Source organism: Xylophilus ampelinus, assembly GCF_003217575.1.
GTDB classification, from domain to species: domain Bacteria; phylum Pseudomonadota; class Gammaproteobacteria; order Burkholderiales; family Burkholderiaceae_C; genus Xylophilus; species Xylophilus ampelinus.
In genome coordinates this window covers 1-115,343 of sequence record NZ_QJTC01000008.1, presented here as the reverse complement: position 1 = coordinate 115,343, position 115,343 = coordinate 1, and the positions used below count along the sequence as shown (strand labels likewise).

The 115,343-nt window shown below is 66.4% G+C and carries 89 protein-coding genes and 4 pseudogenes; 33 read left to right on the top strand and 60 right to left on the bottom strand.

Annotated elements, in window-relative coordinates; genetic code table 11:
• Window positions 1-107: 107 nt before the first annotated feature.
• The 7 genes from tatC to hisI all read right to left on the bottom strand — a co-directional run bounded on the left by tatC (window position 108) and on the right by hisI (window position 3,485).
• Entirely contained in the window at window positions 108-899 is a 792-nt protein-coding gene (tatC, locus tag DFQ15_RS07355; RefSeq protein ID WP_110465356.1) for a twin-arginine translocase subunit TatC, read from the bottom strand.
• 53 nt (window positions 900-952) lie between these two features.
• Window positions 953-1,432, bottom strand: coding sequence for a Sec-independent protein translocase protein TatB (tatB, locus tag DFQ15_RS07350; protein ID WP_110465355.1), 480 nt, complete (start codon window positions 1,430-1,432; stop codon window positions 953-955).
• Window positions 1,433-1,456: 24 nt separating this feature from the next.
• On the bottom strand, window positions 1,457-1,714 hold the full coding sequence (tatA, locus tag DFQ15_RS07345) for a Sec-independent protein translocase subunit TatA (protein ID WP_110465354.1): 258 nt from the start codon (window positions 1,712-1,714) through the stop codon (window positions 1,457-1,459).
• Between the two features lie 180 nt (window positions 1,715-1,894).
• Window positions 1,895-2,254, bottom strand: a complete 360-nt coding sequence (locus DFQ15_RS07335) for a histidine triad nucleotide-binding protein (RefSeq protein ID WP_110465353.1) — start codon at window positions 2,252-2,254, stop codon at window positions 1,895-1,897.
• Window positions 2,244-2,657, bottom strand: a complete 414-nt coding sequence (locus DFQ15_RS07330) for a DUF4870 family protein (protein WP_110465352.1) — start codon at window positions 2,655-2,657, stop codon at window positions 2,244-2,246. The genes DFQ15_RS07335 and DFQ15_RS07330 overlap by 11 nt, the downstream gene beginning before the upstream one ends.
• Before the next feature lie 34 nt (window positions 2,658-2,691).
• On the bottom strand, window positions 2,692-3,090 hold the full coding sequence (locus DFQ15_RS07325) for a phosphoribosyl-ATP diphosphatase (protein ID WP_110465351.1): 399 nt from the start codon (window positions 3,088-3,090) through the stop codon (window positions 2,692-2,694).
• Between the two features lie 5 nt (window positions 3,091-3,095).
• On the bottom strand, window positions 3,096-3,485 hold the full coding sequence (gene hisI, locus DFQ15_RS07320) for a phosphoribosyl-AMP cyclohydrolase (RefSeq protein WP_110465386.1): 390 nt from the start codon (window positions 3,483-3,485) through the stop codon (window positions 3,096-3,098).
• 144 nt (window positions 3,486-3,629) lie between these two features.
• Here hisI and DFQ15_RS07315 point away from each other — a divergent pair, with 144 nt between their 5' ends.
• The 8 genes from DFQ15_RS07315 to DFQ15_RS07280 all read left to right on the top strand — a co-directional run bounded on the left by DFQ15_RS07315 (window position 3,630) and on the right by DFQ15_RS07280 (window position 13,061).
• On the top strand, window positions 3,630-4,589 hold the full coding sequence (locus DFQ15_RS07315) for a MurR/RpiR family transcriptional regulator (RefSeq protein WP_110465350.1): 960 nt from the start codon (window positions 3,630-3,632) through the stop codon (window positions 4,587-4,589).
• On the top strand, window positions 4,586-5,581 hold the full coding sequence (locus DFQ15_RS07310; protein WP_110465349.1) for an isoaspartyl peptidase/L-asparaginase family protein: 996 nt from the start codon (window positions 4,586-4,588) through the stop codon (window positions 5,579-5,581). Before DFQ15_RS07315 ends, DFQ15_RS07310 begins: the two co-directional genes overlap by 4 nt.
• 38 nt (window positions 5,582-5,619) lie before the next feature.
• Window positions 5,620-7,515 (top strand): dipeptide ABC transporter ATP-binding protein, encoded by a 1,896-nt coding sequence (locus DFQ15_RS07305; RefSeq protein WP_110465348.1) that lies wholly within the window; start codon window positions 5,620-5,622, stop codon window positions 7,513-7,515.
• 88 nt (window positions 7,516-7,603) lie between these two features.
• Window positions 7,604-9,163, top strand: a complete 1,560-nt coding sequence (gene gsiB, locus DFQ15_RS07300) for a glutathione ABC transporter substrate-binding protein GsiB (protein WP_110465347.1) — start codon at window positions 7,604-7,606, stop codon at window positions 9,161-9,163.
• 20 nt (window positions 9,164-9,183) lie between these two features.
• Entirely contained in the window at window positions 9,184-10,104 is a 921-nt protein-coding gene (gene gsiC, locus DFQ15_RS07295; protein ID WP_110465346.1) for a glutathione ABC transporter permease GsiC, read from the top strand.
• A gap of 25 nt (window positions 10,105-10,129) precedes the next feature.
• On the top strand, window positions 10,130-11,071 hold the full coding sequence (gsiD, locus tag DFQ15_RS07290; protein WP_110465345.1) for a glutathione ABC transporter permease GsiD: 942 nt from the start codon (window positions 10,130-10,132) through the stop codon (window positions 11,069-11,071).
• On the top strand, window positions 11,068-12,246 hold the full coding sequence (locus DFQ15_RS07285) for a DmpA family aminopeptidase (protein WP_110465344.1): 1,179 nt from the start codon (window positions 11,068-11,070) through the stop codon (window positions 12,244-12,246). The genes gsiD and DFQ15_RS07285 overlap by 4 nt, the downstream gene beginning before the upstream one ends.
• Window positions 12,243-13,061, top strand: a complete 819-nt coding sequence (locus DFQ15_RS07280) for a M55 family metallopeptidase (RefSeq protein WP_110465343.1) — start codon at window positions 12,243-12,245, stop codon at window positions 13,059-13,061. Before DFQ15_RS07285 ends, DFQ15_RS07280 begins: the two co-directional genes overlap by 4 nt.
• Before the next feature lie 99 nt (window positions 13,062-13,160).
• Here DFQ15_RS07280 and hisF read toward each other — a convergent pair whose 3' ends face one another.
• The 3 genes from hisF to galE form a co-directional block, all read right to left on the bottom strand.
• Window positions 13,161-13,961 carry an imidazole glycerol phosphate synthase subunit HisF gene (hisF, locus tag DFQ15_RS07275; protein ID WP_110465342.1) on the bottom strand — a complete coding sequence of 267 codons (801 nt, stop codon included), beginning with the start codon at window positions 13,959-13,961 and terminating at the stop codon, window positions 13,161-13,163.
• A gap of 54 nt (window positions 13,962-14,015) precedes the next feature.
• Window positions 14,016-14,879 carry a D-hexose-6-phosphate mutarotase gene (locus DFQ15_RS07270; protein WP_110465341.1) on the bottom strand — a complete coding sequence of 288 codons (864 nt, stop codon included), beginning with the start codon at window positions 14,877-14,879 and terminating at the stop codon, window positions 14,016-14,018.
• Window positions 14,880-14,960: 81 nt separating this feature from the next.
• Entirely contained in the window at window positions 14,961-15,968 is a 1,008-nt protein-coding gene (gene galE, locus DFQ15_RS07265) for a UDP-glucose 4-epimerase GalE (RefSeq protein ID WP_110465385.1), read from the bottom strand.
• A 372-nt stretch (window positions 15,969-16,340) separates the two neighbouring features.
• Here galE and DFQ15_RS07260 point away from each other — a divergent pair, with 372 nt between their 5' ends.
• From DFQ15_RS07260 to DFQ15_RS07220, 9 genes are all read left to right on the top strand, one after another.
• Window positions 16,341-19,085 (top strand): bifunctional glycoside hydrolase 114/ polysaccharide deacetylase family protein, encoded by a 2,745-nt coding sequence (locus DFQ15_RS07260; RefSeq protein ID WP_233504331.1) that lies wholly within the window; start codon window positions 16,341-16,343, stop codon window positions 19,083-19,085.
• Window positions 19,045-23,034 (top strand): tetratricopeptide repeat protein, encoded by a 3,990-nt coding sequence (locus DFQ15_RS07255; RefSeq protein WP_199399828.1) that lies wholly within the window; start codon window positions 19,045-19,047, stop codon window positions 23,032-23,034. Before DFQ15_RS07260 ends, DFQ15_RS07255 begins: the two co-directional genes overlap by 41 nt.
• A gap of 23 nt (window positions 23,035-23,057) precedes the next feature.
• The gene (locus tag DFQ15_RS07250) at window positions 23,058-23,609 is read left to right on the top strand and encodes a penicillin-binding protein activator LpoB (RefSeq protein ID WP_110465383.1); all 552 of its coding nucleotides are present in this window, start codon (window positions 23,058-23,060) and stop codon (window positions 23,607-23,609) included.
• Between the two features lie 7 nt (window positions 23,610-23,616).
• Window positions 23,617-25,011, top strand: a complete 1,395-nt coding sequence (locus DFQ15_RS07245; RefSeq protein WP_110465339.1) for a PelD GGDEF domain-containing protein — start codon at window positions 23,617-23,619, stop codon at window positions 25,009-25,011.
• Window positions 25,004-26,017, top strand: a complete 1,014-nt coding sequence (locus DFQ15_RS07240) for a hypothetical protein (RefSeq protein WP_110465338.1) — start codon at window positions 25,004-25,006, stop codon at window positions 26,015-26,017. The genes DFQ15_RS07245 and DFQ15_RS07240 overlap by 8 nt, the downstream gene beginning before the upstream one ends.
• Entirely contained in the window at window positions 26,014-27,546 is a 1,533-nt protein-coding gene (gene pelF / locus DFQ15_RS07235; RefSeq protein WP_110465337.1) for a GT4 family glycosyltransferase PelF, read from the top strand. The genes DFQ15_RS07240 and pelF overlap by 4 nt, the downstream gene beginning before the upstream one ends.
• A complete protein-coding gene (pelG, locus tag DFQ15_RS07230; RefSeq protein ID WP_110465336.1) occupies window positions 27,546-28,919 on the top strand; it encodes an exopolysaccharide Pel transporter PelG in 1,374 nt (457 codons plus the stop codon). Before pelF ends, pelG begins: the two co-directional genes overlap by 1 nt.
• A 57-nt stretch (window positions 28,920-28,976) precedes the next feature.
• Window positions 28,977-30,161: a spherulation-specific family 4 protein gene (locus DFQ15_RS07225; RefSeq protein WP_110465335.1), complete on the top strand. Its 1,185-nt coding sequence runs from the start codon at window positions 28,977-28,979 to the stop codon at window positions 30,159-30,161.
• A 216-nt stretch (window positions 30,162-30,377) separates the two neighbouring features.
• The gene (locus DFQ15_RS07220; protein WP_233504330.1) at window positions 30,378-31,589 is read left to right on the top strand and encodes a spherulation-specific family 4 protein; all 1,212 of its coding nucleotides are present in this window, start codon (window positions 30,378-30,380) and stop codon (window positions 31,587-31,589) included.
• Between the two features lie 58 nt (window positions 31,590-31,647).
• On the opposite strand, the gene hisA is transcribed toward DFQ15_RS07220, so the two are convergent.
• From hisA to DFQ15_RS07075, 30 genes and pseudogenes are all read right to left on the bottom strand, one after another.
• Window positions 31,648-32,385 (bottom strand): 1-(5-phosphoribosyl)-5-[(5-phosphoribosylamino)methylideneamino]imidazole-4-carboxamide isomerase, encoded by a 738-nt coding sequence (gene hisA / locus DFQ15_RS07215; protein ID WP_110465333.1) that lies wholly within the window; start codon window positions 32,383-32,385, stop codon window positions 31,648-31,650.
• 122 nt (window positions 32,386-32,507) lie between these two features.
• Window positions 32,508-33,176 (bottom strand): imidazole glycerol phosphate synthase subunit HisH, encoded by a 669-nt coding sequence (hisH, locus tag DFQ15_RS07210; RefSeq protein WP_110465332.1) that lies wholly within the window; start codon window positions 33,174-33,176, stop codon window positions 32,508-32,510.
• Between the two features lie 54 nt (window positions 33,177-33,230).
• Window positions 33,231-33,863: an imidazoleglycerol-phosphate dehydratase HisB gene (hisB, locus tag DFQ15_RS07205; protein ID WP_110465331.1), complete on the bottom strand. Its 633-nt coding sequence runs from the start codon at window positions 33,861-33,863 to the stop codon at window positions 33,231-33,233.
• The gene (gene hisC, locus DFQ15_RS07200) at window positions 33,860-35,047 is read right to left on the bottom strand and encodes a histidinol-phosphate transaminase (protein WP_110465330.1); all 1,188 of its coding nucleotides are present in this window, start codon (window positions 35,045-35,047) and stop codon (window positions 33,860-33,862) included. Before hisC ends, hisB begins: the two co-directional genes overlap by 4 nt.
• Window positions 35,044-36,438, bottom strand: coding sequence for a histidinol dehydrogenase (gene hisD, locus DFQ15_RS07195; RefSeq protein ID WP_110465329.1), 1,395 nt, complete (start codon window positions 36,436-36,438; stop codon window positions 35,044-35,046). Before hisD ends, hisC begins: the two co-directional genes overlap by 4 nt.
• 16 nt (window positions 36,439-36,454) lie before the next feature.
• Entirely contained in the window at window positions 36,455-37,111 is a 657-nt protein-coding gene (hisG, locus tag DFQ15_RS07190) for an ATP phosphoribosyltransferase (RefSeq protein ID WP_110465328.1), read from the bottom strand.
• Window positions 37,108-38,382 carry a UDP-N-acetylglucosamine 1-carboxyvinyltransferase gene (murA, locus tag DFQ15_RS07185; RefSeq protein ID WP_110465327.1) on the bottom strand — a complete coding sequence of 425 codons (1,275 nt, stop codon included), beginning with the start codon at window positions 38,380-38,382 and terminating at the stop codon, window positions 37,108-37,110. Before murA ends, hisG begins: the two co-directional genes overlap by 4 nt.
• A 3-nt stretch (window positions 38,383-38,385) precedes the next feature.
• Entirely contained in the window at window positions 38,386-38,631 is a 246-nt protein-coding gene (locus DFQ15_RS07180; RefSeq protein ID WP_055840254.1) for a BolA family protein, read from the bottom strand.
• A gap of 80 nt (window positions 38,632-38,711) precedes the next feature.
• Window positions 38,712-39,467 (bottom strand): annotated as a pseudogene (locus DFQ15_RS07175) (ABC transporter permease); the annotation flags it as partial.
• A gap of 10 nt (window positions 39,468-39,477) precedes the next feature.
• Window positions 39,478-40,416, bottom strand: a complete 939-nt coding sequence (locus tag DFQ15_RS07170; RefSeq protein ID WP_110465325.1) for an ABC transporter ATP-binding protein — start codon at window positions 40,414-40,416, stop codon at window positions 39,478-39,480.
• Window positions 40,417-40,511: 95 nt separating this feature from the next.
• Window positions 40,512-40,790 carry an STAS domain-containing protein gene (locus DFQ15_RS07165; protein ID WP_110465382.1) on the bottom strand — a complete coding sequence of 93 codons (279 nt, stop codon included), beginning with the start codon at window positions 40,788-40,790 and terminating at the stop codon, window positions 40,512-40,514.
• A 112-nt stretch (window positions 40,791-40,902) separates the two neighbouring features.
• Window positions 40,903-41,553, bottom strand: a complete 651-nt coding sequence (locus DFQ15_RS07160) for an MlaC/ttg2D family ABC transporter substrate-binding protein (protein WP_110465324.1) — start codon at window positions 41,551-41,553, stop codon at window positions 40,903-40,905.
• A gap of 169 nt (window positions 41,554-41,722) precedes the next feature.
• Window positions 41,723-42,538, bottom strand: coding sequence for an MlaA family lipoprotein (locus DFQ15_RS07155; RefSeq protein WP_374941010.1), 816 nt, complete (start codon window positions 42,536-42,538; stop codon window positions 41,723-41,725).
• The gene (mlaD, locus tag DFQ15_RS07150) at window positions 42,535-43,035 is read right to left on the bottom strand and encodes an outer membrane lipid asymmetry maintenance protein MlaD (RefSeq protein WP_110465322.1); all 501 of its coding nucleotides are present in this window, start codon (window positions 43,033-43,035) and stop codon (window positions 42,535-42,537) included. Before mlaD ends, DFQ15_RS07155 begins: the two co-directional genes overlap by 4 nt.
• A 16-nt stretch (window positions 43,036-43,051) precedes the next feature.
• A complete protein-coding gene (gene mlaE / locus DFQ15_RS07145; protein WP_110465321.1) occupies window positions 43,052-43,834 on the bottom strand; it encodes a lipid asymmetry maintenance ABC transporter permease subunit MlaE in 783 nt (260 codons plus the stop codon).
• The gene (locus tag DFQ15_RS07140; RefSeq protein WP_233504329.1) at window positions 43,831-44,655 is read right to left on the bottom strand and encodes an ABC transporter ATP-binding protein; all 825 of its coding nucleotides are present in this window, start codon (window positions 44,653-44,655) and stop codon (window positions 43,831-43,833) included. Before DFQ15_RS07140 ends, mlaE begins: the two co-directional genes overlap by 4 nt.
• 332 nt (window positions 44,656-44,987) lie before the next feature.
• Entirely contained in the window at window positions 44,988-46,466 is a 1,479-nt protein-coding gene (locus DFQ15_RS07135; RefSeq protein WP_110465319.1) for a glutamate synthase subunit beta, read from the bottom strand.
• Between the two features lie 15 nt (window positions 46,467-46,481).
• On the bottom strand, window positions 46,482-51,251 hold the full coding sequence (locus DFQ15_RS07130; protein WP_110465318.1) for a glutamate synthase-related protein: 4,770 nt from the start codon (window positions 51,249-51,251) through the stop codon (window positions 46,482-46,484).
• A 189-nt stretch (window positions 51,252-51,440) separates the two neighbouring features.
• Entirely contained in the window at window positions 51,441-52,148 is a 708-nt protein-coding gene (locus tag DFQ15_RS07125) for a transposase (protein ID WP_110465317.1), read from the bottom strand.
• A gap of 55 nt (window positions 52,149-52,203) precedes the next feature.
• Window positions 52,204-53,100 (bottom strand): class I SAM-dependent methyltransferase, encoded by an 897-nt coding sequence (locus DFQ15_RS07120; RefSeq protein WP_110465316.1) that lies wholly within the window; start codon window positions 53,098-53,100, stop codon window positions 52,204-52,206.
• A complete protein-coding gene (locus tag DFQ15_RS07115) occupies window positions 53,097-53,744 on the bottom strand; it encodes a DUF1415 domain-containing protein (RefSeq protein ID WP_110465315.1) in 648 nt (215 codons plus the stop codon). Before DFQ15_RS07115 ends, DFQ15_RS07120 begins: the two co-directional genes overlap by 4 nt.
• 72 nt (window positions 53,745-53,816) lie before the next feature.
• The gene (locus tag DFQ15_RS07110) at window positions 53,817-54,986 is read right to left on the bottom strand and encodes a deoxyguanosinetriphosphate triphosphohydrolase (protein ID WP_110465381.1); all 1,170 of its coding nucleotides are present in this window, start codon (window positions 54,984-54,986) and stop codon (window positions 53,817-53,819) included.
• Entirely contained in the window at window positions 54,983-56,146 is a 1,164-nt protein-coding gene (gene aroB, locus DFQ15_RS07105) for a 3-dehydroquinate synthase (RefSeq protein WP_110465314.1), read from the bottom strand. Before aroB ends, DFQ15_RS07110 begins: the two co-directional genes overlap by 4 nt.
• A gap of 219 nt (window positions 56,147-56,365) precedes the next feature.
• On the bottom strand, window positions 56,366-56,860 hold the full coding sequence (locus tag DFQ15_RS07100) for a shikimate kinase (RefSeq protein WP_110465313.1): 495 nt from the start codon (window positions 56,858-56,860) through the stop codon (window positions 56,366-56,368).
• Window positions 56,861-56,868: 8 nt separating this feature from the next.
• Entirely contained in the window at window positions 56,869-58,806 is a 1,938-nt protein-coding gene (locus tag DFQ15_RS17025) for a hypothetical protein (protein WP_146228672.1), read from the bottom strand.
• A 30-nt stretch (window positions 58,807-58,836) separates the two neighbouring features.
• Window positions 58,837-60,993: a type IV pilus secretin family protein gene (pilQ, locus tag DFQ15_RS07095; protein WP_110465312.1), complete on the bottom strand. Its 2,157-nt coding sequence runs from the start codon at window positions 60,991-60,993 to the stop codon at window positions 58,837-58,839.
• Window positions 60,990-61,529 carry a pilus assembly protein PilP gene (locus tag DFQ15_RS07090; protein ID WP_110465311.1) on the bottom strand — a complete coding sequence of 180 codons (540 nt, stop codon included), beginning with the start codon at window positions 61,527-61,529 and terminating at the stop codon, window positions 60,990-60,992. Before DFQ15_RS07090 ends, pilQ begins: the two co-directional genes overlap by 4 nt.
• Window positions 61,526-62,206: a type IV pilus inner membrane component PilO gene (locus DFQ15_RS07085; protein WP_110465310.1), complete on the bottom strand. Its 681-nt coding sequence runs from the start codon at window positions 62,204-62,206 to the stop codon at window positions 61,526-61,528. Before DFQ15_RS07085 ends, DFQ15_RS07090 begins: the two co-directional genes overlap by 4 nt.
• 8 nt (window positions 62,207-62,214) lie before the next feature.
• Window positions 62,215-62,859, bottom strand: coding sequence for a PilN domain-containing protein (locus DFQ15_RS07080; protein WP_110465309.1), 645 nt, complete (start codon window positions 62,857-62,859; stop codon window positions 62,215-62,217).
• Window positions 62,856-63,935 carry a pilus assembly protein PilM gene (locus DFQ15_RS07075; protein WP_110465308.1) on the bottom strand — a complete coding sequence of 360 codons (1,080 nt, stop codon included), beginning with the start codon at window positions 63,933-63,935 and terminating at the stop codon, window positions 62,856-62,858. The genes DFQ15_RS07080 and DFQ15_RS07075 overlap by 4 nt, the downstream gene beginning before the upstream one ends.
• A gap of 245 nt (window positions 63,936-64,180) precedes the next feature.
• On the opposite strand from DFQ15_RS07075, the gene DFQ15_RS07070 reads away from it, so the two are divergent.
• A complete protein-coding gene (locus DFQ15_RS07070; protein WP_110465307.1) occupies window positions 64,181-66,601 on the top strand; it encodes a penicillin-binding protein 1A in 2,421 nt (806 codons plus the stop codon).
• A 107-nt stretch (window positions 66,602-66,708) separates the two neighbouring features.
• Here the strand turns inward: DFQ15_RS07070 and cyaY are convergent, their stop codons facing one another.
• Window positions 66,709-67,050: an iron donor protein CyaY gene (gene cyaY / locus DFQ15_RS07065; RefSeq protein WP_110465306.1), complete on the bottom strand. Its 342-nt coding sequence runs from the start codon at window positions 67,048-67,050 to the stop codon at window positions 66,709-66,711.
• A 35-nt stretch (window positions 67,051-67,085) separates the two neighbouring features.
• Between cyaY and lptM the strand changes: the two genes are divergently transcribed.
• Window positions 67,086-67,379 (top strand): LPS translocon maturation chaperone LptM, encoded by a 294-nt coding sequence (gene lptM, locus DFQ15_RS07060; protein WP_233504327.1) that lies wholly within the window; start codon window positions 67,086-67,088, stop codon window positions 67,377-67,379.
• On the top strand, window positions 67,376-68,665 hold the full coding sequence (lysA, locus tag DFQ15_RS07055) for a diaminopimelate decarboxylase (protein ID WP_110465304.1): 1,290 nt from the start codon (window positions 67,376-67,378) through the stop codon (window positions 68,663-68,665). Before lptM ends, lysA begins: the two co-directional genes overlap by 4 nt.
• Window positions 68,666-68,792: 127 nt before the next feature.
• Here the strand turns inward: lysA and DFQ15_RS07050 are convergent, their stop codons facing one another.
• The 5 genes from DFQ15_RS07050 to DFQ15_RS07030 form a co-directional block, all read right to left on the bottom strand.
• Window positions 68,793-69,443 (bottom strand): protein-methionine-sulfoxide reductase heme-binding subunit MsrQ, encoded by a 651-nt coding sequence (locus DFQ15_RS07050; RefSeq protein ID WP_110465303.1) that lies wholly within the window; start codon window positions 69,441-69,443, stop codon window positions 68,793-68,795.
• A 151-nt stretch (window positions 69,444-69,594) separates the two neighbouring features.
• On the bottom strand, window positions 69,595-70,599 hold the full coding sequence (msrP, locus tag DFQ15_RS07045) for a protein-methionine-sulfoxide reductase catalytic subunit MsrP (RefSeq protein ID WP_110465302.1): 1,005 nt from the start codon (window positions 70,597-70,599) through the stop codon (window positions 69,595-69,597).
• Between the two features lie 113 nt (window positions 70,600-70,712).
• Window positions 70,713-72,095, bottom strand: a complete 1,383-nt coding sequence (gene ccsB / locus DFQ15_RS07040; RefSeq protein WP_110465301.1) for a c-type cytochrome biogenesis protein CcsB — start codon at window positions 72,093-72,095, stop codon at window positions 70,713-70,715.
• Window positions 72,096-72,126: 31 nt separating this feature from the next.
• A complete protein-coding gene (locus tag DFQ15_RS07035; RefSeq protein ID WP_110465300.1) occupies window positions 72,127-74,304 on the bottom strand; it encodes a cytochrome c biogenesis protein ResB in 2,178 nt (725 codons plus the stop codon).
• 262 nt (window positions 74,305-74,566) lie between these two features.
• Complete coding sequence (locus DFQ15_RS07030; protein ID WP_110465299.1) at window positions 74,567-75,310, bottom strand: c-type cytochrome; 744 nt, start codon at window positions 75,308-75,310, stop codon at window positions 74,567-74,569.
• A gap of 84 nt (window positions 75,311-75,394) precedes the next feature.
• On the opposite strand from DFQ15_RS07030, the gene yihA reads away from it, so the two are divergent.
• The 3 genes from yihA to DFQ15_RS07015 all read left to right on the top strand — a co-directional run bounded on the left by yihA (window position 75,395) and on the right by DFQ15_RS07015 (window position 77,817).
• The gene (gene yihA, locus DFQ15_RS07025; protein ID WP_110465298.1) at window positions 75,395-76,159 is read left to right on the top strand and encodes a ribosome biogenesis GTP-binding protein YihA/YsxC; all 765 of its coding nucleotides are present in this window, start codon (window positions 75,395-75,397) and stop codon (window positions 76,157-76,159) included.
• A 276-nt stretch (window positions 76,160-76,435) separates the two neighbouring features.
• Window positions 76,436-77,110, top strand: coding sequence for an SGNH/GDSL hydrolase family protein (locus tag DFQ15_RS07020; protein WP_110465297.1), 675 nt, complete (start codon window positions 76,436-76,438; stop codon window positions 77,108-77,110).
• Window positions 77,107-77,817, top strand: coding sequence for a cell division protein FtsQ (locus tag DFQ15_RS07015; protein WP_146228671.1), 711 nt, complete (start codon window positions 77,107-77,109; stop codon window positions 77,815-77,817). Before DFQ15_RS07020 ends, DFQ15_RS07015 begins: the two co-directional genes overlap by 4 nt.
• Before the next feature lie 193 nt (window positions 77,818-78,010).
• Here DFQ15_RS07015 and DFQ15_RS07005 read toward each other — a convergent pair.
• From DFQ15_RS07005 to bcsQ, 5 genes and pseudogenes are all read right to left on the bottom strand, one after another.
• Window positions 78,011-82,050: pseudogene (locus DFQ15_RS07005) on the bottom strand (cellulose synthase subunit BcsC-related outer membrane protein).
• The gene (gene bcsZ / locus DFQ15_RS07000) at window positions 82,047-83,189 is read right to left on the bottom strand and encodes a cellulose synthase complex periplasmic endoglucanase BcsZ (protein ID WP_233504326.1); all 1,143 of its coding nucleotides are present in this window, start codon (window positions 83,187-83,189) and stop codon (window positions 82,047-82,049) included. Before bcsZ ends, DFQ15_RS07005 begins: the two are co-directional and overlap by 4 nt.
• 22 nt (window positions 83,190-83,211) lie before the next feature.
• Window positions 83,212-85,482, bottom strand: coding sequence for a cellulose biosynthesis cyclic di-GMP-binding regulatory protein BcsB (bcsB, locus tag DFQ15_RS06995; protein WP_110465292.1), 2,271 nt, complete (start codon window positions 85,480-85,482; stop codon window positions 83,212-83,214).
• Window positions 85,479-87,617 carry a UDP-forming cellulose synthase catalytic subunit gene (gene bcsA / locus DFQ15_RS06990; protein WP_233504325.1) on the bottom strand — a complete coding sequence of 713 codons (2,139 nt, stop codon included), beginning with the start codon at window positions 87,615-87,617 and terminating at the stop codon, window positions 85,479-85,481. Before bcsA ends, bcsB begins: the two co-directional genes overlap by 4 nt.
• Before the next feature lie 11 nt (window positions 87,618-87,628).
• The gene (gene bcsQ / locus DFQ15_RS06985) at window positions 87,629-88,711 is read right to left on the bottom strand and encodes a cellulose biosynthesis protein BcsQ (RefSeq protein ID WP_110465290.1); all 1,083 of its coding nucleotides are present in this window, start codon (window positions 88,709-88,711) and stop codon (window positions 87,629-87,631) included.
• Between the two features lie 689 nt (window positions 88,712-89,400).
• On the opposite strand from bcsQ, the gene DFQ15_RS06980 reads away from it, so the two are divergent.
• From DFQ15_RS06980 to DFQ15_RS06955, 6 genes and pseudogenes are all read left to right on the top strand, one after another.
• Window positions 89,401-90,084, top strand: a complete 684-nt coding sequence (locus DFQ15_RS06980) for a Crp/Fnr family transcriptional regulator (RefSeq protein WP_233504334.1) — start codon at window positions 89,401-89,403, stop codon at window positions 90,082-90,084.
• A gap of 35 nt (window positions 90,085-90,119) precedes the next feature.
• Window positions 90,120-91,688: an MBOAT family O-acyltransferase gene (locus DFQ15_RS06975; RefSeq protein ID WP_233504324.1), complete on the top strand. Its 1,569-nt coding sequence runs from the start codon at window positions 90,120-90,122 to the stop codon at window positions 91,686-91,688.
• Window positions 91,588-92,646, top strand: a complete 1,059-nt coding sequence (locus DFQ15_RS06970; RefSeq protein WP_158529022.1) for an alginate O-acetyltransferase AlgX-related protein — start codon at window positions 91,588-91,590, stop codon at window positions 92,644-92,646. Before DFQ15_RS06975 ends, DFQ15_RS06970 begins: the two co-directional genes overlap by 101 nt.
• Window positions 92,647-92,683: 37 nt before the next feature.
• A complete protein-coding gene (gene galU, locus DFQ15_RS06965) occupies window positions 92,684-93,565 on the top strand; it encodes a UTP--glucose-1-phosphate uridylyltransferase GalU (protein ID WP_110465287.1) in 882 nt (293 codons plus the stop codon).
• Between the two features lie 172 nt (window positions 93,566-93,737).
• A pseudogene (locus DFQ15_RS06960) lies at window positions 93,738-94,456 on the top strand (Crp/Fnr family transcriptional regulator).
• 167 nt (window positions 94,457-94,623) lie between these two features.
• Window positions 94,624-95,316, top strand: coding sequence for a Crp/Fnr family transcriptional regulator (locus tag DFQ15_RS06955; protein WP_110465286.1), 693 nt, complete (start codon window positions 94,624-94,626; stop codon window positions 95,314-95,316).
• 478 nt (window positions 95,317-95,794) lie between these two features.
• Here DFQ15_RS06955 and DFQ15_RS06950 read toward each other — a convergent pair whose 3' ends face one another.
• Together DFQ15_RS06950 and DFQ15_RS06945 are read right to left on the bottom strand one after the other, a co-directional pair.
• The gene (locus DFQ15_RS06950; protein ID WP_110465285.1) at window positions 95,795-96,676 is read right to left on the bottom strand and encodes a lysophospholipid acyltransferase family protein; all 882 of its coding nucleotides are present in this window, start codon (window positions 96,674-96,676) and stop codon (window positions 95,795-95,797) included.
• On the bottom strand, window positions 96,673-97,545 hold the full coding sequence (locus tag DFQ15_RS06945) for a lysophospholipid acyltransferase family protein (protein WP_110465284.1): 873 nt from the start codon (window positions 97,543-97,545) through the stop codon (window positions 96,673-96,675). The genes DFQ15_RS06950 and DFQ15_RS06945 overlap by 4 nt, the downstream gene beginning before the upstream one ends.
• Window positions 97,546-97,708: 163 nt before the next feature.
• Between DFQ15_RS06945 and metK the strand changes: the two genes are divergently transcribed.
• Complete coding sequence (gene metK / locus DFQ15_RS06940; RefSeq protein WP_110465283.1) at window positions 97,709-98,890, top strand: methionine adenosyltransferase; 1,182 nt, start codon at window positions 97,709-97,711, stop codon at window positions 98,888-98,890.
• 384 nt (window positions 98,891-99,274) lie between these two features.
• Here the strand turns inward: metK and ligD are convergent, their stop codons facing one another.
• The 5 genes from ligD to DFQ15_RS06915 form a co-directional block, all read right to left on the bottom strand.
• Entirely contained in the window at window positions 99,275-101,863 is a 2,589-nt protein-coding gene (gene ligD / locus DFQ15_RS06935; RefSeq protein WP_110465282.1) for a DNA ligase D, read from the bottom strand.
• A 133-nt stretch (window positions 101,864-101,996) separates the two neighbouring features.
• Window positions 101,997-104,183, bottom strand: a complete 2,187-nt coding sequence (locus DFQ15_RS06930; RefSeq protein ID WP_110465281.1) for a TonB-dependent receptor — start codon at window positions 104,181-104,183, stop codon at window positions 101,997-101,999.
• 15 nt (window positions 104,184-104,198) lie between these two features.
• The gene (locus DFQ15_RS06925) at window positions 104,199-105,731 is read right to left on the bottom strand and encodes an ABC transporter permease subunit (RefSeq protein WP_324998171.1); all 1,533 of its coding nucleotides are present in this window, start codon (window positions 105,729-105,731) and stop codon (window positions 104,199-104,201) included.
• Window positions 105,732-105,757: 26 nt separating this feature from the next.
• Window positions 105,758-107,188: an ABC transporter permease subunit gene (locus DFQ15_RS06920; RefSeq protein WP_110465280.1), complete on the bottom strand. Its 1,431-nt coding sequence runs from the start codon at window positions 107,186-107,188 to the stop codon at window positions 105,758-105,760.
• Window positions 107,189-107,191: 3 nt separating this feature from the next.
• A complete protein-coding gene (locus DFQ15_RS06915) occupies window positions 107,192-107,899 on the bottom strand; it encodes an ABC transporter ATP-binding protein (RefSeq protein WP_110465279.1) in 708 nt (235 codons plus the stop codon).
• 507 nt (window positions 107,900-108,406) lie between these two features.
• Here DFQ15_RS06915 and DFQ15_RS06910 point away from each other — a divergent pair.
• Complete coding sequence (locus DFQ15_RS06910) at window positions 108,407-108,697, top strand: co-chaperone GroES (protein WP_055840307.1); 291 nt, start codon at window positions 108,407-108,409, stop codon at window positions 108,695-108,697.
• A gap of 81 nt (window positions 108,698-108,778) precedes the next feature.
• Window positions 108,779-110,431 (top strand): chaperonin GroEL, encoded by a 1,653-nt coding sequence (gene groL, locus DFQ15_RS06905; protein WP_110465278.1) that lies wholly within the window; start codon window positions 108,779-108,781, stop codon window positions 110,429-110,431.
• 240 nt (window positions 110,432-110,671) lie between these two features.
• On the opposite strand, the pseudogene DFQ15_RS06900 reads toward groL, so the two are convergent.
• A pseudogene (locus DFQ15_RS06900) lies at window positions 110,672-110,988 on the bottom strand (transposase); the annotation flags it as partial.
• A gap of 296 nt (window positions 110,989-111,284) precedes the next feature.
• Between DFQ15_RS06900 and DFQ15_RS06895 the strand changes: the two are divergent.
• A complete protein-coding gene (locus DFQ15_RS06895; RefSeq protein WP_110465277.1) occupies window positions 111,285-112,547 on the top strand; it encodes an alpha/beta hydrolase family protein in 1,263 nt (420 codons plus the stop codon).
• Window positions 112,548-112,661: 114 nt separating this feature from the next.
• On the opposite strand, the gene DFQ15_RS06890 is transcribed toward DFQ15_RS06895, so the two are convergent.
• Window positions 112,662-114,926, bottom strand: a complete 2,265-nt coding sequence (locus DFQ15_RS06890) for a WD40/YVTN/BNR-like repeat-containing protein (protein ID WP_146228670.1) — start codon at window positions 114,924-114,926, stop codon at window positions 112,662-112,664.
• Between the last annotated feature and the right edge of the window lie 417 nt (window positions 114,927-115,343).

The window sequence follows — 115,343 nt, the reverse complement described above, 5'->3', positions numbered from 1 at the left end:
GCCCTGTGCAGGTTTGCTATATTTTCTATAGCTAGAAGTCGGCGTCCCGCGCCGGCTCCAGGCCTGTTCGATGCCCAAAATGCACCGAAGCATCCGACAGCCGCCGCTCAGGAACTGGCGGTCGTCTCGGCCTCGTCTTCCGGCGCCTTGGTGTGCTTGATGAAGAAGTGCGCGGCCCAGAGCCCGGCCTCGTACAGGACGCACATCGGGATCGCCAGCGACAGCTGCGACACCACGTCGGGCGGCGTCACCACGGCGGCCACGATGAACGCACCCACCACGAAGTAGCCGCGGAAGGACTTCAGCTTCTCGACGCTGACGATGCCGAGCCGCGCCAGCACCACCACCACGATCGGCACCTCGAACGCGATGCCGAAGGCCAGGAACATGGTCAGCACGAAACTGAGGTATTCCTCGATGTCGGGCGCCGGCGTGATGCTCTTGGGCGCGAAGCTCTGGATGAAGGCGAACACCTGGCCGAAGACGAAGAAGTAGCAGAACGCCACGCCCACGAAGAACAGGAAGGTCGACGACATCACCAGCGGCAGCACCAGCTTCTTCTCGTGCGAATACAGGCCCGGCGCCACGAAGGCCCATACCTGGTAGAGCACCACCGGCAGCGCCGCCAGGAACGCCGCCATGAACAGGATCTTGATCGGCACCATGAACGGCGAGATCACCGAGGTGGCGATCAGCGTCGCGCCCTTGGGCAGGTGCTGCACCAGCGGCGCGGCCAGCAGGTCGTAGAGCGGGCCGGGGCCGGGATAGAAAAACAGCACCGCCGCCGCGATGCCGACCGCGATCAGCGCCTTGACCAGCCGGTCGCGCAACTCCATGAGATGCGCCACGAAGGGCTGCTCGGTGCCGGCGAGTTCGTCGTCGCGTGAGGAATCGGACATGGGGCGGTCGTGCGGCGACGGGCACCGGGCCCGCGCCACGAGGAAAGAAAAGGTCAGTGAACTTTGGGCCGGTAGCGCGCCACCCGGGCGGCTCCCGACAAGGCTTTGCTGCGGACGCCGTTGCGGGCCTTGTACCACTGCGGGGTGGCGCCCTGCTTCAGGCGCCAGTTCTTCTTCGGATGCCGGTACTGCGGATAGGCCGGCGCCACGTCGGACTGGGCGATGCTGTTGCCGCTGCCGTAGTCGTCGGTGGCCGCCGGCGCGTCAGACCAGCTCTTCTCGAAGTCGCTGGCGTGGGTGCGGGCCGAGTCGTGCACCTCGCGTGCGGCGCTATCGACCGTGTCCTTCATCTTGCGAAGCTCGTCGAGTTCCATCGACCGGTTGACCTCGGCCTTGACGTCGGAGACGTAGCGCTGCGCCTTGCCGAGCAGCGTGCCCACGGTGCGTGCCACGCGGGGCAGCTTCTCGGGGCCGATCACGATCAGCGCGACGGCGCCGATCAGCGCCATCTTGGAAAGACCGATGTCGATCACGGGATCAGGGCGCCGTCGGGGCGATCAAGACCGGGTCTTCGACTCTACGTCGATCGGCGCCTTGTCGGGTGCGGCGCTGTGCGCGACATGCGACGAAGCCGGTGGCACCGCCGTGCCGGGTGCCGGGGCGTCGGCCGACGCGGTGCCGTCCTTCATGCCGTCCTTGAAGCCCTTCACGGCGCCGCCCAGATCGGAGCCCATGTTCTTGAGCTTCTTGGTACCGAACACCATGACGACGATGAGCAGCACGATCAACCAGTGCCAGATGGAAAACGAACCCATGGATGACTCCTAACGTAGGGACGCTGATTCTAGGCGGGCGCCGAAGGCCCCACGGACGGAACAGGCGACGACACGACCGGAAACACTGCGGGACCGGCTTCGCCGGACCGCTGGTGTCGCCCCCTCGAAGGGGGTTGGCGCAGCGACACGCAGTGCGCGAAGCCTGGGGGTGGGCCCATGCTACCCCCTGGCCCAGGGGCGCGGGCCGCCCAGGACATGCACGTGCAGGTGGTGCACCTCCTGCCCGCCCTCGTCGCCGGTATTGATCACCACCCTGAAGCCGCCCTCGGGATACGGCTTGCAACCCTGCTCCAGCGCCAGCTTCGGCGCCAGCAGCAGGATCTTGCCGAGCAGCGCCTGGTCGTCAGGCTGCGCCTGGGCCAGCGACGGGATGTGCTTGCGCGGCACGATCATGAAGTGCACCGGCGCATGCGGATGGATGTCGTGGAAGGCGTAGACGTCCTCGTCCTCGTAGACCTTGCGCGACGGAATCTGGCCGGCGATGAGCCTGCAGAAGATGCAATCGGGATCAGACGACACTCGAAGTCTCCATCGCTTGGCGGCGGTTCATCCGCACCATGCCCAGCACGATGCGGTAGAGGAACCAGATCGAGATGACGATCCAGGCGATCCAGCCGGGGATCAGGAAGAACAGCCAGAGGGGCGAGGTCACCAGGTACAGTACCGCCGCCCAGATGACCGAGCGGATGCGCCAGCGGAAATGCGAGGCCTGCCAGGTGCCTTCGGCATCGCCGCGCTTCACCAGGTCGATCAGCAGCGCCACGATCAGGATCGCGATCGACACCTGCGCGCCGGGCAATACGGCGGCCACCGCCACCACCAGGTGCAGCAGGTAGCTGATCCAGCCGACGGTGACGAGCGAGCCGTCGGCGGCGGCCTGGCGGGCCGGCAGGGATTCGGCGGAGTAGCGGTCGGGTTCCATGGGTGCGCTCCTGTGTTTTTTGCGGTGGTCCGGATCAGCGGGGCGCCGACTCCGAAGCGTCGCGGTCCTGCGCCTTGCGCAGGGCTTTTTCTTCGATGCCGCTGGTGCCCTCGCGGCGCTCCAGCTCGGCGATCACCTGGGCCGGCGTCAGGCCGTAGTGCGACAGCGCGATCATCGAGTGGAACCACAGGTCGGCCACCTCGTAGACGATCTTGCCGGCATCGCCGCCGTGGTCCGCGTCCTTGGCGGCCATGACCACCTCGGTGGCTTCCTCGCCGATCTTCTTCAGGAAGGCGTCGGGGCCCTTGTGCAGCAGACGGGCGACGTAGCTCTTGTCGGGGTCGCCGCCGTGGGCCGTCTTGCGGCTTTCGATCACGGCGGCCAGGCGCGCCAGCGCGTCCTGGGAAACGGCGGAAGGGGTGGGTGCGGCCATGGCGCTCACTTGTAGATGGATTCGGGGTCTTTCAAGACCGGATCGACCGGCGTCCACGCACCATCCTTGAGCACGCTGAAGAAGCAGCTATGGCGGCCGGTGTGGCAGGCGATGCCGGGCGCATGGCCTTCCTGGGTGATTTTCAGCAGCACCACGTCGTTGTCGCAGTCGATCCGGATCTCGTGGACCGTCTGCACGTGGCCCGATTCCTCGCCCTTGAACCAGAGGCGGTGGCGCGACCGGCTCCAGTAGACGCCGCGGCCCAGCTCGGCCGTTTTCCGCAGCGCCTCGCGGTTCATCCAGGCGAACATCAGGACATCGTTGCTGCCCTGTTCCTGCGCGATCACGGGCACGAGTCCCTGCGCGTCCCATTTCACTTCGTCGAGCCAGTTCATCGGACGATTGTCGGCGATTTGCATGCGCACCCTTTCGGTGCCCCGTGCACCGAATGATATAAAAATATCTATTTTCCAAAAGCCGTGAGAGAATTTTCTCAGTCCGCTTTTTCACGACATCGTCATCTTTCTTTCCCCCGCACCGTGCAACCGCCCACTCCATCGGACCGTCCGCCCACCATCGCCCAGCGCATCGCCCGCGCCCGGCCAGCCCTGACCCGCTCCCACCAGAAGATCGCCGACCATGTGCTGGCGCATCCGCTGCAGGTCGCGACCGTGCCGGTGGAGGCGCTGGCGGCCCAGGTCGACGTGTCGGTCGCCACCGCCAACCGCTTCGCCCGCGCGATCGGGCTGGAGGGCTATGCGCAGCTGCGGGCCGAGCTGGTCCGCAGCTTCGAGGCCACGCTGGCGCCGGTGGAGAAGCTGCGCACCCGGCTGGCCCAGCCTTCCACGGTGGCCGAGGTGTTCGCCGCCGCGCTCGACGAATCGCACCGCAACATCGAGAAGACCCGCGACGCGCTCGACGCCGTCGCCTGCGAGCGCGCCGTGCAGGCCCTGCTGGGCGCGCGCCGCATCTACATCGCCGGCTACGGCGCCAGCGGCTGGCTGGGCGGGCTGCTGCAACGCGGCATCGACCCGTATTGCGACAACGTGCAGCTGCTGGCCGGCGTGGGCGGCGCCTCCTACGGCGGCCGACTGCTGCCGCGCATGGGGGCCGACGACCTGCTCGTGGCGATCGCCTATCCGCGCTACAGCACGGACACGGTGCTGCTGGCCCGCGAGGCCCGCCGCCGCGGCGTGCCGGTACTGGCGCTGACCGACGATGCCCGCTCGCCGCTCGCGCCGCTGGCGCAGGTCTGCCTGTTCGCCTGCACCGAAAACCAGTACGCGGCCAATTCGGACTCGAGCGTGCTGGCGCTGATCGAAGCGTTGTCGAGTGCCGTGGCGCACAGCGCACCGCATCCGCTGCAATCCGCCGCCGAGATGACCGAGGCGGTGCTGCCCTGGCTTCACGAGGCCGGCACCGACGCCATGCGCGGCACAGCACCCGACCGCTCCGGCCCCGGTGCCGCGGCGCCCCCGACTTCCCGCAAGACCCGATGACCGCCGCTCCCCCTTTCCGCGCCGTGATCGCGATCCACGGCGGCGCCGGCACCCTCACCCGCGCCGCGATGGACGACACGCAGCAGGCCGCCTACCACGCCGCCCTGCGCCGCATCCTCGTCTCCGCCCAAGCGCTGCTGGCCGGCGGCGCAAGCGCGCTCGATGCGGTGACGCATGCGGTCGAACTTCTGGAGGACTGCCCCTACTTCAACGCCGGACGCGGTGCCGTGTTCACCCGCGCCGAGACGCACGAGCTCGATGCCGCGGTGATGGACGGCGCTACGCTCGCCGCCGGTGCCGTCGCCGGCGTGGCCCGGGTGCGCCGGCCGGTACGCGCCGCCCGCGCGGTGCTGCAGCACGGCGAGCATGTGCTGCTGGCCGGTGCGGGCGCCGAGGCCTTCGCGGCCGATGCCGGACTGGAGATGGTCGACCCTGCCTATTTCTCTACCGACGCGCGCCGTGCCCAGCTGCACCGTGCCATCGCCTCCGACACAGGCGCGGTGCTCGACCACGACGGCGCCGCCGCGTCGGCGCCAGCGTCGCCAGAAGCGGCCGTCGCACCGCTCGACGAAGACCGCAAGTTCGGCACCGTCGGCGCGGTGGCGCTCGACCTGCACGGCCACCTGGCCGCCGCCACCTCCACCGGCGGCATGACCGCCAAGCGCGTCGGCCGCATCGGCGATTCGCCGCTGATCGGCGCCGGCACCTATGCCGACGACCGCACCGCAGCCGTCTCCTGCACCGGCAGCGGCGAGATGTTCATCCGCGTGGTCGCCGCCCACGACGTCTGCGCCCGCATGGCCTACGGCGGCGCATCGCTGGCCGACGCGGCCGACGCGGTGGTGCACCGCTCCCTGCCGCCCCTCGGCGGCCGGGGCGGCCTGATCGCGGTGGACCGCCACGGCAACGTCGCCCTGCCCTTCAACACCGAAGGCATGTACCGCGGCCATGCCGCCGTCGGCGACGAGCCGCGGACCGCCATCTTCGGCTGAGCCTTTTCCGCCCGCCTTCCGCTTCCTGACGCACCGCCATGCCCGCATCCCCCTCTTCTCCTTCGCCCGCCCTGCAGGACGGCCGCGCCCTGGCCGTGGATGGCCTGACGGTGCGCTTCTCCACCTCCGAGCACACGGTGGACGCGGTGCGCAACCTGTCCTTCCACGTAGACCGTGGCGAGACGCTGGCGGTGGTGGGCGAATCGGGCTCGGGCAAGTCGGTGACCTCGCTGGCGCTGATGCGGCTGGTCGAGCACGGCGGCGGCCGCATCGTGGGCGGCCGGATGGACTTCCGCCGCCGCAACGGCGAGGTGCTCGACCTGGCGCAGGCCGGCGGCAGGACGATGCGCGGCATCCGCGGTGCCGACATCGCGATGATCTTCCAGGAGCCGATGACCTCGCTCAACCCGGTCTTCACCGCCGGCGACCAGATCGCCGAGGCGATCCGGGCGCACCAGGGCAAGTCGCACGGCGCGGCCCGGGCCGAGGCGCTGCGCATGCTGGAGCTGGTGCGCATCCCCGAGGCGCGCAACGTGCTGGGTCGCTATCCGCACCAGCTATCGGGCGGCATGCGTCAGCGGGTGATGATCGCGATGGCGCTCTCCTGCAAGCCGCAGCTGCTGATCGCCGACGAGCCCACCACCGCGCTCGACGTGACGATCCAGGCGCAGATCCTGCAGCTGGTCCGCGAGCTGCAGACCGAGATGCACATGGGCGTGCTGTTCATCACCCACGACATGGGCGTGGTGGCCGAGGTGGCCGACCGGGTGCTGGTGATGCACCGCGGCGACCAGGTCGAGCAGGGCCCGTCGGTGCAGATCTTCGGCGCGCCGCGGCATCCGTACACCCAGGCACTGCTCTCGGCCTTGCCCAAGCTGGGCGCGATGCGGGGCACCGACCTGCCGCGCCCGTTCGCGCTGCTGCAGGGTGGCGGGGTCGCGGTGGACGGTGCCGCGGGCACGGCCTCCGACGCGCCGGTGGACACCCGCACCGCGGGCCGGCCGCCGATCCTGCGGGTGAAGAATCTGGTCACCCGCTTCGACCTGCGCGCGGGGCTGTTCAACCGCATCACCCGCCGGGTGCATGCGGTGGAGAAGGTGAGCTTCGACCTCCACCCCGGCGAGACGCTGGGCCTGGTCGGCGAATCGGGCTGCGGCAAGTCCACCACCGGCCGCTCGCTGCTGCGGCTGGTCGACAGCCAGGGCGGCGCCATCGAATTCGGCGGCCGCAACATCCTGGACCTGCCGACCTCGCAAGTGCAGGCGTTGCGCCGCGACATCCAGTTCATCTTCCAGGACCCGTTCGCCTCGCTCGATCCGCGGCTGACGGTGGGCTTCTCGATCATGGAGCGGCTTCTGGTGCACAAGGTCGCCGGCGGCACGGCGGCGCAGGCGCGGGTCGACTGGCTGCTGGAGAAGGTCGGCCTGCCGCGGGAATACGCGCAGCGCTATCCGCACGAGTTCTCCGGCGGACAGCGCCAGCGCATCGCCATCGCGCGCGCGCTGGCGCTCAAACCGAAGGTGGTGGTGGCCGACGAGTCGGTGTCGGCGCTCGACGTGTCGATCCAGGCGCAGATCGTCAACCTGATGATCGACCTGCAGCGCGAGCTGGGCGTGGCCTTTCTCTTCATCTCGCACGACATGGCGGTGGTGGAGCGCATCAGCCACCGGGTGGCGGTGATGTTCCTCGGCCAGATCGTCGAGATCGGCCCGCGCCGCGCCATCTTCGAGAACCCGCAGCATCCGTACACCCGCAAGCTGATGGACGCGGTGCCGATCGCCGACCCGGCGCGCCGCCACCTGACGCGCTCGCTGCTCGAAGGCGACATCCCCAGCCCGATCCGCGCGCTCGGCGACGAGCCCGAGGTGCATCCACTGGTGCAGGTGTCGCCGGGCCACTTCGTGGCGCGCCACGCCATCGCCAACCTCTACTGAGCGACCCGCGTCCGCGTTCGCAGGCCCCTACTAGCCGCTTCCCCCCTCGCGACTTCCGCCTTCGTTTTCTGTCCCATCGGAGTTACACATGCAAAAGACCCTCTCCTCCCGCCGCATCGCCCAGGGCCTGATGGCCCTGGCGGCCCTGGCGGCCCTGGCCGCGTCCGGCTCCGTGCTGGCGGCCGGCAACGCGGTGCTGGCCATCTACCAACAGCCCGAGACGCTCGACCCCTACAACACCAACACGACCATCACAACGGCCGTCACCAAGAGCTTCTACGAAGGTCTGTTCCAGTTCGACAAGGACCTGAAGATCAAGAACGTGCTGGCCGAGAGCTACGAGATGTCGAAGGACGGCCTGGTCTACACCTTCAAGCTGCGCCAGGGCGTGAAGTTCCACGACGGCACCGACTTCAACGCCGCCGCCGCCAAGGCCACCCTCGACCGGGTGATGGACCCCGCCAACCGGCTGCTGCGCGCCAACCAGTTCAACCGGGTGGCCAAGGTCGAGGCGGTCGCTCCGCAGACCCTGCGCATCACGCTCAAAGAGCCCTTCGGCCCGTTCATCAACACGCTGGCGCACGCCTCGGCCGCGATGATCTCGCCCGCCGCGCTGGCCAAGTGGGGCAGCAAGGACATCGCGTTCCATCCGGTCGGCACCGGCCCGTTCGAGTTCGTCGAATGGAAGCAGACGGAGGCCATCGTGGGCAAGAAGTACGCCGGCTACTGGAAGCAGGGCTATCCCAAGGTCGACCAGATCACCTGGAAGCCGGTGATCGAGAACAACACCCGTGCCGCCATGCTGCAGACCGGCGAGGCCGACTTCGCCTTCACCCTGCCCTACGAGCAGATCGCCACGCTCAAGAAGAGCGACAAGGTGGAGGTCGTTTCCTCGCCGTCCATCATCCAGCGCTTCCTCACCTTCAATCTGCTGCAGAAGCCGTTCGACAACCCGAAGGTGCGTGAAGCCATCGGCTATGCTATCAACAAGGACGCGCTGGCCAAGGTCGCCTTCAACGGCTATGCGTTCCCGGCCCAGGGCTTCGTGCCGCAGGGCGTGGAATACGCGGTGAAGATGCGGCCGATTCCCTACGACGTGCAGAAGGCCAAGGACCTGCTGAAAGAGGCCGGCTTCCCGAACGGCTTCGAATCGGTGCTGTGGAGCCACTACACCAACACCACCAGCCAGAAGGTGATCCAGTTCCTGCAGCAACAATTGCAGCAGGTGGGCATCAAGGTGACGGTGGAAGCGTTGGAGCCCGGCAAGCGGGTGGAACTGGTCGACTCCTGGCCCGACCCGAAGACGTCCAAGCTGCGCATGCACTACGTCGGCTGGTCCTCGTCCACCGGCGAGGCCGACTGGGCGCTGCGCCCGCTGTTCTCGACCGAATCCTGGGCACCGAAGCTGGCGAACTACGCCTTCTACAGCAACCCGGTGTTCGACGAATCCGTCGCCAAGGCGCTCATCACCAATGACGGCGCGGAACGTGCCGCGCTCTACAAGACCGCGCAGGAACAACTCGCCAAGGATCTGCCGCGCATTCCGCTGGTGACCGAGGAAGTGCTCTATGCCCATGCCAAGCGCCTCTCGGGTGTCTACGTCATGCCCGACGGCAACATCAACAGCGACGAGATCGCGCTGAAGTAAGCGCCGCGGCGCCGCATCCCATGCTGAACTACTCCCTCAAACGATTGCTGGGGCTGCTGCCCACCTTGCTGATCGTGGCGGTCCTGGTGTTCCTGTTCGTCCACATGCTGCCGGGCGACCCCGCGCGCCTGGCGGCGGGCGCGGACGCCGACGAAGCCGCGGTGCAGCTCGTGCGCCAGGAGCTGGGCCTCGACCGGCCGCTGCCCGAGCAGTTCGTGCATTTCTTCTCGCGCATGGTGCAGGGGGACTTCGGCACCTCGATCCGGACCCGCCGGCCGGTGGCCGCCGAGATCGGCGAGCGCTTCATGCCCACGCTGCTGCTGACCATCACCAGCATGGCGTGGTCGGTGGTTTTCGGCATGGGCATCGGCATCGTCTCGGCGGTCTACCGCAACCAGTGGCCCGACCGGCTCGGCATGACGCTGGCGGTCTCGGGCATCTCGTTCCCGGCCTTCGCGCTGGGCATGACGCTGATGCAGCTGTTCTCGGTGCGGCTCGGCTGGCTGCCCACCGTGGGCGCCGCGACCTGGCAGCACTACATCCTGCCCTCGCTCACCCTGGGCGCGGCGGTGGCGGCGGTGATGGCGCGCTTCACCCGCGCCTCCTTCGTCGAGGTGGTGCAGGAAGATTTCGTGCGCACCGCGCGCGCCAAGGGCCTGAACGAGCGGGTGTTCGTCCTCAAGCACTGCCTGCGCAACGCGCTGATCCCGGTGGTCACCATGATGGGCCTGCAGTTCGGCTTCCTGCTGGGCGGCTCGATCGTGGTCGAGATGGTCTTCAACTGGCCCGGCCTCGGCCGCCTGCTGGTCGATGCGGTGACCATGCGCGACTACCCGGTGATCCAGACGCTGGTGCTGCTGTTCTCGCTGGAATTCATCCTCATCAACCTGGTGGTGGACGTGCTCTACGGCTTCATCAACCCCACGATTCGCTACAAGTGAACGCACCTGCCCCGAGGTACCCGGCATGACCACGCCCTCCATCCCCACCCCGCCCGACGCGGCGCAGACCGCGGCGGCCTCCGTCGCCGCCACCGCGCAATCGGCCTCGGCCGGCGCGGTCCGCACGCCCTGGCGCGAGTTCTGGCGCAAGTTCAGGAAGCAGCACGTGGCCGTCGCCGCGCTGGCCTTCGTGCTGCTGCTGGTGGCCGTCGCGGTGCTGGCGCCCTGGCTGGTGCCCTTCGACGCCGAGAACTACTTCGACTACGACCGCCTCAACGACGGCCCGTCGGCGATGCACTGGTTCGGCGTCGATCCGCTCGGCCGCGACATCTTCAGCCGCATCCTGATGGGCGCGCGCATCTCGCTGGCCGCGGGCTTCCTGTCGGTGGCGGCGGGCGGCGCGATCGGCACCGTGCTCGGCCTGCTGGCCGGCTACTACGAAGGCTGGTGGGACCGGATCGTGATGCGCATCTCGGACGTGCTGTTCGCCTTTCCCGGCATCCTGCTGGCGCTCGGCGTGGTGGCGATCCTGGGCAGCAGCATGACCAACGTGGTCGTCGCGGTGGCGGTGTTCAGCGTGCCGGCGTTCGCACGGCTGGTGCGCGGCAACACGCTGGTGTTGAAGCAGATGACCTACATCGAGTCGGCGCGCAGCATCGGCGCATCCGACTGGACCATCGTCGCCCGCCACATCCTGCCGGGCACCATCTCGTCGATCGTGGTGTATTTCACGATGCGCGTCGGCACCTCGATCATCACCGCGGCCAGCCTGTCCTTCCTGGGCATGGGCGCCCAGCCGCCGACGCCCGAGTGGGGCGCGATGCTCAACGAGGCGCGGGCCGACATGGTCAACGCGCCGCACGTGGCGCTGTTCCCGAGCCTGGCGATCTTCTTCACCGTGCTCGCCTTCAACCTGCTGGGCGACGGCCTGCGCGACGCGCTCGACCCCAAGATCGACCGCACATGATCCTGGCAACGCCGCGGCCCCGGCCGCCTGTCGTCGGCACGCTGCCCGCCGGTTCGCGCGACGCGATCACCGACGTGGCGGGTGTCACCGTCGGCCACTGCACGCTGGCCGAAGGCGAGGTGCAGACCGGGGTGACCGTGGTGCGACCGCACGGCGGCGACCCTTTCCGCGACAAGGTGCCGGCCGCGGCCGTCGTGCTCAACGGCTTCGGCAAGAGCGTGGGCCTGGTGCAGGTGGAGGAAATCGGCACGCTGGAGACGCCGATCGCGCTGACCAACACCTTCGCCGTCGGCAGCGTGGCGACGGCTCAGGTGCGCGCCTGCATCGCGCACAACCCCGCCACCGGCCGCGCGCTGCCGACGGTGAACCCGCTGGTTTTCGAATGCAACGACGGTTACCTGAACGACATCCAGCGGATGGCGGTGACCGAGGTGCACTACCGGCAGGCACTGGACGCCTGCAGCACACAGGTCGGACAGGGCGCGGTGGGTGCGGGCCGGGGCATGTCGAGCTTCCAGATGAAGGGCGGCATCGGCACCGCGTCCCGCATCGCATCGGTCGGCGACGGGAGCCCCCGCACGGTGGGCGCGCTGGTGCTGGCGAACTACGGTCGGTTGCCGCAACTGGTGCTGGCGGGCCACGCGGTCGGCGCCACACTGGCCGCACGGATCGCAGACGGTCCGCAGCCCGGCCCTGGCAATGCCGACCTCCGCGACGCACCCGGCGCCTTGCGCACCAGACTTAACGCCGACGACACCGATGCACCCGAACGCGGCTCGATCATCCTGCTGGTCGCCACCGACGCGCCGCTCGACGCCCGGCAGCTGCGGCGGCTGGCCCTGCGCGCCGGTGCCGGCCTGGCGCGCACCGGCTCGGTCTTCGGCCACGGCAGCGGCGACATCGCGCTGGCCTTTTCCACCGCCTACACCGTGCCCGCCGATCCCGCGCGGCCGATGCCCGCCGTCGCGATGCTGCACGACGCGCTGCTCGACCCGCTCTTCCAGGCGGTGGCGGACAGCACCGAGCAGGCGATCGTGCACGCCCTCTGGCACGCCCGCGCCCTGACCGGCCGCGACGGCCACCACCGCCCCGCGCTGGCCGAGCTGCTGGCGCGGGGCGCGCCGCTTCTTCCCCTGTCACCGAACCCGCCGCCCGGCGGCCCGCACGCCCCATGAAAGTCCTGATCTCCACCGACATCGAAGGCGTGGCCGGCGTCTACCACCCCGAGCAGGTGCGCCCCGGCAACCCGGAGTACGAACGCGCCCGCCGGCTGATGACCGACGAGGCCAACGCGGCCATCGCGGGTGCGTTCGACGCGGGCGCGGCCGAGGTGTGGGTCAACGATTCGCACGGCGGCTTCCGCAACCTGCTGCCCGACCTGCTGGACCCGCGCGCGATGGCGGTGCAGGGCAAGCCGCGCTATCTGAGCATGGTGTCGGGCGTGGAGCACGGCATGGACGCGGTCTGCATGGTCGGCTACCACGCAAAGGCCCAAGCGCCCGGCATCCTGGCGCACACGATCAACAGCTTCGCCTTCGCCGGCATCTGGCTCGACGGGCAGGAAGTGGGCGAGGCGGGCCTCTACGGCGCGCTGGCCGCCCACTACGGCGTGCCGGTGGCCATGGCCAGCGGCGACGATGCCTTCGTCGCAGAGACGCGGCCGCGGTTCCCGCGGGCGTACTTCGTGCAGACCAAGCGCGCGACCGGGCAGAACAGCGGCATCTCGCTGTCGCCCACCGCCGCCCGCGCGGCGATCCGCGCCGGCGTGGCCACCGGCCTGGCGCAGCGGATGGCGTTGGAGCTTCCCACCGCCGGTAAGCCGGTCGCGGTGCGGCTGCACACCCAGACGCCGGCGCTGGCCGACCTTTTCTGCCAATGGCCGACGCTCCAGCGCACCGGCGGCGTGGCGCTGGCGTTCGACGCGCCGACCATCGAGGCCGCGGTGCGGATGCTCAACTGCCTGTCGGCGATGTCGAGCATGCTGCACTAGCGGCGCCGCAGGCAGTCCGAACGTCTTTTTTTAAGCGATTCGTAGCCGCGGCCGGCGATTTTCGCCGACCTCTAGCTATATTTTTTATAGCAACGGCATTCAGATCCGCACGGGAATGCCACGCTCCGCCATCCGCGCCTTGGCCTCTCGTACGGTGTGCGCGCCGTAGTGGAAGATGCTGGCGGCCAGCACCGCGTCGGCGCCGCCCTGCTGAACGCCGTCGGCCAGGTGGTCGAGGTTGCCGACCCCGCCCGAGGCGATCACCGGCACCGAGACGGCGTCGCTCACCGCGCGGGTCAGCGCCAGGTCGAAGCCGCTCTTGGTGCCGTCGCGGTCCATGCTGGTCAGCAGGATCTCGCCGGCGCCCGTGCGGGCCATCTTCGTGGCCCAGGCGACGGCGTCCAGGCCGGTGTTCTTGCGGCCGCCGTGGCTGTAGACGTCCCAGCCCGGGCCGGCCGCGCGGCCGTCGCCGTCCAGGCGCCGCTCGTCCTCGGCATTGCGGCGCTTGGCGTCGATCGCCACCACGATGCACTGAGCGCCGTAGCGGGCCGACGCGTCGGCGATCACCCGCGGGTTGGCGATGGCGGCGGAGTTGAAGCTGGTCTTGTCGGCCCCGGCGTTGAGCAGCCGACGCACGTCCTCGACCGTACGCACGCCGCCGCCGACGGTCAGCGGGATGAAGACCTGCGACGCGACGGCTTCGACGATCGGCAGGATCAGGTCGCGGTCATCGCTGGTGGCGGTGATGTCGAGGAAGGTGAGTTCGTCGGCGCCCTGCAGGTTGTAGCGGGCCGCGATCTCCACCGGGTCGCCGGCGTCGCGCAGTTCGAGGAAATTGACGCCCTTGACGACACGGCCGCCGGTCACGTCGAGGCAGGGAATGATGCGTTTGGCGAGCATGGAAAATCCGCGGAAAAGGAAGAAGGTGTGTGCGGCGCGCAGGGCGCCCGCGGGCTACAGCAGTTGCAGCCGTTGCGATCCCGACCAATACGCGCCGGGCGGCATCGGCACCGGCGTGTCGACGCAGGCGGCCTCGACGCAGAGCATCCGGCGCCAGCCGTCGGCCGGCATGTCGGCCAGCGTGGCGCAGAGCGCTTCGCCGGGGTTCCAGACCACGGTGTTGGTCCAAGACGGGCTGTGCACGATGCCCACGGCGGCACTGCCGGCCTGCAGCCGCAGCGGGCCGGACGGCGCAGAGAACACGCAGTCGTATTCGCCGCCGAAGCCGACCGGGCCACGCTGCACCGCATGCACGTCGACCACCGAATCCCTGCGGGCGCAGCCGTCCAGGCCGTCGAGCCGAACCTGCGCCACGTCGTCCACCCGCAGGTAGGTGTGCAGGGCGGCGGTGAAGTCCCAGGCGGTGTCGCCGGTGTTGTGAGCCGTCAGTTCGACCTGCAGGTGCGCGTCGGTCAGTTCCACCGCCAGGCGGGCGGCGAAGGCGTGCGGCCACCAGGCGCGGGTCTGCGGCGTGTCGTCGAGGGCCAGGACGGCGCGCACGCCGTGGTCGTCGGCAGCACCGTGCTCTACACGCCAGGGCAGGTTGCGGGCGAAGCCGTGCTTGGCGAGCGGGCCGCGCTGGTTGAACTGCGGAAAGCAGACCGGTACGCCGCCACGGATCGCGCTGTGGGCATCGAGCCGGGCGCGGGGGCTGAGATAGAGGCGCTCTTGGCAACCGGCCGGCATCCAGGAAAGTACCTGCGCACCCTGCAGTGCGACGACGGCCGATGCGCCGCCGGGCAGCGCCAGGTGCAGTGCGGGAATTCCATGGAAAGGTGCGGGCCGCACGGCCTGGAATGCGGGGGAGATGACAGGCATACGGCGATTGTAGGAGCCGCACTTCGCGCCGCCGGCGGCCGTCGTCCGACCGCGGCTCCCCCGCGCCGCGACCGCAGAAAGCTACAGCGACCGGCCGACGCCGTCCTGCCAGCGCCAGGCATCGGCGCACATCCGCTCCAGGCCGTGCCGTGCCTTCCAGCCCAGCAACTGCTCGGCCAGCGCGGGATCGGCCCAGCAGGCGGCGACGTCGCCAGGCCGGCGGGCGACGATGCGACAGGGCACCGGCCGGCCACTCGCCTGCTCGAAGCCACGCACCATCTCCAGCACCGACACCGCGCGGCCGGTGCCCAGGTTCACCGTCAGCAGGCCGGGGTGCTCGCGCAGGTAGCGCAGCGCGGCCACGTGGCCGTCGGCCAGGTCGCAGACATGGAGGTAGTCGCGCACGCCGGTGCCGTCGGGCGTCGGGTAGTCGTCGCCGTAGACGCTCAAGCTCTCCCGCATGCCGACGGCGACCTGCGCCACGTAGGGCATCAGGTTGTTGGGAATGTCCTGCGGGTCCTCGCCGATCAGGCCGCTCTCGTGGGCGCCGACCGGGTTGAAGTAGCGCAGCCGCGCGATGCGCCACTGCCCGGGCTCGGCCGCGTCGACGTCGGCCAGCACCTGCTCCATCATCAGCTTGCTCCAGCCGTAGGGGTTGGTGGCCGAGAGCGGGAAGTCTTCGCGGATAGGCAGCGAGGCCGGATCGCCGTACACCGTGGCCGACGACGAGAACACCAGAGTGCGCACGCCCGCCTTCTGCATCGCGCGCAGCAGCGTCACCGTGCCGGCCACGTTGTTGTCGTAATAGCGCAACGGCTCGCGCACCGATTCGCCGACCGATTTGAGCGCGGCGAAATGCACCACCGCCTCGACCGGATACTCGGCGAACAGGCGGGCCAGCAGGGCTTCGTCGCGCACGTCGCCCTCGACATGCAGCGGCACCGTGCCGGCGATCTTCGCCACCCGCTCGAGCACCGACGCGCGGCTGTTGCAGAAGTTGTCGAGGATGAGGAAGGGGATGTTCGCGGCCGCCAAAGCGACGCAGGTGTGCGAGCCGATGAAGCCGGCGCCGCCGGTGACGAGAATCATGTTTTTTCCTTCGGAAATGAAGCCGGGCGGCAGCGCCGGGTGTGCTGCCAGCGGTACCCGGCAGCCAGGCTTGCACATTCTCCAGTCAGCTCTATAGTGGCCGACATATTCAAATGGGTGAAATTAAAGCAGGAGAACCGCCGGCGGAGGGCCTTTCGAATTGGCTTATGGTTTTTGGTAACAAAAAGGTAAACTGAGCATCCGTATGCATCGCTTGGGATGGTGGTGTAGGTGTGCACAAGCGACGTAGCGTATCGAAGTCTGCCGCCTTATTTCATCCGCTCATTTCCTTTCGTCGTGTTGTACAAACTCCGCTCTCTGTTTGTTGCCTTTTTCTACGCCCTGCCGCTGTGGGCGACCGCGGCTCCGGCCGTGGCCCTGCACTACGGGCCGACAGCGGCCCTGCCGGAACTGAAGCTCTTCGACATCGTGGTGGTCGAACCCGACCACGGCCAGGACCCGGTCGCCTACCGCAAAACCGGCAGCGAACTCTATGCCTACGTGTCGGTGGCCGAGGTGCAGGCCACCCGGCCCTACTACCCCGAGATTCCCGCGGCCTGGAAGATGGCGCGCAACGGCGACTGGAACTCCGACGTGGTCGACCAGACGCCGGCCGAATGGCCCGAGTTCTTCGCCACCAAGGTGGTGGGCCCGCTCTGGCAGAAGGGGTATCGCGGCTTCTTCCTCGACACACTCGACTCCTACCGGCTGGCCACGCAGTTCGACGAGGCTGCGCAGCAAGCCGGCGTCGTCCGGGTGATCGAGCTGTTGAACCGGCGCTATCCTGGCATCCAGCTGATCCTCAACCGCGGCTTCGAGATCGTGCCGCGGGTCAAGGACAAGGTGAAGATGGTGGCGGTTGAATCGCTCTTCCGAGGCTGGAATGCCGGCACCCAGCGCTACGAGCCGGTGAAGCCCGAGGACCGCGAATGGCTGCTGGGCCAGCTCCGCACGATCCGCGAGCGCGACGGCCTGCCGATCCTGGCGATCGACTACGTCGCGCCGCAGGACCGTGCGCTGACCCGCTCGACCGCCGAGCAGATCAAGGCGCTGGGATTCATCCCCTGGGTGACCGACGGCCATGTGAAGACGGTCGGCATCGGCACCGTCGAGCCGGTGCCGCGGCGGGTGCTTGTGCTCTACAACGGCGGCGAAACGCCCGCACTCAACTACACGCCGGCCCACCGCTTTTTGCAGATGCCGTTGAACCATCTGGGCTATGTGGTCGACTACGTGGACGTGCGCGAGGCGTTGCCCGCCGAGGTGTACCAGGACCGCTACGCCGGCGTCGTGACCTGGTTCTCGGGCTTCCTGCCCGAGAACCGCGTCAAGCCGGTGCAGCAGTGGCTGCAGGCGCGCCTGGCCGAGCAGATGCCGGTGGCGGTGCTGAGCAACTTCGGCTCGGCGCTCGACCGGTCCCTGGTCGAGGCGCTGGGCATCCAGGCCAACAACGCGGCGCCCCGCGGCATCCAGCAGCCGGTAGCACGCGACCCGATGATGGGCTTCGAGACTGCGCTGGAGCCCGCCCTCCGTGCGCAGTTCGAGCTGGTGTTGCGCGATGGCGCGCCCGTGCAGGCGGCGCGCCCGCTGGTCGAATTCAAGGACCAGCGCAACCAGTCGGTCCTGGGTGGCGCGCTGATGCCCTGGGGCGGCTTCCTGATAGACCCCTTCGTGGTGGTCGAGGTGCCGGGCACCGGCTACGCCCGCTGGGTGGTCGACCCGTTCGCCTTCCTGGCGCAGGCGTTGCGCCTGCCGCCGATGCCGGTGCCCGACGTCACCACCGAGAACGGCCGCCGGCTGCTGTTCTCGCATGTCGACGGCGACGGCTTCCCGTCGCGCGCCGAGCTGCCCGGCAGCCCCGACGCCGGGCAGGTGCTGCTGAAGGAAATCTTCGAGAAGTACCGCACCGTGCCGCAGACCATGTCGGTGATCGAGGCCGAGATCGCGCCGCACGGCCTGCACCCCGAGACGAGCAGGGAGCTGGAAGACGTGGCGCGCCGCATGTTCGCGCTGCCGCACGTCGAGATCGCCAGCCACACTTATTCGCATCCGTTCCTCTGGGACCGCAGCGTGCGCCACGGCACCTTCAGCGACAACGCCGAGGCGGCGATGAGCCTGGAGGTGCCGGGCTACACGATGGACCTCCGTCGCGAGATCGTGGGCTCGACCGACTACATCAACAGCCGGCTCGCGCCGCCCGGCAAGAAAGTCAAGATCCTGCTGTGGTCGGGCGACACCGCGCCCAACGCCGAGGCGCTGGAGATCACCGCCAAGGCCGGCTTGCTCAACATGAACGGCGGCGACACATTGATCACCCGCACCAACCCGTCGCTCACCGCGATCGGGCCGCACGGCATCCAGAAAGGCGGACTGCTGCAGGTGTACGCGCCGATCACCAACGAGAACATCTACACCAACCTGTGGAAGGGCCCGTACTACGGCTACGAGCAGGTGCTGCAGAGCTTCGAGATGACCGGCACGCCCCGCCGCATCAAGCCGGTGGACATCTACTACCACGTGTACTCCGCCAGCAAACGCGCCGGCCTGAACGCGCTGCGCAAGGTGTACGACTGGGCCCTGGCACAGCCGCTGCACCCGGTCTACGCATCGGAATTCATCCGCAAGGTGCAGGACTTCCACACCTACGCCGTGGCCCGCGACGGCGACGGCTGGCGGGTGCGCGGAAACGGCGATCTGCGCACCCTGCGCATGCCGGCCGCGCTCGGCACGCCGCAGCCGCAGGCCAGCCAGGGCGTGGCCGGCTACACCGCCGCGGCCGAGGGCGGCAGCTACGTGCACCTGACCGGCGCCGCCGCCTGGCTGCAGATGCGCGCCGGCGACGCCGCAGCGCCCGCCGTGCCGCGGGGCCCGTATCTGTCGGACGCCAACGCCCGCCTGGCCGAATGGTCGGTGCGCGACCAGGGCCGCACCGATTTCGCCCTGAGGGGCTACGCACCGCTGGCCTTCAGCCTGGCCAATGCCGGGAACTGCCAGGTGCGCGCCAACCAGCGTTTGCTGACCCCGATCCGCGCAGCTTCCCCGGCCGACCCGGCTGTCCAACAATTCCGCCTCTCCGATGCTGCAGCACAAATCCAGCTCCAGTGCCCAGCCCGTTGAGCGGCCGGTACTGGCACCCCCCTGGCTCATCGCCCTGCTGGCCAGCATGGTGGGGGGAGGCCTGTGGCTGCTCTATCCGAAGCAGGCGCTGGAGCTGCGGCTCTCCGACACGGCCGACGTAGCCCTGTCCGTGGCCTACCTGAACAACCTTCTGCACAGCGACCCGGACAACCCGCGCCTGCGGCTGCTGCTGGCCCAGCGCCAGATCGCGATGGGCGAAATGGCCGACGCGCGCGCGACGCTGCAGCCGGCACTCGACTCGTCCGATCCGGCTTTGCACCGCGATGCGCTCTGGAGCCTCTGGGACCTGACATATGCCGACTACCAGCGCACCCCCGAGAAAGACGCCGAGCGCCGCAAGGACCTGCGCGACGATCTGAAGCTCCAGCTGAAAACGCTGGCACGGGAGCGCTGGCCGATCGAGCGCCAGATACTGCTGGCGCGCCGCACGGCCGACTTCCAAGACCGCGTGGTCGGCGTGGTGCTGACCCGCCAACTGGCTGCGGAAGCGACCGATCCGCGCGAAGCCGCGCAACTCTACGAACAGGCCGCAAAGGAGGCGCTGGGCACCTCCGACTACGCCGCATGCGCCGAGCTCTACCTGCTGGCGCGCCAGGCGACGCCCGATCCGCAGCAGGCCAAGGCCTACTACATGGCCGCGGTGAAGTCTCTGCAGTCGGGCAACCAGCCGGTGGCGGCCCTGGCGTTGGCCGAGCGCGAACTGGGTCCGCTCTCGGACGATGCGCAGACCCTGCTGATGATCACCAACCTGGCGCGCGCTGCGGGTAAACCGGCGGTGGCCGACCGCTACGTGCGCCGCCTGCTGCGCATCTCGCTGATGCGGCAGATGCCCGACACCACGGCGATCGTGATCGGCAGCATGGCGCCCGTCGGCGCATTGCTGCGCCCGCTGCACGGCGCAGCGGGCGACGCGTCGCCCGCGCAGTACGGCTATGACGACGGCGCCCACCTGATGCTGCCGCCCGCGATGGCGGTGGCCGACGCCGGCACCTGGCAGCAGCGCCGCATGGCGCAGGAGGTGCCCCGCCCCGCGGCATCCGCCGTGCCCGCGGCGGATGCGCCGCCCCCTGCCCCGCGGCCGGGCGCGGTGCCCGGCCTGCCCTTCGACGACAAGCTCTACACCCTGGGCTACGAGGTCTTCGTCGAGAACCGCAAGCTCGACGACGCCTGGTCGCTGGCGAACGTCGCGGTGCAGAACCTTCCGCAGGACCTGGCGTGGCGCGAGCGCCTGGCCCGCGTGTCCGACTGGACCCTGCGGTCCGCGTCGGCGCTGGAAAGCTGGCTCTACATCGCCCGCAAGACCGACCGCGACGAGGCTTGGCAGTCGGTGCTGCGGCTGGCGCCCGGCCAGTTCGACGACCGCGCACTGGTCGAAGGTCTGCGCCACCAGTTGCGCGACCGCCCCGAAGACCTCGCGCTGATACGCGCCCTGGTCGAGGCCTACGAGCGCATCGGCGAGCCGCAGCCCGCGCTCGACTACCTGAAGCTCCATGCCAAGGCGCCGTCGGCGGTGGAGCTGCTCGCCAACTTGGCCGAACGCGCCGGACAGCCGACCCTGGCGCTCGACAGCTGGCGCCGCCTGCTGTCCGACAAGAGCCAGGTGACCCAGGCCAGGGCGATGCGCGCCGCCGTGCTGGCCCTGACCCACGGTCGGCCCGACGAGGGCTTGCGCTGGCTGGAAGCCGCCCAGCAGCAGCCGAGCGTGGGCGCGGACCAGAACGACTACTGGCGCCTGACCGCCCAGCTGGCCGAAAGCCGCCAGCGCAACGATTTGGCCGTGCAGGCCTACCGCCGGCTGGTAGAAGGCAAGGACACCGACAGCTCGGACTACGACGCGCTGGTGCGCCTCCTGGAAAACGACCAGCCGCTCGAAGCAGCGCGGGTGTCGGTGCTGGCCTGGGAACGGCTCGAAGAGCCGCGCCACATGGTCGGTGCGCTGTCGATCTACTCCAGCCGCAACCGCTGGGACGAGGTCGGGCGGCTCATCGGTCGCCTGGACGCGAGCCGGCAGGCCGCCCGCCGCGCCGCCGCCACGCTCTGGCAGCTGCCGGAATTCCTGCGGCTGGCCGGCAGCTACTACCAGAACACCGGCAACCTGCCCGAGGCCCGCCGCTATTTCGAAGCAGGGCTGCGACAGAGTCCGGATTCGTCCGAGATGCGGCAGGCGCTGCTGTGGTTGTTCATCGACAGCAACGACGCGGTGTCGCTGCGCACTTTGCTGACCACGCAGGAACGGGTCTGGGCCCGCACCGAGGATATACACGGTGCGCTGGCGGCCGCCTACCAGGCGCTGTCCTTGCCGCAGATATCGCTCGACCGTTACCTCACGCCTCACCTGAAGGCCCACCAGGGCGATTTCCTCTGGCTGATGAACTACGCCGACGCGCTCGACCAGAATCAGCAGACCGACCGTGCCTGGCGGCTGCGGCGCGAACTGCTGTCGCGCGAATGGCAGTCGGCACGCACGGGCGACGGCGGCACCCGCCTGTCGGCCGCCGAAGCACGCGCCCGCTGGCTGACCGACGAGGGACTGGACCAGACGCGGCGCATCGCCCGCACCCGGCTGATCATGACCCAGCGCCCGGGCGACCCGGCGCAGGACGTGCTGCGCGAACTGCTGCGGGTCGACCGCGACGGACGCGGCGACTTCTCCAACGCCGCGGCCGAGACCGCCATCGGCTGGCTGCAGGACGCCGGCGAATACACCGCCGAGCGGGGCTTCCTACGGCACCAGTACGCCCGCAGTCAGGGCCAACGGAGCAACCGGCCGCTGTGGGCAGAGATCACCGTCGCGCTGGCCGAGGACGACAAGTCCGCCACCGGCCAACTGCTGCAGGCTTTCGACGAGCGGCTGCCCCGCTACGACCGGGTCAACGCCGCCCGGGCGGTGGACGACATCCGCCTGGCGCAAACCGCCGCCTTCGAGGCACAACAGGACCAGCACGACGACCAGCCGCTGCACCTGCAGCTCACCGAGAACCTGCTCGCCTTCAGCGACACGGTGGGCGGCGGCCTGAAGCTGCAGCGCCTGGGCGGTATGGACGAGGACGAGGTCGACACGGTGCTCCACATCGCGATCGACCCGCGGCTGTCGCTGGACCTGGAGTTCGCGAGCATCCGCCGCCGGGCCACCGATGCGCTGGTGATCGTCAACCCGCCCGACGAGCGCGCCTTCGACATGAAGCTCAACTGGCGCCACAACGACGGCACCACGATGCTGCGCGCAGGCCGCCGCGAAAGCCTAGGCGCCTACAACCCGTTGCAGATCGAGCACCAGCAGCGGATCGACAATCGCCTGATGCTGACGCTGGACCTGGGCACCGACCTGCCCAGCCAGGAAAGCCTGGCCCTGCGCATCGCCGGCAAGAAGCGCCGGGCCGGTGCCGCCCTGCGCTACCAGGCCACCCGCCAGGACCAGTTCACCTTGGGTTATGCGGACGAGGCCTACAGCCTGCAGACCGGCGCGACGCTCGGCAACGGCCAGCACACCCGGCTCAACTACAGCCACACCTACCGGCAGGAAACACCGTCGATCGAGTTCGGCGCGTTCTGGTCGCACCACAACTTCTCGCGCCGCGACCTGGCGGGCCTGGGCCCGAACGACCTGGCCTTCACCCGCATCGTGCCGCCGAGCACGAGCACCGTGGGCCAGGACTATTTCCTTCCCGGCAGCTTCAGCTTCTACGGGCTGCAGGTCTCCACCAACATGCGCTACGAGCAGGAGTACACCCGTGCCGCCCGGCCCTTCGCCACCCTGAGCCGCACCTGGCACAGCGTCCTCGGCCCCGGCTACGAGCTGCGCACGGGCGTGGCCGGCAGCGTGCTCGGCGCCGACCACCTGGGCCTGAGCTGGGGCGTCGGCAAGTCGGGCCCGCAGGTCCGGGGCCTGACCCGCAGCATGCTGCTCACCTACCGTCTCCATTTCTGATGTCGCCCCGAGAGGAATCCACCATGCCCCACCACCGCTTTCTGCTGCAGCGTCGGCACGCCGTCGTCGTCGGCAGCCTCGCCCTGCTGCTCGGCGCCTGTTCCACCATCGACCGCGGCCGGCCGCCCGAGCTGGAGCGCAACGCCACCTGGGTCGTGCTGCCCTTCGCCAACCACACCGAGACGCCGCTCGCCGGCAACCGGGCCGAGGCGATCGCGCAGGCCCTGCTGCAAACCCGCGGCGTCGGACGCATACAGCGCTACCCCACCAGCACCCAGCAGGAAGCACTGTTCGACGCGGGCGATGCCAATCGCCAGCAGGAGGTGCTGGCCTGGGCCCGCGATCAGAAGGCCAGTTACGCCCTGACCGGCGCGGTCGACGAATGGCGCTACAAGGTCGGCGTCGACGGCGAACCGGCCGTCGGCGTGACGCTGCAGATTCTCGACGTGGCCTCCGGTGACGCACTCTGGAGCGGCACCGGCGGCAAGAGCGGCTGGAGCCGCGAGGCGCTCTCGGGCGTTGCGCAGAAGCTGATCCGCGATTTGCTCGACGCCGGCCTGGCGCGGGCGCGCTGATCCCGCCATGGCCCCCGAGACGACCACGCCCACCGCACGCCGCCGCGCGATCAAACCGACGCCGATCGCGGCCGAGTCGAAGAAGGTCAACCACCTGCCGTCCAACCTGCTCGGCAAGCTGGCCGATCCGGACGCGCGCGCACCGGTCATGCTGGTCGAAACGCTGGTGCTCCCGCTGATCGCGCTGGCGCTCGGCGTCGTGCTGGAGCCTCAGGATCCGCTGTGGGTGATGGCGCCGTTCCCGTGGTCGTGGCTGGCGCCGGTCATCGTCGCCCTGCGCTACGGGCCGCTGGCGGGGCTGGGCGCCGCCAGCGTGCTGGCGATCGGCTGGCTGGGTCTGAACCCGGGAGGCTACGACGACTTTCCCCAGGTCTATTTCCTGGGCGGCCTGATCCTGGTGATGCTGGTGGGCGAGTTCTCGAGCCTGTGGCAGGCGCGCACCCGCCGAGCGGAGAACGTGCAGGTCTACCTCGACCAGCGGCTGGAGCACCTGGTGCGGCAGTACTACCTGCTGCGGCTGTCGCACGACCGGCTGGAGCAGGAGCTGATCGGCCGGCCGATGTCGATGCGCGACGCGCTCTCGACGCTGCAGAGCGTGGGCGGCCCCGACCAGAACGTGGTGCAGGGCGCCGAGACGCTGCTGCGGCTGCTGGCGCAGTACTGCCAGCTGGAGTCGGCCACTCTGTACGCGGCCGACGACGAGCGCATCGAGCCCGAACCGATCGCCAGGCTCGGCGCCGGCGCGGCGATCGATCCCTACGACCCGCTGGTGCAGCAGGCGCTGGAGACGCGCAAGCTCTGCCACGTCAGCCAGGCGCTGGCCGGGCAGCAGCAGACCCAGTACCTGGCGGTGGCGCCGCTGCTCGACCTGGGCGGCGAGATCTACGGTCTGCTGGTAATCGAAGACATGCCCTTTTTCTCGCTGCAGGACGAGAACCTGCAGACGATCAACCTGCTGCTCGGCTACTACACCGACGGCCTGGCGATGCAGACCCTGGCCGAGCCGATTCAGGCGCAGCTGCCCGATTGCCCGGCGAACTTCGCGTTCGAATCGCAGCGGCTGGCGCACATCCGCGACACCGCCCAGGTACCGAGCGTGATCGTCGCGCTCGAATTCCTGCCGCGGGCGATCGACGCGGGCCTGCCCGGCCAGATCCAGCGCCTGAAGCGCGAACTGGACGAAGGCTGGCTGATCCGGGGCGAGAGCCGACACGTGCTCGCGATGCTGATGCCGCTCGGCGACAGCGCCACCGCCGAGGGCTACATCAACCGGCTGGAGCTGTGGTCGGACCAGAAGACCGGCCAGCCGCTCGCCGAATCCGGCGTGTTCCCGCATATCGTGCCGCTCGACGGCGACCCCCTGACGGTGCTGCGGCGGCTCCACGGAATGGCCCATGCTTAACCTCAAGATCGGCATTTCGGCGCTTTTGCTGGAGATCGGCGCCTGGAGCGGGCCGGCCCTGCTGCAGGGCCACTCCGACGCCGCCCTGCTCAGCTACCTGACGGTGCATGGGGTCGCGTGCGTCATGCTGTCGCTATTCCTGTTGCCCCTGCTCTCGGGCGCCCAGGCCAAGCCGCGCACGCCGGTGCTGGCATTGATGGCGGCCTTCAGCTATACGGTGCCGGTCGCAGGCTTCTTCGGGGTGGCGCTGGCGGTGGTCGTGCTGCGGGTCTACCGCAGTCCGACCGTGCAGGACGCCTTCGAATCTCTGCGCCTGCCCGAGTTCGACCGCCACCAGCGCATACAGGGCAGCTTCCGCCAATCGGGGCTGCGCTCCTTCCTGGGGAACAGCCAGGCGCCGATGCAAACCCGCATGCGGGCGATGGTGGCGCTGCAGCGCGTCTCCGGCCGTATCGCCTCGCCGCTGCTGCGCACCGTGCTGAGCGACCCGAGCGAGGATCTGCGGCTGCTTGCCTACGGCATGCTCGACACACTGGAAAAGCGCATCAACCGCACGATCGACAGCGAGCTGGATGCGCTGCGCCAGGCGCGGGAAACCGAGGGCGACACGCCCGGGCCGCTCGCCACAGAATCCAGCTACCGCCTGTCCGATCTGTACTGGGAGCTGGTTTACCAGGAGCTGGTGCAGGGCGATCTGCGCGACCATGCGATCAAAGAATCGCTGCGCTACTGCGAACAGGTGCTGAAGCACCGGCCCGAGCATCCGCAGCTCAACCTGCGGCGCGGCCGACTGCTGCACCTGCTGGGCCAGCAACAGGCCGCCGATGCCGCCTATGCGCTGGCCCGTGCGCTCGGCCTTCCGGCCACTCGGCTGCTGCCCTACCAGGCCGAACTGTGCTTCCAGCGGCGCGATTTCGAACAGACCCGGCGGCTGATGCATGAGCTGGCCCAATGGCGCGCCCTGCCCCGCCTGCGGCCGATCCTCGACTACTGGGAGCCGCGATGAGCCATCCCAAGGCCGGTCAGGCCGACATAGCGCTCATCCTGGAAGGCACCTTTCCGTACGTCAGCGGGGGCGTATCGAGCTGGATCAACCAGATCATTCGGGGATACCCGGAGTACACATTCGCGATCATCTTCCTGGGCAGCCGTCAGGAGGATTATTCGAACTTCAAGTACGAGCTGCCCGCCAACGTGGTGCATTTCGAGGAGCACTACCTCTACGACCACCTAGGGGCGCGCGGCATGCCGGCCCGGCGCAAGGGCAACCGGGCCGCGCTCGACATGGTGCACACCCTGGTCGATTCGTTTCGCACCGGCGACCGCAGCGCCGAGACGATGGCCGCCTTCCGCGAACTGACAGTGCAGATGCAGCCGGGCGGCCAGCTGCCTCTGGAAGATTTCCTCTACAGCGAGCGGGCCTGGGAGATCATCTGCCAGGGCTACCGCGACCACTGTACCGACCCGTCGTTCGTCGATTACTTCTGGACGGTGCGGATCATGTACCAGCCGCTCTGGACACTGGCCCGCGTGGCGCAGCAGATGCTGCCGGTGCGGATGGTGCACTGCGCCTCGACCGGCTACGCCGGCTACCTGGGCGGCCTGGTGCAGCACATGCGGGGCGTGCCGCTGATCCTATCGGAGCACGGCATATACACCAAGGAACGCAAGATCGATCTGTTCAAGAGCGAGTGGATCCGCGACAACCGTAACATCTTCCAGCGCGACCCGACCGAGCTGTCGTACTTCCGCCAGATGTGGATCCGCTTCTTCGAATGGCTCGGCTACTACTGCTATGCAGCGGCCGATCCGATCATCGCGCTCTACGAAACCAACCGGCTGCGCCAGGTGACCGACGGCGCCGACGCAGCGCGCACCTTCAACATACCGAACGGCATCAACCTGGGGCGCTTCGCCCCGCTGCGCGGCCAGCGGCCGGTCGAGGTGCCGCAGGTGCTCTGCCTGATCGGCCGCGTGGTGCCTATCAAGGACATCAAGACCTTCATCCGCGCGATGCGCCGGGTGGTCAACCAGCTGCCGCTGGCAGAAGGCTGGCTCGCCGGGCCCACCGAGGAAGACCCGGCCTACGCCCAGGAATGCACGAACCTCGTGCGCAGCCTGGGGCTGGAGAACAACATCCGCTTCCTCGGCTTCCAGCGGGTGGAAGACCTGATGCCGCGCATCGGTCTGGTGATTCTCTCCTCGATCAGCGAGGCCTTGCCGCTTGTGATACTCGAAGGCTATGCGGCTGGCGTGCCGACGGTGTCCACCGACGTCGGATCGTGCCGCCAGCTGATCGAAGGACTGGACGCAGAAGACCGTGCGCTGGGGGCCTCGGGCAAGGTGGTACCGATCGCCGACCCGCAGCGACTCGCCGACGCGTCGCTGTCGCTGCTCAAGGATTCCGACGCCTGGCACGCCGCCAGCCGCGCGGCGATCGCGCGGGTCGAGCGCTACTACACCGACAAGATGATGTTCGACCGCTACCGCCGGGTGTACGAGACGGCATTCCAGAAAACCGAGGGAGCGCGCTGATGGCCGGCATCGGATTCGAGCTGCGGCGCGTGCTGCGCAAGGACACGCTGACCAGCCTGGTGCAGGCGTACGCCTATGCCGGCGTGATCGGGTCCGGGCCGTGGGTGTTCTCGATCGTCGGCATTCTGCTGATCGGTATCTTCAGCGCCAGCGTGGTGGTGCCGGGCTTGCTGGTGACCCAGTTCCAGACATCGGTGACCTACCTGGTGGCGGGCAGCCTGATCCTGACCGGGCTGGTGCAGTTAGCCTTCACCCGCTTCGTGTCGGACCGGCTCTTCGAGAAGCGCCGCGACCTGATCCTGCCGAACCTGCACGGCCTGCTGCTGGTGGTGACGCTCGCCTCGGGCGTGCTGGGCACGCTGGCCCTCTTCGTGGTGCTGCCCGACCTGGGGCTGGCCTACCGGATGCTGATGCTGGCCGGCTTCGCGCTGACGTGCGACGTCTGGGTGCTGACGGTTCTGCTCTCGGGCATGAAGCGCTACAAGGTCATCGTGGCGCTGTTCGGCCTGGCCTATGCAGTCATCGTCGTCAGCTCGCTGCTGCTGCGGCCCTGGGGGCTGGAGGGGCTGCTGGCGGGTTTCGTGCTGGGCCACTACCTGCTGCTGGCGGGTATGTGGGTGCTGGTGGTGCAGGAGTTCAACCCCAAGGGCAAGCTGATCGCATTCGACTTCGCGCAGCGCCGAATGCTCTATCCGTCGCTCGTGGCGGTGGGGTTCCTCTACAACTTCGGCATCTGGGCCGACAAGTTCATGTTCTGGTACTTCACGCCGACCTCCCAGAGCATCATCGGCGGCCTGCGCGCGTCGATCATCTACGATCTGCCGGTGTTCCTGGCCTACCTGTCGATCATCCCGGGCATGGCGGTGTTCCTGGTCCGTATCGAGACCGACTTCGTCGAGTACTACGACAAGTTCTACGACGCGGTGCGCAGCGGCGGCTCGCTGGAATACATCGAGGCGATGCGCGACGAGATGGTCTATTCGCTCCAGCAAGGCCTGGGCGAGATCGGCAAGATCCAGACACTGGCGGTGCTGGTCACCTTCGTCGCCGGGCCGGGCCTGCTCGACGTGCTGGGCATTTCGCGGCTGTACTTGCCGCTGCTGCACGTACAGGTGATCGGCGCCGGCCTGCAGGTGGGGCTGATGGCGATCCTGAACGTGTTCTTCTACCTCGACCAGCGGCGCATCGTGCTGGTCCTGTGCCTGCAGTTCGTGCTGCTCAACATCGTGTTCACCGGCTTCACCCTGCATGCCGGGGCTGCACTCTACGGTTACGGCTTCGCGCTGTCGACGCTGCTCACGCTGTGCACCGGCATGTACCTGCTCTCGCGCCAGCTCAACCGGCTGGAGTACGAGACCTTCATGCTCCAGTAGGCATCGCACGGGTCGCCCCCTTACCATCCATCCACACCACAGTCGATCGGCCACCCCATGAAGACACCTACCCTGCGCGCACTCCCTCGGTGGCTGAACCTGGCCCTGGCCGCGCTGGTGGCGGCGTGCGGAGGGGGCGGAGGCGGTGGCAGCGGCGGCACGCCCGTCGCCGCGCCGGTCGTCACCGTCACCATCGGCGCGCCGGGCGACCAGGCGATCTTCGAGATGGGCAACCCCGTCAGCGTGAACGCCCGGGTGACGGTCGACGGCGCGGTGCCGGCCGACGGCACCGCGGTGCGCTTCGCCGCGTCCTCGGGCAGTTTCGCGCCGGCAAGCCCCGCCACCCAGGCGGGCGTGGCGACCGCGACGTTCAGCGCCGCGGTACCGGGCAGGCAGGAGATCACCGCATCGGTCCAGATCGGCGGCCAAACGGCCAACGCGGTGCGGGTGGTGTACCTGCGGCCCGCACCGGCGCCGCTGGAGCTGTTGGTGCCGGCGTACTTCTCGCCGACCACCACCGTCCACTGGAACACGCTGGTCGCCGGCGCAGCGGCCCATCCCGGCGTGGCGGTAACCGCCATCATGAACCCCGACAACGGCATCTTCACCACCGCCAGCGCCGACTACACCCGGGTGCTGACGCAGCTGTCCGCGGCCGGCGGCCGGACGGTCGGCTACGTCTACACCGGCTACGGCACCGGATCGCGGTCGATGGCGTCGATCAAGGCGAACATCGACAACTACCTGGCGCTGTACGGCCGCGCGTTGATCGGCGGCTTCTTCCTCGACGAAATGGCCTCCGCCGCCAACCGGCTGGATTTCTACCGCGAGATCTACAGCTACATCAAGGCCAAGGACGCGGGCCTGCGGGTGATCGGCAACCCGGGCACCTTTCCCGACCCGGCCTACGCCGCGGTCGCCGACGTCCTGGTGACCTTCGAGAACAGCGCCGCCGCCTTTACCGACTACGACCCGCGCAGCGGCCAGGGCTGGCTCTACCAGTACGCCAACAGCCGCCAAAGCGCCCTCGTCCACAGCACGCCCACCTGCACAGCGATGCAGATCGCCGTACGGGCCGCCGCCACCGCGCGCTTCAACGCCGGTCCGCTGTACGTGACCGACCTGCAGTACAACCCTGTGACCGGTGCCGGCAATCCGTGGGCCACCTTGCCGAGCTACTGGCCGCAGATGCTCGACACGGTCGCGGCAATCAACCGCGGCGGGGCGGTGCCGGCCTGCTGATCCCCAGGGCAGGTGGTCGAACGACCGCAGGGCGCAACCCGTGCACCATGGCGATGCGAGAAATTTAAAATACGGGTATAAACCGCCGTCGGCAGATCGGACCGAGGGCCTCGCCGGGCCTGCGAACTGTCAACAAGATACCTATCACCCGATTTTTTTGCGGAGTTCCTCACCATGCAGCCCTTCCGACCACTCTCCCGCCTCGGTGTTCTGGCCATGACGGCTTTCGTGGCGGGCTGCGGCGGGGGCGGGGGCGGGGGCGGGGACGGCAGCACCACCGCGACCTCCGCCAGCAGCCCTGCGGCAGGCGAGACCGACATCACCGTCAGCACCGTCAGCACCCAGGCCACCAGGGCCAAGCTCCCGGTGCTGTCCCTGGCCTTCACCGCCCCGGCCGACCAGGAAGTGCTGAACGTCGGCACGGCGGCCGCCGTCACGGTCCGGCTGAAGATCGACGGCGCGGCGGCGATCGACGGTACCGTGGTGCGCTTCGGTGGGCCATCGGCCCAGTGGCTGCCGGTGCTTCCCACCACGTCGGCGGGCCTGGCCACCACTGCGTTCACCGCCACCGCACCGGGCCGCCAAGAGATCACGGCGACGGTGCAGGCCGGCGGACAGACGGTCAGTGCGGTGCGAACGGTGTACGCCCGGCCGACACCCGCGCCCCTCGAAATCCTGGTTCCCGCCTACTTCTCTGCCTCAGACACGACCCACTGGGCGACGATGACCGCCGGCGCCGCCGCCCATCCGACGCTGGCCGTCACCGCGATCATGAACCCGAACAACGGCATCTTCACCACCGCCGACCCGGACTACCTGCGGGCGCTCGCGCAGTTCGCCGCGGTGGGTGGCAGGACGGTGGGCTATGTCTACACCGGCTACGGCACCGGCTCCCGCTCGCTCGACGCGGTCAAGGCCAACATCGACCAGTACCTGGCGCTGTACGGCCGCACGCTGATCGGCGGATTCTTTCTGGACGAGATGGCGTCCGACCCGGAACGGCTGGCGTTCTACCAAGAGATCTATCGCTACATCAAGGCCCGCGACCCGAGCCCGAAGGTGATCGGCAATCCCGGTACCGTGCCCGACGCGGTGTATGCGGGGGTGGCCGACACCCTCGTCACCTTCGAGGACCGCGGCACCGCCTACACCCGCTACGACCCGCGCCAGGGCAATGCCTGGCTGTACCTGCAGGCCAACAGCCGTCAGGCGGCGCTGGTCTACGGCGAGAACTGTGCGGCGATGCAGCGCGCCGTCGCCGCGGCCGCCACGGCGCGGTTCAACGCCGGGCCGGTGTACATGACCAATCTGAAGTTCAATCCCAAGACCGGCGTGGGTGACCCGTGGAAGGCACTGCCCGCCTACTGGACGCAGCTCCTGGAAACCGTCTCGGCCGTCAACCGGGGCGTCGCGCCTACGGCCTGCTGAGGCGGTCGCGCTTGCGGTGACCGGCGGCGCACGGCCCGCGCCGGCCGATCGTGTCGGGTCAGGCCCATTCGTCGGCGCGGGCCTGCGCCGCGGCGAAGTCGAGGTCGCCCGAGTAGATCGCGCGGCCGCAGATGACGCCCTCGACACCCTCCGCCTCGACCGCGCAGAGGCCCTCGATATCGGCCATGTTCGACAGGCCGCCCGACGCGATCACCGGGATCGTCAGCGCCTGGGCCAGCGTGACAGTCGCGTCGATATTGATACCGGAGAGCATCCCGTCGCGGCCGATGTCGGTGTAGATGATCGACTCGACGCCCCAGTCCTCGAACTTCTTGGCCAGGTCGACCACCTCGTGCCCGGTGAGCTTGCTCCAGCCGTCGGTAGCGACCTTGCCGTCCTTCGCGTCCAGGCCCACGATGATGTGGCCGCCGAAGGCGCTGCAGGCGTCCTTCAGGAAGCCCGGGTTCTTGACCGCCGCGGTGCCGATGATCACGTAGCGCAGGCCGCCGTCGATGTACTTCTCGATCGTGTCCAGGTCGCGGATGCCGCCGCCGAGCTGCACCGGGATGTCGTCGCCCACGGCCTTCAGGATCGACTTGATCGCCGCGTAGTTCTGCGGCTTGCCGGCGAAGGCGCCGTTCAGATCCACCAGATGCAGGCGCCGCGCACCCTGCTCCACCCATTTCAGCGCCATCGCGGCCGGGTCTTCGCCGAAAGTGGTCGATTGGTCCATGTCGCCCTGTTTCAGGCGGACGCAGTGACCGTCTTTCAGGTCGATCGCAGGAATGAGGATCATGGTGCCGTGGTCAGCTGGAAGACTCGAAGGGATGGACGCGGGTCGGTGTGCGAAGCCGCCGCCGTGGCCGGATTCTCGTGCGGAACCGGAGCCGGGAACGCGGTGGCCCGTGTAAGAAAAGTTCAGGGTGCCCAGTGCAGGAAGTTGCGGTAGAGCGCAAGCCCGTGGTCGGCGCTCTTCTCGGGGTGGAACTGGGCGGCAAAAATGTTATCGCGTGCCACGGCGGCGGTAAAGCGTCCGCCGTAGTCGGCCTCGCCCGCTGTGTGGCGGGCATCCGACGGACGGGCGTAGAAGCTGTGCACGAAATAGAAGTGCGTGCCGTCGGGAATGCCCTGCCACAGCGGATGCACCGCGCCGCCGTGCGACGACTGGAACACCTGGTTCCAGCCCATCTGCGGCACCTTGAAGCGGCTGCCGTCGGGCTGCATCCGGCCGGCCAGGTCGAACTTCACGACGCGGCCGGGGAACAGGGCCAGGCCGTCGGTCGGGCCCTCGTCGCTGGCGTCGAGCAGCATCTGCATGCCGACGCAGACGCCGAAGAGCGGCTTCTGCGCCGCCGCCTCCAGCACCGAGGCGCGCAGGCCCGAATCGGCCAGCTCGCGCATGCAGTCGGGCATGGCGCCCTGGCCGGGCAGCACGATGCGGTCGGCGGCGCGCACCGTCTCGGGCTCGGCGGTCACCACCACGTGCCAGCCGGTACCGACGGCGGCGGAGCGCACCGCCTGCGACACCGACCAGAGGTTGCCCATGCCGTAGTCCACCACGGCCACGGTCTTTGCTACATTATTCATAGCTAGAAGTCGTTGCCGATCGCCGGCTGGAGGCATATTGGATGCAGAAAACCGTCACAGCGAGCCCTTGGTCGAGGGAATGACGCCGGCCATGCGCGGATCGCGTTCCAGCGCACCGCGCAGCGCGCGGGCGAAGGCCTTGAACACCGTCTCGCACTGGTGGTGGGCGTTGATGCCCTTCAAGTTGTCGATGTGCAGCGTCACGCCCGCATGGTTGGCGAAACCCTGGAAGAACTCGTAGACCAGCTGCGTGTCGAGCGCGCCGACCATGCCGCTGGTGAACGGGATGTGCAGGTGCAGCCCCGGCCGGCCCGAGAAGTCGATCACCACCCGCGACAGCGCCTCGTCGAGCGGCACGTAGGCATGGCCGTAGCGGCGGATGCCCTTCTTGTCGCCGACGGCCTGAGCGAAGGCCTGGCCGAGCGCGATGCCCACGTCTTCGACGGTGTGGTGGCCGTCGATGTAGAGATCGCCGTCGGCCCGCACGTCGAGGTCGATCAGCCCGTGCCGGGCGATCTGGTCGAGCATGTGGTCGAAGAAGCCGATGCCGGTGGCCAGGGTGGCGCGGCCGGTGCCGTCGAGGTTGACGCGCACGGTGATCTTGGTCTCGGCGGTGTCGCGCGAGACCTCGGCCACGCGGTCGGCGGACGGTTCGAGGGCGGGGCCGGTCGGGTCGGGAGTGGTCATCGGGTGGGGGCGTCGGTGGGCAGGGGAAGGAGCGGGGATGGGGCCAGCGCCTGCTGCAGCGCCGCCAGCATGCGGGTGTTCTCGCCTTCGGTGCCCACGGTCAGGCGCAGGCAGCCGGCCAGCAAGGCGTGCATTCTAGAAACGTTCTTGACCAGGATGCCCGACCGCCGAAGCGCGTCGAACACCCGGTCTGCGCCGGCTTCGCCGCCGGGCATGCGCACCAGCAGCATGTTGGCGTCGCTGGGCCATACCTGCACGCCGGGGAGCGCGGCCATGGCGTCGGCCAGACGAGCGCGCTGGGCACGGATGTCGGCGGCCTGCGCCTCGAACACCGCGGCATGCTCCAGCGCGAACAGCGCGCATTCGGCGTTCAGCACGCTGATGTTGTAGGGCGGACGCACCTTGTCGATCTGCGCGACCAGCGCGGCCGGCCCCATCAGGTACCCGAGGCGCACGCCCGCCAGGCCGAATTTGCTCAAGGTGCGCATCAGCAGCACATGGGCATGGCCCGCCGGATCGCGCCGGACCGCGTCTTGCCAGCTGCGGCTGGCGAAGGGCTGGTAGGCCTCGTCGACCACCACCAGACCGCCCACGGTGGCGGCCGCGGCAATGACGCGGGCCATCGCATCGGCGTCCCACAGGTTGGCGGTCGGGTTGTTCGGATAGGCCAGATAGGTGATCGCGGGCCGGTGGGCGGCGATCGCCGCGCACATCGCAGCGGCATCGAGCTGGAAGTCGGCCGAGAGCGGCACGCCGACGAAGCGCAGGCCTTGCAGCTGCGCGGTGATCGCATACATCACGAAGCCCGGCAGCGGCGCCAGGATCGCCGGCGGCAGGCCGTCGGGCGTGTCGGCGGCGGGCACGTCGCAGGCCATCGCGAGCAGCGAGATGATCTCGTCGGAGCCGTTGCCCAGCACCAGCGACTGGCCTGCGGGCAGCTCGACATGGGCGGCGAGGGCACGCTTCAGGTCGTCGATCCGCGGGCCGGGATAACGGTTGATCGCCAGCGCGCCCAGCCGCACGCCGAGGGCCGCCTGCAGGTCGGCCGGCAGGGTGTGCGGGTTTTCCATCGCATCGAGCTTGACCATGCCGGCGGCGTCCTGCACCGCATAGGCGTGCATGGACTGGACGTCGGCGCGGATGCGCTGCAGCGCCGCGGTGGCGACGGAGGCGTCGGCGCTCATGGCTGCGCCCTCTGCGGCGGCACGTCCTTCAGGCGCAGTTCGGCGGCGCGGGCGTGGGCCTGCAGGCCCTCGCCGTAGGCCAGCTCGGCGGCGATGGTGCCCAGCACCTGCGCGCCCTGCTCGCTCACCTCGATGATGCTGCTGCGCTTCTGGAAGTCGTAGACGCCCAGCGGGCTGGAGAAGCGCGCGGTGCCGCTGGTGGGCAGCACGTGGTTGGGGCCGGCGCAGTAGTCGCCCAGGCTCTCGCTGGTGTAGGCACCGAGGAAGATCGCGCCGGCATGGCGCAGCAGCGGCTCCCAGCGGTGCGGATCGCGGCTGGAGACCTCCAGATGCTCGGGCGCGATGCGGTTGCTGATGGCGCAGGCCTCTTCCATGTCGCGCGTCAGGATGAGCGCGCCGCGGCCGTTGAGGCTCTTGGCGATGATCCCGGCGCGCGGCAGCGTCGGCAGCAACCGGTCGATCGCCTCCTGCACCGCGTCGATATACGCGGCGTCGGGGCAGAGCAGGATGCTCTGGGCCAGCTCGTCGTGCTCGGCCTGGCTGAACAGATCCATCGCCACCCAGTCGGGCGGCGTGCTGCCGTCGGCCAGCACCAGGATCTCGCTCGGCCCGGCGATCATGTCGATGCCGACCGTGCCGAAGACGCGCTTCTTGGCGCTGGCCACATAGGCGTTGCCCGGGCCGGTGATCTTGTCGACCTTGGGCACGGTGACGGTGCCGTAGGCCAGCGCCGCCACGGCCTGCGCGCCGCCGATGGTGAAGGCGCGGGTGACGCCGGCCACGTACGCGGCGGCCAGCACCAGCTCGTTGCGCTCGCCCCGGGCCGATGCCGCCTGGTCGCCCGCGCCGCCGGTGGCCACGCTGCCCCGCACCGGCGTGGGCACGACCATGACGATCTCCTGCACACCCGCCACATGGGCCGGAATGGCGTTCATCAGCAGGCTGGAGGGGTAGGCCGCCTTGCCGCCCGGCACGTAGATGCCGACGCGGTCGAGCGGGGTGACCTTCTGGCCGAGCAGGGTGCCGTCCTCGTCGCGGTAGCTCCAGCTCTCGCCCCAGGCCTTCTTCTGCGCCTCGTGGTAGCTGCGCACGCGCCGGGCGGCGGCCTGCAGGGCGTCGCGCCGGGCCTGCGGAATCGCGTCGAACGCGGCCTTGAAGTCGGCCTGGGTCAGCTCCAGCGCCGCCATGTCGGGGGCCGAGAGGCCGTCGAAGCGCGCGGTGTACTCCAGTACCGCCGCGTCGCCCCGCTTCTGCACGTCGGCCAGGATGTCGGCGACGCGCTGCTCGATCGCGGCGTCGGTATCGGCCGACCAGTGCAGCCGGGCCTTGAAATCCGCATCGAACGTGGCCGAGGCCGTGGAAAGACGCTGGGGTCTAGCTACAAATTTCATAGCACTCCGGAGAACTTCAATCGGGTGAGACGGCGGACGCGAAGGCGTCCACGATGCGGCGGATCGGCTCGCGCTTGAGCTTGAGCGCGGCCGGGTTGACGACCAGGCGGGAGCTGATGTCCATGATCCACTCCACCTCGACCAGGCGGTTGGCCCGCAGCGTGTTGCCGGTGGAGACCAGGTCGACGATCGCATCGGCCAGGCCGGTGAGCGGTGCCAGTTCCATACTGCCGTAGAGCTTGATCAGGTCCACATGCACGCCCTTGGCCGCGAAGAATTCGCGGGCGATGCCGAGGTATTTGGTGGCCACCCGCAGGCGCGAGCCCTGCTTGACCGCGCTGGCGTAATCGAAATCGTCCCGCACCGCGACGCTGACGCGGCAGCGGGCGATCTTCAGGTCGAGCGGCTGGTACAGCCGCGCACCGGCGGCCTGCTCCATGTTGTGCTCCAGCAGCGTGTCGAGCCCGGTCACGCCCAGGTCGGCGCCGCCGTACTCGACGTAGGTGGGCACGTCGCTGGCGCGCACCAGCACCACCTGCACCTCGGGCCGGTTGGTCGGCAGGATCAGCTTGCGGGATTTGTCGGGGTCTTCCAGCACCCGGATGCCGGCGGCCGCCAGCAGCGGCAGCGTCTCGTCGAAGATGCGTCCCTTGGACAGCGCCAGCGTGATCACGTCGAAATCCTCTGAATGTCCGCGCCGATGCCGCGCAGCTTGGCTTCCATCCGGTCGTAGCCGCGGTCGAGGTGGTAGATGCGGTCGACCACCGTCTCGCCCTCGGCGACCAGGCCGGCGATCACCAGGCTGGCCGACGCGCGCAGGTCGGTCGCCATCACCGTGGCGCCCGAGAGCCGCAGGCCGCCTTCGACCAGGGCCACCTTGCCGTCGGCCTGGATGCGGGCGCCCAGCCGGGCCAGTTCCTGCACATGCATGAAGCGGTTCTCGAAGATGGTCTCGGTAACCTTGCTCGCGCCCTGGGCCACGCAGTTGAAGGCCATGAACTGGGCCTGCATGTCGGTCGGAAAGCCCGGGTATTCGGTGGTGCGGAAGCTCTGCGCCCGCAGGCCGCCATCCTGCACGCCGGGCGACCGCACCCGAACGCCGCCGGCCTCGGCGGTCACGGTGACGCCGGCCTGCGCCAGCTTGTCCTGCACCGCGTCGAGGTGTTCGATCCGCGCGTTGCGCAGCAGCACGTCGCCGCCCGCAGCGGCCACGGTCACCAGGAAGGTGCCGGCCTCGATCCGGTCGGCCACCACCGCATGGGTGCAGCCGTGCAGCGTGTCGACACCTTGGATGTGGATGCGGCTGGTGCCGTGGCCCTCGATCTTGGCGCCCATGGCGATCAGCATCTCGGCCAGGTCGGAGATCTCGGGCTCCTGCGCCGCGTTCTCGAGCACCGTCTCGCCCTGGGCGAGGGCCGCGGCCATCATCAGGTTCTCGGTGCCGGTGACGGTGACCATGTCGGTGGTGATGCGGGCGCCCTTGAGCCGCGTGGCGCGGGCCACGATGTCGCCGTGCTCGAACTGGATGTCCGCGCCCATCGCCTGCAGGCCCTTCAGGTGCTGGTCCACCGGGCGCGAGCCGATGCTGCAGCCGCCGGGCAAGGACACCTTGGCCTCGCCGAAGCGGGCGACCATCGGCCCCAGCACCAGGATCGAGGCGCGCATCAACTTCATGAACTCGTAGGGCGCCTCGCGCGTCTGCAGCGTGCCGGCGTCCAGCAGCAGCTCGTCGTTGCGCTCGGGATTGCGCGCGGCCTGCGCGCCCATGTGGCGCAGCAGCTTCGACGCGGTGATCACGTCCTGCAGGCCCGGCACGTTGCGCAGCATGACGGGCTCGGCGGTGAGGAGCGACGCGAAGATTTCGGGCAGTGCGGCATTCTTCGCGCCCGACACCCGCACCTCGCCCTGCAGGCGGTTTCCGCCGCGGATCAACAGCTTGTCCATGGCTCAGTCTTTCGGCAGTGCGGCCCATTCGGCCGGCGTGTAGGTCTTCATCGAGAGCGCATGCACCTCGTCGGTCTGCATGCGGCCGCCCAGCGTGGCATAGACCTGCTGGTGGCGCTGGATCGGCCGCTTGCCCTCGAACGCCGCCGAGACGATGGTCGCGAACCAATGGCGACCGTCTCCCTCGAGCGCAAGGTGCTCGCAGGCCAGGCCTGCACGGATGATGGTTTGGAGTTCTTCGGCGGTCATCGCAAAGGCGGGAGAAAAGAAAAGGGAAATGCCGGACACCACGGTCCGCGCCGTTCACGGCGCGGGCACGCGGCAGGTGAATGGCGGATCTTGTAGCCGGTCTTGAGCAAGTGCAGCGCCAGCGCACCGGTGGCCACGCAGGCACCGCCCACTATCGCCAGGCTGAGCCACGGCGAGGCGTCGCTCACGCCGAAGAAACCGTAGCGGAAGCCGTCGATCATGTAGAAGAACGGGTTCAGGTGGCTCACCGTCTGCCACAAAGGCGGCAGCGATCCGATCGAATAGAACACGCCCGAGAGGAAGGTCATCGGCATGATCAGGAAGTTCTGGAACAGCGCCATCTGGTCGAACTTCTCGGCCCACAGACCGGCGATCAGGCCCAGCGTGCCGAGCAGCGCGGCGCCCAGGAACGCGAACGCGAAGATCCACAGCGGGGCCACGTAGGTCAGCTTGGCGAAGAACAACGCGGTGACCGCGAAGACGCCCAGGCCCACCGCCAGGCCGCGGACGATGGACGAGCCCACGTAGGCCAGGAACAGGTCCCAGTGCGACAGCGGCGTGAGCAGCACGAACACCAGGCTGCCCATGATCTTGCTCTGGATCAGCGAGGACGAACTGTTGGCGAAGGCGTTCTGCAGCACGCTCATCATGACCAGGCCCGGCACCAGGAAGGCGGTGTAGCCCACCGTGCCGTAGACCTTCACATGGTCCTCGAGCGTGTGGCCGAAGACCAGCAGGTACAGCACCGCGGTGAGGATCGGCGCGCCGACCGTCTGGAAGCCCACCTTCCAGAAGCGGAGCACCTCTTTGTAGAAAAGCGTTTGCCAGCCGGTCATGTCGCGTCTTTCATACCGGGGCCTGCCAGCGCTTGCCGCCGGCGTTCTGGTCGGAGGCCATCACCTCGAGGAACACGTCCTCCAGATCGGCCTTGCGGATTTCCACGTCGTCGACCGACAGGCCGGCCTGCCGTACCGCGGCCAGGTACTGCTCGATCGCATGCGCGTCGGGCGCCGGCAGCTGCACGATCCGGCCGGTGACGCGGGCCTGCGCGGCCAGGGCCGGCGGCAGCGCGCCGTCGGTCTTGAAGCGCAGCACGTTGCCCGAGGCCATGCGCAGCAGGTCGCTGGTGCGGTTGAGCGCCACCAGCCTGCCCTTCTTGAGCATCGCCAGGCGACTGCAGAGCGCCTCGGCTTCTTCCAGGTAATGGGTGGTGAGCAGGACGGTGTGGCCTTCGCGGTTCAGGCGCGCCACGAACTGCCACAGGGTCTGCCGGAGTTCCACGTCTACGCCGGCCGTCGGCTCGTCGAGCACGATGATCGGGGGCTTGTGCACCAGCGCCTGGGCCACCAGCACCCGGCGCTTCATGCCGCCCGAGAGCTGCCGCATGCCGGCATTGGCCTTGTCGGCCAGGCCGAGCGCCCCCAGCAACTCGTCGATCCAGGCGTCGTTGTTCTTGACGCCGAAGTAGCCCGACTGGATGCGCAGCGTTTCGCGCACGTTGAAGAAGGGGTCGAACACCAGCTCCTGCGGCACGACGCCGAGCTTGCGGCGGGCGGAGGCGAAGTCGTCCAACACGTCGCTGCCGTCGACCAGCACACGGCCGCCGGAGGCCCGGGCCAGGCCGGCGAGGATGCTGATCAGGGTCGTCTTGCCGGCGCCGTTGGGGCCGAGCAGGCCGAAGAACTCGCCCGGCGCGATGTCGAAGCTGACCTCGTCGAGCGCCTTGAGCGTGCCGCGGGGCGTGTCGTACTGCTTGGAAACGGACTGGAAGGAGATGGCGGGCATGGGAGCCCGGCATTTTACGGCTTGGCGTCGTGCGGGACCGACGCTGCCAGGGAAGGCCCTGCACGCGCCGCCCAGGGCGCGGCGTTCGAGAGATGTCAGCCGGCCGGCAGAAGCGCCGAAACTCCATAGAGACCCGCCAGCCCGGCCAGCCGGGGATGCAGGCCGCGCACGACGAAACGGCGGCCGACCGCCGACGCCTCGCGGCGACAAGCCAGCAGCACGGCGAGGGCCGAGGAATCGAAGCGCGACAGCGCCGAAGCATCGGCCACCACCGGCACGTCCTTCGGCTGGGTTCCGTGCTGCAGCCCCTGGGTCAGCATGCGCAAACAAGCCTGGGCATCCTCATGCACCAGCCGGGTGGGCAGCACCAGCATCTGAGCCTGCACCGGGGCGTCCGCCAGCGGCGCGGCCTCCGGCCCAAGATCCGCCGCCGCGGGCTTTTCGGCCCTGGGTGCATTCACCGTCTGCTTGCGTACGGTCTCCATGTCAGCCCTTGTTGCCCTTCTGGACATTGCTGCGGTTGCGGGCTTCGAGCGTGGCGATCAGACCGTCGATGCCCTTGCCGTTGTTCAGCTCCTGCGCGAACTGGCTGCGGTAGGTCTCGACCAGCCACACGCCCAGCACGTTCAGGTTGTAAATCTTCCAGCCGGCGCCCTGGCCCGGCGTCTTTTCCATGCGGTAGTCGAGCTGGATCGGGTCGCCGCGGCCGGTGACCTCGGTCCGCACGACGACTTCCTTGTCGTCGCTGGCAGCGCGCAGCGGCTTGACGTCGATCGACTGGTCGCTGACCTGCGACAAGGCGCCCGAGTAGGTACGGACCAACAGGGTCTTGAACTCGTCGGCCAGCTTGGTGCGCTGCTCGGGCGTGGCCTGGCGCCACTGCGGTCCGACGGCCGACGCGGTCATGCGCTGGAAGTTGACGTTCGGCATGATCTTGCTGTCGACCAGCGCCATCACCTTGGTCAGGTCGCCGCTGCGCAGGGCAGGATCGGCCTTGATGATGTCCAGCGTTTCGGCGGAAAGCCGCTTGATCAGCACGTCGGGCGCTTCGTCGGCGGCGCGCACCGCCAGCGGCAGTGTCAGAGAAACGATGGTCAGGAGACCTGCGGCCATGCGGCCAAGGGAACGTCGATTCATGAGGGACCTCTTTCGATGGATAAGCGGCCGTGGTCAGGCACGCCCGCGAAAACCGATGGCCTGGCCATGCGCCAGGCGCATGTCGGATATTGGAACCACGATGCTGGCATACGGTTCCGGCGGCCACGCCACGAGATGCAACAACCGGCAACCCGCACGCATCGCGACATCAGCGTGCCGGCCCGGGCGGCGCCAGGTCGGCGGCCGGCGCGGCGCCGGCGCCGGTGGCGCTGTTATCGACCTCGTAGCCGTCGCCGTCCGAGTCGGTCGTGTCCTTGTTGCGCGGCTGGTTGCGGCGCAGCTGCAGGTACGCATCGCGGGTGAAGGTGTACTTGTCGAGCGCCGCGGCGTCCAGCACCGAGCTGGCGCGCAGCAGGTTGGCCCGCACATCGACCGCGCGCAGCACGTAGAGCGAATTGCGCACCGGAATGTTGTCGATGCCCGACAGCAGGTTGGCACGGGTGTCGACGGTGAAGGTCGCGGTGTCGCGCACCGTAGAAGGGCCGAGCAGCGGCAGCACCAGGTACGGACCGGTCGGCACGCCGTAGAAGGCCAGCGTCTGGCCGAAGTCCTGGCGGTGCTGGTCGATGTCGGCAGCACCGGCGATGTCGAGCACACCGCCCAGGCCGAACACGGTATTCACCGCGAAGCGGATCCAGGTCTCGCCCGCATCGCGGATCTTGAGTTGCAGCACGTTGTTGACCAGCGACCACGGCTCGGTCAGGTTGCGGAAGAAGTTGCCCACGCCGGTGCGCACCAGCGGCGGCGTGACGTCGCGGTACACGGTCGCGACCGGGCGGACCACCGCGTCGTCGATACGTTCGTTGAACTCGGACACCCCGCGGTTGAAGGGCTCGAAAGGATCGCGCGGATTGCGGGATCCGGTGGTGGCGCCGCTGGAGGCGCAGCCGGCCATCAGCAGGCCGCCAGCCAGGGCCAGGATCAGCATGGCGCGGTGGCCGAGGGTATGGGATGTCGTTTTCATTTCTTGCTCGTCGCACCGGGCGTCGTGGCCGCCGGTTTGTTGCCCTCTTCGGCCTTGTTGTAGAGGAACTGGCCGATGAGGTTTTCCAGGACCACGGCGGACTGGGTCGCGGTGATCGTGTCGCCGGCGGCGAGGGTCTTGTCGTCGACGCCGGCCTCGATGCCGATGTACTGCTCGCCCAGCAGGCCGCTGGTCAGGATCTTGAGCGAACTGTCCTTGGGAAACGCGTAGCGGTCCTGCAGGGAGATCGCGACCGAGGCCTGGAAGGTCTTGGTGTCGAAGGTGATGCCGTCGACCCGACCTACGACCACCCCGGCACTCTTGACCGCCGACTGGGGCTTCAGGCCGCCTATGTTGTCGAAACGGCCCACCACCTTGTAGGTGGACTGGAAGTTGAGGCGCAGCAGGTTGGCCGACTGCAGGGCGAGGAACAGCAACGCGGCCAGCCCCGCCAGCACGAATAGCCCGACCCACACGTCGCTTTTGGAGCGTTCCATCGTCTTTCCTATTTCGTCAAATGCTGAACATCAGCGCGGTCAGGATGAAATCCAGACCGAGTACCGCCAGCGAGGCCACCACGACCGTGCGGGTGGTGGCGCGCGAAACGCCTTCGGGCGTCGGCTTGGCCACGTAGCCCTGGAGCAACGCGACGAACGTCACCGTCACGCCGAAGACCAGGCTCTTGACCACGCCGTTGCCGACGTCGCGCAGCACGTCGACGCCGCCCTGCATCTGGCTCCAGAAGGCGCCGCCGTCGATGCCGATCATGACCACGCCCACCAGCCATCCGCCGATGATGCCGACCGCGCTGAACACCGCCGACAGCAGCGGCAGGGCGATGACCCCGCCCCAGAAGCGGGGCGCCAGGATGCGCTTGACCGGATCGATCGCCATCATCTCCATCGCGCTCAGCTGCTCGCCGGCGCGCATCAGGCCGATCTCGGCGGTGAGCGAGGTGCCGGCCCGACCGGCGAAGAGCAAGGCACTCACCACCGGGCCCAGCTCGCGCACCAGGCTGAGCGCCACCAACAGGCCGAGCGCGTCGGAAGCGCCGTAGCGCTGCAGCGTGTAGTAGCCCTGCAGGCCCAGCACGAAGCCGACGAAGAGGCCCGACACCGTGATGATGGCCAGCGAATAGTTGCCGAGGAAATGGATCTGCTCCGCCACCAGCCGGAAGCGCCGCAGCACCGGCCCGGTCAGGGCCAGCAGCCGCAGGAACAGGCGCGCGCCGGCGCCCAGGTCGGCCAGCTTGCCGCGTACCGCGAAGCCCAGATCGGCCGGATGCCACCACCTCATGGCTTGCCCCCGTACGGCACGCCGCCGAAATCGTCGTCGACCGTGGGCGCCGGATAGTGGAATCGCACCGGGCCGTCGGCCTCGGCATGGATGAACTGGTGCACCAGCGGATCGGTGCTGGCGCGGATCGCCTCAGGCGGTCCTTCGACCGCGATACGGCCGTTGGCCAGCACGATGACATGATCGGCGATGCCCAGGGTCTCGTCCACATCGTGCGACACCACGATGCTGGTGAGCGCCATCGCATCGTTGAGCTGGCGGATCAGCCGCGCGGCGATGCCGAGCGCAATCGGGTCGAGGCCCGCGAACGGCTCGTCGTACAGCACCAGCTCCGGGTCGAGCGCGATCGCGCGGGCCAAGGCCACGCGTCGGGCCATGCCGCCCGAAATCTCGCTCGGCCGCAGGTCGCGGGCACCACGCAGGCCCACCGCGTCGAGCTTCATCAGCACGATGTCGCGGATCAGCTCCTCGCTCAGGTCGGTGTGTTCGCGCAAGGGGAAAGCCACGTTGCCGAACACATCGAGATCGGTGAACAATGCGCCGAACTGGAACAGCATGCCCATCCGGCGGCGTGCCGCATACAGGCCTTGCGCATCCATGCCGCCGACGTCCTCGCCGTCGAACACCACCTGGCCCGAATGCGCCTTGACCTGCCCGCCGATCAGGCGCAGCACCGTGGTCTTGCCGCCGCCCGAAGCTCCCATCAGTGCCGTGACCTTGCCCCGCGGCACCGCGAGCGATACCCGCTCGAGCACGCTGCGCCCGCCGTAGCCGAAAACGACATCGCGAAGCTCGACCAACGGGGCAGGCGAAGAAGACAAGAAGGCGGTCCGAAAGGAAGAAGGAGAGTGGCGGTGGGTGCCCGCACGGAACGCTGGGGATAAACGTTCATCCGTGAATGTATAGGCCGCAATATAACCGGTGGGCATGCCACCCGATGTCAGCCACGATCGCCGACATCGCCGATGCCTGTTACACAACAGCCTGGCGCGCGGAGCATAACGCACGCCCACCGTACCGATACGAACGGCGTCCGTTCGACGCCACAGATTGGCGCACTGCCGCCGCACGTCGCGAAATCCTCACGGCCGGCGACAGCGAAGCGGGCCGGGGCCAAACCGCCGGCCCTCCGGCAGCGAGGCCGGTCGCACGCTCAGCGTGGAAGGTCGCTGAAGCCCATCAGGAACTCGTCCACCGCGCGGGCCGCCTGGCGTCCCTCGCGGATCGCCCATACCACCAGCGACTGGCCGCGGCGCACGTCGCCTGCGGCGAAGACCTTGGGCACGTTGGTCGCATAGCCACCGGTGAACTCGGTGGTGGCCTTGGCGTTGCCGCGGGCGTCCTTCTCGACGCCGAAGGCCTCCAGCACCGGCGACACCGGGCTGACGAAGCCCATCGCCAGCAGCACCAGGTCGGCCTTCAGGATTTGCTCGGAGCCGGCGACCTCTACCATCTTGCCGTCTTTCCACTCCACCCGCACCGTCTTCAGGCCGGTGACCTTGCCGCCTTCGCCGATGAATTCCTTGGTGGAGATGGCGAACTCGCGCTCGCAGCCCTCCTCGTGGCTGGAGCTGGTGCGCAGCTTGTAGGGCCAGTAGGGCCAGGTCATCGGCCGGTTTTCTTCCTCGGGCGGCTGGGGCATCAGCTCGAACTGGGTGACGCTGGCCGCGCCGTGGCGGTTGCTGGTGCCGACGCAGTCGCTGCCGGTGTCGCCACCGCCGATCACGATGACGTGCTTGCCTTCGGCGCGCAGCTGGTTCTTCACCTTGTCGCCGGCATTGACCTTGTTCTGCTGCGGCAGGAACTCCATCGCGAAGTGGATGCCGTCGAGCTCCCGGCCCGGTGCCGGCAGGTCGCGGGATTGCTCCGCGCCGGCAGTGACGACCACCGCGTCGAAATCCTTCTGCAGTTGCGCGGGCGAGATCGATTCCTTGGCCCAGTTGGTGACCTTGGAGCCCTTGCCCAGGGGATCGGCCTGCGCACCGACGACGACGCCGGTGCGGATCGTCACACCTTCGGCCCGCATCTGCTCGGCACGGCGGTCGATGTGCGTCTTCTCCATCTTGAAGTCGGGGATGCCATAGCGCAGCAAGCCGCCGATGCGGTCGTTCTTCTCGAAGAGGGTCACGTCGTGACCGGCGCGTGCCAGCTGCTGGGCCGCGGCCATGCCGGCAGGGCCGGAGCCGACCACCGCCACCTTCTTGCCGGTCTTGTGCTTGGCCACGCGCGGCTTGACCCAGCCCTCGCTCCAGGCACGGTCGATGATCGCGTGCTCGATCGACTTGATGCCGACCGCGTCGTCGTTCACGTTCAGCACACAGGCGGCCTCGCACGGCGCCGGGCAGATGCGGCCGGTGAATTCGGGGAAGTTGTTGGTCGAGTCCAGCACCGCCCAGGCGCTCTTCCAGTCCTGCTGGTACACCAGATCGTTGAAATCCGGAATGATGTTGTTGACCGGGCAGCCGCTGTTGCAGAACGGGGTGCCGCAGTCCATACAGCGCGCGCCCTGAATCTTGGCCTGCGCGTCGTCGAGACCGACGACGAATTCCTTGTAGTGCTTCAGCCGCTCGGAAGCGGGCCGGTAGCCCTCTTCGAGACGCTCGAATTCCATGAAGCCGGTGGTTTTTCCCATGACCGTGGTGTCCTTCTAATCGTGGTGGTACGGCGCCTTACTTGGCGGGCGCCGCTTCCCTGCTCTTCTTGGCGTCGGCCACGGGGGCGTGGGCGATTCGGCGACGACGCGGCGGGCGTAGATCTCGGCCAGCGCGCGCTTGTATTCGGTCGGGAACACCTTCACGAACTTCGTCCGCGCGACCTTCCAGTCATCCAGCAACTCTCGGGCGCGCTTGCTGCCGGTCCAGCGGTTGTGGTCCTCCAGCAGCTTGCGCAGCGTCGCCTCGTCGGTCTGGTCGCGGTGCCAGATGTTGCGGTGCATGTTGGCGGTCTGCTCGGCGACGGTGGTGACCTTCTCCAGCGTGACCATCGCCATATTGCAGCGGCTGGCGAACTCGCCGTCCTCGTCGTAGACATAGGCCACGCCGCCGCTCATGCCGGCCGCGAAATTGCGGCCGGTCTTGCCCAGCACCGCCACGGTGCCGCCGGTCATGTATTCGCAGCCGTGGTCGCCAGTACCTTCGACCACCGCGGTGGCACCCGACAGCCGCACCGCGAAGCGTTCGCCGGCCACGCCCGCGAAATACGATTCGCCTTCGGTCGCCCCGTACATCACCGTGTTGCCGACGATGGTGTTGCGCGCCGCCTCGCCCCGGAAGTCGAGGCTCGGCCGCACGACGATCCGGCCGCCCGACAGGCCCTTGCCGGTGTAGTCGTTGGCGTCGCCGATCAGGTAGAGCGTGATGCCGCGGGTGAGGAAGGCGCCGAACGACTGGCCGCCGGTGCCTTCGAGCTGGATGTGGATCGTGTCGTCGGGCAGGCCTTCGGGATGCACCCGTGTCACCGCGCCGGAGAGCATGGCGCCGACGGTGCGGTTGACGTTCTTCGCCACTTCCATGAAACGCACCCGCTCGCCACGCTCGATCGCCGGACGCGACTTCTCGATCAGCCGGCGGTCCAGCGTCGCCGAGATGTTGTGGTCCTGCGTCTCGGTGTGGAAGCGCGGGACATCGGCCGGTGCGGTCGACTGGGCGAACAGCCGGCCGAAATCGAGGCCGCGGGCCTTCCAGTGCGAGATGCCCTTCTTGGTGTCCAGGAGGTCCACCCGGCCGATCATGTCGTCGAACTTGCGGATGCCCAGCTGGGCCATGATCAGGCGCACTTCTTCGGCGATGAAGAAGAAGTAGTTGACCACGTGCTCGGGCTTGCCGGAGAACTTGGCGCGCAGCACCGGGTCCTGCGTGGCCACGCCCACCGGGCAGGTGTTGAGGTGGCACTTGCGCATCATGATGCAGCCTTCGACCACCAGCGGCGCGGTGGCGAAGCCGAACTCGTCGGCACCCAGCAGCGCGCCGATGGCGACGTCGCGGCCGGTCTTCATCTGGCCGTCGGCCTGCACCCGGATGCGGCTGCGCAGGCGGTTCAGCACCAGGGTCTGCTGGGTCTCGGCCAGGCCGATCTCCCACGGGCCGCCGGCATGCTTGATCGACGACCAGGGCGATGCACCGGTGCCGCCGTCGTGGCCGGCGATCACCACATGGTCGCTCTTGCACTTGGCCACGCCCGCGGCGATGGTGCCCACGCCCACTTCGGACACCAGCTTGACGCTGATGTCGGCATGCGGCGCCACGTTCTTCAGGTCGTGGATCAGCTGGGCCAAATCTTCGATCGAGTAGATGTCGTGGTGCGGCGGCGGGCTGATCAGGCCAACGCCCGGCACCGAGTGGCGCAGCTTGCCGATGTACTCGGACACCTTGCCGCCGGGCAGCTGGCCGCCCTCGCCGGGCTTGGCGCCCTGGGCCATCTTGATCTGGATCTGGTCGGCGCTGCTCAGGTATTCGGCGGTGACGCCGAAGCGGCCCGAGGCCACCTGCTTGATTTTGGAGCGCAGCGAATCGCCGGCCTGCAGCGGCAGATCGACCTCGACGTTGGCCGCTCCGATCACGCTCTTGAGGGTGTCGCCGACCTCGATCGGGATACCCTTGAGTTCGTTGCGGTAGCGGTTCTCGTCCTCGCCGCCCTCGCCGGTGTTGCTCTTGCCGCCGATGCGGTTCATCGCCACCGCCAGCGTGGCGTGCGCCTCGGTCGAGATCGAGCCGAGCGACATCGCGCCGGTGGCGAAGCGCTTGACGATGTCGGCCGCAGGCTCGACCTCTTCCACTGGAATAGCCTTGGCGGGATCGATCCTGAACTCGAACAGGCCGCGCAGCGTCATGTGGCGGCGGCTCTGGTCGTTGATGATCTGGGCGTACTCCTTGTACGTGTTCCAGTTGTTGGCACGGGTGGAATGCTGCAGTTTGGCGATCGCGTCGGGAGTCCACATATGCTCTTCGCCACGGGCCCGCCAGGCGTATTCGCCGCCGGCGTCGAGCATCGTCTCCAGCACCGGGTCGTCGCTGAACGCCGACCTGTGCTGACGAATCGCCTCTTCGGCGATCTCGAAGATGCCGATGCCTTCGACGCGGGTGGAGGTGCCGGTGAAGTAATGCCGGACCGTCTCGGTGTTGATGCCGACCGCCTCGAACAGCTGCGCACCGCAGTAGCTCATGTAGGTGCTCACGCCCATCTTGGACATGATCTTCGACAGGCCCTTGCCGATCGCCTTGACGTAGTTGTAGATCGCCTTGTCGGCCGACAGGTCGCCGGGCAGTTCCTTGTGCAGGTCGGCCAGGGTTTCCATCGCCAGGTACGGGTGCACCGCCTCGGCGCCGTAGCCGGCCAGCACGCCGAAGTGGTGCACCTCGCGGGCCGATCCGGTGGCCACCACCAGGCCGGCGCTGGTGCGCAGGCCTTCGCGTATCAGGTGCTGATGGATCGTCGAGAGCGCCAGCAGCGCGGGTATCGCCACCTGGGTGGGGCTGATCGCCCGGTCGGTGATGATCAGGATGTTGTGGCCGCTCTTGATCGCATCGACCGCTTCGGCGCAGAGCGACGCCAGCTTGGCCTCGACGCCCTCGTGGCCCCAGGCCAGCGGATAGGTGATGTCGAGCCGGTGGCTCTTGAACTTGCCCTGCGTCGCCACCTCGATGTTGTTGAGCTTGGCCATGTCCTCGAAGTCGAGGATCGGCTGCGCCACTTCCAGCCGCAGCGGCGGGTTGACCTGGTTGATGTCGAGCAGGTTGGGCTTGGGGCCGATGAAGCTCACCAGCGACATGACGATCGCCTCGCGGATCGGGTCGATCGGCGGGTTCGTCACCTGGGCGAACATCTGCTTGAAGTAGTTGTAGAGCGGCTTGTCCTTCGACGACAGCACGGCCAGCGGGCTGTCGTTGCCCATCGAGCCGATGCCCTCCTCGCCGTTGCGCGCCATCGGCGACAGCAGGAACTTGACGTCTTCCTGGGTGTAGCCGAAGGCCTGCTGCCGGTCGAGCAGCGTGGCATCCGGTGCGGTCGCGGCCTGCGCCACCGTGTCGGCGGCGGGCGCGGCGACGTTGTCGAGCTTGATCCGCAGGTTCTCGATCCACTGCTTGTACGGCTTGCTGTTGGCGAGGGTCGCCTTCAGCTCGTCGTCGTCGATCATGCGGCCCTGTTCCAGGTCGATCAGCAGCATCTTGCCGGGCTGCAGGCGCCACTTGCGCACGATCTTGTTCTCGGGGATCGGCAGCACGCCCGACTCGGAGCCCAGGATGACCAGGTCGTCGTCGGTGACGCAGTAGCGCGAAGGACGCAGGCCGTTGCGGTCGAGCGTGGCACCGATCTGGCGGCCGTCGGTGAAGACCAGGGAGGCCGGGCCGTCCCACGGCTCCATCATCGCGGCGTGGTATTCGTAGAAAGCGCGGCGGCGCGAATCCATGCCGGCGTTCTGCTCCCACGGCTCGGGCACCATCATCATCACCGCCTGGCTGATCGGGTAGCCGGCCATCGTCAGCAGCTCGAGGCAGTTGTCGAAGGTGGCGGTGTCGGACTGGCCGGCGAAGCTGATCGGGTAGAGCTTCTGCAGATCGGCGCCCAGCACCGGCGACGACATCACGCCTTCGCGCGCCTTCATCCAGTTGTAGTTGCCCTTGACCGTGTTGATCTCGCCGTTGTGGGCGACGTAGCGATAGGGGTGGGCCAGCGGCCACTCGGGAAAAGTGTTGGTGGAGAAGCGCTGGTGCACCAGACCGATCGCCGAGACGCAGCGTGCGTCCTGCAGGTCGAAATAGTAAGTGCCCACCTGGTCGGCCAGCAGCAGGCCCTTGTAGACCACGGTACGGCTCGACATGCTCGGAACGTAGTATTCCTTGCTGTGCTTGAGCTTCAGGTTCTGGATGTGGGCGCTGGCCGTCTTGCGGATCACGTAGAGCTTGCGCTCCAGCGCGTCCTGCACGATCACGTCGGCGCCGCGGCCGATGAAGATCTGCCGCAGGATCGGCTCGGTCTTCCTGACTTGCGGTGACATCGGCATCTCGCGGTTGACCGGCACGTCGCGCCAGCCGAGCAGCACCTGGCCCTCGGCCTTGATCGCGCGCTCCATTTCCTGCTCGCAGGCCAGGCGCGAGGCATGCTCCTTCGGCAGGAAGATCATGCCGACGCCGTATTCGCCCGCCGGCGGCAGCGTCACGCCCTGCGCGGCCATCTCCTCGCGGTACAGCGCATCGGGAATCTGGATCAGGATACCCGCGCCGTCGCCCATCAGCTTGTCGGCACCGACGGCGCCGCGGTGGTCGATGTTCTCCAGGATCTTGAGCGCTTGCGTCACGATGTCGTGCCGCTTCTCCCCCTTGATATGCGCCACGAAGCCGAGGCCGCAGGCATCGTGCTCGTTGCCGGATGAGTACAGACCGTTGTCGTGGAGATGCTGGATCTCTGCAGCCGTCGTCATGGCGTGCTCCTGTCGTGGATCCCTGAGAGCGCGGGATTTTTCGCGTGGGATCCGAAGCATAGTGCGATGAAACAAGGATGCCAAACTATTTAAATAGGGTCAGATTCCTATTAATAGTTGAATATTTTCATCGGAAAATAATAGGGGACATATTCTGTCCGCGGGGAGCGGGCACGACACAACCAACGTTTACTCAGGTGAGGCACTCGGTCGGCCCGGCGGGCGCCCGGCACGGGCACGCGTTACCCTGCGCAGTGTCCGCGCCTGTAAGGCCGAGGTGAATTCCGGCGACCCCATCGCCCAGCCGCGCAGTGTGTCGGTCTCGATCCGCTCTCGGTCGGCCGCCGAGAGCCCCGCATCGACCAACGCCGCATAGGCCGCTTCCCGCGCGAAGGGTGTGTTGCCCAAGTCCCAGACCATCGGATGCGGCTTGAGCCACCGCGCCTGCACCTGCCCGATCCAGTGCCGGTGGCTCGACCAGGCGTGGTCGGCCGGCCGGATAGCCAGTTGCACATGCACGGGGGCCAGGTCGATCGCCACCATGCAGGGCAGCAGGTAGCGGGCGGCCTCCACTACCGTCGCCCGGTAACGGCCCTCCCACAGCGTCCCGGTGCGCCCGTGCCGGTCGTTGAAATACCGCACGTAGCGCCGGCCGACCGCCTGCATCCAGCCCGACAGTTTGCTTTCGACCCCCTCGGGCGTGACCAGCAGCTGCAGCCGGTGGTCGAGCAGCGTGTACGCATGGACCGCGATGCCGAACGCCGCCGCATGGTCGGCCAGCAACCGCACCATGAACGCCCGGTCCGCATCGTCGCGAAAAATCACGGCACCGTCGTTGCCGCACAGCATTACATGGTGGGGAAGACCGGGAACGGTGAGACGGGCGAGACGGGCCATGGCGCGATGATAAGGACCGGCAGACCCTGGGCCGGCCGCGAAGGCGGCCCCATCGTCACACAGGCGTCGGCACCCGTGCGAACCGGGTTCCGGCCAGCGCCTGCAGCCCGAACTGCTCCAGGATGGCATGGAGCCGCTCGGCGGCGCTGCGTTTCTTCTGGCCGGTCCAGCGCGCCACGATCAGCTCGTTCTTCATGCTGTGCTCCCAGCCGACCAATTCGGTCACGGTGACCTGGTAGCCGCTGGCCTCCAGGTACAGGCAGCGCAGCACGTTGGTGATCTGGCTGCCGAGTTCACGGGTGTGCAGCGGATGGCGCCACAGCTCGGCCAAAGGCGTGCGAGCCAGCGCCAGGGCCTTGTTTTGCCGCAGGCAGGCCGCGGCTTCCGCCTGGCAGCAGGGCACCAGCACCATGCAGCACGCGTTCTTGGCCAGGCCGAAGTCGATCGCGTCGTCGGTGGCGGTATCGCAGGCATGCAGGGCGGTGACCATGTCGATCCGCGCCGGCAAGACGGCGGAGGTGGTCGATTCGGCCACGCTCAGCGACAGGAACGACATCCGGTCGAAACCCAGCCGCGCCGCGAGGGCCTGTGACTTCTGCACCAGTTCCGCCCGCATCTCGATGCCGTAGATGCGGCCCGACCCGAGGGCCTTGAAGAACAGGTCGTAGACGATGAAGCCCAGGTACGACTTGCCCGCGCCGTGGTCGGCCAGCGTGGCGCCGGCGCCCCCCTCGGGCAGTTCCTTCAGCAGCGTTTCGATGAACTGGAAGAGGTGGTAGACCTGCTTCAACTTGCGGCGCGAATCCTGGTTCAACCGGCCGTCGCGGGTGAGTATGTGCAGCTCCTGCAGCAGCTCGATCGACTGTCCGGGCCGCAGTTCGCCGGCAACCGACGGTGCCGGCGGTGCGCCGCGTGCGGGCGCTTTCTGCAGAGGGCGTGCGGCCTTGCTCATGCGCCCTCCCCTGCAGCGCGATGCGCGGCGCCGGCCGATACGTCGAGCGCCGACCAGCCGGCGAAGCCGATCCGCTCCAACGTCTCCATGTTGCGCTCGTAGATCGCTTCGGCATCGGGAAACGCCTCCACCGCCCGGTCGAGGCTGGCTTCCCGCAGCAGGTGCAGGGTGGGCCAGGGCGCACGGTTGGTGCAGTTGGTCACGTCTTCGGGCTCGGTGCCGGCGAAGCAGTAGTCGGGATGGAAGCTGGCCAGCTGCAGCACGCCGTCGAAACCGGCACGCCGCAGGCGGCGCTCGGCGCGGCCGAGAAAGTCGTTGAAATCCAGAAAATCACTCAGACAGCCTGTTGCTATCAAAAGTATAGTATCCAGTCGGCGCGGATCTTCGGCTACGAGGCCTTTCGCCTCGGATTCCAATATGTCCAAAAGGTCGCCTTCGAACTCCGTGGCGCAGGAGACATATCGAATCTGCGCCTTGGCGTGGACGCTCTTGGCGAAGGGACACAGGTTGAGCCCGATCACCGCGCGCTCCAGCCAGAGTCGGGTGTCGGCGATGGCGGCTTCGTCGTAGGCGGCCGGCGCGGAATCGGAAACGGGAAGAGGCACGGCGGTCACCAGGAAGGAATGGCGGACGGCAGAGGCCATGGCCGCAGGGGCGCGAATTCTACCGGCGCGGCGTACTTTCGCGGTCCCGCCGTGGCCGGAGCCCTGACCGCTCTAGGGAAAGAGGCGGGTGCCGGTCAGCCGCTCGTGCTCGCGGGTCGCGAAGCGGTCGGTCATGCCGGCAACGTAGTCGGCCACCACGCGCTCGGGCGACATCGGCCCGTCGCCGTCGCTCACATGCGCCCGGACGCCCGGGTTGGCGCGCATCTCGCCCGGCGCCGACCGGTATGCATCGAACAGCTCCCGGACCACCTGGCGCGCGTGGCCGGTGGTGGCCATCACCTGCGGATGCCGGTAGAGGTTCTGGAACAGGAAGCGCTTGAGCGCGGTCGATTCGCTGCGCATCGCGTCGCCGAAACGCACCAGCGGCGGCCCCTGGCGCGCGGCGTCGGCCGTCGAGGGAGTCGCGCGACCGATCGCGGCGCCGGTGGCGTCGATCACGTCGTAGACCTGCGCGCTGAGCATCCGGCGGATCGTCTCGTGCAGCAGGCGTCGCCGGAAATCGTCTGCCGCCAGCGACGGGTGGGCGGCCAGCGCCTCGTCGCGGTAGCGGGCGAAGAGCGGCACCGCGTCGAGTTGCTCCAGCGTAATCAGGCCCGAGCGCACGCCGTCGTCGATGTCGTGCGCGTTGTAGGCGATCTCGTCGGCCAGATTGCAGAGCTGTGCCTCCAGGCTCGGCTGGGTGCGGTCGAGGAATCGGCGCGCCACGCCGCCGGGCTCCCGGACGTCGATCCGTTCGGCATTGGCGCGCGAACAGTGCTTGAGGATGCCCTCGCGCATCTCGAAGCAGAGGTTGAGCCCGTCGTAGTCGGGGTAGCGCTCTTCCAGCAGGTCGACCACCCGCAGGCTCTGCAGGTTGTGCTCGAAGCCGCCGTGGCCCGCCATGCAGGCATCGAGCTCGTCCTGCCCGGCATGCCCGAATGGCGTGTGGCCCAGGTCGTGCGCCAGCGCGATGCCTTCGACCAGGTCCTCGTTGAGCCGCAGCGACCGTGCGATCGACCGGCCGAGCTGCGCCACCTCCAACGAATGGGTCAACCGGGTACGGAACAGATCGCCCTCGTGGTTCAGGAACACCTGCGTCTTGTAGACCAGCCGCCGGAATGCGGTGGAATGCACGATCCGGTCGCGGTCGCGCTGGAAATCGGTGCGGGTGGGCGCGGACGTTTCGGCAAAGCGCCGGCCACGGCTCCGGTGAGGATCGCTGGCGTACGGTGCCAGCATCACGCCGGCACGCAGCACGCGTCGATCACCTCGCGCACCAGCGCGTCGGGCGCCGATCGCACCACCGCGCGACCCGGGCCGTCGATCAGCACGAAGCGGACTTCGCCGCCCTCGGCCTTTTTGTCGACCCGCATCAGTTCCAGGTACCGGCCCGCGTTGTCGGCCGCATCCAGCACCGGGCCTGCGACCGGCAGGCCGGCACGCACCACCAGCGCCGTCAGCCGCTCGACGAAGGCGGCATCGACCAGCCCCAGCCGCTGCGACAGGTGGGCGGCCATCACCATGCCGCAGCCGACGCCTTCGCCGTGCAGCCAGTTGCCGTAGCCCATGCCCGCCTCGATCGCGTGGCCGAACGTGTGGCCGAAATTCAGGATCGCCCGCAACCCGGTCTCACGCTCGTCGGCGGCCACCACGGTCGCCTTGATCTCGCAGCTGCGGCGCACCGCATAGGCCAGCGCGTCCACCTCGCAGGCCCGCAGCGCTTCGACGTTCGACTCGATCCATCCGAAGAAGTCCATGTCGTAGATCGGGCCGTACTTGATGACCTCGGCCAGGCCGGCGCTGATCTCCCGCGGCGGCAAAGTGCGCAGCGTTTCCAGGTCGCACACCACCCGCTGCGGCTGGTAGAACGCGCCGATCATGTTCTTGCCCAGCGGATGGTTGATCGCCGTCTTGCCGCCCACGGAGGAATCCACCTGGGCGAGCAGCGTGGTCGGCACCTGCACGAACGGCACGCCGCGCATGTAGCAAGCCGCGGCGAAGCCGGTCATGTCGCCGACGACCCCGCCGCCGAGGGCGAAGAGAACGGTCTTGCGGTCGCAGGCGTTGGCGAGCAGCGCGTCGAAGACGAGGTTCAGCGATTCCCAGGTCTTGTAGCTTTCACCGTCGGGGAGCGAGACCGTGTGCACCTGGGCGTACTGCGGCGCCAGGGCGGCGATCAGGCGTGCTGCATACAGCGGCGCGACGGTGTCGTTGGTGACCACCAGCGCGGTACTGGCGCGTGGAAGATCGCCATACGTCTGCGCCGCCCCGAGCAGGCCCGGGCCGATCGCGATGGCATAGCTGCGCGGACCGAAGTCGATCCGCACCTCCGCTACCGGCCCGGCAGGCGCGGGAAACGGGGACAACACCGAAGGCGAAGACACGAAAGCGTTGACGGACATCGGACACAAAGCCTGAAAAGGCAAAAAGAAGTGTAGACCGGACGGGTGAGGAAGCCGACCACCATGGCCTCCTGCATTCGATAGCAAGCCCAAGGCAGCGGCTCGAACCCCGGCGATCAGTGTAAGAGGTCCGCCCGCATCAAATAGCCCTGCGCCAGGACAGGGGCTACGGGCTACGGGCTACGGGCCGCAGGGCTGCTGCAGATCCGGCTCCATTGTTCAGGCGCCCTGAGGCCCCGAACCGACAAGCGCCTGCACCAGCACACTGGCGGGCAGCAAGCCCGTCTCGACCACCTCGTGCGCGACTTCCCGGTACAGCGGATCTCGGTCGTGGTACAGCGTCTTCAAACGCTGCATCGGATCGTCGACCTGCAACAGTGGCCGGGTGCGGTCGTGGCGCAAGCGCCGAAGCAGATTCTCCGGGACGGCGTGCAGATAGACCACCCGGCCTGCGCGTCGCAAAGATTGCCGGTTTTCTGCCCTGAGCACCGCGCCGCCGCCCGTGGCCAGAACCACGGACGTCAGGCAGCACAGCTCGTGCAATACCTCGCTTTCGAGCAGGCGAAATGCGGCTTCGCCCTCCCGCTCGAAATAGGTGAACACGCTGCAGCCCAGCCGCTGTTCGATCACATGGTCGGTGTCGAGGAACTGCAGGCCGAGATGAAGGGCCAACTGGCGGCCGAGAGTGGATTTTCCGGAGCCCGGAAGACCCACCAGGGCGATCAGGTCTTGGAGAATTGAATTACTCTCTTTGTACCAAGTGGGGTCGTTGTCGTGATATTCACTTGAGCCTGTGCACAAGTCGCGTCCCCATTAAAAATGATACTGTGGGTCGTAGGCCGATTCACACTAGAAACAACATCAGGGGATACCGACGTAATGGTACATTTACTATCAGTGTTCGCGATAGACGCTTCGACCTTAGTGCCGGTAGGGGCACTATTTCCATTCCGGTCAGATATAACAACATCAAATCCGCTGTTTGACCACTTCACTGTATCGACCATCGCATCTATTACCGTAGTGGCGAGTGCAATTACGACTTGCTGTCGCACGCGAATATTGCTCGTCCATACACCATCGCAAGTGTTTTGTACGGAAGGCGCTCCGTTGATGCTTGGACAGGCGCCAGTGCCGATTGTGCCTCCGGGATATGTTTGCTCATTGCCTTGACGAAAGCCATCCTCATTATCATCACGAAAAACCGTTCCTACATCAAAACGACTTCGCGCATTTGACGTCTCCACAGCATCCGCAGAATCGTAATAATTATTGCCATTCGTATCAACAAATCCTTCTTCTCCATCGATATATGCCAAAATTGCCACTCGCCCATTACTTGGCCTAGTACCGCTGGAGGTATAAACCACCACACAGCTGGAATTTGCATCCAAAACACAACTGCCTTGGATTGTCCCCGCACTTGCCACGAAAGTCACGGCAGTATTCGCAGGCACCGGATTACTTTGTCGATCGCTTACGCGAAAGGTTATATTGGTAGTAACGCCATCAATATCGAAGCCTTGAATGCTCAACTTTTCCGCCGCTAAAGACGATTTATCCTGTGCGGGGACACCTGAGGTAACAGCCAACGTCAGCGAAGAGGCTGTAAGAGACGGGTCGGAAACAAGCGCACCTGTCACAATTACGGGCGTCGGGAGTGCCCCCGCAGAAACTGTGATGGATGCAAAACCATTTGCATCAGTGCTAACTACCTGCGTTTGCATAACACCACCTGCGAAAGTTACACCCGCGTTGATGGCTGTGCTAGACAAACTAAAACTCACCGGTTGTGAAGCCATAGCTTGATTAGCAGAATTCACGACTTTGAACTTGAGCGTAGCCTGTTTGACGCCGCTTGTTGCCTTGGATGTATATATTAGGGTCTGATCCGCACTATCGAATAGCAGATTAGCTGCACGCGCTGCAATAACACTTAAGGTAGTAGTCATTGCTGGCCCATTAGTAGGCTGGGCTGTAAGGGTGACGGGACCACTGCATGTGCCAAGCGACTGATAAACCGACGCTATTGTTCCGCTACTTGACGTTGTAACAGAAGACGGACTAAAAGTGCCGCACGAGGCACTAAGTGCAACCTGCACCTGCCCAGCCGTAGCAGCCGATCCGTTAACTAATACCTGCGCATTGACCGCAGCAGACTGCAATGCCGTAATAGTGCTTGGAGAAACCACAAAGCTAGCTAAGGACACGTTCGTTGCGGAAACCTGGAAATCAGTTGATCCAGTAATCGTCGCATTGTCGAATGTGGCGGTTGCAGTCACAGTACCAGCAGCAGCACTAGAAAGCAGCGCAGGCGAAATCTTCACCCGGACTATGCCCTGTGCATCAGTCAGACCCGAAGCCTGCGCAAGCGTCGCAGCAGAATCGTTCGTGGTGAAAGTTATCAACTTATCGGCAATACCAATGCCAGCGGCGGTTTTCAACGTAGCTCGCGCATAAGAAGTGGAACCGATGGTATTGCCGCCGACTGCAGCATTCGAGCTGTCGACAATGCTGACGGTCAGTGTAGGCGTTGTGGTGACTGGCGTCGTCGGCGTAGCACCGAAATTGCCACTGCCCGAACTCCCACCGCCTCCGCCACAAGAGGCCAGCAGCCAGGTTAAAGCGAATGCAAGAAATCCCCGAAGTAATTTTTTCATATCTCGTTCCCTTGAAAAAACAACACGCAATCACCGGGCAGCGGTGCGGTCCGCGATCATCTTTGGCGTGATGAACACCAGCATTTCAGTCTTGTTGGAGATCCGTGAGCGGTTCTTGAACAGGTTGCCGGCGATGGGGATGTCACCCAGCAGCGGGACCTTGGTCTCGTCCACCGTCTCGTTCAGCTCGAAAATCCCTCCGATCACCACCGTGCCGCCGTTCTCGACCACCACCTGCGTCTTGACGTGCTTGGTGTTGATCGCGATACCGCTCGATGTGGTCTCGCCGCGCGAATCGCGGGTGATGTCGAGGTCGAGGATGATATTTCCTTCGGGAGTGATTTGCGGAATCACTTCGAGCTTGAGCACGGCCTTGCGGAATGCGATGGAAGTGCCACCGGTCAGGCCACCCGCATTCTGCTGGTACGGATATTCGGTACCTTGCTCGATCAGCGCCTTGACCTGGTCGGCCGTCACCACGCGGGGGCTCGAGACCACCTTGCCTTTGCCATCCGCTTCCAGGGCCGACAGCTCCAGGGCCAGGAACCGGTTCGCCGCGGAGTTGAATATCGACAGGCCGAAGGTGGCGGCGGAACCATTGGTGCTGGACACGACCGGCAGGTTGACGAAGTTGCCGCTCGTGTTGACCGTGCCGCCCGCGCCGGCAGAAGCCACTGCGTTGGCATAGCCGGTACCGATCGCGACACGGTTGTCGCCGCTGAGCTGGTAGCCGCCGTTGCCGCCGTTCTGGGCACGCAGGTCGCCTCCGCCGAGCCGGACGCCCAGTTGTCGACTGAAGGTGTCGGATGCTTCGACGATCCGGGCCTCGATCAGCACTTGGCGCACCGCACGGTCCAGCCGGGAAATCAACTCCTGCACCTGGACCAGCTTGGCGCCGGTGTCGGTCACGAACAGCTGGTTGGTGCGCGGTTCGGCGATGGCGCTACCGCGCTCGGTCAGGAAGCGTGCATTGTTGGAACCGCCGGTGGACACGCCCGAGCCAGGTGTTCCCACGCCGAGCAACTGCGGCACCATCTCGATCGCCTTGGCGTAGTTCAGCTGGAAGGCCTGCGTGCGCAGCGGCTCCAGCTTCTGGATCGCAAGCTCGGCTTCCAGATCCTTCTTGGTTCGCGCATCGATCTCGTCCTTCGGCGCGATCCAGAGTACGGTGCCGTTCTTGCGCATGCCGAGGCCCTTGGCGTCCATGATGATCTGGAGCGCCTGGTCCCACGGAACGTCCTTCAGGCGCAGCGTGAGCGTACCTGCAACCGTGTCCGACGTGACGATGTTGAAGTTGGTGAAATCGGCGATCACCTGCAACAGCGAGCGCACCTCGATGCTCTGGAAGTTCAGCGATAGTTTCTCGCCCGAAAATCCGGGGCCCTGCGAGAGTTTGTTGAAATCCGTCTTCTTCGGACGCACTTCGATCACGAACTGGTTGTCGCTCTGGTAGGCACTGTGCTCCCAGTCGCCGCGCGGCTGGATCGTCATGCGCACCCGCTCGCCGACCTGGGTCGTGGAGATGGTCTGGACGGGCGTGCCGAAGTCGGACACATCGAGCTTGCGGCGCAGACCTTCGGGCATCGAGGTCTGGAGAAAGTCCACCACCAGCGCCGGGCCCTGCTGGCGCAGATCGACGCCGACCTGGTTGCTCGGCAGGGTCACGACGATCCGGCCGGTGGCGTCGTCGGCCCGGCGGAAGTCGATGTCGCGCAGGGCAGCCACGTCGGAAGTCGACGGTTCGGCGAAGGTGGCACGGGTTTGAGAAGCAACGGCAGCGGGCGCTGCGGGCGCCAGCGACACCAGCAGCGAGCGTCCCTGAATCTGCGCGGTATAGGAAGTCGCCACCTTCAGGTTGAGCACGACACGGGTGCGGTCGCCTGCCTCGACCACCATGGCCGACCGGAGGTTGCCCTGGTTGAGTTCGACCGCATTGCGGCCCAGGCCGTTGGTGGTGCCCGGAAAATCGAGCGCGATGCGGGCGGGCGACTGGATCGCGAAGCCGGCCGGCACGGCCGCGAGCGGCTCCGAGAAATCGACCCGCAGGATTTCCGACCCGCCCTGAACCGAGCCGGAGATGGATTGGATCGCGCCTTGCGCATGTGCCGCGATGCCGTGAAGCAGGGTTGCAGCGAACAATGCGCCGCAGAGCATGCTGCTCTGCATCCGCCGGGACCAGTTTTTCATTTCGACCTTTCCTGCAGCTGCAAGCTCGTGACGCGCTCCACCCAGTCGCCGGTGGCGTCTGGCACGATCTCGCGCAACGTAATTTCAGTTTCCGTAATCTTCAACACCCGACCGAAGTTCTGGCCGAGGTACTCGCCCGCCCGCACCTGGTAGAGCAGGTTGTTCGCTCGCACCAGCCCGACGGGCTGGCCAGCTTTCACCATGCTGCCGACCATCGCCATCGCATCGAGCGGGAAGGCTTCGAGCGGCTCCTTGCGGCGCTGCATTTCCGGCGTGATCAGCGTTTCGTTGGCCGTCGAACGCGAGGAGTCGCGGCGCAACGCCTGCGTGAGCTTCTCCACGTTGAAAGGATCGACCGTGTTCTGCTGGGTGTAGTCCTGCGGCGTGAACTGCTTGGGCTCGGTCAGCGGCGTGATGCGCGGCCGCGTCTGCACCTTCTGCTCGTTCATCCAGGCCTGGATTTCCTCCTGGCCCGACCCGGCGCAGCCGCCGAGGAGCGCCGTGCACACGGCGAGCCATCCGAAGTTGCGCATCATTTGGCAGCTCCCGGTGCGGCCGTGGCCTTGCGCTGGGCGGCGATTTCGTCCGCGTCGAGGTAGCGGAAAGTGCGGGCGGTCACGTCCATCACGAGACCGTCCTTGTCTTTTTCCTTGACCGGCGAAATGGAGAGGTTGTTGAGCGTCACGATGCGGGAGAGATGGGCGATGTCGGAGGCGAAAGCACCCATGTCGTGGTAGCGGCCGGTGACCCGCACCGCGATCGGCAGCTCGGCGTAGTATTCGCGCACCCGAATCTCGCCCGGACGGAACAATTCGAACTGCAGGCTGCGGCCGAGGCCGGCCTGGTTGATGTCCGACAGCAGCGCCGACATTTCGGACTTGCTCGGCAGCTGCTTCTCGAGCTGCAGCACGTACTGCTGCACCTGCTCGCGCTGCTGCTTCAACGCTTCGAGGTTGACCGCCTTGGCCAGCTTGACCTGGTAGTCCTTGCGCAGCGTTTCTTCCTTGGCGACCTCGGAGTCCAGCTGGGTCTGGTAGTCGGATAGCCACAGGTACCACAATGCGCCGACCACCGCCGCGGCCAGCAGTACGTACAGCAGACCGCGCGGCACGATCGGCCAGAGCGAAGGATCCTTGCGGTCGAGGTTGCGGAACTGGTGCGACAGCTGGTCGAGCTGGATCGACGGCACTTTGGGGGACTTGCGGGTGGCCATGGCTAACCTCAGGGGCGGACGGCCGCGGGATTGGTGGCGGGCACGGCCGCCGGCGTCGCGCGCTTGGCAGCGGCTTCGGCCGCCTGCACCTCGCTGGAGCGCAGCAGCCGCAGCGAGATCGTGAAATTGGCGACGCGGCGTTGGTCCCGGGTCGACAGAGCGACCGTGCCTGTGACGATTTCCACCAGTTGCGGCTGCGCGAACCACGGCGTGCCGCTGCCCAGGTTGCGAAGCAGTTCGGACACCCGTTCGTTCGACTGGGCCGAGCCCTTGATCGTGACGTTCTGCTCGACCTGCTTGAGGTCGGTCAGGTAAACCCCGTCGGGCAGCTGCTTGACCAGTTCGTTGAGCAGGTACACCTGCAGGTTGCGGTCGGACTGCAGGTCTTCGACCGCCTTCTGGCGGGCGCGCAGCGCGGCGATCTCGGATTCGAGACTGGCGATTTCCTTGATCTGCGACTCGAGACGCGAGATTTCGGTCTGCAGGAACCGGTTGCGCCCTTGCTGGTCGTCGATCTGGGCTTGGTACCAGAGGTAGATGCCGCCGGCGATCAGCGCACCGACCAGGGCCGACGCGACCAGTGAGGCGTTGAACGCATCGCGCCGGCGCTTGCGGGCCGCCTCGCGGTGCGGCAGCAGGTTGATCAGAATCACTGCAAGAACCTCCGCATGGCCAGGCCGCAGGCGGTGAGATAGGACGCGGACTGCTGGACGGCCTTCTTGGCGCGGACCGACGAGCCGACCTCCATGCCTTCGAAAGGATTGGCCAGGCTGCAGGCGAAGCCCGACTGGCGGGCGACCGCCTCAGCTAGGCCGGGCAGCGATGCGGAACCGCCGGCCAGCATCACGTGGTCGACCCGGTTGTAAGGCGTACTGGTGAAGAAGAACTGCAACGCCCGCACGACTTCGGCGGCCATGTTGTCGACGAACGGACGCAGCACGGCGGTGTCGTAGTCGTCGGGCAGCTCGGCGTTGCGCTTCTTGGATTCGGCCTCTTCCGGCGAGAAGCCGTATTGGCGCACGATCAACTGGGTCAGCTGGCCGCCGCCGAAGGCCTGCTCGCGCTCGTAGAGCACCTCGTCGTTGCGGATGACCTGCAGGCCGCTGGCAGCGCCGCCGATCTTGAACAGTGCCACCACCGCGCCGACACCGTGCACCGGCAAGGTTTCCAGCAGGCGGCCGGCGGCGAGGCGGGCGGCATAGGATTCGATGTCGAGCACCACCGGCTTCAGGCCGGCGGCCTCGGCCAGGCCCTGGCGGTCCTGCACCTTCTCGCGGCGCGACGCGGCGATCAACACCTCGACATCGCCCGGCGAACCGGCGCTGGGGCCGATCACGCAGAAATCGAGGCTCACCTCGTCGAGCGAGAAGGGTATGTACTGGCTGGCTTCGGATTCGACCTGGACTTCGAGTTCCAGTTCGCTCAGGCCTTCGGGCAGCACGATCTTCTTGGTGATCACGGCAGACGAGGGCAGCGCCAGGGCGACATGCTTGGCTCGGGCACCGCTCTTCTTGACCAGGCGACGCACCGCTTCGGCGACTTCGTCGAACTTCTCGACGTTACCGTCGACAATCCAGCCGCGCTCCAGCGGTTCGATCGCGCAGCGCTCGAGCACCCACTGGCCGCTCTTGTTGCGTCCTAGCTCCACCAGCTTGGCACTGGAGGAACTGATATCTATGCCCAGCAGCGGCGCGGCTTGGCGCTTGAACAGCGACCCCGAAGAGATCAAGTCGGCCCCCTGAAGTGAATTGGAAAAAACAACGCAACAAAAGCTAACACTTGACACCGATGCTATCAGTAACTTTTCGGAATCTCCATGCTCAGGTGCTTCGTCTGCCGCTGCTCGTTGTCAAAACAATACGTTCTCTGCAATATGCCCCGGCGACAACCGCTGCCCTGCCGCTGGTTGAAGACCCGGGCGCCCATGTCCTGCCGCAATTTTTATAATGCGCGGTTACCAAAACGCGAGACGCCATGCCCTCCTCCCCGAACTCTCCGGACGCGCCACAGGGCTCTCCGCGCCGCCCACAGAAAGATAAGCTGGTCTCGCTCGGCAAGGCAGGATGGCTTACCTGGCTGCTGCGTGCCCTGCTGGCGATGGTGGGGTTGGTCGTGGCGGGTGCAGTGTCGCTGGTGCTGGTCGTCGCGGTGGCCCTGGCCGTGGCCTATCCCAACCTGCCCGACATCTCCGACCTTGCCGACTATCGGCCCAAGCTGCCGCTGCGGGTGTATTCGACCGAAGGTGCCCTGCTGGGCGAGTTCGGCGAGGAGCGACGCAACCTTACCCCGATCGCCGACATCCCCAAGGTGATGATCGATGCGGTGCTGGCCGCCGAGGACACCAGCTTCTACAGCCACGGAGGGGTGGATTACAAGGGGGTTTTGCGGGCCGGCCTGGCAAATTTGAATAGGGCCAAGAGCCAGGGCGCCTCGACGATCACGATGCAGGTGGCGCGCAATGTGTACCTGTCTTCGGAAAAGACCTTCACCCGCAAGATCTACGAAATCCTGTTGACCTTCAAGCTGGAGCACATGCTCTCGAAGGACCGGATCCTGGAGATCTACATGAACCAGATCTACCTGGGTAACCGTGCCTACGGCTTCGCCGCCGCATCCGAGGCCTATTTCGGCAAGCCGCTGCAGAAGATCACCGTGGCCGAGGCCGCGATGCTGGCCGGCCTGCCCAAGGCCCCCACCGCCAACAACCCGATCAACAACCCGCGCCGCGCCCGCGGCCGGCAGCTCTACATCGTCGACCGGATGGAAGAAGCAGGTTTCATCACCCGAGACGCGGCCAAAGAGGCCCGCACAGAAGAGCTGAAGATCCGCACCGGCCCCGACACCACCCGGGTCCATGCCGAGTACATCGCCGAGATGGTGCGCCAGCTGATTTTCTCGCAGTACGGCAACGAGGCCTATACCCGCGGCCTGAACGTCTATACCACGGTGAACGCCGGCGACCAGGACGCGGCCTACCGCGCCCTGCGCAAGGGCCTGATGGACTACGAACGCCGCCAGATCTACCGCGGTCCCGAAGAGTTCGTCGCCCTGCCCGCCAGCGGCAACGAGCTCGACGAGGCGGTAGACGATGCCCTGGCCGACCGCCCCGACAACGGCGACGTGCTGACCGCCGTGGTGCTGGAAGCCGGCCCGAAGAAGATCGTGGCGATGCGGCCCGGCGGCGACCGGATCGAGATCACCGGCGAAGGTCTGCGCCCCGCGCAATCGGGCCTGAGCGACAAGGCCGCCCCTAACATCCGGCTGCGGCGCGGCGCGGTGGTCCGGGTTGTCAAGACGCCCAAGGACACCTGGGAGATCACCCAGATTCCCGAGGTCGAAGGCGCCTTCGTCGCGCTCGACCCGCGCACCGGTGCGGTCAAGGCCCTGGTGGGCGGCTTCGATTTCGGCAAGAACAAGTTCAACCATGTGACGCAGGCGTGGCGGCAGCCGGGCTCGAGCTTCAAGCCCTTCATCTACTCCGCGGCGCTGGAGAAGGGCTTCACGCCCGCCACCGTGATCAACGACGGCCCGCTGTTCTTCGATGCCGGCACCACCGGCGGCCAGCCGTGGGAGCCGAAGAATTACGGCGGCACCTTCGACGGGCCGATGTCGATGCGCAAGGCGCTGGAGAAATCCAAGAACATGGTGTCGATCCGCATCCTGCAGTCGATCGGCACCAAGTACGGCCAGGACTGGATCACCCGCTTCGGTTTCGACGCCGACAAGCACCCGGCCTACCTGCCGATGGCCCTCGGCGCCGGTGCGGTCACGCCGATGCAGCTGGCCGCGGGCTACTCGGTCTTCGCCAACGGCGGCCACCGGGTCAACCCGTGGCTGGTAGCCAAAGTGACCGACCAGAAGGGCCGCGTGCTGCTGGAAACCACGCCCCCGCCGCTGGACCAGAGCAACCAGACGATCGACCCGCGCAACGCCTTCGTGATGGACAGCCTGCTGCAGTCGGTGGCCCGCTACGGCACCGCGGCCCGTGCCCAGGCGGCATTGAAACGGCCAGACATCTACGGCAAGACCGGCACCACCAACGACTCGATGGATGCCTGGTTCGCCGGCTTCCAGCCGACGCTGGCCGCGATCTCCTGGATCGGCTACGACACCCCGCGCAACCTGGGCGACCGCGAGACCGGCGGCGGCCTGAGCCTGCCGGTGTGGATCAGCTTCATGGAGCACGCCCTGAAGGGCGTACCGGTGGCCGAGATGCAGCCGCCTGCCGGCGTGGTGAACGTGGGCGGCGAATGGTTCTACGACGAATACGCCCGCAACGGCGGCATCCCGAGCCTGGGTACCGAGGCCGCTGGCGGTGAGACCGACCCCGGTGCGCAGCAGTCGGCGCCGGCGCCCGAAGAGCGCAACCGCATCCTCGATCTGTTCAAGAACTAGGCTCGCCCCCAGGCTCCGCACTGCGTGTCTTCGCCTACCCCCTACCGGGGGCGATACCGGTGGCCCGGCAGAGCCGGTTCCACGGCATCCCTGGTTTGGGAGACTCGCTAGTTGCGAGGGGTGTCGCCGAAATCGATCGCCACGCCGGCCTGGGCGGCGGTCTCGCGTTGAAGGATGGCGAGCAGTTCGCCCTCGCCCTTGGTGTCCTGCCAGGTGTCGCCGCTCCATTTGAAATGGTAGCCGCCGGAGCGGGCGGCCAGCCAGAGTTCGTGCAGCGGACGCTGCATGTTGAGCACCAGCTGGCTGCGGTTGCGGAAGGTGAGCGTGACCATGCCGCCGGAGCGCTGGCTGTCGATGTCGGCATCGGTCTCCTCGTTCACCCGGTCGCAGCTTTCCTCCACGGTCTGCAGGAGGTGCTCGGCGCGGTCGAGGAATTCGAGGTCGGTCATACAATTTGCGGATGTTGAAAGTCCACGGAATTCTAGTGAGAGCGCTTGTCCTTGCCGGCAGTGCGGCGGCGCTCTCCGGCTGCGGCCAGAAGGGGCCGCTGCTGTTTCCGCAAGGACCGGCCGCCGCCAACCGCGCCACCCTTGTCGAGACACTGAAGTTCCGCGTAACCGGCGACCCGCAGCAGAGGAAGGCCGCCTCGGGCACCCCGGCCGCACCGACCACCTCCGCCGCACCCGCCACTCCGCCCACGACCGAGCAGTCGTACGACCTGATGATGGTGCCCGAGAGCACCATGCCGTCCGTCACGGCACCCCACAACACCCCATGACCCTCACCGCCCTGCCCGGCCAGCCCCAGCTGGCCTACCGCGGCGACACGCTCTTCCTGGAAGAGGTGCGCCTGTCCGACCTAGCCGCCCGCCACGGCACGCCGCTCTTCGCTTATTCCAAGGCGTCGATGCTGTCCGCGCTTGCCGCCTACCAGCGCGGCTTCGCCGGCCGCGATGCGCGGATCTGCTATGCGATGAAGGCCAACTCGTCGCTCGGCGTGCTGCAGGTCTTCGCCCGGGCGGGCTGCGGCTTCGACATCGTCTCGGCCGGCGAGCTGAAGCGGGTGATCGCCGCCGGCGGCGATCCTCGCAAGGTGATCTTCTCGGGCGTCGGCAAGACCCGCGCCGAAATGCGCACCGCGCTCGAGGCCGGCATCGGCTGCTTCAACGTCGAGAGCACCGCCGAGCTGGAGGTGCTGCACGAGGTGGCGACAGAGTTGGGCGTGCGGGCGCCGGTGAGCGTTCGCGTCAACCCGAACGTCGATCCGCAGACGCACCCCTACATCTCGACCGGCCTGAAGGACAACAAGTTCGGCGTGGCGCACGAGGAAACCGTGGCCACCTACCAGCGCGCCGCGTCGCTGAGCGGCCTGCGGGTGGTCGGCATCGACTGCCACATCGGCTCCCAGATCACGCAGGAGAGCCCGTACCTCGATGCGATGGACCGCATCCTCGACCTGGTGGCCGCCATCGAGGCGGCGGGCGTGCCGCCGCTGCAGCACATCGACTTCGGCGGCGGCCTGGGCATCGACTACCAAGGCGACACGCCGCCCGCGGCCGACGCGCTGTGGGCGAAGCTGCTCGCCAAGATCGACGCCCGCGGCTACGGCGACCGCAAGCTGATGATCGAGCCGGGCCGCTCGCTGGTCGGCAACGCCGGCGTCTGCCTGACCGAGGTGCTGTACCTGAAGCCCGGCGAGCAGAAGAACTTCTGCATCGTCGACGCCGCGATGAACGACCTGCCCCGTCCTGCGATGTACCAGGCGTACCAGGCGATCGTGCCGCTGGAGCGCACGTCCGGTGCGGCCGGGCGCCCGGCGGACTACGATGTGGTCGGCCCGATCTGCGAGAGCGGCGACTGGATCGGCCGCGACCGCCACCTGGGGCCGGTACGGGCCGGCGACCGGCTGGCGGTGCTGTCGGCCGGCGCGTACTGCATGAGCATGTCGAGCAACTACAACACCCGCGGCCGGGCGGCCGAGGTGCTGGTCGACGGCGACCGGGTGCACCTGATCCGGGAACGGGAATCGGCCGAGGACACGTTCCACAAGGAACGGCTGGTCTAGCCGAGAGCCGATCCCAGGCGCTTGCCGCTAGCGAGCGCTATGGATTAGATAGCAAGATGCCGGCGTGCAACGCAGACTTCCGGCACTTATCTACCGCGAAGCCGCGCTGCACGCCGCCCTGCTGCTATCATTTTCGAATAGCGGCGGCGGGCGCAGCCGTGGCAACCGACTGCCGTGCCGCCCGCTTGCGCAGAGCCTGCACCACCCGGAATCCCAGCAGCACGGCGATGATCGCCGCGTAGACGAACACCTCGTCGAAGTTGTTCTTGCCGGCCCGCATCCAGAAGAAGTGGAGCAGCCCCAAACCGGCGATCAGGTAGACCAGCTTGTGCAGCGCCTGCCAGTGCTTGCCGCCCAGCGCCTTGATCGCCCGGTTGAACGAGGTGGCGGCCAGCGGCGTCAGCAGCACGAAGGCGGCGAAGCCGACCAGGATGAACGGCCGCTTGGCGATGTCCTTGGCGATCCCGGACACGTCGAAGCCCATGTCGAACCAGGCATAGCAGAGCAGGTGCACCGCCACGTAGAAATAAGCGAAGAGCCCCAGCATCCGCCGGTAGCGCGCAAGGCCATTCCACTTGCTGATCACCCGCAGCGGGGTGACGGCCAGCACGATGCAGATGAAGCGCAGCGTCCAGTCGCCGGTGGCGCGGATCAATGCCTCGGCCGGGTTGGCACCCAGCGTGTCGGCGAAAGCTCCGTAGGCCAGCCATGCGAAGGGCAGCAGGCACAGCAGGAACACGACCGGCTTGGCCGCGGGGTGCAAAAGCAGCTTGTTCATGGAGACAGTCGTTTTGCGGGCGACCCACCGTTGCAGGCGCCGCGATCTTTTTCAACGAACACCGCAGAACCGGCTTTGCCGGGCTGCTGGTGTTGCCCCTAGCAGGGGGACGCGAAGACACGCAGTGCGCAGCCTGGGGTGGGCTCAGCCTTTAGAAGTTCTTCTTCAGGTCCATGCCGGCATAGAGCTGGCCCACCTGCGCCTCGTAGCCGTTGAACATCTCGGTCTTGCGGCGCTTGGCGAAGAGGCCGCCGCCGTCGCCGATGCGCCGCTCCGACGCCTGGCTCCAGCGCGGATGGTCGACGTTCGGGTTCACGTTGGAATAGAAGCCGTACTCGTTGGCCGCGGCCTTGTTCCAGGCGGTGGACGGCTCCTTGTCGGTGAAGCGGATCTTGACGATCGACTTGGCCGACTTGAACCCGTACTTCCACGGCACCACCAGCCGCACCGGCGCCCCGTTCTGGTTGGGCAGCACCTCGCCGTACATGCCGAAGGACAGCAGGGTCAGCGGATGCATCGCTTCGTCCATCCGCAGGCCTTCGGTGTAGGGCCAGTCGAGTACCGCGGAGCCGACGTAGGGCATGGTCTTCTTGTCGGCCAGGGTGACGAACTCGACGAACTTGGCGCCGGGCTGCGGCTCGACCTTCTTGATCAGCTCGGCCAGCGAGTAGCCGATCCACGGAATCACCATCGACCAGCCTTCGACGCAGCGCAGACGGTAGATTCGCTCTTCCTGGGCGCTGAGCTTGAGCAGGTCCTCGATGCCGTACTTGCCCGGCTTCTTGACCAGGCCCTCGATCTCGACGGTCCAGGGTTTCGTCTGCAGGGTGTGGGCGTTCTTGGCCGGGTCGGCCTTGTCGGTGCCGAACTCGTAGAAATTGTTGTAGGTGGAGGCGTCCTTGTAGTCGGTCACCTTCTCCATCGCCATCGCGCCGGCCACCGACGACTTGGCGCCGGGCAGAGGCGCCAGCTTGCCGGGCGCGGCCGTCTGGGCCAGCGCCTCGCGGCCGGCCCAGGCGGCCAGCGCGCCGCCGGCGGCACCGCCGGCCAGCAGCTTCATCATCTTGCGGCGGTCTTCGTAGACGGCGCGGGGGGTGATCTCACTGGAACGGGGATGGTCGAAGCCGGAGGAGGATGAGGAAGATCGGAGGGGCATGGAAGGCCTTGTTATCGATAGGGGCGCAGGCGGAGGGCCTGCAGCCATGAGGTTCTACGCGCCGGCCGCCAGGGCGGTTTCAGCGTGTTTCCAACGGTTCGAGCGGCCCGGGGCTAAAGCGTTCCGTAGCTGTGCAATCCGCTCAGGAACATGTTGACGCCGAGGAACGCGAAGGTGGTCACCGCCAGGCCCACCAGCGCCCACCACGCCGAGATCGCGCCGCGCATGCCCTTCATCAGCCGCATGTGCAGCCAGGCGGCGTAGTTGAGCCAGACGATCAGCGCCCAGGTCTCCTTCGGGTCCCAGCTCCAGTAGCCGCCCCAGGCCTCGGCCGCCCACAGGGCGCCCAGCACGGTCGCGATGGTGAAGAAGGCGAAGCCGACCGCGATCGACTTGTACATCACGTCTTCCAGCACCGGCAGGGCCGGCAGCTTGGCGGCGATGCGCTGTCGGCCCAGCAGGATGCCGGCCACGATCAGCGCCGAGACACCGAAATACACCGCCCAGTAGCCGCCGCCCGGCTCCGACACCGTCTTGCGGAACACGATCGGCTCGAAGCACAGCACCACGCCCAGTGCCCACAGCGGCGCCAGCTTGTACCAGTGCTGTTCCGCGGGAGACAGGCCCGCCTGCTGCTTGATCAGGTAGGCGAACGCGACCATCGCCGCCATCGCGAAGGTGCCGTAGCCGATGAAGTTGGCGGGCACGTGCAGCTTCATCCACCAGCTCTTGAGCGCCGGCACCAGCGGCTGGATCTCGTGGGCCTCGCGCACAACCGTGTACCAGAGCAGGAAGCCGACCGCCGCGCTCACCACCAGCATCACGAAGGCGCCGAGCGAGCGGGTCCGGTACTGGTCTTCGTAGTACAGGTAGAAGGTGGTGGTGAGCCAGCAGAACAGCACGAAGACCTCGTACAGGTTGCTGACCGGGATGTGGCCCACGTCGGCGCCGATCAAGTAGCTCTCGTACCAGCGCACCAGAGTGCCGACCAGGGCCATCGTCACACCGGCCCAGGCGATGCGCGACCCCAGCAGCGAGAGCGTCGCACCCTCGCCGCGCGAGACCATACCGATCCAGTAGAGGACGGTGCTCATGAAGAACAGCATGCTCGTCCACAAGATCGCCGACTGGCTGGAGAGGAAGTACTTGAGCCAGAACACGCTGTCGGCCCGCGCCAGGCTGCCCTGCCCGTCGACCTGGTAGGACACGATGCCCAACAGCGCCAGCGCCGCCGCGCCCACCATCAGCAGCCGAAGCGGCCGCCAGAACCAGCCGAGCCAGACGGCGGCCGGCGCGCAACAGACCAGGATCGCCTTCTCGTAGACGTCCATGAAGCCGCCGTAGCGCAGGAAGGCGAAGGCGCCGCCCGCGGCGACCAGAGCGGCGAAGACCCAGTCGAGCGCGCTGCGGCGGCTCCAGAAGCCTTCGTGCAGTGTTTCCGTCCGGTGTGCGGATGCGGTGCCTGCAGGCGCGGTGGCGATGGTGGCGGTGTTCATCGGGGGGCCTTCTCGTGTCTTGTGTCGTTCGCTAGGTGCGCGGCGGCGCGTCGGGCTCCGGCGGCCCTGTGGTGCCGAGCAGCTTCTGCTGCAGGTGGGCGAATTCGCGGTCGCCGTCCATCGTCTTGCGGTTGGACGACATCGCCATCATCGCGTGCGCGGCCCCGGCCCGCGGCGCGACCCAGATCCAGAGCCGGCGCTCGCGCACGTAGAGCATCGCAAAGATGCCCACGATCAGCAAGGCACAGCCCAGGTAGACGACCGTCTTGCCCGGCGCCCGCGCCACCTGGAACACGCTGGCCTGCACCTGGGTGAAGTCCTGCAGCCGGAAAGCCATAGGCGCCGGGTACAGCGCCATGTCGGAGAGCGAGAGCACCGCCTGGGTCATGAAGCCGCGGGTGGCGTCGTCGGCCGGCAGCGGCGCCTGGCCGGCGGCGCGGCGGGTGTCCTGGGCCAGCTCGAACAGCGCGCCGTTCAGGATGCGCACCAGCACCTCGCCGGCGCGGGCGCGCTCGGCCTCGGGCACGTTGGCTTCCATGAAATCGGAGACCGCCTGCAGCCCGCCCTGGCGCGCGGCGGAACCCTCGGCCGCCTCCGGGTCGCCGGCGAACAGCGCCAGCGCGCGGCCGGCCGACAGCGCCAGCTGCGTGCCCAGCTCGGGCCGCGCCGGATCGACGGCCTGCGTCGCGTAGCGCTGCACCGCCGCCGCGCGGCGCGCCGGGTCGGCCAGCGCGGCGTGCAGCCGCAGGAAGCCGTCCATCGCGCCGTTCTCGTCGGCGGGAATGCGCAGGTAGCGGAACTCCTCGGCCGGCGTGGCGCGCATGCCCAGCAGGAACACCGGCACGCCGTCGCCGGTGTCGACCGGCAGCATGTAGTTGTGGAACTCCCGCGCCTGGCCCGCCGCGTCGCGCAGCCGATAAGTGATGCTGGGGCCGACATTGCGCAGCTCCTTCTGCGTGACCGTCTTGTTGGCCGCGCCCAGGCGCGCGTCGATGGCCGAGCGCAGGTCGACCTTGCGCACGTCGACGCTGCCCGCGCCGACCTTGCCGCCGGCGAAGTTCTCGACGTTGATGGTGCGCAGCGCGGTGTACTCCAGCGTCATCTTGCCGGCCGCGCCGCCGCTGCCGTCGGCCAGTTCGGACGAGCCGCCCACCGTGCCCTCGATCTCGAAGGGCTTGACCGCGGCGCGGCCCGGATGCATCGGCACCGCCTGAAGCACCACCCGCGAGCCGCCGTCGTCGAAGCTCGACTGGTAGATCTCGACACCCCGGAAGCTCGCCGGGTGGTTCACCTCGATGCGGGCCGGATGCGCCTCGCCGGTGGCCTTGTCGTGGATCACCACCTCGCTCGCGAAGAGCTTGGGCATGCCGGTGGAGTAGTAGTCGACGATGAACTTCTTCAGCTCGATCGAGAAGGGCAGCTCCTGCACCAGGATGCCGTCGGACTGGTTCAGGATCGCATTGCTCGACTGCGTGCCCTCGGCGACCAGGATGTTGCCGCGGAAGGTCGGGTTGCTGTCGGAGAGGCGGTGCCGGGGCGCGACGTCGGCGATCATGCCGCCGCCGGCGTACGGCGTCTTGCCGTGCAGCAGCATCTGGGCGCGCACCACCAGGTCGCCGTCGAGCAGCCCGCCGATGCAGACCAACACGATCGCGCTGTGCGCCGCGATGTAGCCGATCTTGTGGGCCGCGCCCGCCTTGGCCGCCACCATCCAGCCGGTGCCGGCCGCGGTGCTGCGCTCCTGCAGTCGTACCCGCCAGCCGCCGCCGGCCAGCAGGCCGCCGATGCGGCGGGCGGCGGCCTCGGGCGCCTCAGGCAGGTCGGCCTCGGCCCGCTGGGCGAAGGCGCCCAAGCTCTGCTCGCGGATGTTCTCCTTGTAGACCTTCAGGTCGGCCAGGATGCGCGGCGTGCTGCGGCCGATGCACAGCGAGGTGCTCACCACCAGGAACGCCAGGATCAGCAGGAACCACCAGGCGCTGTAGACCCGATAGAGCCCCGCCGCATCGAACACCTGCGCCCAGAACGGCCCGAACTGGTTGACGTAGTTGCCGTAGGGCTGCTGCTGCAACAGCACCGTGCCGATCACCGAGGCGATGCAGATCACCGTCAGCAGCGAGATCGCGAAGCGCATCGACGACAGCAGCTCCAGCCCCGCACGCAGGGCATGCGAGCCGGTATGGACGCGGATACCGTGGGTCGAGACAGACATGGTCGGTGGAGCGGGTGGCCGGTTCGGGGAAAGTGGGAAGGAAAAAGGCCGCCGAGGTGCCAGCAAAAAGGGCGGGCCATCCTCTGGAGGATCGGCCCGCCCTTCTTGGAGTGCTGTGGGTTCTTTGGTTCAGAAACTGAGCCGAAGATGTGAAAGAACCGTAGCGAGCAGCCCGAGTGTGCAGCGAGGACCGGAGCCGTACTTCGGTACGGTGAGGACCGGAGCTGCGCAATCGGGTTGCGCAGTAGGTTCTCTCACATCTTCAGCGCAGGCCGGCGATGTAGTCGCCCAAGGCCTTGATTTCGCGGTCGTTGAGCTTGGCGGCGACGCCGTGCATCACCGCGTTGTTGTTGCGCACGCCGCCGCGGAAGGCGACCAGTTGGGCGGCGGTGTAGTCGGCATGCTGGCCCGACAGGCGCGGATACTGCGACGGAATGCCGGCGCCGTTGGGGCTGTGGCAGCTAGCGCAAGCCGGCACCGCACGGTCGGCGATGCCGCCGCGGTAGATCTTCTCGCCGACCGCGACCAGCGCCTTGTCCTTGGCGAAGCCGGGCTTGCCGGCCTTGGCGGTCAGCCAGTAGGCAATGTTGCGCATCTCGGCATCGCTCAGCTGCGCTGCGAAGCCCTGCATGATCGGGTTCTTGCGCTTGCCTTCCTTGAACTCCTGGAGCTGCTTGACCAGGTACTCGGGGTGCTGCGCGGCCAGCTTGGGCTGGGCCGGCACAGACGAGTTGCCGTCGGCACCGTGGCAGGCGGCGCAGACCGCAGTGTACTTGGCCTCGCCCTGCGCCAGGTCGGGCTTGGCACGTGCCGCGCCGGCGGTGGGCACCGGTGCCGGCGCGGCTGCCAAGGCGGTACCGACCGGTGCGCCCACCGAGGGCGCATCGCCGTTGGCCGCCGCCCCTGCAGGAGCACCCGCGCTGGTGGGCGCCGCATCTGCGGCCACGACCGGAAAAGCAGACACCGCCAGCGCAGCAGCGGTCAGCAAGGAGGCAAGCAGCTTCATATCGAGGGTCTGTGTTATGGGCGCAAAACCTGGTGATTCTACAATGGTGCCTCCCGGGGTAATCCCTGCTCCGTACCCCGTGCCATGACCGATACCCCCCCTGTTTCCCCTGGCGACAGCGCCCCCGCCGCCGCGGTTCCGACCCCTGTTGCAGACGGCAAGACCGCCATGGGCTGGATGCACACCGCACGCTTCCTGACCACCGCCGCCCAGCTCCACCACCTGCCGCCGCTGCACCTGCCGGAGATCGCCTTCGTCGGCCGCTCCAACGCCGGCAAGTCGACCTGCATCAACACCCTCACCCAGCAGAAACAGCTGGCCTTCGCCTCCAAGAAACCGGGCCGCACCCAGCACATCAACCTGTTTGGCCTAGGCAAGCAGGGCGTACACGACGCGGTACTGGCCGACTTGCCCGGCTACGGCTACGCGGCCGTGCCCAAGGCCGACAAGGTGCGCTGGCAGCGGGTGATGGCCAACTACCTGGTCACCCGCGAGAACCTCACCGGCGTGGTGCTGCTCTGCGACCCGCGCCACGGTCTGACCGAACTCGACGAGATTCTGCTCGACGTCATCCGCCCCCGCGTGGCCGAGGGCCTGAAATTCCTGGTGCTGCTCACCAAGGCCGACAAGCTCACCCGGGTGGAAGGCACCAAGGCGCTGCAGATCGCCAGGCTCAACGCCGGCGGCGGCGAGGTGCAGCTGTTCTCGGCGCTCAAGAAGCAGGGCGTGGACGAGGCGGCGCTGCGCCTCTGGCACTGGGCCCATCCGGCAGGCGGCTTCGTCTCGAACGTGGAAGATGCCGCCGAAGCACCCACCGGCATTCCGCAAGAGCTGCGCGACGCCGACTGAGGCACTGCATTTCCGCGCTGCAGGTCCATGATCTGGATAGCACGGCGTGGCGTCGCGTTGCGCGCGTTGGGAAATCTGTACACATTCTATTTATAGAAAATGGGCCGGCATCGGATCTTCCAATTAATGCGGAAATTTCGCTATTGTCTTGACCGTGTGCGCTACCGTACAGACAGAATAAAAAATCCAGTTCAAAGTGATGGCAAGAGATATTGAAATACATGTACGCATATTTACCATCGCATCCTGGCAATCTGATTTTTTGAAAGAATCCACATGGCAATTGGTTCAGCACTGCTCGGCCTCACCATCCTGGTCATAGGAGACAGCCACCTGGCCACTCCAGGCTATTTGATAACCACCCTGCAGGACGATCTGATGCAGCAGGGGGCCAAAGTTAAATCCATCGGCCTTTGTGGAATACAGCCTGCAGATTGGGTAATAAGTTCGCCCGGCAACTGCGGAGGAGCCCAGCGCGATGGCAAATCGCCTGTCAAAGCCTTGGTCGGACCAGCGGCCCGAACGACCGCCGTGGCGGAGCTGATTCAACGAGACAAGCCAGATCTGGTGTTGGTGGTGATGGGCGACACCATGGCAGGCTACAAACAGCCGGAATTTCCTGCGACATGGGCTTGGCAGCAAGTCAAACGCCTGACCGGGGCCATCGCAAAAACGGGCGTCGAGTGCGCCTGGATCGGGCCTGGCTGGGGACAACCCGGCGGCAAGTACGGAAAGAACTACGACCGGGTCAAGCAAGTAGGGGCCTTCATCTCCGAGAACAGCGCACCTTGCACCTATGTGGACTCTCTAGCGATGTCGCAACCCGGTCAATGGCCCACGATCGACGGCCAGCATTTCACAGGCCCTGGATACACCGCATGGGCGACCGGTATCACCGCGGCGGTTCTCAAACTACCGGTGGTGACCAAGCGGAAAACGGAAGCCAAATGAGCACGCGAATGAACTGGAACACGCAGCGCGTGCTGGTCCGCTGGATCGCGGCAGGATGTGTTGCAGCCTCAAGTTGCACGGCTTGGTCGGCAGGACCTCAACTCTATGCATCCGGGCCTGGTGAAGACGCGTCCTACGTTCGTTTCGTCAATGCCACCGGCAAGCCCTTGGACATCATCGCCGCCGGGAAGCCCGCGACCGGTGGCCGGCTCCAACTCGGCACTGCCAATGCCGTCGGCTCCTTCATGCCCATCAAGCCCAAGCTGGTGTTGGCGGGCCGCGCGGTTCAAGGCAAACAAAGTCTTGATCTTGCACCGGCCGCGCAGGCCGGTGAACTGGTTTCGGTGGTGATATGGCTGCGCGGGGACGGCACTCTTGTATCGACGGCCATCGCAGAACTACCCAAGACCTTCAACGGTTTGAAAGCGTCCCTCGCGTTCTATAACGTGGATCCTGCATGCCCTGCTGCCGGATTGTCGGCAGCGGGTCAGGACACCACGTTGTTCACGGGCGGGGCGCCGAACACCTTGCAGCGCCGACCCATCAATCCCGTGCCGCTCTCGGTAAAGGTCACCTGCGACGCGTTGGTTGTGGGTAAGCCGCTTGACCTGGGAACACTCGAATCCGGGCAGCGCTACAGCGTTTTCCTGGTAGCAGACGGGCGCGAGAAGCGGGCATTCTGGGCACGCGACGAGATGGCGCAGTGAAGCAGTCGCCGCGGCGGTCGCGGCGACTGCCGGTCGGTCAGAGCATGTTATGCACTTCGACGTACCCGCGAGAGCCGGGCGAGAGGCCCAGGACGCGCCGCGCTATGGATACGGCAAGTGGACTGCAACCGCTGCAGCCGGGCCTCTGCCCGGCTTTCCCGAAGGGTGGGTACGTCGAAGTGCATAACATGCTCTAGCTTCCGCCATAAGGCGAGCGGACCGGCTCCACCGGAAACGCGACCAGCCCTCGCGATGGCTCGAAGCTGATGCGCATATAGGCACCTGCGATGCGCTGTCGGTAGTCCCTGGAATTGTCAGCCGCCAACATCGCCCCGACGAAGACATGCGGTGTGACATGGTATTCCATGGCGATCGAAGCGCTGTAGGCGAAGCTGCTGCGCGCCTGTCCTGGGTATGTGCCGCCAGAGCCTGACTGGGCCGCAGCCTGCCTTACTGCGTCTGTCGGGAAATACGGGGAGGCGTCTTCGTGAAACCGCTGAACGCCGGCGGAGCCCCGCAGGCGCCACGCGAAATTTCCTCTCCGTTCTGACCAGTCCAGGGGAATGCCCACCGACAAGAAGCGCTGCGGACTGAAATAGCCGCCCTGCCCCAGGGTGAAATAGCGAAGGTTGCGGTCGTAGCCCAATACCGAAAGGTTCAGCCCGCTTGTCAGCCGGCTGTCGGCTGCCTGCCAGAGATGGCGGTAGACGCCCCCCCCGCCTCGACGCGTGCGTTGTCCGCGACCCCGGGGCCACGCAATGTATGCAGAGCCCCGAAACCGTACAGACCCCAGCTGCCCTGGTCCCACCCCGTTTGAAGCCGGCCCCCCGTGGCCGTGACGCCACCCCATTCCACGCTGGATCGCCCGTCTCGCGCACTGGCGAACGACAGGACGCTGTCGGTGACGGCACGCCGCGAAAGCTCCCCGCTCCATGACCAGGCCTGGTCGATGGTCCGCATCACCTTGACGCCCCCGACGACGTCCACATGCCTGAAACCGATCGGCGTGGTGCCTATGTCCGCCTGCATGTCGGCACGCTCGTAGCCCACGGCCGCGCCGATGCCGCCGTCGCGTTGTTGCACCGGCGATCCCCCACCCGTGGTTCCTGCAAAAGCGCCGGTACCGAAGCGGTCGCCCGACGCAAGGGGGTCGGGAAGTCCTGCGTTCAGCCGCGTCGGGGTGACGCGCAAAAGCAATCGTGCCTCGCCCTGCGTCCACCGGGCCTCCACCGGTGTCTGTACGTCGGTCAGGCGTGAAAGTCCAGATTCGCCCCGGCGGGACCGGACGATCAGCCCGGTACTCACAACCGGACTACGCTCGAACCGGACGGTGTCGAGTTCGGCCTGGAGGTCCAGTCGCTCTTGAGGCGAAAGTGCGGCAGGTACGGGCCGGACCCAGGGATCCAGCAGTCGGCCCGCCGGCGCGACCGGTGCCGAGCGCAGGTCGTTCAGCGATTCGGCCGGGTCCGCATTCTCGACCCCGGGCTCCGTGTCCACGACAGGCAGCATCAGAAAGGGGGCGAAAGACGACTCCATTCCCGTCGACTGGCCCCCCAGGGGCCACGACATCCGGCGCATCACGGGCCCTGGAGGCGGCTGTGCGTCAATGGCCGATTGCGGAACGCTTCGGATGAGCGGGTCGGCTTCTGTCTGGCGGCTGCGCGCACGCTTGCCGGCATCCACAAGGATGGCCGCGGTCAGAAGTTGTTCCGCACGTTCGGTTCGGCCTGTACGCCGGTAGTACCGCCCCGCCGCCGCCAAAACCCGTGGATCGTCGGATGCAGACGCCACTGCGCGCTCCATGAATTGGGCTGCCGACGGATTCCCGGCGGCGTCGGCCGATTCAGCCGCTCCCAGCAGCAGGCGCGTGTCCTGCGGCGCGTCCATCAACGCGTTATTGTAAATCCGAAGCGCATCGTCGGGCCGCCCCGACCGGATGAGGATGGCGGCCTGGGCCAGCAGCACTGCGGAGTTTTCTGGATGCCGGGCCCAGGCAACGGCGAGCACAGCATGCGCGCCGGGCACGTCCTTTGCGTCGAGCAGCCGATAGGCAGCGCGCACGGCAGATCCGGTGCGCAATGCATCCACGCCTTCGCGCTGGGAGGCGCTGAGGGCCAGACCGTCCAGTCGTCCGAGCACCCGCTCCGCCTGTTCGTCCTGCTGAGCCGCGAACAGCACAGAAGCGTATTGAATCTGCATACCGACCGGGGTGTCCATAGCGGGCAAGAAGGTGGCGGGATATCCGGCAGCACTGTGCCCACCTGTCTCGACAACGGCGATGGCCACCATCAGCTCCAGTTCGGGCGAGCCTAGAGCAGCGCGAGCCGCGGCTGCACGGAGAGCGGTTGCTTCTGAATGAGATAGGCGGGCATCGGCGAGCGTGGCCGCATCAAGCCGTGAGCGAACGGTAGCCTGTGCCAGCAACGGCGCCATCTCGGGCGTACGCACTGCGAGCGGGACATCTTCAAGCCCTTGGCGCACGCTCTCCCACCGGCCCAGGTCGGCGTCGAACAATGCCTGGGCATACTTGGCAGCGGCAAGCGCAGCAGGAGGCGCATCCGCGGCCAAGGCAGGTTGGCCTTCCATCAACAAGGCGGCCTCCTTCGGCCGCCCTTCCGCACGCAGCAATCTGGCGATCGCCAGGCGCGTCCAGATATCACCTGGATTGTCGCGGAGCGCCTGCGCGAAGTTCGCAAGCGCTTGTGAAGCATCCCCACGAGCCATGGCCGAGCGGCCCTGCGCCGCGGACAACTTGGCGCGGATTTCGCCCATATCACCCATCTCGGCCTTCTCGGTTTCGGAGAGTTGGGAGATCAAGGTTTGCGCGTCCTCGATTCGTCCATCCTGAACAAGAACGCCAAGCAGTCCCCGGAGCGCTGCCGGATCGCCCTTGCGGAGGGCAAGTGCGCGTCGGTAATCGGCCGCGGCTTCACGGTAATCTTCTTGTCCGGCATGAATCGCGCCACGGGCTGTGTCTGTTGCCGGCTCCAGCGGATCGACGGCGTGTGCCTGTGTCAACAGCACGAGTGCGCTGACCGCATCCCCCGATGTACGCGCCGTCTGCGCCTCCTGATAAAGCGCCCAATAACGCGCGGACTTCAATGCGTTGTCCCAGTTGGCGCCCTCGCCCGATTTGCCTGACCCGCGAGCCCGAGCCAGCAACTGGGCCGCCTCGGCAAAGCGTTGCTGCCGCACCCGTACGAGACCAAGTCCACCCAGCGCCCGGGCATACTGGGGCCGCTGTCTGAGCACCTCTTCGAACCCTGCACCGGCGGCCTCGAGCCGACCCGCCTGAAACGCCCGATAAGCCTGTTCGGACTTTGTCAAGACAGGATCCGGCTCGATCTGCTGGAAGGCGCCAGCCTCCGTAGCCTTGGCCAACTCCTCCAGCGTCGTGCGCAACGCCTGATCGTCCGGATGCAGTTGCAGGTACGCGCGGAGATACGGCATGTCCGAAGGTACCTGCGTCAGCCAATCGAGGGCCTTGCGCCAGGAGACCGTCGCTTCCTTGCCCACACCGGGCAATTCGGCCAGAGCCGCAAGTCGCTTGATGCCTTCCCGACGCCCTACGTCTGCATAGGTCAGGTGCTGGGCATAGGCCAGAGCAAGGCTGTTGTCGGCGGGAAATGCGGCAACCAGCCGCGCGAAGCCCTCGCGGGCCTCGTCCCATCCATCGAGGGTGCTGCCCAGCGCGTTGTAGAACTCGACAGCGACCGGCCCGGTCGGCCTGTTCGACGCAAGAAGCGTGCGGTATGCCGCGACGGCCTCGTCCGCCTTGCCCTCGCGCACCAGTTGACGAGCATGTTGCAGCGCAGGTCCTTTGTCCGCCAGAGCGTTGTCCTGGGCAAGACGTTCGACAAATGCCATGCCGCCGGGAACGCTCTTGAGTCGCGCGACATATGCTTGGGCTTCCGCCGGGCGATTACCCGCAAATCCGGCCCATGCCATTCCGTACAACGCCTCAGGTTCGCGGGGCCGAAGCACAAGCAGCCGCTGCCACGCATTCGCAGCAAGCGTCGTGTTGCCGCGCGCTTGCCAGTGGCGGCCTTGCTGCTGCAACAATTGCGCGGCTTCCTGGCCCGCGGTCGAAAGTGCTCGTGCAGGCGGCACCTCGGGCCTCGGCCCGGGTGCGGGCTGCTGCGCACCGCACAGTTCGTGGGCAGCAGCGGCGATGAGCCCCAGCACCAATCCCGAGGGGCGCGAACCCGTGCGGAGAGAAAAATGGAACGTCATGCTGTGCCTCCCGGCTCGAATGGGAGCCAAAGCTGCCCGGATGGAAGAAATCGGAAACGGTTCTCGCTCCAGCCCAGGCCGAACAGCGCAAGCACCATGTCGTAATAGCGGGTATCCAGGCCCTGGGCCAGAAGCATGCTTTCGGCCCGCGTCTGCTGGGCCATCGCCTTGGACGGCATGCCCAAAGCATGGAGGTACGGCACCAGGGCAGCTGAAAATCCCGCTGCGCCCGTACCGTGCGCTTTCCCGTCGCCGATGCCCACGAACTCGGGCGGCCGGCCATCCGGCGCGATGGCATGCTCCATTCCGGCTACCGAGCGCAGGAGAGCTTTAGAGAGCCTGGACGGTGCCGCGAGACCGGCCCACAGGTACGCACGGATGGCGTCGTAGCTGCCGGTCTCCGCGCCAGGCACGAGACCGAATCCCGATGCGTGCTCGTACGTCACCCAATCCGCGACAAGGCCGCGCGGTGTTGTGGCCTCCACCATACGCAGCATGTTGCGCGTCATTTCCTTCCACGGGCCGGTGGGATCCTCCAAGCTGAAAGCTTGCAACACGGACAACGGCAGGTAGCTGGGGTTGATCCGCCAACGCTCTGCGGACGTGGATGCATCGTCCTTTTTGACGAAGCCCGCAGGACCGGGCATCAACATCCGTCCAAATCCCGGCAGGGAAACGACTTCCTGAGTGACGATCAGTCGCATAAGCTTACGAGCGTCCTCCCGGTACTGCGGCACCTTCCATCGCCGGCCCGCATCCAGCAATGCATAGGCGAACCACAGATCCGCGTCCGATGCGGCGTTGAAGTCCACCACGCCCCAGGATCCGTCGTCCCGACGTCCCCACTGCCAAGCGGGCAAACGAGCGCCGAGATCTCCACCCGCCAAATTGTTGACGCTCCAGGTCCATACGCGGTCGAATACGGAACGGTCGTTCGCCACCAGGGACAGGAACATCGCGTACGCCTGCCCTTCGGAAGTGCTGTGTTCGCGGGCGGTGCCGCGATCGATCACCCGGCCATCAGGTGCGACGAATCGCCCGTAGAACTGCTGCCACAGCGGCCAGGCCTGCACACGCACAGCGGCCGCCGGACGATCCATGCCCGCGTGGAGTGTCAGTCCGACAAGGGAGGCGAGCATCCACCGCCGGCTACGAATGTGCTCAGGCATTTTCGAGCCGACGCCGCGCGCGTTGCCGCAGCGCGAAGTACAACAAGGCTGCTGCCAGCGATGCACCTGCCAAGGCCAGAGCCGCCAGGGAAAATGGGTGTTCCGAGAAATACCAGCGCACCCGGGTGGCGAGCGGCAGCCGACCTACGTGGTAGGTCTGCTCCGCGGCAAGGCTTTCGACGCGCCCGGAGCGAATGAATGCGCTGCTGCCCTGGATATCCCCCAACAAGGCAGGTGTCAGCAAAGCATCGACGACTTTTGCTGCGCCATTGTCTTCACTTCCGGTTACGAGCACCACACTCCTGCCGGTCGCCAGTGGCGACTCGAAGCCCAAAAGCAGTCCATCGACGCCGGTGGTGGTGAACGACATCTCGCGGGACGCTCTTCCCGAATCCGCCCGTTGGCGACGATCCTCCGTCGCCCATCGGCGGGCCGAGTCGAAGAAGCGCGCACTGCGTGCGGTGCCATCGGCTGTGACGGGCAGTGCAGCGGCCCACTGTTTTAGCAGCGGCTGGCGGTTGCCCGTGCCGATGACCAGCAAATCCTTGCTTTTCACCAAGGCGACTTGTTCCGCATGCACCAGCGTCACCCCAACAGCGGGATATCCGGTAGCTGCACCCATTCGGCCCATCAGCGCCAGGTAGAGGTCGAGTTCGGAGCGTGTCATGTCGTGGGGCAACACCACTGCACTCTCCGACAGGTCGGCCATACGGGTGAACGGAAATCCGGCATTGGCAAATGCCGCCAAGTCCGGCATGCGGATGTGATGCGAAAACCCGGAAATGTCGATAGTGGATTCCGGATCCACATTGCCGCGAGTGTTGTCTACTGCAACGCGCTTGCACGAGTCTTGCTTGGGCGTGTCGTAGTAGTAATGAAACTGCAGAAGATTGTGGGTGGGCAACCCGAACATGGGGACGAAAAAACGCTGGGTTTCCGTGGTGGTCGGCACTCCTGCCACCGAGGCGACCACCGAGGGCAGGAGACCTGTCAACTTCGCCGACCATCCGGTGTCGCCGTGCTGCAAAGGCAGCGCCTGAATGAAGCGCTGGTTCACGTTGATGTTGAGGGTGGACCTGTCGGCGAGCAGCCGCGGGGTATAGCGGTAGCGCAAATGAACTGGAATACCTTGCGAACGCCATGCGAACAGGTCGGGCGGCACCTGAAATGCTACGCGTATGAGGTCTGGCGATTCGCCCGCCACGCCCAGCGTGTCGGGTGCCACAAGATCCCCGAACCGGACAGGCCGGTCAGATGGAAGCCAGTTGGGTGCATCGTATGGACGCCGCGAGCCCACTGCTGCCAGCGTACCGATAGTGGCTGTCGAGCCGCTGAGAAGCTGGGAGCCGGTGGCCAGCCCGGTGGCCGCATGGCGCAGTTCGCCATCGTCGCGGCCACTGACCACCAACAGTTTGCGTGCAGGATCTGCCGGGTTGGGCAGCATCACAATCGTCGGGCCTTTGAGCGCCCCCCGAGGCAGCACGATCCCCAATCGCTCCAACGCTTGATCGCCCACGGCCAGTACGACAGCATTGCCCTGCGGAAGGCTCCCGACCTGGCTGCCGAAGCGAGCGCCCCGGTAGCCCGCCATGGCGCCGAACCATGATGTCAGCGTCGCGGCCGCATTGAGGGCGGCGAAATCGGGTGGCTGCGCGAAGACCACCGGCAAGTTCAGTTGGCCCGCGTCGCGTCGGTCGAAGAACGGCAACGGCAACAGGTTCAAGTCGTCGGCCTGGTCCACGCGTGCGACGCTCAGTTCCAGCCTGCTGCTGTTACTGACAGAGGCCCATAGACTCGAATGCGCAGGATCTTCGCAGCCTCGGTCGTAGTGGCCCACAAGCTCCAGCCCCAGACGGCTGTACGCGGACACGAGGTGCGCCGGAATGTCGACCTCTGTCAAAACTACTGCACCAGCTTGTGCCTTTGGGAGCGGAAGCGATGCTGCCACCTCGTCGTTGACCAGAACATTGATGTGCGAGATGTCCTCCAGCAGCGCTGGCGACCAGGTGTACTCCAGGTACAGGCGTGCTCGGGCGACGACCTCGTCGGCCCTCACCGCAAAAGGCACGGTGAAATACCCGTGCGTACCTTCCAGACGGAGCGGCTTCGCTGCGCCTAGATCGCGCAGCGTGTATTGGCGCGTCTGGTGGGGGACCGATGCCGTATCCGCAGTGGCAGCGAAGATAGGAAGCAGGCAGAGGCCGGCTCCCAACATCCACGCGGCCACGCTCCCGCGCGCCGGACGGCGGTCGTGCGCGTTCATGGCGTTCCCATTTCAGCTGGAGGCGTGGCAGGACTGGCTGTCACGGTTTTTCCTGCTCTCTGCAGGCCGTGTGTGAAGAGCAGCGCAAACCCACGTGCGCCGGTGCCCAACACCTCGACCATCGACGTGAGCGGCCGGTCTCGTCGTCCATGAGTCCAGGTACGGGTCCATGCATCCGCCCGTCCGAAAGTCAAACGCGTCAATTCGACGTTTTGGGCAGTGTTCAAGGTGTCGAAGGCAAGGCCAAGTTGCGAACCCGAACGGAAAACGACCGTCGCGGGGAACACGCTTTCTTCTTGCTCACGAAACAGGCCCAGGTGCATACGGTCTCCCAGCGCGACGGGAACGTTGGCGTCCACCTCGAGGCCGATTCCGAACTGCGAAAAGTCTTTGGTTTCGCATTGCAGGGCATGCCCGTCGGACAGCTTCAGGGAAGCGGGAATGCGTGCGGGAACACGGGGACCGTGCCGCACCTGGCGCGATTCGCTGGCCACCGCCACACTCGCACTCGCGATGAAGAGGTTATAGATGGTCCACGCGACATTGATCAGAATGGTGCCGGTCACCAGACTGTCGGCGTCATGGAGGCGGAAAAGACCGACGACGACGCCCAGCAGGTTGAGCGCCATCAATACGATGTACGGTGTGGCGATACCCCAGTCGAAATAAGGTTCGGGTACCAAACCACCCTTGCTGGTCACGTTGAACTTGCCTAACCGAGGATTGACGAACGCGGCCAGCACGGGCCGCAGGATGTACCACGCCAGCACGGATTCATAGACCTCGTTCCAGAACGAATGGCGGTACTGGCCCTGGATGCGCGAATTGGTGACGGTCGCGTTCAGGAGGTGGGGGAGCGCGTAGGACAGAATGAGTACGGCAGTGGCCTGAAAGATATGAGCCCCGAAGAGCAGGTAGGCCAAAGGCGCGGTCATGAAGATGATCCGCGGCAGTCCATAGAAGAAATGCAGCATGGCGTTGAGATAGCACAGCCGCTGCCCCAGCCGCAGGCCCGGTCCCAGCAAAGGGTTGTCGGTTCGCGCGATCTGGGCCATGCCACGCGCCCAGCGGATGCGCTGGCCGATATGCCCCGAGAGGCTCTCCGTGGCCAGACCCGCGGCTTGCGGAACGGCCAGGTAGGCGGTGTTGAAACCTTGCCTGTTGAGTTTGAGCGCTGTGTGGGCGTCTTCTGTCACCGTCTCGACCGCGATGCCTCCCACCTGCATGAGCGCGGTGCGGCGCAGGACGGCGCACGAACCGCAGAAAAATGCCGCATTCCACAGGTCGTTGCCTTCCTGGATCAACCCGTAGAACAGTTCGGCCTCGTTGGGCGTGCGACGGAAAGTGGAGAGATTCTTTTCGAAGGGGTCGGGCGAAAAGAATACATGCGGCGTTTGCACCATCGCCAGCTTGGCATCCTTGAGGAACCAGCCCGTGGTGACCTGCAGGAAGGAACGGGTGGGAATGTGATCGCAATCGAAGATTGCGACGAGTTCTCCTTTCGTCCGTGCCAAGGCGGCATTGATGTTTCCGGCCTTGGCATGCAGGTTGTCGTCCCGATCGAAGTAGCCGACACCCGCCTCAGCACAGAACTCTTTGAAAGCAGCACGCCGTCCGTCGTCGAGTACCCAGATCTGCAGCTTTTCTGCGGGCCAATCCATGCCCCGGGCAGCAAACACGGTCTGGCGGACCACATCGAGCGACTCGTTGTAGGTCGGAATGAAGAGGTCCACTGTCGGCCACAGACGCAGATCTGCCGGAAGGGCGGCGGGCTTTCTGACGAGCGGCCAGGATGTCTGGAAGTAACCGAGCAACAGCACGATCAGGGCGTATATCTCCGCCACCACCAAACCAGTTCCGAAAAAAGCGTCCAACCAGGTTTCGAACCCCAAGGTGTCGGTAATGCGCCACCAGAGGTAGCGCGCCGACGCGATGATCGACAGCGCCACCATGGCCAGCGTGGCCCACCCCCCGGTGTAGCGCCGAAGTATGAGCACGGCTGCGAAACATACCGCCGCAAATGCGATTTGTTGTCTGTTATCGAGAGGGGTGGTCACTACGACGGCGAACACGACTGCCAGCGCACCGATGAGAACGGCACGGCAGAACGCCGGCCCCCACCCTGCAGAAGCCATGAGCGGATGTGTCATCGATGGACCCCATCGTCGATCGCCGGCAACGCCCATTCTCCCGAATTTGGCTGGATCGAAAAAACCAACTTCGCGGCGATATCAGTGAAGTCGCGCGCGGCCTGTGCCTGGTGTTTGGACGCCACGACCGTGGCCCCACAGGCCAGCGCTTCAGGCACGGCCTGATCTTGATGCACGAAGACCAACTCATGCCCCGCAAGCCGCTGCTGGAGGAAGCGCGCCACATCGTGCTGAAGACGACGGCTGTGGTCGATCTGGTTGAGCAGGTAGATGGACCGCACGGCACCGGGGCCCCTGAGGCAGAGGTCGGGTACTGCAGCCCGCGCACGTTCCTCGCATAGGCAGGAGGCGGCGTCTGCCAGCATCACCGTGATCGTTACATGCGCCTCGGCAAGAACCTGCCGCATGATGTCCGACGGATGGGCAGGAAGGTCGATCACAACCACACGTGCCCGGGATCCATCCAGGCTCGCCAAGCCGGCATGCACCCAGTCTCCGCATGAACCGAGGTGTTGCTGGAAGGCCCGCTCCTGCGCATTGTCGAGTTGCCCGAAGGACAACACCTGGAGTTCTGCACTGCCCGCAGGAAACGGCGCATGCGGACCGACAGGCCGGAGATGGGTGTGCCAGCTGTCGCCAGAGAGTGCGGCATGCGCCACACCTGTTCGTCCGTCGGCTTCCAATCCGAAGTGAGCACCGAGAGCATTCTGCGGATCGAGGTCCAGTGCAATCGCCCCGATCCCGGCGCGCGCCAAGGCCACCGCCAGATTGGCGGCACAGCTGGTCCGGCCGACTCCGCCCTTGGTGCCGGTCACTGCCACTATGGTCTGACCGGACCAGGTCGGTCGCGCGCTCTCTTTCGCACCGGGCGCAAGCGCCTGATTTTTCATGAACAGCGCTGAAAGCATCGGCCATGCATCCAGGGCCGTTCGACCGCTTTCTTCTTGAAAGATGTTGTGGTATCCCTCGACCGACACTGTCTGGATGTCAATCAGGTTCGCCGTGTCACTCGCGATACGATTTACAGGACGATCGCGGGAAGGAAGCAGTGAAGATGCTTGCGCAACGTTATGGTGCATTAGGAGATGTGGCTTATTAAATCGATATTGAAGCGCAGCATGCTGTGCTTTTTCCGATTCGACCGTCTGCTACCGCACATAGTCTGCCCTGCAGAACCGCCCACCCCGCACGAGCAGCAGATCTGCCCCGGTAAGCGGCAGCCGATTCCCGAGCAACTTCATAGCGCAGGCGCTGGACCCGGCCCATGGGGCCCATGAAGCACATCACCGCCAGCGACAGGTGCTGGCCGCAGGGCTTAGCGACGATGCACTGCAGTTACTGCGCCCAGGCTACGACATACGTCGGCTGCCGAGAGCAATCGTTTGTTGGGACTGCACGCTCCTCTTGCGCCGCTGTCTGAGCTGCTCGTCGTGCTGGCAACATCGCTCGCATTGGCCTCTCGGGCAACCAGCGAGGGTCGCCCGGCTTGCGTAGCGCGGCAAATTTTGCAGGATCGACCATATAGTGCTATCTGTTGAATGCTCATAACTGGATTGCGTGGTTCCACCACATCTTCTCGCGCGGCGATATAACCCCAATCAGCCATTTGTAGGAATCAATATGTAACCGCACAAAAATGTGTTTCTGCGTACGGTAGCGCACATACCTTGCACACCTCAATGCCTACACTGGCAGCGTGGAAAATACAGCCTGTCTATCCAGTAATTTTTTATCGAAAAAACTCGATCCGAATAGCTGTGCCAACTATTTGTTGACGACTTTGAATGCTCCAGAATTCGAACGCTGGCAGCAGGTATTGGAGCCAGTGCGCCTTGATTTGGGTATGGTCCTGTACGAGTCGGGATCTACGCCCACCCATATCTATTTTCCGACTTCCGCAATTGCCTCGCTCCTCTATGTGACACAGGATGGAGCTACGGCAGAAATCGCGGTTGTTGGGCGCGAAGGCGTGGTAGGAATATCTATTTTAATGGGCGGAGATACAACGCCTGGCCGCGCAGTTGTAAAAAGTGCGGGGGAAGGTTGGCGCGTCAGGTCGAACTGGGTAAAGTCGGAGTGCTTGCGATCCCCAGTATTAAGTCTCTTTCTGCGTTATATCCAGACCCTCATTACACAAATGTCGCAAACTGCCGTGTGCAACCGGCACCACTGCATCGATCAACAACTATGTCGATCACTGCTTCTCACCCTGGATCGCATGGATGGGAATCAAATGGTCATGACCCAGGAATTGATTTCCAACATGCTTGGGGTTCGCCGTGAAGGCATAACAGAGGTGGCAATCAAACTTCAGAAGGCAGGGCTTATTCGTTACACACGAGGACGAATTACCGTTTTGAACAGGTTGGCATTGGAGCGCCGAAGCTGCGAGTGCTATGCCGTGGTCAAGCACGAATATGACCGATTGCTACCGGGCTTGCAGCAACATTAACGACGCATCCAATGGTATTTGCATCGCTTGAATTCTTGCTGTTGTTCTTTCCGCTGTTTCTAATTGCGTACGCGGTAACGCCATCTCCATACCGAAACGCTACGTTGCTGACAGGGAGCTGGATCTTTTACGCGTGGTGGAGCCCGCCATACTTACTGCTGCTTGTCGGCCTGTCAGCCATGACGTGGGTGGCCGGATTGTGGATTGAGGGCACGGCGGCAGCACCGAGACGAAAGATCCTGCTAATCGGTGCCATCGTCCTGATGGTTGCGCTGCTGGGCTGGTTCAAGTACGCCAACATCCTCGTGGAAACTGCCAATTCGATGCGGCAATGGGGAGGCGCAATTCCCGTCTCATGGCGGAAAGTCGTGCTGCCGATCGGCTTGTCATTCATCGTGCTGCAAGCCGTTTCATACGTGGTGGATGTCTATCGCGGCACGGTCGCGGCCCAACGAAGTTTCGTGGCATTTGCCGCGTACAAGGCAATGTTCGGACAACTGATCGCGGGCCCTATCGTTCGGTACAACTGGGTTGCGCGGGAGATGGGACAACGCCGATTCGACTGGGACGGATTCTGCAGCGGGGCATGGCGCTTCATGATCGGCATGAACATGAAGGTGCTGGTGGCCGATACATTGGCACCCGTCGTAGACCTGGCTTTTGTACAGCCTTCCCCTTCGTTTCTGGATGCATGGCTGGGATGTGGTGCCTACACGCTTCAGCTTTTCTTCGACTTTGCCGGGTATAGCGCGATGGCGATCGGCATTGCCCAAATGCTGGGTTTTCATTTCCCTGAGAATTTTTACCATCCTTATCTGGCACGCACCATCCAGGATTTCTGGAGACGGTGGCATCTTTCTCTATCGAGCTGGATTCGCGACTACCTCTACATCCCGATGGGTGGTAGTCGCCTAAGTGGCACGCGCACCTATGCCAACCTGTTGTTGACGATGGGTATTGCAGGCCTTTGGCACGGGGGGGGACAGCTGGAATTACCTGCTGTGGGGCCTGGCTCATGGTGTTGCATTGTGCTGCGCACGCGCCTGGACGCACGCCGGATTACGACTTCCAGAATGGATGGCGAGGTTCGCCACGCTTCTCTTCGTCATGCTCGCATGGACCTTGTTTCGCGCGCACGACATCGAGGGCGCTGCGCGGATGTATGCGGGGCAGTTCGGCCTGCGAGGATTTGCGCTGGGCGACGCACTTGTAGCAGAACTTCGACCGGTGCATGCGCTGGCTGGAGGACTGGGAGTGTGCGCGGTGGTATGGCCGTGGGTGCGCGGGCCATTGGCCCAAAAAGCCGGTGCCCGATTGACGGCCATTGGCGCCCTATGGCCGGCACCTGTATTTATATTGTCCTTCGCGCTGATCGCGAGTCGCGGCGCGGTGCCATTCCTGTATTTTCAATTCTGACCCACCATGGCAGCACCGCCCACTTCACCCGCGAATCCGACAACCCCTTCACCGTCTTATTCAACAGCGCGGCGGACCGGTGCGGTCATGTTGCTATTTCTCGGCGTGGGATTGGCAACCACAGGCTGGTCGGCTTTTACGACCGTCGATCTGCTTCCGGGCGGAGTCAGCATTCGAACGGTACTTGACGGCACAGTCATGCGCGGAATTTCGAGTGCGCTCGCGCTGGCCCCCCAGGCGCGTGTCGCAGCAAAGGCTGAACGTATCGCCAGTTGGATAGTGCTTGGCGATCTCGGTCCACAGGTTCGGCAAGGGTGCAGAGGCTGGCTTTTCCTCGCGGAGGAATTTGCAGTGCGCTCCGGCGCGGAGGAAGCCGTTCGGCAAAGGGTCGCCTTGGCAATGCGCCTGCGCAAGGCGCTGGATCTGCAGGGCATCCGGCTGGTGATGGTTCTCGTCCCCGACAAGAGTCGCATCGAAGCCCAACATCTCTGCCATATCTCCCGACCTGCGCGATTGGAGCAGAGGACCGACACCTGGGCGAATCGAATGCGCGAGGCTGGCATACCTCTGGTCGATCTCACACCCCTTCTGCACGAGCGTGCCCGGCGAGGCATTCAAACGTTCTACCGGACCGATACACACTGGAACGAGGAGGGTGCGTCGGTCAGTGCAGCCGCGGTGGCCGACGCCGTGCAAGCCACAGGTGGGCCGCCTATGCCGCGCCGCTGCTTCGAAATCGCTCGGACCGCTGCTCGCCCACGTCTCGGCGATCTGGTGAGGCTCGCAGGCATCGAGGAACTGCCTGCCCGATTGCTGCCGGCAGCGGAAGTTGTATCGTCAAGTTCCAGTGCTCCGTGCGCCGATGCGAAAGGCGGGATGTCCTCTGCCGACGATCTTTTTGGCGATTCCGATCTGCCAACCGTCGCTTTGGTAGGAACCTCATTTTCGACCAACTCCAATTTCGTGGGCTTCCTGTCGCGATCGCTGGGCACGAGCGTGCCCAGCTTCGCGCTCGACGGAGGGAATTTCTCCGGATCCATAGATGCCTACCTTCAGAGCACGACGTTCAAAGAATCACCGCCCAGATTGTTGATCTGGGAAATCCCTGAACGAACGCTTGATTTACCGCTGACACCTCGGCCCTAGGCCCTAATGCCCACGACTCTTTTCAGGAATATCACGTATGAGCAACGCTCCCCTTCGCATTCACAAGGCGGTCTTTCCCGTCGCCGGCCTAGGCACCCGCTTCCTTCCGGCGACCAAGGCCCAGCCCAAGGAAATGCTGCCGGTGGTCGACAAACCGCTTATCCAGTATGCGGTCGAGGAGGCGTACGCCGCCGGCATCCGCCAGATGATCTTCGTCAACGGCCGCAGCAAGCGCTCCATCCCCGACCATTTCGACACGGCCTACGAGCTGGAGCACGAACTTGAAACAGCTGGCAAAAAGGAGCTGCTGGCGATGGTGCACTCGATCAAGCCCGACGACATGGAGTGCATCTACATCCGCCAGGCCAAGGCCCTCGGCCTAGGACATGCGGTGCTATGCGCACAGAGCGTGGTGGTCAACGAGCCCTTCGCGGTACTGCTGGCCGACGATCTGATGGTCGGCACGCCGCCGATCCTCAAGCAGATGGTCGACCAGTTCGCCGAATGGCAGGCCTCGATCCTGGCGGTGCAGGAAGTGCCCGCCGAGCACACAAAGCGCTACGGCATCGTGGCGGGATCGCAGATCAACGACCGGCTGATGGACCTGACCCATATGGTCGAGAAGCCATCCCCCGAGGACGCCCCTTCGCGCCTGGGCGTGGCCGGCCGCTACATCCTCACGCCCGGCGTGTTCCGCGAGATCGCCAGCCAGCCGCGCGGCGTGGGTGGCGAAATCCAGCTCACCGACGGAATCGCATCGCTGATGCGCCGCGAGAAGGTGTTCGCCTACCGGTACGAAGGCCGTCGCTACGACTGCGGCAGCAAGGAAGGCTTTCTGGAAGCCAACGTCGAACTGGCGCTGACTCATCCCCAGCTGGGAAAAGGCTTCCGCGAGTACCTGAAGGCGGTGCCTTTGTGAAATGGTCGGCATATACGGCGTGCAATCTTCGTGAAAACGAGTTTTGGCCCGGAGGCACGTAGGCTTGCTCTGTCGGCAACGCACATGTTATGTTCGGTACCGCACATTCAGAGTTTTGGTTACTTTCAAACACTGAGAGGTTCTGTCGACCCTTCCTGAGCGGCCCATGTTTATGCCAAACTCCCGCAACCCACTCGTCAACCAGTTGCTCGCCGCGTTCGCTCCGGCCGAATGGAAGCGCTGGGAAGGGCAGTTGGAAGCGGTAAAAATGCCATTGGGCCAAGTGTTGTACGAGTCGGGTACTACGATGCGGTATGTCTATTTCCCCACCACCGCCATCGTTTCCCTGCTTTACGTCATGGAGAATGGTGCGTCTGCCGAAATTGCGGTTGTGGGCAACGAGGGACTGGTGGGCGTGTCCATATTAATGGGGGGGGCGGTTCGACCCCGAGCCGCGCCGTCGTGCAAAGTGCAGGGGAAGGGTTTCGGGTGAAAGCTGATTGGCTGCTGGAAGAATTTAACGAAGCACCCGTAATGCACCTCTTTCTGCGCTACACGCAAGCCTTGATCACCCAAATGGCGCAAACGGCCGTCTGCAACCGCCACCATTCGCTCGATCAACAGCTGTGCAGATGGCTGCTATTGAGTCTTGACCGGCTGCGGGGCTCCGAGTTGGTGATGACACAGGAGTTGATCGCCAACATGCTGGGAGTTCGCCGTGAAGGTGTCACAGAGTCCGCCTTGAAGCTGCAGCGGGCCGGGCTGATTCGTTACAGCAGGGGCCGCATCGCGGTGCTGGACAGGAAGGGCCTCGAGCAGCGCACATGCGAATGCTACGCCGTGGTCAAGCGGGAATATGATCGCCTCTTACCTAACACCCTGGCGGTGTGACGCACACCTTGGTTCGAATCCTTCAAGCTGGGGACCTGCTCAGTACGCTGCCACACAGTCATGGGGATGAAAAGCGTCGATACTTGCCTCACGGATCGAAACTGCTAGCCAAGGCAGCCCGACCTTCGCATCTCGCGACATGGTGAGGGGCGAGTCCAAAGAGATCTGTGGTTTCCGTCATCAACACTCTTCTTGCAACACTGCCGCATAAACAAAGTCGCCAGCTGCGATTCGCTTGCGAGCCGATACGACTGGTCCTGGGGGAAAAGTTGTTCGAACCCGGTCAGACGACGGAATATGTGTACTTTCCTACGGACAGCATCGTTTCGCTGATCGCCAAGACCGACGATCACCCAGGAGTAGAGGTAGGAATGATCGGCAATGAGGGCATGCTCGGTGCACACTTGGCACAAGGCATAGTGACCGCCCCTTTTCAAGCGATCGTGCAAGGCTCCGGCTCCGCACTGCGTTTGTCTGCGACTGTTTTTGCCGAGGAACTGCATCGAATCCCCCAGTTTCATCGGCAGGTGCAGCGCTATCTGTACGTACAGATGGTCCAGTTCGCAACATCTGCTGCATGCCAGAAGTTCCATCAGATTGGCCCCCGGCTGGCCCGGTGGCTGCTCATGAGCCAAGACCGCGCACACCGGGACAACTTCTATGTGACGCACGAATTTCTTGGCTACATGTTGGGGGTAAGACGCGTCGGCATCACGACAGCGGCAATCGCGTTGCAACGCAGCGGTCTGATCAACTACCAGCGGGGCGAACTTGTAGTGCTTGATCGGGTGGGCTTGGAAGCCCAGGCATGCAGTTGCTATGCCAAGGACAAGCAGACGTATACCAGCACCCTTTCGTGATTTGCCGGATTCAGCCCGGGGGGTCCGGTCCAGATCCTCGATGCGGTAGCCCATGTCCGCACCAATCTTGTACCGCAGGCTCGCGACGGTTCATCGCGAGGTGATTGACGCCGAGCAGCCCCGGCGGGTGACCGGCCTGATCGCCGACTTCCTTCCCCGACAGCCGATGCTATGAAATAGATAGCTAATGGTCGGTGCCGGAAGCCGGCCACAGGCACTTTTCGTTCATAAAACAGCGCTGAGGTGCCGAACGCACGGCATCGGAAACCAAAGCCACGCCGCTTCGATCGGTCACCGACTGATCAGCGCCGCGTGCGACCGGCACCCGTTCCGCAAAGCGACCCTCCCGACGGCTCACGGGGACAGCGGATAAGGCTCCGCCGGTCCTGCCAGTGTCGCCCCCGGCAGGGGGGTGGCGAAGACGCGAAGCGCGCAGCCTGGGGTGAGCTAAACACCTGAGCGCAGCCCCGGGGGCGAACTAATAGACACTCGGCTCGCCCTCGGGTCGCGTCTTGAACCGCTTGTGCACCCAGTAGTACTGCGCGGGCATCGTGTCGATGTAGCCCTCCAGCCGGCGGTTCACCAACGCGGTATCGGCCAGCACGTCGTCCGTCGGAAAGTCCTGCCACGACGGCAGGATGTCGACCGTATAGCCGGTGGGCGTGAGCCGGGGCAGCACCGGCATCACCTTCGCCCGCCCCAGCCGGGCGAAGCGCGGCACGGAAGGCAGCGTGGCCGCGGTCACGCCGTAGAAAGGCACGAAGACCGAATCCTGCGGGCCGAAATCCATGTCGGGCAGCAGGTACAGCACGCCGCCGTCGCGCATCGCGCTCAGGATCGTCTTCATGCCGGTGGTGCGGGTAAAAACCTTCGAATCGCCGAAGCGCAGCCGGCCTTCGCGCACCCACCGGTCGAGCGCAGGATCGGACTGCGACGAGTAGATCGAGAACCAGCGCCGCGCCACCTGCATCGAGATCGTGGTCGCGGCCGCGTCCAGCCCGTAGAAGTGCGGGCACAGCAGGATGGTCGGTGTGTCCTCGCCCTGCGAGCCGGGCTGCAGTTCGTGCACCGCGCCCCGCAGCACCAGCCGGCGCTCCAGCACCTGGCGCGGCGCATGCCAGAGCCAGCCGCGGTCGAGCCAGGTCTGGGCGAAGACAACGAAGGTCTGCCGCGCCAGCGCGCGGCGCGCGGCGGGCGACTGGTCGGCAAAGCAGAGACGCAGGTTGGTCTCGGCGATGCGGCGCCGGCCGCCCAACAACAGGAACAGCGCCTGGCCCAGCAGCCAGCCCAGCGCCCGCACCCAAGACAGCGGCAGCACCGCCATCAGGCGCATGAACATCACCCACATCCGGCCGATCATGCGGCACCCTCCCCGGTCGTCGCCGTCGTCGTTTCGGTGGCCGTCGGCGCCGTCTCGGCGCGCGGCGCCTTGTAGCGGGCGTAGCCCCACAGGTACTGCTGCGGACACTGGCGGATCAGCCGCTCCATGTCGGCGTTGAGCGCATCGACCGCGTCGTCCAGCGCGGCGGGCAGCGGCGTGGCGCGCGACTCGACATGCACCAGGAAGCCGCAGCCGCGGGGCAGGCGCTCGCTCCAGGCCAGCAGTACCGTCGCGCCCGACTGCTGGGCCAAGCGCGCCGCCAGCGTCATCGTGTAGGCCTCGCGACCGAAGAAGGGCGACCAGCGGCCCATGCCGTCGGGCGGCACCTGGTCGGGCAAGAGGCCGACGGCCTCGCCGCGCTTCAGCGCGCGTAGCATCTGGCGCACACCGGCCAGGGTGGTGGGCACGGCGGCCAGGTGCGGCCGGTCGCGCGCCGCGGCCATGGTGCGGTCCAGCCAGGGCTGGCGGGCCGGGCGGTAGAGGATCGTCATCGGCCCGTGGCGCGGGCCATAGTCGGCGGCGAGCGCCTGGGGCGAAGCCTCGAAACCGCCCAGGTGCGGCGTCAAGAACAGGATGCCACGTCCGGCCGCGTAGGCCCGGGCAATGGAGCCGCCGTCGTCCCACCGCCAGGCCGGCGGCGTGCCGAACCAAAGGCGCGGCAGCTCGGCCACCATCCGACCGGCATGGGCCACCGCGCCGCGCACCGCACCGAAAGGCAAGCCCGCCTGCCGCGCGTTGGCCATAAAACACCGGCGGTACGGCGCCGACGACAGGAACGCCACCCAACCCAGCACGGCGCCGAGCAGGTGCAGCAGGGGCAGAGGAAGCCGGGAGAGGAGACGGAGCATCGGCAGAGGGACGAACGGACGGACGGACGGCGCAGGCTAGAATGCCTCGGTCGCCGAGTTAAATGAGCAACTTGCAGGGCGACGTTAAAAACAACTGCTAAAGCGTTCGCCAAGGCTCCAGGCCCGGGCAGCGCCCCAAGCCGCAACACTGGAGTTTATGCAAATGGCGAACGACTTTCTCTTCACTTCCGAATCCGTCTCCGAAGGCCATCCCGACAAGGTGGCCGACCAGATCTCCGACGCCATCCTCGACGCGATCTTCGAGCAGGACTCGCGCAGCCGCGTCGCCGCCGAGACGCTGACCAACACCGGCCTGGTGGTCCTGGCCGGCGAGATCACCACCAACGCGCACGTCGACTACATCCAGGTCGCCCGCGACACGATCAAGCGCATCGGCTACGACAACACCGACTACGGCATAGACTACAAGGGCTGCGCGGTGCTGGTCGCCTACGACAAGCAGAGCAACGACATCGCCCAGGGCGTCGACCAGGCCTCCGACGACCACCTGAACACCGGCGCCGGCGACCAGGGCCTGATGTTCGGCTACGCCTGCGACGAGACGCCCGAGCTTATGCCCGCGCCGATCTACTATGCCCACCGCCTGGTCGAACGCCAGGCCCAGCTGCGCAAGGACGGGCGCTTGCCCTTCCTGCGCCCCGACGCCAAGAGCCAGGTGACGATGCGCTACGTCGACGGCAAGCCGCACAGCATCGACACGGTGGTGCTCTCCACCCAGCACCACCCCGACCAGAGCGAGACGCCCAAGACGATGAAGGCCAGCTTCATCGAGGCGGTGATCGAGGAGATCATCAAGCCGGTACTACCCAAGGAGTGGCTGCAGGACACTAAGTACCTGATCAACCCCACCGGCCGCTTCGTCGTGGGCGGCCCGCAGGGCGACTGCGGCCTGACCGGCCGCAAGATCATCGTCGACACCTACGGCGGTGCCTGCCCGCACGGCGGCGGCGCCTTCAGCGGCAAGGACCCGACGAAGGTCGACCGCTCGGCCGCCTACGCCGCCCGCTACGTGGCCAAGAACATCGTCGCCGCCGGCCTGGCACGCCAGTGCCAGATTCAGGTGGCCTACGCGATCGGCGTGGCCCGGCCGATGAACGTCACCGTCTACACCGAAGGCACCGGCGTGATCCCTGACGCGCGGATCGCCGAGCTGGTCACCGACCACTTCGATCTGCGCCCGAAGGGCATCATCCAGATGCTGGACCTGCTGCGCCCGATCTACCAGAAGACCGCCGCCTACGGCCACTTCGGCCGCGAAGAGCCCGAGTTCACCTGGGAAAAGACGGACAAGGCGGCGCAGCTGCGCACAGCTGCCGGCCTGTAAGAGCGGCTAACACAACCCAGCGAAGCGGTTCTGGCTAGGCGCCGCATCGCAGACAGTACGAGTAGTACGACAAGGTGCGGCAACGACGCCAGAAGGGTTGTGTTAGCCGCTCTAAGGCCGTTCGACCGCCCAGCGGGCGGGAAGCCTTGCGCTACGAAGCGGCGCAGCTGCCGGCCTGTAAGGCTGTGGGCATGGTGCAGCGCACCATCGAAATTTACGGTCCGACACACCCATCGCGTCAACCCGCCGTAGCGCCGACCCGTTGTAGTGCGATCGAAGGAGTTCGCCATGCCCACACCCGCAACCCTCCCCGTCACCGGTCCCCGTCCCGCTGCATGCTGGCCCTACGACGAGCGCGACCGCAAGCGTTGACCTGCCCTCTCGCTATGCCCTGCCGCCGTTGCGGGCCAGCACCTTGAGCGCCGGCGTCAACGACACGGCCGCGGCGGCATAGCCGGCCCAGGGTGCATTGCCCGGCCGAAGCCGCGCATCGACGGTCCGTACCGTCCAATGCGCACCACTGGTGAGCGTTTCCAGTTCATCCCATTCCAGCGGAACCGAAATCCCCATCCCCGGACGCGACCGTGCCGACCAAGCTGCCACGGTCGTGGCGCCGCGCCCGTTGCGCAGGAAATCGACGTAGATCTTGCCGACCCGGTTGCGCGGCCCGCTCTTGGCGACGAAGCGCGAGGGGATCGTGCGCGCCAGGTGCCGGGCCACCGCTTCCGAGAACCCCTTGACCGCGTCCCAGCCGTGGAGCCGCTTGATCGGCACCACCACGTGCAGGCCCTTGCCGCCGCTGGTCTTCAGAAAGGCGGGCAGGCCTAGTTCCTCCAGCGCCACTCGCACCAGAACCGCCGCCTGCTGCACCTGCTCCCAGGGCACGCCTTCGCCCGGGTCGATATCGAATGTCATGCGGTCGGGCCGCTCGATGCGGTCGTGGCGGGCGTTCCAGGTGTGGAATTCCAGCACGTTCATCTGGACGGCCTGCAGCAGGGCATCGGCCGAGGCCACTTCCAGCAGCGGCGCGTGGCCGGGGTCGAGCGCCGGATCGAGCCGCCGCACGGCAGGCATGCCCTCGCCTTCGGCATGCTTCTGGAAGAACAGCTCGCCGTCCACGCCCGACGGCGCACGCACGAACGACGTGGGCCGTCCCTGCATATGCTCCAGCATCAGCGGCGCCACGGTGGCGTAGTAGCGCACCAGGTCGATCTTGCGCAGCCCGCTTTTCGGGTCGACGACACGGTCGCCGTGCGTCACCTTCATGCCGATCGGCAGTGCATCCGACGCATTCTTGCGGGCGGCGCGGTCCTTCTTGGTGAGGGAATCGATGGCCATGGACCGCTCCTGTACGATGACGCGCGCCGGCTTGTCGCTGCGCAGTCCCTGGAACACGGCGTGCCGGATGCGTTGGATGCGGGTCCATTGCGCGAAAGACACCTCGGCCAGCAGCACCGGACGGACCCAGTGCGCACCCCGGGCGATGCCGTCCGTGTCGGCGAACGGGCTCTGTTCGGTCGCTTGCGCCGCCAGGGCTTCGTGCAGCGTCTGCAAAGTGTGCTCGCTGAAACCGGTGCCGACGTTGCCTGCGTAGCGCAGGGTTCCATCGTCGTCGTGCACGCCCAACAATAAGGAGCCGAGTCCTTGGCGCGAGCCCTTGGGATCGGTGTAGCCGCCGATCACGAACTCCTGGCGTTTACCGCACTTGAGCTTGATCCAGTCGGCCGAGCGGCGGCCGGTATACGGCGCATCGCGCCGCTTGCCGATGACCCCTTCGAAACCGAGCTTGCAGGCCGACACCGCCAAATCACCGGGCGGCGCATCGAAGGCTTCGCTGAAACGCACCAGCGAGTCGGTGCCGGATCGTCCGCCCAGCATCGCCTGCAACCGCGCACGGCGGTCGTCGAGCGGCAGCGGACGCAGGTCCTCGCCACCGTGGAAGGCGAGGTCGAAGACGTAGTAGACGATGCCGGCGGCAACGCCGCAGCGCCGTGCCGGCCGCTCGAACGCGTTCTGCAGCGCCTGGAAGTCCGGCGCGCCGTCGGCGCCCAAAACCACCACCTCGCCATCGAGCCAGCCCGACGCGAACGGGAGCGCCTCCACGGCTGCGGCGATCTTCGGCATGCGTGCCGTCCAGTCCAGTCCGTTGCGGGTGAAGAGCCGGACATTGCCGTGCTGCTTGCGGGCGAGCAAGCGGTAGCCGTCGAATTTCAGCTCGAAGATCCAGGCGGCGGTGTCGGTCGGCGGCGCGGAGGCCAGCGTCGCCAACTGAGGGGACAGGCTCTCGGGCAGAGCGGCCGCCTTGCCGCGCGGAGGCCTCGCAGGTGCGGCGGCCTTGGAGCACCCGATGGGCGAGACCGGGTCAGGACCCGTATTCTCGGCCCGTGACGACGCTCGGGGCACCGCAGGATCGGGCAGGCAGCCCACGCTGTCGGGCTGTGCCTCGACCACGTCGAACGCGTCGGCCGACCGGGCATGGATGTCGTTCTCCTTGATCAGCAACCAGGGCGGCTGCTTCTCTTCTTCCGCACGCTTGCCGTGCATCCGCACCAGCGTCCAGTGGCCATGCAACTTGTGGCCGTGCAGCGCGAACTTCAGCTTGCCCGCCTTCCAGCCGCGCGCCGGATCGTCCTGCGGCGCCCAGGTGCCCTTGTCCCAGACGATGACCTTGCCCGCACCGTATTGCTTTGGCGGGATGTCGCCCTCGAAGAGGTTATAGGCGATCGGGTGGTCCTCCACCTGCACCGCCATCCGCTTGTCGTGCGGGTCCAGGCTGGGGCCTTTGGGCACGGCCCAGCTCTTCATCGTACCGTCGATCTCCAGCCGCAGGTCGTAGTGCAGGCGGCTGGCCCAGTGCTTCTGAACGACGAAGCGCAGCGCATCGGCGCTTGTCTCGCCGCCCTCCTGCGGTTCCGGCGTGACGGTGAAATCACGTTTGCGGCGGTAGGCGTCGAGGGGGTCGGGGCGAGTCATGCGCTTGACTCTAGCCAGCGCACCCGGTGGCGACAAGCGGACGGCTCCTACGCCGCGGTGATTCGTCACCCCCGATCTCGCCCGGGCCTGCCGACGGCGCGCCCGCCAGAAGCACCCGCAGTAAGGACGGTGCTCAGAAATCGAACTTGGCCGATACCTCGAAGGTGCGCGTGGGCGCAATCAGCACCTGGCTCTCCGCCCGGCCACCGTAATACGCATAGAGCCGGTCGGTCAGGTTGCGGATGCGAAAGCTCAGCAGCGCCTTCTGCAACCGGTAGCTGACGGCCGCATCGGCCGTGGTGTAGCCGTTCATGCGGATCAGATTGGCGGTGTCGGTATAGGACGCTCCGGTATGGTTCACGCCCATATAGAGATTGACCGGCAGCGTGCTGAAGCGGTAGTTGACGAACAGATTGGCTACACGCTCGGGCGTGTCGGTGGGTGTGTTGCCCGCACGCGAAACACCGCCTGCTTCCACCAGGTTGTCGAACTGCGCCTGCAGCGCTGCCAGATTTCCCGACAGCGACAACCGCGGAGTGGCGCGCCAGACAGCCGACAGCTCCACGCCACGCGACGACTGGCGACCGTTGTTGATCGTGACGTTGGGGTTGCCGGGGTCGAGCGAAAGAACGTTGTCGAGCTCGATCTTGTAGAGTGCCGTCGTCCATTCCAGACGCTGTGCAGCCAGGCTCTGCTTGAAGCCGACCTCGATCTGCTTGCCACGCGACAGCGGCAAGGCGGCGTCGCCTGCGGACAGAAGAAAGAGCGTGTCGACCGGCACCGTGGCGTTGGTGTACTGCGCATAAGCACTGGATCCCGAACCGAGGTCGTAGACCACCCCCAACCGGCCGGAGTTGGCATGGTAGGTGGTACCGAAGGCGGTGATGGTGCCGAAATTCAGATCGCGGAGGTTGCGGCCCACGTCGATCCTGTCGTGCCGCAGGCCGCCGACCACTGTCAAATCCGGCGTGAACTTGACCGCGTCTTCCGCAAAAAGCGCCGTGGTCCTGACCGACGTACTGGTGTCCACACGGTTGCCGTCGCCGGTGGTCAGCGCCGGATCGGTGTCGAAGAAGGCGGAGCCCGACAGGAGCGCTGGCACCCGAAGGCGGCCAGACGTGGCGGCACTGCCGTTGGAGAAGCGGCGCTGGCTTTCGAAATCGGTCTTGCCGATCTCGCCTCCCAACACGAACCGGTTCTCGAATCCGCCGATGCCGCCACGATGGCTCGCGTCGAACCGGTTGGTGACGAACCGCTGGTCGTGGGTGATCAGCGTCTGGTCGCGGTCGATGCCGTCGGGCGCCACGAAAACGGCGCTCTCGGAGTTCTTGAAGACCCGGTTCGCCTGGTAGGCGGTGAACTCGTTCCTCAATGTCCAATCCGGTGCCAGGCGGTGCGTCAGCCGGGCGCGGACGGTAGTGGTCTCGGAGGTGTTTTCGTCGTCCAGAACGTTGTAGTTGTTACGGATCAGCCGGCGGTCGATCACCCGGCCGTCAGGCGTGCTGACCACGCCGGTAGCCTGGCTAGCGAATGCGGCGGACACCAGCGGCGTGCCCCAGTACCCCTGGTTGTCGTCGCGCAGGTAGTCCAGCGACAGGTCGAGACGCGTGACCGTGCTCAGGTCGAACGACAAACCGGTGGTCAGGTGGTCGACCTGCTCACCATTGCGCGGAACCGTGCCGGTCCTGGTGTCGTGGCGGCTGTAGTCGACGCGATAGGCGCCCGTTTCGCCCACGGCACCGCCCAGACCGACCGCAGCCCGGGTCGAGCCGTAGCTGCCGTAAGACAGCAGCGCCTCGTTGGCGGGATTGTTGCGATCGGGCCGTTTGGTCACGAAGTTGACGATGCCGCCGATGGCACTGTCGCCGTTGAGTACCGAGGCCGGGCCTTTCAGCACCTCGATGCGCTCGTAGTTCCAGGTGTCCTGCACCCGGTTGACCACACCTGCGCCGGAGTTACGCACACCGTCGTACAGATAGAGGATGTTGCTAAAGCCGCGCGTGGACAGCGTGACCGGCGAGGCCGGCGAACCACCGCCCGATAAGCCGGCCGCGCCGCGCAGCGCCTCGTTGAAATCGCGGGCACCGCGCAGCTGCAGCACCTCCTGCGTCAGCACTTCGACCGAGGCCGGCGTTTCGCGAAGCGTGAGGCCCAGGCGCGACGCGCTGGTGGACGTCGACTGCAGTTGCAGCGTGTCGCCATCGCGGACGCTGCGCACATCGACGGTGCCGAGTTCGGCGGACGGGGCCCGGGCCTGGGCTCCGGCCGCCTGGATGGCAGCGGCGGCAGCCGCCAAGGCGGTGCGGACGAGGGTATGCATGGTGTTTTCTCTGGATCAGAAATGTTTGTCGGAGAGGTGTGCCGGCTGGCGGCGCAGCCGCCAGCCGGCCAGCGCCAGCAGCGCCAGGGTCGGCAGCAGCTGCTGCAGGACCGATCGCAAGGCCATGCGGCCGACCAGCGCAGGCTCCTCTTCCTGCCACGCATAGGTGGGCATGGCCGCGAAGTCGGCCGGCGTCACCGCCCGGCCTGCGTCGATGCGCGAGAAGAAGAACTGCTTCCAGGCCGCGTGGTACCGGTCGAGCTGCGTCATGAAATGCGCGTGACGGCGCTGCCCGCTGCCGGCCAGCGCGGTCATGCCTTCATAAGCGACGGCAGCGGGCGACAGCACGGCGTAGCGCACCACCAGAGCCTGCTGGCGCGCCTGCTGCGCATCGAAGCGGTCGAGCGCCGGCTGGATGGCGGCGTCGACCTCGCGCTCGATCCTGTAGCTGGCCATGGCACGTCCGGCCAGCGCGATCCTGCCGTCGCGGGGCACCAGCGTCTCGGGCTGACTCAGGTGCTTGTAGTCGGTGGCCAGCAACACGGAATTGCGGGCCATGGCATCGGCCGTCACCGCGCGGATGTGGCCCGCCGGCTCGGCGCGCGACGGGGCCGGGCTGACCGCCGTCACCGCCAGGGCCAGCAGCACCGGTGCCACCAGCACCACCAGCACCCAGCCGATCACCAGCAGCATGGCGTTGGTGGCCGAGGACCTGCCGAGCGCATTCACCGCCACTACCAGCGCGAACCAGAACAGCGCATAGCCACTCACCAGCAGCACCCACCAAAGGGCGCTGGCGCCAGCGGCCAGGGTGGCCCCGGGCCGCAAACCCAGCAGCACGCCGGCCGGCACCAGCACTGCCAGCCCGAGCAGCACTGCGGCACGCGCGGCTACCTTGCCGAGCAGCAGCGTGCCGAGCGCCAGCGGCTGCGACAGCAGCAGCCGCAGCGTGCCATTCTCGCGCTCGACCGACAGAAGGTTGTAGCCGATCGAGAAGATCAGCAGGGGCAGCAGGTAGACCACCACGAAGGCCAGGTCGAAGTGTCCACTGAGCAGGTTCCAGGGATTCTCGATGTCGTCGTTGTGTATGAAGTTCACCTTGCTTTGGTAGTCCACCTGGAACTGGCTGGGGTAGAGGTCGGCCTGGCCCAGCGCCAACGGCGCCAGCGGCGCGCTCGGCATCCAGACATGGTGGGCGCCGAAGCTGCCGCCCATATGCTCGGGATTGGCCGGTTTGCCGAAGGGCGTGCCGGGCTCGGTGCCGACCATGATGCGTTGCAGCCGCTCCAGCTGGGCGGCACGGGTGGCGGTGTCGTTCCGCACCAGGGCGGCCTGCGCACGGTCGCGGGCGGTGGTCTGCACTACTCCGTTGTAGAGGGCGTAGCAGATCAGCAGCGCGAACAGCGCGCCGGCGAGCCACAGCGTGCGCTCGGCCAACAGCAGGCGCAGCTCGTGCGCCATCACCAGCCGCAGCCGCGGGCTCTGGGCCGGCGTGTGCGGTGGCATGCCGTGCGGCACCGACACCGGCAGTAGCGCGGCAGAAGGCATCGATGAAGGGCTCATCGCATCGGGCCTTATAACGCCCGCTGGCGCGCTATGGCCGTCCAGGCAAAGCCCAGCACCAGCACGAGGTGCACGACCAACGCGGCCAAGCCCTGCCAGCCGTGGCGCAGGGCCCAGCCGGCACGCGGCGCGTGGTAGTCGAAGGGCGGTACCGTGGCCCAGAATTCGTGTCCGGCCTGGTAGGCGAAATGCTGATGATCCAGCGGGTCGGCGTGGGCGACCAGGTCACGGCTGACGATGTCCTGGATCGTGCGGCGGTGCTGCTCGGCAGCGGTGGTGAAGTCGCGGTGATGGTTGAAATCGGTACCGGCCATGCCCATGGAATAGGCGCGCACGGCCAGCAGCGGCAGCAAGGTGCCGCTCCATTCCTGCAGCGTCTGCTGGCGCTGCCAGGTGTCCCACAGCCGGCCGTAATGGCGGTCGTAGACCGGGTAGCTGGCTTGGTCGTCGATCTGCAGTGCCCGGCCCCACTGGTTGAGCGGCACGGCCGAACTCCAGCGCTCTGTGGTACCGAAGGCCTGCATCCAGGTGCGGTCGGAGGTGGCCTTGAGATCGGCGTTCAAGGTAGTGTTGAATTCCAGCCGGGTCGGCGTCGGGTAGGCGATGCGCGAGACCTCCGACAGCACCCGTGGCGCGATCACCACCTGGCCGATCCAGAGCGCCAGCAGCGCCGTGATCGCCACGCGCGAGCTGCGCGACGCGGCCGACACCCCCAACGTCAGCAGCGCGAAGAGGCCCAGGTACAGCGCATAGCCCAGCGCCAGCGCGCCGAAACTCAGCAGTGCATCGGCACCCGCGCCCGCATCGGCCCCGGCCCCGGCCCCGGCCACGACCGCCACGACCGCCACGGCGGCCACCAGGCCCGCCGGCACCAGCAGCAGCGCCAGACAAGCCCCCAGCGCCAGCGCCTTGCCGGTCAGCATCTGCCGCGGCGAGACGCCCAAGCTCAGGGTCTGCCGCAGGATGTCCTCTTCGCGTTCGCCGGCGAAGGCGTTGAAGCCCAGCACGATCACCAGCAGCGGTCCCAGCACCTGCAGGATCCAGCCGGCCGACAGGTCGCCGAAGCGCCGCAGTCCGGTGGCGTCCTGCGCCGGGCGGAACTTCACCTCGCTCTGGCGGTGCGCCTGCAACCAGACCGTGTTGCCGATGTAGGGGTTGATGCCCGCGTCCACGATGGCCAGCGCCGGCCCTGGCTTGAAGGCGTGCATGCCCTGGTGGGCAGCGTCGTGGGGATGACGGCGGTCCTGCTTGAGCCAATCCTCGTAGTCGTGGGCCTGGGCGGCGGTCTGCTCGGCGCGCGCCTCCCGCTGGCGGGCGAAACCCACCGCCAGCGCCACCAGCAGCAAAACCACCACCATGCCGCCAGCCCAGGGCAGGCGGCCGTCGCGCCAGCGCTCGCGCACGTCTTTGGTCGCGATCAGGCGCATGCGGAAAGCATGCATGGTTCAGGCTGTGCGCATGTGGCGCAGGTACAGGTCCTGCAGGCCGGTGGTGTCGATGGCGCGGCTGTCCAGGCTTTCCAGGAGCCGACCGCGCTTCATGATGCCGATGCGGGTGCCGGTGTGCTTGGCATGGAACAGGTCGTGGGTGGTAGTGAGCACTGCAACGCCGCGCTCCGCCGCCCTTCGCAGCAGGTCGGAGAACTCGCTGGCGGCCTGCGGATCGAGGCCCGAGGTCGGCTCGTCGAGCAGCAGCGCCTTGGCCTCCTTGGCCAACGCCACCGCGATCCACACCTTCTGCCGCATGCCCTTGGAATAGGCCGCCACCCTCTTGTCGGCGACCGCACGGTCGAGGCCCACCTCGTACATCAGTTCCAGCAACCGCGCATCCGGCAGGGTGCGGCCCAGAGCCAGCGCGGAAAAGTAGCGCAGGTTCTCGATGCCCGACAGCATGCCGTAGAGCGCCACCTGCTTGGGGCTGTAGGCCAGGTGCTGCTTGGTCGCGACCGGATGGCGGGTGACGCCGATACCGTGGACCGTCACCTCGCCCTCGCTCGGCGCGATGAAGTTCAGGAACAGGTTGATCGTGGTGGTCTTGCCGGCGCCGTTGGCCCCCAGCAGGCAGTAGATTTCGCCGCCGCGTATGTCGAGGTCGAGCTGGTCGAGCGCGGTGTGTGCGCCGTAGCGTTTGGTGAGTCGGGTAGCGTGCAACATGGAGGATTTCGACCGCATCGCAGGGTGCAGCCGGGATCGCCGGGTAGATGGAGCAGGGCTGCCAATGTAAACGATCATTCATTATCGTTAGAGCGTGTTAGGCACTGTGACGTACCCGCGAAAGTCCGGGGGGAGGCCCTGCGGCAAGGCGCACAACGCGCCGCCGTACGGATACCCCAAGCGGGTTGCAGCGCGGCAGCCGGACCTCTCCCGGCTTTCCCGAAGGGTGGGTCACAGTGCACAGCACGCTCTAATAGCGGTCGAATAGCCGTCGACCGCCTGTCCGTAGCGCAATGAGAGGCCGCCCACCGCACATCTCCTCACATCCATTGCTCTTGCGCACCTGCAGCCCCTTGAAACCGCAGCCGATGCCTGTATCATTAGCACTCGAGGGGGACGAGTGCTAGCAACCCATACGGGCCGGTCCGGCGCCCTCCCCTGAGTTTCGCGGCGACCGCCTTGCGCGGTGCCGTTCAGGCCCCAACCGCTTCCATTTCAGGAGTTGCTATGAACCTTCGTCCTCTGCACGACCGCGTGATCGTCAAGCGCATCGACAGCGAAACCAAGACCGCATCGGGCATCGTGATCCCCGACGCCGCCGCCGAAAAGCCGGACCAGGGCGAAATCCTGGCCGTCGGCCCGGGCAAGAAGAACGACAAGGGCGAGATTTCCGCTGTCGGCGTGAAGGTCGGCGACCGCGTGCTGTTCGGCAAGTACTCGGGCCAGACCGTCAAGGTCAACGGCGACGAGCTGCTCGTCATGAAGGAAGAAGACCTCTTCGCGGTTGTCGAGAAGTAAGACGCCTGCGCTGCCCCCCCGCGCAGCGCGGTACTTGCAGGCAACTATTTCCACCTCTAACTGAATTCTGGAGAAATCAACATGGCAGCAAAAGACGTAGTCTTCGGCGGCGAAGCCCGCGCCCGCATGGTCGAAGGCGTGAACATCCTCGCCAACGCAGTGAAGGTCACCCTCGGCCCCAAGGGTCGCAACGTGGTGCTCGAGCGCTCGTTCGGCGCCCCTACGGTGACCAAGGACGGCGTGTCCGTCGCCAAGGAAATCGAACTCAAGGACAAGCTGCAGAACATGGGCGCCCAGCTCGTGAAGGAAGTGGCCTCCAAGACCTCCGACAACGCCGGTGACGGCACCACCACCGCGACCGTGCTGGCCCAGGCCATCGTGCGCGAAGGCTCCAAGTACGTCGCCGCCGGTCTGAACCCGATGGACCTGAAGCGCGGTATCGACAAGGCCGTGACGGCCTTGGTCGCCCAACTGAAGAACGCCTCGAAGGCCACCACCACCTCCAAGGAAATCGCGCAGGTCGGCTCCATCTCGGCCAACAGCGACGAATCCATCGGCAAGATCATCGCGGACGCGATGGACAAGGTCGGCAAGGAAGGCGTGATCACCGTCGAAGACGGCAAGAGCCTGGACAACGAACTCGACGTCGTCGAAGGCATGCAGTTCGACCGCGGCTACCTGTCGCCCTACTTCATCAACAACCCTGAGAAGCAGGCCGCGTTGCTGGAAAACCCCTTCGTGCTGCTGTTCGACAAGAAGATCAGCAACATCCGTGACCTGCTGCCCGTGCTGGAGCAGGTCGCCAAGGCCGGCCGTCCGCTGCTGATCATCGCCGAAGAAGTCGAGGGCGAAGCCCTGGCGACGCTGGTGGTCAACACGATCCGCGGCATCCTGAAGGTCGTGGCCGTCAAGGCGCCTGGCTTCGGCGACCGCCGCAAGGCCATGCTGGAAGACATCGCCATCCTGACGGGCGGCAAGGTCATCGCCGAAGAAGTGGGCCTGACGCTCGAGAAGGTCACCCTGGCCGACCTGGGCTCCGCCCAGCGCATCGAAGTGGGCAAGGAAAACACCACGATCATCGACGGCGCCGGCGCTGCCGACGACATCGAAGCCCGCGTCAAGCAGGTCCGTATCCAGATTGAGGAAGCCACCAGCGACTACGACCGTGAAAAGCTGCAAGAGCGCGTGGCCAAGCTGGCCGGCGGTGTTGCGGTGATCAAGGTCGGCGCGGCGACCGAAGTCGAAATGAAGGAAAAGAAGGCCCGCGTCGAAGACGCCCTGCACGCCACCCGCGCTGCAGTGGAAGAAGGCATCGTGGCCGGTGGTGGCGTCGCGCTGCTGCGTGCCAAGCAGGCCGCTGGCGAGATCAAGGGCGACAACGCCGACCAGGACGCCGGTATCAAGCTGATCCTGAAGGCGATCGAAGCGCCGCTGCGCGAGATCGTCTACAACGCCGGTGGCGAGCCGAGCGTGGTGGTCAACGCGGTGCTGAACGGCAAAGGCAACTACGGCTTCAACGCCGCCAACGACACCTACGGCGACATGATCGAAATGGGTATTCTGGACCCGACCAAGGTGACGCGCACCGCTCTGCAGAACGCTGCTTCCGTCGCGTCGCTGCTGCTGACGACCGAAGCCATGGTCGCCGAAGCACCGAAGGAAGAAGCCGGTGCCGGCGGCATGCCTGGCGGCGGCATGGGCGGCATGGGCGGCATGGGCGACATGGGCATGTAAGCGCCCGGTCGCAACAGCTGCCGGCTTCTGCCGGCGGGTGACGCCCCACGTGAAAGCCCTGCGGACTGCGAAGTCCGCGGGGCTTTTTCCATTGCATTGCTATTATTTCGATAGCTGGCGGTCGGCGCAGGATGCCGCCTACAGCCACTTTTGGTTCGGATTTCGTCGAACGGAGCCTTCACCGCCGGCGCAGCAACAGCGGCGCATCGGGCTTGGCTGCCAGCGAAGCCGAGGCCGGGGCCGCCTGCCCTTCTGGCTCGGCTTCATCTGGGGACCGCGTCTACCCGATGCGTTCTTGGTCGAACTCGGCGCGACGATGCGCATGGCGTCGACCACGGTGCCAGAACGCAGCAGCAGGCCCTTGGCACTGAGGAACTCGTCGATGAGGGCCAATATCTGCGGAGCCGGCTTGTGTGCTTCCAACGGCCGACGGAACCGCAGAATCGTTGTCTTGTCAGTTACGCCCGTGTTCCGGGTCGGGCCTGCGAACGCACGAACAGCGGCATGTCGTGCAACGCTTCTTCCATCGCCAGATCGCTCAGCGTGAACCCCTGCTGCGTGCGCTGGGTCGTCAGGCCCAGGCCCTCTTGCTTCATCGCTCGGACTTTCTCCTCGTGTCGGCTCGCAGAGCATACCGGATTCGGGTTTATGACCTTCCTCCGCAACGAATTGCAGTAATGCGATGCATTTTTTGCGCATGGTTGCATTATTAGACTGTTTTCAAACGACGTCGTAGCGCCCATAAAAATTGGGGATGTGATCGTCACATTTATTATCCGGCTGTGGTAATGTTTGCGCCCGCCCCGCCCGACCGCCACTCCAGAACGCGGGGTTCAACTAAGAGAAATTACCCATGACCTTATTGAAAAGTCGGCTGACACTACGCATTATTTTCATCATTGGAATGGCTGGTGCCATATCGCCCCTTGCCGCGTCGGCTGCGCCGCCGCGCGGCACGGTGCTCAACAGCAACGTTTTGACCCGCTATACACGCGAAGCCATCCATTCGCTGCTGGTCAGCGCGCAGTCGGACGATAGTGCCGTATGCGATGTGCGTGTCGCCGAATTCAAATATGCGACGGTCGGCGTGGACGGCGAGCCGGCCACCGCGTCCGCCGCACTGCTGGTGCCGGGCGGTACGAACTGCCGCGGTCCTTTTCCGTTGGTGGCTTACGACGCGGGCACCGAGACGCTGCGAAGTGCCGAGCATGCCAAGGCGATCCGCGACAACAAGGGCGACGACCTGAGGCTCACGCACTTGGCCGCACAGGGCTATGTGGTGGTCAGCACCGACTATCTCGGCATCGGCCAGTCGGACTACGCCTTCCACCCCTACCTGCACGCCGACTCCGAAGCCAGCGCCACCATCGACGCGCTGCGCGGCGCCCGGCAGGTGCTGCAACGTCTCGACACCCCGCTATCGGGCAAGGTCATGCTGACCGGCTTCTCGCAGGGTGGGCATGCGGCCATGGCAACCCAGCGCGAGATAGAAGCGCATCTGTCCGACGAGTTCAACCTTGTCGCCAGTGCCCCGATCTCCGGCCCTTACGCGCTGAGCCAGACCTTCCGCGACAGCTGGACGGGCCGCAACGCCGTGGGCGAGAATGCCTTCGGCATCGTGCTGGCCAGCTATGCCGTGGTGGGTATGCAGCATACCTATCGCAACCTGTATCTCGATCCCTGGCAGGTGTTCCAGGATCCGTGGGCCAAAAAGGTCGTATCGCTGTTCCCGGGTGCCTACAGCACGGATGAGCTGTTCCTGAGCGATATCCTGCCCGGCATCGACCAGATCGGCCAATATTTCCAGCCCGACTTCTACGCCGACTTCGCCAACGACCCGCAAGCCCCTTTCCTGCGCGACCTGGAACGCAACGACCTGCTCGCTTGGGCTCCGCGCACGCCCACGTTGCTCTGCGGCTCCGACAACGATGCCACCGTGCCCCTGAAGAACGCCACGATGGCGATCGAATCCTTCAAGCACCATGGCAGCAACCAGGTGTCTATGCTCGACATCGGCTCCGGCAACCCTAAAGACAACGGCGCCCTCGCGCACTTATTCACCGACGAGCTCTGCCTCGTCGCCGTGCGCAAGCAGCTGCTCGACAAGTACCGCTGAGTTGTCGGCGAAAGACGCGGGCGCGTGTGCTTTTTCAACGCGCCTGCGTTCTGCCGTGCGCGAAAGCCGCCGCGCCATCGATCGGCACCGTGCCGCCGCCATGGCGGCAGTGCGTCAGTTCGATGGCGTTCCATAGATGACGCCGCGACCGCTGTTCGGTGCGACGTAGACCCTGCCGAAGGTCTTCGGGTCGCCGATCACGTTGGTAAAGCCGCCCCACTGGTGCTGGTCGTCGTTGATGCGGACCCAGGTAGTGCCCGCATCGGTCGAACGGAACAGCGCGGTCAGGCCTTGGATGGTGCCGCCCAGGTATATGCTTGGGTACGACGCACCCGGCGCGGCTTTGCCGAAGCCGACCGCGGTGGCGGAGGTCACCTGCGGCTGCAAGGTCCAGTTGGTGCCGGCGTCGGTGCTGCGGTAGAGGCCCGAACCGGACGCCAGCCAGACGTCCCCGTTGTTTCCCACTACAGCGGAAACCCGACCGCCCCGCGGCAAGTTCGACGCGGCGAGCGACCAGTTCGCCCCCTTGTCCAGGCTGGCGTAGAACCTGCCACCGGACGGCGAATATGCGTAGAACCGGTTGGCGACGCCATCCGACAGCATCTGCCAGATACCGCCACCTTCCTGCGGCAGCCCGGTGGCCGACCAGTGCGCGCCGTCGTCGGTGGAGTAGACCGGCGCGACGTCCTTCGGTGCCCAGACGATGCTGGTGCCGTCGGCGAAAATCGCCACCGTGCCGTCACCGGCCGTCGAATCGGCCTTGCTCGCAAACGGCGTCCAGTTTTTGCCGCCGTCGTTCGATACGGCGCCGAAGGAGCTGCCGCCCGTGCCCACGTACACGATCTTCGAAGGCAAGGATTTGGCGTAATCCAGCCCGGTGCCGTTGTTGCAGAGCGGATGCGCCAGATTGCCGGCCGCCGGCGATGTCGTCAGGTCGGCATGCACGAATCCGCAGATGTCCCCGACCCCGCTGATCAGCGGAGCGCCTACGGTGGGCGAGATCAGCGCAAGTACTGCGGTTTCCTCGATGCCGCCGGCGCCCACGGTCCAGCGGGTCGGGCCGCCGCTGTCGGCCGCCGTCAGGTTGCGGGTCGTCCAGACGGTCTGCCCGGTAGCGTAGAACGCATGGTCGGAGTCGAACGGATCGACCGCCACTTGCCCCCAGTTGCCGAAGGCCACCGTGTTGCTGCCCATCTTGACCCAGGGCGACAGGCTCGGGTCGCGGGTGGCCGAGGCGCCCACATCGCTCCATGTGGTACCGCCATCGGTGCTGCGGAACATGGTATCGCCCGGCCACCAGCGGTCCATCGTCATGACCACCAGGGTGCCGGGGCGCTGCGGATCGATCGCCAGACCGCCGTAGCCGAAGCTGTAACCGTTGGGATTCGGCGGCGTGATGTTGCGCCAGGTGCCGCTGGCGACGCTGTACTTCCAAACGTCGCCGCCGGTCATACCGTTGGGACCGATGGCTTTGCCATAGGTGATGTAGAGATTGCCGTCCGGCCCGATCTGCCCATGGGTCGGGTATTGGCCCTGCGGCCCGCCGACCAACGCCGACCAGCTCGTGCCGCCATCGGTGCTCTTGTAGAGCGTGGTTCCGGTCGACGCAGCGCTGGCGGTGGACACACCCGCGAAGACGACGTGCGTGGCGCTGCCGGCGCGCCCCGCGCCTGCATGGAACGCTACAAAAGCCACGCCCGCACCGGTGCCGTCGCTCGACAACGCCGAAAAGCCGGGGACCTTGTTCCAGTGCTGGCCTTTGTCGGCGCTGGCCCACAGGCCGTTGGTCGCGCGCTGTTCGGAAGCGTTCATGGTTCCGTACAGCAGGGTGGAGCCGAGATTGGGGTCGACCTGCAGGCGCTCCCCGGCATGGCGGCCATCGTCGTTGGCGCCCGCTCGGAAAGGCAGGGCATAGGAGGCGAAGCTCGCGCCCTGGTTGGACGACACCAGCACCGCCGCGTTGCCGTCCCAGTTTTCCGTGTACATGCCCGTGACCAGATACAGCATTTTCGGATCACGGGGATCGAGCCCGATCGCTTCGACGCCCATCTGGTGCCAATTGGAGGGCGAAGTTGCATCCTGCAGCGGCACCCAGGTGGCGGTGGCCGCGTCGTATCGGTAACTGCCGCCGATATCGGTGCGCGCATAGAACAAGCCCTTTTGTGCCGGATGCGCCACGATTCCGTCGACGAAGCCCCCTGCGATAATCTTGGCGTTGCTCCAGATGTAGGCGGGCGTGGCCGCATGCACCGCGGCGATCAGACCGGTGCTGGCGGCGAGCAGCCCGGACGCAACGATCCGCCGCAATACCGGCGCACCGGTTTGCCGCCCACGATCGCGAATGAAAAATACCCGGTTATTATTAACTTGTACCTTCATCCCTTAATCTCCGAATGTGCAGTAATTTCGGCGAGAAGCATCGCCATGCATGCAGCGCTCGAAGACTGTAGCACCGTGCTTCAGGAAAATCCGGTCGAATATAGTGGCCCCGACGATATTCATCGCATGCCGTTCGCCCAGCGAATACTCCACAACGGCAGGGCTCGCCGATATTTGACCCGGCATTTAAAATAGGTCGCCTGATAATCGGGCCGTGCATTCCGGTTTTCAGAGTCCACGCCCAGCGCGTGTTATGCACTAGTGTGGTGTCTCAAAAATAAGCCGAACTAAGTTTATGGGCAGCCCGAGCGACCTTTGCGCCGATCGTATCGGCGCTCTTGTGCCAGATGAAAGGTTTCGGGTCGGCGTTATGTCGGTCGATGTATTGCCGGATGGAGCGCTCCAGATCGGCCACGC

Bases quoted from the DNA above. Each gene is read 5' to 3' on its own strand.
- DFQ15_RS07280 (WP_110465343.1), top strand. From the start codon at position 12,243: ATGAAAGTCCTGATCTCCACCGACATCGAAGGCGTGGCCGGCGTCTAC.
- ligD (WP_110465282.1), bottom strand. From the start codon at position 101,863: ATGACTCGCCCCGACCCCCTCGACGCCTACCGCCGCAAACGTGATTTC.
- DFQ15_RS06925 (WP_324998171.1), bottom strand. From the start codon at position 105,731: ATGCCTTCTGCCGCGCTACTGCCGGTGTCGGTGCCGCACGGCATGCCA.
- msrP (WP_110465302.1), bottom strand. From the start codon at position 70,599: ATGCCCCTCCGATCTTCCTCATCCTCCTCCGGCTTCGACCATCCCCGT.
- ccsB (WP_110465301.1), bottom strand. From the start codon at position 72,095: ATGAACACCGCCACCATCGCCACCGCGCCTGCAGGCACCGCATCCGCA.
- DFQ15_RS07160 (WP_110465324.1), bottom strand. From the start codon at position 41,553: ATGAATCGACGTTCCCTTGGCCGCATGGCCGCAGGTCTCCTGACCATC.
- DFQ15_RS07270 (WP_110465341.1), bottom strand. From the start codon at position 14,879: ATGCCTGTCATCTCCCCCGCATTCCAGGCCGTGCGGCCCGCACCTTTC.
- DFQ15_RS07305 (WP_110465348.1), top strand. From the start codon at position 5,620: ATGCCCGCATCCCCCTCTTCTCCTTCGCCCGCCCTGCAGGACGGCCGC.
- bcsZ (WP_233504326.1), bottom strand. From the start codon at position 83,189: ATGCTCGCCTCCCTTGTCGGACTGACACTCCACGCGGGCATGGATCGT.
- tatC (WP_110465356.1), bottom strand. From the start codon at position 899: ATGTCCGATTCCTCACGCGACGACGAACTCGCCGGCACCGAGCAGCCC.
- pelF (WP_110465337.1), top strand. From the start codon at position 26,014: ATGAGCCATCCCAAGGCCGGTCAGGCCGACATAGCGCTCATCCTGGAA.
- DFQ15_RS07170 (WP_110465325.1), bottom strand. From the start codon at position 40,416: ATGCCCGCCATCTCCTTCCAGTCCGTTTCCAAGCAGTACGACACGCCC.
- gsiD (WP_110465345.1), top strand. From the start codon at position 10,130: ATGACCACGCCCTCCATCCCCACCCCGCCCGACGCGGCGCAGACCGCG.
- hisC (WP_110465330.1), bottom strand. From the start codon at position 35,047: ATGAGCGCCGACGCCTCCGTCGCCACCGCGGCGCTGCAGCGCATCCGC.
- cyaY (WP_110465306.1), bottom strand. From the start codon at position 67,050: ATGACCGACCTCGAATTCCTCGACCGCGCCGAGCACCTCCTGCAGACC.
- galE (WP_110465385.1), bottom strand. From the start codon at position 15,968: ATGATTCTCGTCACCGGCGGCGCCGGCTTCATCGGCTCGCACACCTGC.
- metK (WP_110465283.1), top strand. From the start codon at position 97,709: ATGGCGAACGACTTTCTCTTCACTTCCGAATCCGTCTCCGAAGGCCAT.
- DFQ15_RS06945 (WP_110465284.1), bottom strand. From the start codon at position 97,545: ATGCTCCGTCTCCTCTCCCGGCTTCCTCTGCCCCTGCTGCACCTGCTC.
- DFQ15_RS07165 (WP_110465382.1), bottom strand. From the start codon at position 40,790: ATGCTGGTGCTGCCCACCCGGCTGGTGCATGAGGATGCCCAGGCTTGT.
- lysA (WP_110465304.1), top strand. From the start codon at position 67,376: ATGACCCTCACCGCCCTGCCCGGCCAGCCCCAGCTGGCCTACCGCGGC.
- hisF (WP_110465342.1), bottom strand. From the start codon at position 13,961: ATGCTCGCCAAACGCATCATTCCCTGCCTCGACGTGACCGGCGGCCGT.
- DFQ15_RS07245 (WP_110465339.1), top strand. From the start codon at position 23,617: ATGGCCCCCGAGACGACCACGCCCACCGCACGCCGCCGCGCGATCAAA.
- aroB (WP_110465314.1), bottom strand. From the start codon at position 56,146: ATGTCCGTCAACGCTTTCGTGTCTTCGCCTTCGGTGTTGTCCCCGTTT.
- hisD (WP_110465329.1), bottom strand. From the start codon at position 36,438: ATGAAATTTGTAGCTAGACCCCAGCGTCTTTCCACGGCCTCGGCCACG.
- DFQ15_RS07255 (WP_199399828.1), top strand. From the start codon at position 19,045: ATGCTGCAGCACAAATCCAGCTCCAGTGCCCAGCCCGTTGAGCGGCCG.
- DFQ15_RS07030 (WP_110465299.1), bottom strand. From the start codon at position 75,310: ATGAAGCTGCTTGCCTCCTTGCTGACCGCTGCTGCGCTGGCGGTGTCT.
- DFQ15_RS07050 (WP_110465303.1), bottom strand. From the start codon at position 69,443: ATGAACAAGCTGCTTTTGCACCCCGCGGCCAAGCCGGTCGTGTTCCTG.
- DFQ15_RS07070 (WP_110465307.1), top strand. From the start codon at position 64,181: ATGCCCTCCTCCCCGAACTCTCCGGACGCGCCACAGGGCTCTCCGCGC.
- gsiB (WP_110465347.1), top strand. From the start codon at position 7,604: ATGCAAAAGACCCTCTCCTCCCGCCGCATCGCCCAGGGCCTGATGGCC.
- DFQ15_RS07020 (WP_110465297.1), top strand. From the start codon at position 76,436: ATGGCAATTGGTTCAGCACTGCTCGGCCTCACCATCCTGGTCATAGGA.
- DFQ15_RS07285 (WP_110465344.1), top strand. From the start codon at position 11,068: ATGATCCTGGCAACGCCGCGGCCCCGGCCGCCTGTCGTCGGCACGCTG.
- pilQ (WP_110465312.1), bottom strand. From the start codon at position 60,993: ATGAAAAACTGGTCCCGGCGGATGCAGAGCAGCATGCTCTGCGGCGCA.
- yihA (WP_110465298.1), top strand. From the start codon at position 75,395: ATGACCGATACCCCCCCTGTTTCCCCTGGCGACAGCGCCCCCGCCGCC.
- tatA (WP_110465354.1), bottom strand. From the start codon at position 1,714: ATGGGTTCGTTTTCCATCTGGCACTGGTTGATCGTGCTGCTCATCGTC.
- DFQ15_RS06910 (WP_055840307.1), top strand. From the start codon at position 108,407: ATGAACCTTCGTCCTCTGCACGACCGCGTGATCGTCAAGCGCATCGAC.
- mlaD (WP_110465322.1), bottom strand. From the start codon at position 43,035: ATGGAACGCTCCAAAAGCGACGTGTGGGTCGGGCTATTCGTGCTGGCG.
- DFQ15_RS07220 (WP_233504330.1), top strand. From the start codon at position 30,378: ATGACGGCTTTCGTGGCGGGCTGCGGCGGGGGCGGGGGCGGGGGCGGG.
- DFQ15_RS06915 (WP_110465279.1), bottom strand. From the start codon at position 107,899: ATGTTGCACGCTACCCGACTCACCAAACGCTACGGCGCACACACCGCG.
- murA (WP_110465327.1), bottom strand. From the start codon at position 38,382: ATGGACAAGCTGTTGATCCGCGGCGGAAACCGCCTGCAGGGCGAGGTG.
- DFQ15_RS07310 (WP_110465349.1), top strand. From the start codon at position 4,586: ATGACCGCCGCTCCCCCTTTCCGCGCCGTGATCGCGATCCACGGCGGC.
- bcsA (WP_233504325.1), bottom strand. From the start codon at position 87,617: ATGGCTTCTGCAGGGTGGGGGCCGGCGTTCTGCCGTGCCGTTCTCATC.
- hisB (WP_110465331.1), bottom strand. From the start codon at position 33,863: ATGACCACTCCCGACCCGACCGGCCCCGCCCTCGAACCGTCCGCCGAC.
- DFQ15_RS07180 (WP_055840254.1), bottom strand. From the start codon at position 38,631: ATGACCGCCGAAGAACTCCAAACCATCATCCGTGCAGGCCTGGCCTGC.
- galU (WP_110465287.1), top strand. From the start codon at position 92,684: ATGAGCAACGCTCCCCTTCGCATTCACAAGGCGGTCTTTCCCGTCGCC.
- hisH (WP_110465332.1), bottom strand. From the start codon at position 33,176: ATGAATAATGTAGCAAAGACCGTGGCCGTGGTGGACTACGGCATGGGC.
- DFQ15_RS06920 (WP_110465280.1), bottom strand. From the start codon at position 107,188: ATGCATGCTTTCCGCATGCGCCTGATCGCGACCAAAGACGTGCGCGAG.
- DFQ15_RS07240 (WP_110465338.1), top strand. From the start codon at position 25,004: ATGCTTAACCTCAAGATCGGCATTTCGGCGCTTTTGCTGGAGATCGGC.
- pelG (WP_110465336.1), top strand. From the start codon at position 27,546: ATGGCCGGCATCGGATTCGAGCTGCGGCGCGTGCTGCGCAAGGACACG.
- DFQ15_RS07130 (WP_110465318.1), bottom strand. From the start codon at position 51,251: ATGACGACGGCTGCAGAGATCCAGCATCTCCACGACAACGGTCTGTAC.
- DFQ15_RS07115 (WP_110465315.1), bottom strand. From the start codon at position 53,744: ATGGCCTCTGCCGTCCGCCATTCCTTCCTGGTGACCGCCGTGCCTCTT.
- DFQ15_RS06970 (WP_158529022.1), top strand. From the start codon at position 91,588: ATGTTGCTATTTCTCGGCGTGGGATTGGCAACCACAGGCTGGTCGGCT.
- DFQ15_RS07015 (WP_146228671.1), top strand. From the start codon at position 77,107: ATGAGCACGCGAATGAACTGGAACACGCAGCGCGTGCTGGTCCGCTGG.
- DFQ15_RS07135 (WP_110465319.1), bottom strand. From the start codon at position 46,466: ATGGGAAAAACCACCGGCTTCATGGAATTCGAGCGTCTCGAAGAGGGC.
- DFQ15_RS17025 (WP_146228672.1), bottom strand. From the start codon at position 58,806: ATGAAAAAATTACTTCGGGGATTTCTTGCATTCGCTTTAACCTGGCTG.
- DFQ15_RS07085 (WP_110465310.1), bottom strand. From the start codon at position 62,206: ATGGCCACCCGCAAGTCCCCCAAAGTGCCGTCGATCCAGCTCGACCAG.
- DFQ15_RS07155 (WP_374941010.1), bottom strand. From the start codon at position 42,538: ATGAAAACGACATCCCATACCCTCGGCCACCGCGCCATGCTGATCCTG.
- DFQ15_RS06890 (WP_146228670.1), bottom strand. From the start codon at position 114,926: ATGAAGGTACAAGTTAATAATAACCGGGTATTTTTCATTCGCGATCGT.
- hisA (WP_110465333.1), bottom strand. From the start codon at position 32,385: ATGATCCTCATTCCTGCGATCGACCTGAAAGACGGTCACTGCGTCCGC.
- DFQ15_RS06930 (WP_110465281.1), bottom strand. From the start codon at position 104,183: ATGCATACCCTCGTCCGCACCGCCTTGGCGGCTGCCGCCGCTGCCATC.
- DFQ15_RS07090 (WP_110465311.1), bottom strand. From the start codon at position 61,529: ATGATGCGCAACTTCGGATGGCTCGCCGTGTGCACGGCGCTCCTCGGC.
- DFQ15_RS07325 (WP_110465351.1), bottom strand. From the start codon at position 3,090: ATGGCCGCACCCACCCCTTCCGCCGTTTCCCAGGACGCGCTGGCGCGC.
- DFQ15_RS07125 (WP_110465317.1), bottom strand. From the start codon at position 52,148: ATGGCCCGTCTCGCCCGTCTCACCGTTCCCGGTCTTCCCCACCATGTA.
- DFQ15_RS06950 (WP_110465285.1), bottom strand. From the start codon at position 96,676: ATGATCGGCCGGATGTGGGTGATGTTCATGCGCCTGATGGCGGTGCTG.
- mlaE (WP_110465321.1), bottom strand. From the start codon at position 43,834: ATGAGGTGGTGGCATCCGGCCGATCTGGGCTTCGCGGTACGCGGCAAG.
- DFQ15_RS07250 (WP_110465383.1), top strand. From the start codon at position 23,058: ATGCCCCACCACCGCTTTCTGCTGCAGCGTCGGCACGCCGTCGTCGTC.
- DFQ15_RS07035 (WP_110465300.1), bottom strand. From the start codon at position 74,304: ATGTCTGTCTCGACCCACGGTATCCGCGTCCATACCGGCTCGCATGCC.
- groL (WP_110465278.1), top strand. From the start codon at position 108,779: ATGGCAGCAAAAGACGTAGTCTTCGGCGGCGAAGCCCGCGCCCGCATG.
- gsiC (WP_110465346.1), top strand. From the start codon at position 9,184: ATGCTGAACTACTCCCTCAAACGATTGCTGGGGCTGCTGCCCACCTTG.
- hisI (WP_110465386.1), bottom strand. From the start codon at position 3,485: ATGAACTGGCTCGACGAAGTGAAATGGGACGCGCAGGGACTCGTGCCC.
- bcsB (WP_110465292.1), bottom strand. From the start codon at position 85,482: ATGAACGCGCACGACCGCCGTCCGGCGCGCGGGAGCGTGGCCGCGTGG.
- DFQ15_RS07330 (WP_110465352.1), bottom strand. From the start codon at position 2,657: ATGGAACCCGACCGCTACTCCGCCGAATCCCTGCCGGCCCGCCAGGCC.
- bcsQ (WP_110465290.1), bottom strand. From the start codon at position 88,711: ATGCACCATAACGTTGCGCAAGCATCTTCACTGCTTCCTTCCCGCGAT.
- DFQ15_RS06895 (WP_110465277.1), top strand. From the start codon at position 111,285: ATGACCTTATTGAAAAGTCGGCTGACACTACGCATTATTTTCATCATT.
- DFQ15_RS07120 (WP_110465316.1), bottom strand. From the start codon at position 53,100: ATGAGCAAGGCCGCACGCCCTCTGCAGAAAGCGCCCGCACGCGGCGCA.
- DFQ15_RS07225 (WP_110465335.1), top strand. From the start codon at position 28,977: ATGAAGACACCTACCCTGCGCGCACTCCCTCGGTGGCTGAACCTGGCC.